We start from the raw sequence: 83,177 nt of genomic DNA, 5'->3' as shown, positions 1-83,177 counted from the left end.
CCGAAACCTCGTCTGCACATGCCCCCCAATGGACGCATACAAAGACGCAGCTGAATAACAACAAACCCCCCGCCACAAAAAGGCGGGGGGTTTTCTTTAGGGTTCGAACCCTTTTGGAACGCCGAAAGGCGGCGTGTCCACGCTCGTCCCGGTCAGTGCATTCAGAAATGCGACGAGGGCGTCGATTTCTGCATCGGTTAGCGCGACCGAGGAGATATCGATTGTGTTGCGCACACGTTGCATTTCGAAACGATCCTGCCAGACAACGAAGTCTGCCTTCTGTAGCCAGGGAACCTGAGGCAAAGCCGCCATGGCGGGTGTCCAGTTCGCCAAGCTGGTCTTTGGGTCCAAATGGTGGCGGATCATGCTTTCAAGGTCCGGGAAGGCGCCGTTATGGCCGTAAGGCGCGGTCAGGGCGACGTTTCGCAGCATTGGGGTGCGGAAGCGATAGGCGTCCTCGATCCGGTTGCTTTCGCCCATACGGCCCACGTCGCGGGCGTAAGGGTCCCATTGGCGGGTGCGGCCGGGGCCAAACGGGGGCAAACCCAAAGCGTGGAATTGCTGATCGGTCATCAGCGGTCCGGAATGGCAGGTCGAACAGTTTGCCTTGCCGTAAAACAACGTCATGCCGTCTTTCTGAACTTTGGTAAGGGCATTGGGGTCGCCAGCCAGATATTGGTCGAACGGGCTGTCGGTGCTGCGCCATTCGATGGCCATGAAAGCAGCCAGAGCGTTGGCAATCTGGGTGATCGTGATGTCTTGGGTGCTTTGGACCTCGTCGAATGCCTTTATCATCGCGGGACCGTATCGCGGATCGGTACGGACGCGTTTGGCCAGAATGGGCCAGCCCAGATCGATCCGGTCAGCGACGGCCCCGGTCACCTGATTTTCGCCGACATTCCCCGCCATTTCGAATTGCGATGTCAGGGGGAACAGCGCCTGTGCGGCGAGCAGAGAGTTCAGCCCCTCGGGCAGCCATTCCTGCGCGGGTGAGTTGAAGCCGTTGCCGTAGACATCAGAAATGCTCAGCCGACCATCGTGGAAGACAGTATCAAGCTCGCGCGCGCCAAGGTTCCACAGCCCCGGCGAATTGCGTGGGATGCGTTTGCGGATCTTGTCTGCTCCGATGCCGGGTGTGCGGTCCGGCCCCAGACCCTGACCACCCTCGCCAATACCCAGCGACAACCCGTCTGATGTGCCGAAATCCGGGTGGTGGCAGTGGGCGCAGGATATGTTCCGGTTGCCCGACAGGATCGGATCATAAAACAATTGATGACCGATGGCGGCCTGTTCCATATCAAAGGGGATGAAGTCATCATCGGTCAGCGGGCGCGGTAAATCCTGTGCCGCAGCAGTCCCGGCCAAAAGGAACACAACCCCATGCGCCAGCTTGTATTTGCCCTTTGCCTGCTTGCGAACCCTGCGATAGCCGAATTGGAACAGGCGCGCGATCTGATGGAGGCGGGGGAGTTTGAGTCCGCGCGCGAGGAACTGTTGCCCGCCGCCCGGTCGGGCAATGCCGAGGCCGAGGAACTGATCGGTGTGATGTACGGGCTGGGTCTTGGGGTCGAGCAGGACTATGAACGCGCGTTTGAATGGTATCTTCGCGCGTCGATGAAGGGGCATCCGGGGGCGCAGTCGGGGGTCGGATGGTACTATGAGCTGGGATTGGGCATGCCCGCGCCCGATCTGGTGCGGGCTTACATGTGGTATACGCTCAGCGCGATTGGAGGCGATCCCGACGCGGCGATCAGCCTTGAGGAAGTGGTCAAGAAAATGTCGCCGGAGCAGATCGAAAGGGCGCATATTCTGGTCAATGATTACAAAGGGTGGATGTACCCTTTCAGATGATGGATCAAACCCGCAACGCTTTCGCAAACCGTTTTGGGGCGTGGGTTTCGGGGTCGATGATCGGGCCTGAGGAGTATTGGCACACAAAGGCCCGTCGCGGGCTGTCGGTTGTGTTCGCCCCTGAACTGTGAAGCGTAAGGCTGGAAAAGGCCACGATCGTGCCCGCCTTGCAGGTCATCGGAGTGCCTGTATCCTCGCCGAAATACCCGTTAAGTTCGTTGCTTTCATCCTGCCATTCATGCCGGTCCAGACCGGGCTCGGCGTCAAGGTCACGCGGCAGGATATAAACGCACCCGTTCTCTTCGGTTGCATCATCCACTGCGATCCAGACGGTCAGATAGGGCGTGTGATCAAAGCCGACATAGGCACCGTCTTGGTGCCAGGCGAAACTCGCGCCTTTGCCTGCGCCTTTGACCACAAACTGCTCGTTGAACAGCATCGGGTCTTCGATTCCGCAGGCGCTGATGATTTCGGCGATCTTGGGGCCGAGCAAGAAGTCCTCTAGCGACGGGAACTCGGCATGGCGATGGCGCAGAAAGCGGCGCGCATTGCCTAGCCCGATTTTGTGCACATTGCCGCCGCCATCATGGGCAGGCTCCTCCAGAAGCGTGTCGCAGGTGCCGCGCAGCATCTGCAGGTCTTCCGGGCTGAGCGCATTTTCGAAGACGAGGTAACCTTGGCGGCGAAATGCATCGGTTTGGTCGAGCATCAGAGTTTCTCCGGCGAGGGGCAGGTTTGCGCGCGACGGGGCCGCGCGCAAGGTTCTCTTGTCAGACCGCTTTACTGCGTTTCGGCTGCGCGGGTCGCTGCAATCTCGGCTTCAGCTTCGGCAACAGCAGCAGTCAAAGCGTCAAAGGCTGTTTCTCCGCCATCGACATTAGCCTTGAACCAATCATAGACAGGTGCAGCGGCTTCCTTGAATGCGGCCTTCTCTTCCGGTGTCGGCACATAAAGATCGCCACCTTCGGCCACGAATTCCTCATAAGCCTGGATTGACTTGCGCTTGGGCGAGGCGAATGTGGCCTGCTGCAGCTGATAGAACCCATCGACGATGACATTGCGCAGCTCAGGCGGCATCGACATGAACTTTTCGTTGTTCATGAACCACAACGCACCCATGTATGCGTGCCCGTCCAGCGTGATGTATTTCAGACCGGCATCGGGGAACTTCATGCTCATGATGTCGGTGATGCCGTTCTTGGACCCTTCAACTACGCCGGTCTGGAACGAGGTGAACAGTTCCGGCCACGGGATCGGCGTCGGGGCTGCGCCAAGTGCTTTGACCAGCTCCTGCGGCAAGTCAGCGACAACTGTCCGAATTTTCAACCCTTCCATATCGCCAGGGTTCTGGACGCGGCGTTGAGTATTGGCAAAGTTACGCCAGCCGCCGGTATTGCCGATGGTCATCAGGCGCAATGCGCCGCCCGAGTTTTCGGCGACCATCTCTTGCATTTTTGTCACGAAGGAAGAGCCGTTGGCCAGCGCCGCTTCGGCCACGCGGTCATCCGACATCAGATAGGGCAAGTCCAGCACCTGAACGAAGGGGAAGATACCTGACGTGCCACTCGAGGTCTGGATGACGATGTCGATCTGACCTTCGGCCACACCTTGTAAGCACTCGGCCCCGTTCGAACACAGCTGGGTGCCGATAAACAGCTCGACCTCGATCGCACCGTTCGAGGCGGCCTCGACATAGTTTTTGAAGACGATCAGGCCGTCATAATCCTCGTCATTTTCGTTCGAATTGGCAGTGGCGCGCAGCGTGTAGTCGGCGGCCGTGGCTGCCATGGCGGACGCGGCCACAAGCGATGTGGCCACCGCTGCGGTTTTGATGAAGTCTCTGAGCATGCGTTTCCTCCCTGTGATACTCAGTTGGCAAATCCCGTTATCCTCGGGATCGTCATGGATAGTGCGGGGATATAGGTGATCAGAAAGATCACGATGATTTCGACCGCCAGGAACGGCAGGATCGCCTTGGCGATGGTTTCGACCCGTTCGCGGGACACGGCGGCGGCCACGAACAGGACCAGGCCCATCGGCGGGGTGGCGAGGCCAACGGTCAGGTTGACGCTCATGATGATGGCGAAATGGATCGGGTCGACGCCGAGGCTGGTAAAGATCGGGCCAAGGATGGGCCCAAGGATGATGATCGCGGGGCCGGCGTCCAAAAACATGCCGACGATGAACAGCAGCAGGTTGATCAGGAACAGCAGTATCAGCGGGTTTTCCGAAAGGCTGAGGATCAGCGAAGCCAGTTGCTCCGGCGCATGGCTGAGGCTGACGACCGTCTTGAACGCCATCGCGGCCCCAACCAGCAGCAGGACGACGGCTGAGGTCATGCCTGCGTTGCTAAGCACCTCGGGCACCTCTTTCCACGTCAGCGTGCGCAGGACAAAGAAGCCGATGATGAAGGCGTATCCCACGGCGACGGCGGCGGCCTCGGTTGGTGTGAAGATACCGCCCAAGATGCCGCCCAGAATGATCACCGGGGTCATCAATGGGAAGAAGGCTTTCAGGCTGGCCTGACGCCGCTCGGGCCATGTGTATTTGCGGCTGGCAACGGGGAAGTCGTAGCGGTCGGCCATGAGTTTGATCATCAGCATAAGGCCGACGCCAACCATCACACCGGGCACGATACCTGCAAGGAACAGCGCGGCGACGCTTTCGCCCATCACATAGGCATAGATGATCATGATCCCTGAAGGCGGGATGATCGGCCCGATCACCGAACTGGCCGCTGTGATCGCGGCGGCGAATTTGCGGGTATAGCCCTGTTTCTCCATCGCCGGGATCAGCATCGACCCAAGCGCCGACGTGTCAGCCACCGCCGAGCCCGAAAGGCCTGCGAACAGGATGGAACTCAGCACGTTCACATGGGCCAAACCGCCGCGCAGGTGACCCATCAGGGCCTGCGAAAACTCGACAAGTCGGATGGTGATGCCGCCGCGGTTCATCAACTCTCCGGCCAGCATGAAGAAAGGGATCGCCATCAACGGAAAGCTGTCCATGCCATTGTAGACATTGCGATAAAGCAGCGTAATGTCGTTGGTCTGGCCGTTCAGCCATAGCAAGATGCCGGGCGCGGCCAGCAATGCGAAAAAGACCGGCAGACCGATCAGCAGGAAAATCAGGAAGGTGGGTAGGAACCAGATCAGCATTTATTCGGCCCCCACTGCCGCGTCAGGAATTTCAGGCAACAGGTGACCCCCGCCCAGCAGAGTGATGAACGACCGCAGGATCAGTTCGATATTCACGGAGATCAGGAGGATGACCCCAACAAGCAGCGAGGCCATCATCCAACTGCGCGGGATGCGGTACCATTCGTCGAACCCGAATGAGGTGGGCAGATACAGTGCCGCGGTGGCGAATTTGCCGCCAAAGCCGGTGACTTCGGACCAGCCAATGTTGACCGCGACCAGCAGCACGGCGAGCGAGATCAGCAACAGGAACAGGTTGAGCGATTGGCCGATGACGCGTGGCAAAAACCTTTGCAGCATGTCGATGGCCACAAAACCGCCACGCCGAAAGGCGGTGGGGGCCATCAGGCCGGTCATCCACAACATGCAAAAGCGCGCGGCCTCATCCGGCCAGGGCAGCGCGTTGCCCAGAACGTATCGAAAGAACACCTGTATCAGAATTGCGATCACCATGAGTGCAATCGCAACGACACCAACCACGCGGCCCAGACGCAGCGCGGTTTCGTTCACGAATGCAATCGGCGCTAACGCCGATGCCAGTCCGCCCATGCGGATCCTCCCTTGTTCAGCCGCGGGTTTGTCCCACGGTCGTCAGATCGCGTTTAGGTTTTCGCGAATTGGCCGAGTTTCCCGGCGTAAAAGGTCAGCGCGTCTCCATCCGCCATGCTGACCTTAAGAACTTTTCCTACGACAATAACGTGATCGCCCGCATCGTGATACGCATGTTGTTCGCATTCGAACCGCGCCAGGCAATCCGACAGCAGCGGCGTTCCGTTCGTGCAGCGCTCATGCGCAATGTCGCGCAGGGCAAAGGCGTCTTTCGAGCAGCCAAAGCACAGTTCGGCCTGTTCCGCCGACAGCACATGCACGCTGAAATGGCGGGCCTTGTGAAAATAGGGGAAGCGGCGCGAGTTACGGTCGCCCGCCCACATGATCAGCGGCGGGTCCAGTGACAGGGACGAAAAGCTGTTGGCGGTTATGCAGACCGGGCCATCCGCGCTGTCGCAGGTCACGATGGTGACGCCCGTGGCAAAGCGGCCAAAGGCGTCGCGCAGGGTGCGGGTGTCGTCCTTGTGGGGAACGAATGTGCGGGTCATGTCCTTTGAGATGGCGTTCATCATGGTACCTCATGCCCCAGTGCCGCCTCATAGAGGCGATACCAGCTTTCACGATCCAGATTGACTTTCAGAGCGTCCGAGATGGTTTTGATGCGGCTCAGGTTATTGGTGCCCAGAACCGGCAGGATGTTTGCGGGATGGGCCAACAGGAAGGCCACAGCAACGGCGGCACGATCCACGCCGAACGCGGCTGCGATCTCGTCCGCGACGACACCGACGGGCGGGTTTCCGGCCATCAGAAGACCGCCGCCCAGAGGCGACCATGCCATGATCGGTTGCCCATGCTGCTGGTGAAAGGCCAGATCGCCGTTGGTGAAGGGGCTGATCTCTCCCAGAGAGATCTCGATCTGGTTGGTGACCAGTTGCGTTTTCATCGCCGATTGCAGCAGAGACCAGTCCCATGGGCGGAAATTCGACACGCCGACCGCGCCGACCTTGCCGCTGGCGACAACCTCATCCAGTGCGGCACCGGTTTCGTGGTGGTCCATGAACGGGTCGGGGCGGTGGATCAGCAGCAGGTCGATATGGTCAATCGCCATTTCCGACAGAGAGGTATCGACGGACTTCAGGATATGCGCGCGCGAGGTGTCGTAATACTTGACCTTGGCATCCGCATACCGGCCCATCGGCGCGATGATGTCGCACTTGGTGACGATTTCCATCCGCTTGCGCAGGCTGGGGTTGGCGCGCAGCGCGTTGCCCAGAACCGCCTCGGCCGCGTATCCGCCATAGATATCGGCCTGATCGAATGTGGTAATGCCCTGATCCAGACAAGCTTGTATCTTGGCCTCGACATGGCCCACGGACGTGTCGCTGTCATCGCCCAGCCGCCACATGCCATAGACCAGACGGCTTAGCTCCAGCGTGTCGGATAGTTTCACACGTTGCATCAGCGACGAACTCCGTTGCCCAGCGGGGTCGCCGGGGGTGTTGCAGGCACGCGCCCATAGGCTTCGGGCAGCGAGCAGGTTTTCAGGTTGGGCATCACGCGGGCGCCAAAGTGCCTGGCCTCGTCCATGTGCGGATAGCCCGAGAAGATGAAGGCGCGGATGCCCATCTTCTGGTATTCCTCGATCTTGGTCATGACCTGATCGGTCGACCCGACCAGCGCCGCACCGCAGCCCGAGCGTGCGCGCCCGACACCGGTCCACAGTCCGGGTTCGACATAGCCATATTCATCCGCCAGATCGCGGTTCTTGGATTGATGCGCCACTCCCAGCGAGGTCGCGTCCAGCGCCCGTTCGCGGATCGCGCGGCCATACTCATCATCCAGTTTCGAGACGATGTAGTCGGCGTATTCCTGCGCCTCGGCCTCGGTGTCGCGGACGATCATGTGGACCCGCAGGCCGTAATCCAGCGTGCGGTTGTAGTTCTCGGCAACTGCGTGAACGGCCTTCATTCGTTCGGCCAATTGCTCCTTGGTTTCAGGCCACATCAGGTAGACGTCGCAATGTTCGCCACACAGGTCCAAGGCAGACGGGGAGTAGCCGCCGAAATACAGCAGCGGGCCGCCGGTCTGATAGGGCTTGGCGGGGTCGGTGGTCAGGCCTGAGAAGTTATAGACCTGACCCGCGTGATTGATCTCATCCCGCGTCCAGGCCTGTTTCAGAATCTCGACAACCTCGCGCGAGCGTTGGTAGCGGAACGCGCTATCGGCTTTCTCGCCCGGGAAGTCTGATGAGATGATGTTGACCGTCAGCCGCCCTTTCAGCATGTGATCGAGCGTGGCGATGGTGCGGGCCAGCATGATTGGCTGCATCTCACCACAGCGTACGGCGGCCAGCAGGTTGATCCGGTCGGTGATCGGCGCGCAACCTGCGACAAAACTCAGCGTGTCCTGACCGACCTGATAGGACGAGGGGCACAGGATGTTACGGAACCCCTGTGCCTCGGCCTCTTTCACGATGCCGGAACAGTGGTCCCAGCTGGACCGCAGGTCGCCATCAGGCACGCCCAGAAATTGGTAATCGTCCGAGCACAGCGCTGCAAACCACGAGACTTCGGCCGCATCCAGATCGGGGGATGTGATGGGGACGACGCTCATTTGATTCACGCTCCGTACATCTTTGACTTTCCTCTTGCGTAGCAAGCACATTGATGTAGATCAATAGTGTATCAATTTTTCCTGCGACTGAAAGAAGCGCCCGAACGTGCCCCCGAACAGCCGAAACCCCAACGCATTGCCGATCTATGTTCAGATCGCAGAACTTCTGATCCGCGAAATTGCCGCCGGTCGGCTGATCGATGGGGAACGCCTGCCACCCGAACGGGACATGGCGGCTGAGCTTCAGGTCTCGGTCGGGACGCTGCGAAAATCGCTCGCCGAGCTTGAGAAAAAAGGGATGCTGGAGCGGATACAGGGCTCGGGCAACTATGTGCGCGAGACCGGAACGCAAAACAGCGTCTATGCGATGTTCCGGCTGGAACTGCCCGAAGGCGGGGGCTTGCCGCGTGCGGATATTCTGTCCGTGGATCAAGTGGAAAAGCCCGCCGATCTGCCCCAATTCGGGGCATCAAGCCGGGGCTCGCGCGTGCGGCGGATGCGCTATCTGAATGACACAATCATCGCGGTTGAAGAGATCTGGCTGGACGAATCAGCCGGTCGGATCGATCGCAGCCTGCTGTCGGACTCGCTCTATCGTTATTATCAGAACCAGCTTGGGTTCTGGATCACGAGAGCCGAAGACAGGGTTTCGGTCGGGTCGCTGCCCGACTGGACGCCCGAGACCTTCACCAAACCCGCCGGTGAAACGGTGGGGTATATCGAGCGGTTCAGTTGGTCGGAAAAGGCCGAACCCGTCGAGTTTTCAAAAACATGGTTCGATCCGGATCGGGCCACCTATGTCCAACGTCTGAAGTAAAAGGAAACGCGCATGACCCGGACCATCCATTACGGGCTGATCGGATGCGGCATGATGGGGCAGGAGCATCTGCACAATATCGCTTTTTTAGAAGGCACGCGGGTTGCGGCGATCTACGAACCTGATCCGGACATGGCCAAAGCGGCGCAAACCATTGCGCCGGATGCGGTCATGGTGACGTCTGTGCAAGAGCTGCTGGCGGTCGAGGATCTGGATTGCCTCGTCATCGCCAGCCCGAACCACCTGCATGTGGATCAGATTTGCGAAATCGCAGCCACGCGTCCCTTGCCGCTGTTGGTGGAAAAGCCGTTGTTCACCGATCCGCAGGATGTCGCCCGGCTTGAGCAGGTTCAGCGCGACTACCCCCATCCGATCTGGGTGGCGATGGAGTATCGCTATATGCCCCCAATCGCGGCGCTGATTGATCAGACGGATGTGACCGGCGGCGTTCAGATGCTGTCGATCCGCGAACATCGGTTTCCGTTTCTGGGCAAGGTCGGCAACTGGAACCGGTTCAATCGCAATACCGGCGGCACTTTTGTCGAAAAATGCTGTCACTTCTTCGACCTGATGCGCCTGATCCTGCGCGCGGATCCGGTGCGGATCACCGCAAGCGGAGGGCAGGCCGTGAACCATCTGGATGAAGACTACAGCGGCGAAACGCCGGATATTCTGGATCACGGATATGTGCTGGTCGATTTCGCCAACGGGGTGCGGGCGATGCTGGAACTGTGCATGTTCGCCGAAGGCTCACGCTATCAGGAAGAGGTCTCGGCCATTGGCCCCAAGGCCAAGATCGAGGCGCTGGTCCCCGGACCGGGCCGGTTCTGGCCTGATCATCTGGGCGAACCGCCGGTGCCGCAGGTGATCGTCAGCCCGCGCGATCCGAAGGGGCCGATTTCGACCGACATTCCGGTCGATCCGAAATTGCTGGCCGCAGGGGATCACAACGGATCGACCTTCTATCAGCATCAGGGGTTTCTGGAACTGTTGCGTGGCCAACGCGCCCAGCCGGATGTGACGCTGCAAGACGGTCTATGGGCTGTGCGCATGGGGCTGGCGGCGCAGCAGGCGCTGAGCACAGGCGAGGCCGTTCGCTTCGATCCGTGATGCCGATAGGAAACCTGTGTTCCCGATATACGCGATTCCCGATGTCGTTTTTGGCATCGGAGAGGTCTTTTCCGCTTGCTGAGCGGTTGAGCAGGCAATAGCTCTGCCCGTGGGACACCCCTCCCCAACGAGGGGCGTGTATCTGGAAGGGTAATACACATGAGCACCAATAAACCGGCGACGCGGCCGGCTAATCCGCGTTTTTCCTCGGGCCCCTGCGCCAAACCCCCCACATTTGATCTGACCAAACTGGCCGATGCCGCGCTGGGTCGCTCGCACCGTGCCGCTGTTGGCAAGGACAAGCTGAAAGCGGCCATCGAAGGCACGCGTGAAATTCTGGGCATTCCGGCGGATTACAAGATTGGCATCGTTCCCGCCTCGGACACCGGCGCGGTCGAGATGGCGCTGTGGTCGCTGCTGGGCGAACGCAAGGTCGAGATGCTGGCGTGGGAAAGCTTTGGTGCCGGTTGGGTTACGGATGTGGTCAAGCAGCTGAAGATCGACGCTGAAGTGAAAACGGCTGAGTACGGGGAGATCGTTGATCTCGCCTCGGTCGATTTCGCCAATGATGTGGTGTTCACGTGGAACGGCACAACTTCGGGCGTGCGGGTGCCGAATGGCGACTGGATTGCCGATGACCGTCGGGGTCTGACGATCTGCGATGCGACCTCGGCGGCCTTTGCGATGGACCTGCCCTGGGACAAGCTGGATGTGACCACCTTCAGCTGGCAGAAAGTGCTGGGTGGCGAGGCGGCCCACGGGATGCTGATCCTCAGCCCCCGCGCGGTGGAACGGCTGGAAAGCTATACGCCCGCATGGCCGCTGCCCAAGATTTTCCGCCTGACCAAGGGTGGCAAGCTGATCGAGGGTATCTTCACTGGTGCCACGATCAACACGCCGTCGATGCTGGCGGTCGAGGATTACCTGTTTGCGCTGGATTGGGCGCGCTCGGTTGGTGGGTTGCAGGGGCTGATCGCCCGCGCGGATGCCAATGCCGGTGCGGTACACGCGTTCTGTGAGCAGAACAACTGGATCGCCAATCTGGCTGAGGATGCGGCGACGCAGTCAAACACGTCTGTCTGTCTGAAATTCACCGATGCCCGTATTCAGGACGGGGCCGCATTCGCCAAGGCCGTGGCCAAACGGTTGGAGGCCGAGAATATCGCGCTGGATATCGGGGCCTATCGCGACGCGCCTGCGGGTTTGCGCATCTGGTGCGGCGGCACGGTCGAGACCTCGGATATCGAGGCGATGCTGCCGTGGCTGGCCTGGGCCTTTGAGGCCGAGATCGCGGCGCAAGCGGAAGCTGCCTGACGTCCCCGTGCCGGGCTGAAGCCCGGCCTACGCAGAACTGAAATGTTGGGCGGGCTTCAGCCCGCCATCCCAAGACTTCTTCAAAGGACCAGAGATATGGCCCCCAAAGTACTCGTATCCGACAAGCTCAGCGAAACCGCCCTGCAGATTTTCCGCGACCGTGGCATCGACGTGGATTTCATGCCCGATCTGGGCAAGGACAAAGACAAGCTGGCCGAGGTGATCGGTCAGTATGACGGCCTAGCGATCCGCTCGGCCACCAAGGTCACGCCGACCATACTGGAAAAAGCCGACAAGCTGAAAGTCATTGGTCGTGCCGGGATCGGCACCGACAATATCGACAAGGATGCCGCGTCAAAAAAAGGCGTGATCGTGATGAACACGCCCTTTGGCAACATGATCACCACCGCCGAACATGCGATTGCGATGATGTTCGCCGTGGCGCGGCAGATCCCCGAGGCCAGCACCTCGACCCATGCGGGCAAGTGGGAAAAGTCCAAGTTCATGGGGATCGAGCTGACCAACAAGACCCTCGGCGTGATCGGGGCGGGGAACATCGGCGGCATCGTCTGCGAACGCGCGCTTGGCCTGAAGATGAAGGTCGTCGCCTATGATCCCTATCTGGGCGAAGAGAAAGCGGCCAAGATGGGTGTCGAAAAGGTCGAGCTGGACGAGCTTCTGGCCCGCGCCGATTTCATCACCCTGCACGTGCCGCTGACCGATCAGACCCGCAACATTCTGAGCCGCGAGAACCTTGCCAAAACCAAGAAGGGCGTTCGGATCATCAACTGTGCCCGTGGCGGCCTTGTGGACGAAGAGGCGCTGGCCGAGGCGCTGCAATCCGGTCAGGTCGCAGGCGCGGCCTTTGACGTGTTCAGCGAGGAACCGGCCAAGGAAAACGCCCTGTTCAACCTGCCCAACGTGGTCTGCACGCCGCATCTGGGCGCGGCCACGACCGAAGCGCAGGAAAACGTGGCGCTGCAGGTGGCCGAGCAGATCTCGAACTATTTGCTGACCGGTGCCGTGGAAAACGCCCTGAACATGCCCAGCGTGACGGCGGAAGAAGCCAAGGTGATGGGCCCGTGGATCAAGCTGGCAGGTCATCTGGGTAGCTTTATCGGCCAGATGACGGATGAGCCGATCAAAGCGATCAACATCCTCTATGACGGTGTCGCCGCCGGGATGAACCTTGCGGCGCTGAACTGCTCGGTCGTGGCGGGGATCATGAAGAAGTTCAACCCCGAGGTGAACATGGTCTCGGCCCCGGTTGTGGCCCGTGAACGTGGTATTCAGATTTCGACTACCAATCAGGACAAATCGGGCGCGTTCGAAGGTTATATCAAAGTGACCGTGGTGACCGAAAAGCGCGAGCGTTCCATCGGGGGCACCGTGTTCAGCGATGGCAAGCCGCGTTTCATCCAGATCAAGGGCATCAACATCGATGCCGAGGTGGGCGCGCATATGCTGTATACCACCAACGAAGATGTTCCGGGCATCATCGGTGCGCTAGGTCAAACCATGGGTGAGAACGACGTCAACATCGCGAACTTTACCCTTGGCCGGTCCGAGGCAGGCGGCGAGGCCATTGCGCTGCTTTACGTCGACGAACCTGTTCCGGCTGAGGCCCGCGCCAAGCTGGCAGAGACGGGTCTGTTCACACAGATCAAGCCGCTGGAGTTCGATGTCGCCTAAAGAAGCGTTTCGGGTTTAACCTGAGACACGAATGCCCTGCCACGCCTGCGGCGTTCTCGGGACATTCGTGTCGAATAGTGGTGCATGTAAAATCCGAAACGCTTTAAGTGTTGAATTTCTGAGACAATTCCTGCCCGCGCCCCCCAAGGCGCGGGTATTTTCTTTTCCCGCCCGAAGATTTGCGCAACAAGCCAGATATTCAATCTGTACGAGGGCACCTGATGCCATCCCCCGTTTACGTAATTGGCGATATTCACGGCCAGTTTGAGATGCTGCAACAGGCGCTTGACCGGATCGAGCGCGACGGAGGGTCAGACGCCCGCGTGGTGTTTCTGGGTGATTATGTGGATCGCGGTCCGGATAGTCGCGCGGTTCTGGACCTTTTGGCTGCGGAACACCGCGCCGGGCGCAACTGGGTCTTTCTGCTGGGCAATCATGACCGGATGTTTGCCCGTTTCCTGCAGGATGGCTCCACCGCCGAGGCCAAACTGCGCGTCGGGGAACACTGGCTACATCACCGCTTGGGCGGGGCCGAGACTTTGGCGTCTTACGGTGTGGAGTTCACGGAAGAAGACCGTATCTTCCGGCTGCTTGAGCGGGTGCACGATGTCGTGCCGCAGGCTCATATCGACTTTCTGAACAGCCTTGTGACACATCATCAGGAAGGCGAGGTGTTCTTTGCCCATGCAGGCATTCGACCCGGCGTCCCCTTGGCGGATCAAACCGAAGAGGATCTGGTCTGGATACGGGGCGAGTTTCTGGACGATCCGCGCCCGCATCCCTGTCTGATCGTGCACGGGCACACACCCGCCCATCGGGCCGAGCATCGTGGCAACCGGATCAATCTGGATGGCGGAGCCGGGATGGGCCGACCGTTGGTTCCTGCGGTTTTCGAGGGCCGCGACTGCTGGTTGCTGACCGAAAACGGCCGTGTCCCGCTGACCCCTAGCGTTTGACGAACCGATCCCTGAATTGCTCGCGCAGCGTGTTTTTCTGCACCTTGCCCATCGTATTGCGCGGCAGGGCGTCCATCAGGATCAGCTCGCGCGGGTGTTTGAATCGGGCGAGGTCGTTCTGAACCGAGGCCATGATTGCGGTCAGGTCCGGTGACTGGCCGGGCAAGGGTACGATGATGCCCAGAACCGTTTCACCAAAATCCGGGTGCGGCACGCCGATCACGGCGCTTTCCAACACGCCGGCCTGATCGTCCAGCAGCAGTTCAAGCTCTTTGGGGTAGATGTTGAACCCGCCCGAGATGATCAGGTCTTTGCCGCGTCCGACGATGTGGACATAGCCATCCTCATCCACGCGGCCCAGATCGCCGGTGATGAAGAAGCCATCCTCGCGCAGTTCGGCGGCGGTTTTTTCAGGCATCTGCCAGTAGCCGCTGAAGACGTTTGGGCCGCGCACCTCGATCATGCCGATCTCACCCTGCGGCAGGGTCTCTCCGGTTTCGGGATCGGTCACTTTTAGTTCGACATCCGGCAGAGGAAACCCGACCGTGCCCGCGCGGCGTTCACCGTCATAGGGGTTCGAGGTGCTCATGTTGGTCTCGGTCATGCCATAGCGTTCAAGGATGCGGTGGCCTGTGCGGGCCTCGAATGTCTCATGGGTTTCGGCCAGCAGGGGGGCTGAGCCCGAGATGAACAGCCGCATATGTCGGGTCAGATCACCGGTGAAGCGCGCGTCGCCCAGCAGGCGCGTGTAGAAGGTGGGCACGCCCATCATCGATGTCACCTGTGGCATCAGGCGCAGCATGTCGTCCAGATCAAACTTCGGCAGAAAGATCATCGACCCGCCCGAGGCGAGGATCACATTCGTTGCCACAAACAGCCCGTGCGTGTGAAAGATCGGCAGCGCGTGCAACAGCACATCTTCGCGCGTGAACCGCCACTCCCGCACCAGCGTATCGGCGTTTGATAGCAGGTTCGCCTGTGTCAGCATCGCCCCCTTTGAGCGTCCGGTGGTGCCAGAGGTGTATAGGAATGCGGCCAGATCATCCTCGGTCCGGTGAACCGGTTCGAAGGCCGGTAACATGCCCAAAGCCCGACGCATCAGACTGCCCGAGCCATCGGCGTTCAGCGTTTCCAGCCGGGCGTTCTGAGCCTGTGCAATTGGGATCAGTTCCGCCTCACTGGCCGCATCGCAGACGACCAAAGCGGCCCCGCTGTTTTCGATGAAATAGGTCAGCTCGGCTGTTTTGTAGGCGGTGTTCAAAGGCAGAAAGATCAGCCCCGCCTGCGCGCAGGCCGCATATAGCGCCAGCATCTCAGGCGATTTCTCGACCTGAACGGCGACGCGATCGCCGGGTTCCAGCCCATACCCTGTCAGCGCGTTGGCGATCCGCGCCGCCATATCCAGAAACGCGGCATGGGTGATTGTGCGCCCGTCGGGCAGATGCAGAAACGCCGTGTCTTTCCCCGCGTGAATCCCAAACAAGCGATCATAAAGCGGGTTGCCCATCCCGTATTCCTTTCCCAGCTGCCTGCGCTGAATCTGTCGTGGAAATGTGGGGTGGTAAAGCCCCGTTTGCGATATATTTTACGGGCGTTTTCCAATCCCGCTCTGGTGCATATGCTGCACCTGCGATATGCGCATGGCAGCTTGCCGGAGATACGATATGTTTGTTGCCACATTGCTTACCAACCCAGCCGCACCGTCGCTGGACCCGGCTCTGGTCGAGTCGCTGCGAAACGCCTGGGGCGGTGCCGAAATTGTCTGGCTGAACCCCGACGAGGCGGCAGAATTTGCCGTGCCGGACATGCCGGACAATCGCTGGGATGTTTGGGCGGACTTGCAGCAGATGGGCGTCGATCTGGTTGTGCAACCGTCCGAGGGGCGACGCAAAAAGATGCTGCTGGCCGATATGGACAGCACCATGATTCAGCAGGAATGCATCGACGAACTGGCTGATGAGGCCGGTGTGGGCGAACGCGTCAAGGACATTACAGCGCGCGCCATGAATGGCGAGTTGGATTTCGAAGGGGCCCTGATCGAACGGGTCGGTCTGCTGAAAGGGCTGGACGAGGCGGTGATCGATCAGGTGCTCAACACCCGGATCACCCTGATGCCCGGCGGGCGCGAACTGGTTTCTACCATGCGGGCAAATGGCGGTTATGCGGCATTGGTGTCAGGCGGGTTCACCGCCTTCACCGCGCGTGTGGCCGAATTGTTGGGGTTTGACGAAAACCGCGCCAACACGCTGCTGGCCGAAGACGGACGCCTGACCGGCGATGTCGGACGTCCGATCCTGGGTCGGCAAGCCAAGGTCGAGTCGCTGGAACGGATCACCCACAAACTCGGTTTGGCCGAGGCGGATGTGATCGCGGTGGGGGACGGGGCCAATGATCTGGGCATGTTGCACCGCGCCGGAACCGGAGTTGCGCTGCACGCCAAACCCTCGGTCGCGGCGGAATGTGACGTGCGGATCAACCACGGTGATCTGACCGCGCTGCTGTATCTGCAGGGCTACAGGAAGGCCGAGTTTCGGGGCTGATCACCCCTAGAACAGATCGAAACGCACCGGGTTTTTGGCCCAATACACTCTGGCCGCCAGCAGCAAGCGCGCTTTGGGGTCATTTGTCGACGCGTAGGACACAGGAACCCCGAACCGGGCACTGGCGCTTTCCAGCGCGGCCAGCGTGGCGGGGCCGACCTGGCCGTCAACGGCGACACTCTCTCCGACCTCGTTCAGGGCCATTTGCAGGGCCCGGTCCAGATCAGCCTTGGATATCCCGTCCAACTGACCCATCGCCTGTGCGGCGGGTTCTTCGTTGGCCAGCAACGCGGCTTTGGCCGCCCGCAGCGCCGCATCGGCAGGGCCGCGCCCCGGCACCTGACCATCCAGAATGATGTAAGCCCCGTTGGCGCCGCCCCATGCGTCACCGCGTTCCAGCGATGTATCGTACCACTGCAAAGCCTCGGCGCGGGTTCGTCCCGGCAACTGGTCGCGCAGGATCATACGGGCGATGCTGGCCGGAGCGGTCGGATGCCCGCCGTCAGAGGCGGCACGAAAATAGGCCTCGGCCTTTGCGAAATCGACAGGGTTTCCACCAAGCCCTTCCAGCGAGACATAGGCAAGGTTGTCGTACCCATAGATATCCTTGCGCAGTTCCGAGGCGCGCAGATAGCGCAGCCCGCGTTCGGGGATGTAGTGGTCCGAGTTCGGACGCAGATAATAGATGCCCAACTCGTTCATCGAGAAGGTATGGCCCAACTCAACTGAACGCTCCAACAACTCGAACCCGCGCTTTTTCTCTTCCGGTGTTGTGCCATTGCGCAGTAAATCCTGACCAAGGCTGTGCATGGAATACGGGTCGCGCTGAACTGCACCCTGTTCCAAAAGTTCGCGGGCACGTTCGGGGTCATAGGGGGTTTTGGTCACGGCGCGGTCAATCCGCTGGGTTTTCAACAAACTCGCCAACGCATATTTGGCGCGGATGTGCCCCCCGGCTTCGGCTGCCGAGATGCTCTCATAAGCGGCGGGCACGTCACCTGATGCCTGTTGGATGCGCCCAAGCTGATATAGGAAGCGCGGATTATCGGGATCGTCCTGAACGGCCTGTGTGCAGGCTGCCAACCCTTTTGAGATGTCCAATTCGTTCGGCAGGCGGAACACGCCGACGCCATTGATGTCCAGCGCATCTCCGGCCTCAAGATCACAGGCGTTCATTTCCAGATCCAGGGACACGTCGACCGTCTGCTGTTTTTGGTCTTGTGTCAGCACCTGAACCGAAAAGGTATCTTTGAAGTCAGCGTTGCCGACTTCGACAGCGCGCGCGTCAGAAATCTCGGGGGCGTATTGGACGTCACTGGCCGTGGATTGATCGCTGAAACTGACAGCGCCACGGGTCGGGTTTTCAATCACCTGCAGGTCGAGAATTTCGGTTCCCAATGCCTGTTCCAGGCTTCGCAGCAATGGGATCGACTTGTCGAACTGATAGCTGAGAGCCACCGATTGTGGTGCGGCTTCTTCTGCCTCGGCAGGTGGGGGTGTGGGCTCGGCGGTTTGTTGTGCCAGATAGAACGGGCGTACCAGCGTCGAGCTTTCCCAAGGAATCTGCTGACCCGCCGTTTTGGCGTGAACCTGTTCGCGAATGACAGGGAAAAGCTGCTGAATGTTCTCAAACGGCGAAGATGCAGCCGTAGCCAGAACGGCAGCAGTATAGGGGCTGTTCTGACCCTGCGCGCCATCACTCGCCACCGCACCGGGTGACGTGGAGTACGCAACAAGTGAGTTCAGGGGCGTCTTGAAGACATCAAACCCTTCGCGGGTTTCGAACAGGTTTGCATCCAGATCCGCGGCAAGTCGGAGATCCTGAAATGGATTGTCGCGACACGAATCCAATATGGCGACATGGGCCGCGCTGCGCGCCGACAGGGTATCGATCACGCGGTCCAGCGTCATGGTTGCCAGCGGGACGTCGTAGATGGTTTCGAACTTGGCATCGACCGGTAGCAGGTAGTTTCTGCGGCCGATCTGAATGCCATGACCCGCGTAATAAAACAGCACATCGGCTGAGGGTGGGATGTTCAGCACCGCCGTTCGGATCAGCGCTTCAAATTCCTGCTTGCTCAGGTCATAGCCGTCGTACACGCGGAAGTCGAAATCCCGCAGCATGGCCGCAATATCTTCGGCATCCTTGCGGGCATTGGTCAGGTCGCCAACGCTTTCGTAATCCTGATTGCCAATCACAATTGCGATGCGGTTGGCCGGTGACGATGCTTGGCTGGTCTGCGCGCTCAGAGCATGTGTGTTCAGTAACAGGAAAGCCGATGCAGCCAGCAAGCGACCAAGTCGTTGCTTCAACGCTTGCTGTGCCATTGTTAAGACCCTTTCAGATCACGTGCCCCAGCCGCCGCCGCTGCTGCCACCGGTACCGGAGCTGCCACCTGACGAACCACCCGAGCCAGCGCCCGATGAACCGCCGGAGCTGCCACCGGAAGATCCGCCCGAGCTGCTACCTGACGAACCGCCCGATGAACCGCCCGAGCTACCGCCCGATGAACCACCCGAGCCGCCACCGGAACCACCGCCTGATCCTCCGCCGCTCGAACCGCCTTCGCCGCCGCGTTCTTCACCGGCCAGGGATGTTGAAGACGTGCCAGAGCTTCCCGACGACGTCGCCGAAGCCGGCGTTGCTGCGACGGCTGACTGCGTCGCCTCGCCTGAGGTATCAACCGGCTCTTCCTGAGACCAAACTGTCCCACATCCGGAAAGGGCGACTGTCAGAACAGCAAATGCTGAAACGGTCGTACGGCGCATTTCAAAACTCCTTAACAACTTACATAAAACACGAAACTCGCATATTTGATTATAGTTCGCAGACATTATGTCTGTCTATCAGTGAATTATAGCGGTTTTTGAAACACTTAAGGTGCAGAACGTGACCGAGTTCACACAGTCGCTTTGAGCTTCCCTTAATTTAACGTATGTGTTAAATATTGATCATGAACACGCTTCTCACCACCTTCTCCGCCCTGTCCGACGCGACCCGTTTCGCGATTGTTGAGCAATTGATGGAGGCCGGAGAGATGCCCGCAGGCGAGTTGACCAAGGGCAAGGGCATGTCCGGTGCCGCGATTTCGCGCCATTTGAAAGTGCTGCGCGCGGCGGGGCTGGTACAGCAGCGGGTGCAGGGCACACAGCGCATGTATTCGATCCGCCCCGAGGGGCTGCGCGCGATTGCTGACTGGACGATCTCGAAGCGCCAGTTCTGGGAAAGCAGTCTGGATCGCCTGGGCGACATATTGGAAAGGGAAAACTCATGGCCGACCTGAAGCTCGAGCGGGAGTTTCCCGTCGACCCCGAAACGCTGTTTGCCTGGGTCACCAACGGCGCGAAGCTGTTGCAATGGTGGGGCCCCGAGGGGATGCATGTGCCTCAGCACAATCTGGATTTCTCGCGCACGGGTCCGTGGTTTTCGGTGATGGAAAACAGCGAGGGCCAGCAATACAAGGTCTCGGGCCATGTCACCCATGTCGACCCGCCCAAATCTGTTGGGTTCACCTGGGCCTGGCATGACGATCAGGATCAGCGCGGCGCAGAAAGTCACGTGACCTTTGCCGTCACGGCAACCGAAACCGGTTCGCGCCTTGTGGTGGATCACCGGGAACTGGTCGATGCGGAAGCTGCCGAGAACCACAACATGGGCTGGACATCTTCACTGCGCAAACTCGAAGCGCTGTGCACATAGGTTTTCATCAGGGAGGAGCGTTATGCCCCAATATTTGTTTGTCTATCACGGGGGCCACACCCCCACCGACCCCGCCGAGATCGAGGCGACCATGGCCGCCTGGGGCGCGTGGTTTCAGAACATGGGTGAGGCGTTGGAGATCCCCGGAAACCCGGTTGGCCAATCCTACACCGTCAGCAGCAGCGGGGTTGTCGACAATGGCGGCGTAAACCCGGCCTCGGGCTTTACGGTGATCAAGGCCGACAGCATGGACGCCGCGACTGAATTGGCCAAGGGCTGCCCGATGGTTGTCAACGGTTCCGGCTCGGTCGAGGTGGCCGAGGTCCACGAGATTGAGATGTAGCGGGCTTAGCCCGGAAAACCCGGCGCGGGCCGGATCACGCCACATTCCAGCCCACGGCGGCTGTATTGTGTGGCGTTCATGAATTTTCTGGTGGCCGGGTGGTCGGCCTCCAGCACGCCAAGGCTGACGAGAATGGCCGCGATGGCACATTCGCTGGCGCGGGTGGTTCCGTCGGTGATTTTCAGCGCCACACCCATGCGTTTTTCCGGCAGGATGGCCACGAATACGGCTTCGGCCCCGGTTTTGATCGCCGCACGCCCCTCCATGGCGCGCATCAGTTCCGTACAGGCGCGGGTTTCGCCCGCGACCAGTTCGGGATGTTTGATCATCGCGGCGGTCAACTGCTGCGCCGCATCGCTGGATCGGTCGGACCGGTCCGCGGCCGAGGCGAACCACGCCATTGACCGCGCCAGCCCCACCAATGAGGTCGCGAAGTTCGGGGCCGAGCATCCGTCGATCCCATAACCGGGGCTGGTTTCGCCGGTTGTCTCCTCAATTGCTGACAGGCAGGCTTGCTGCACCGGGTGGTCGATCTCAAGATACTCCGGCCCGGCCCCCATATGCTGACCAAGGGTCAGAAACCCGCAATGCTTACCTGAGCAATTGTTGTGAATCTGGCAGGGCGTATCGTCGGCCAAAATCAGCCGGTCGCGCGCGGCCTTATCCGCCGGTTCCTGCGGGCCGCAGCGTAGATCGGGTTCTGCCAGACCCAAATGATCCAGCCACTCCGCTACACGTTCAGTGTGGATCGCAGCGCCATTATGCGAAGCACAAGCCAGCGCCAGATGCTCTGAGTTCAATCCGTACTTCGCTGCAGCGCCCGACGTAATCAAGGGAAGTGCCTGAATCATCTTGGCCGAGGATCGCGGATAGATCACCGCATTTGGATCGCCCCAGCTTTGCACGATCTGCCCGGTGCCATCGCAGACCACCGCATGACCCAGATGCAGACTTTCCAGCAGGGGACCACGCCACAGTTCTGTCATCGGTATGGGCTGAGTCATCTTGACCTCCGGATTTATGCGCAAAATTCTGCCAATCGCCCTTTCGCCTGTGGCGAAACCTGCGTTAGTGTGTGTATGTCGGCAATCATCGGGATGCGCAACTTTTCCAAGACGAACCGGCAGGGTTCGCGACGCATTCTGATGGGTATGAGGTAGAAGGTCGAGCTAGGAGGCTGGACAAATGGGATCAATGCTCGTCCGCGTGATCGCGGGCCTGTGCGTGGCGGGGATGGCCACGACTGCAATCGCTCAACAGGCGACAAGCACAAATCGCGTAGCGGCAAAAACGGATTGGAGCGTTTTTGTCGAGGATGATCCCACCGAATGTTGGAGCGTTTCCGCCCCCAAGGAAACGGTGAATACCCGTGGCGGGCGTGTGGTTTCGGTCCGTCGCAGCGACATCCTGCTATTCGTGTTCTATCGCCCCAATGCCGAGGTCAAAGGTCAGGTGACCTTTACCGGTGGCTATCCGTTTGCGGCAGGGTCGACCGTGAACCTGAACGTAGATGGCAGCGAGTTCGAATTGTTCACCGAAGGCGAATGGGCCTGGCCCGCAACAGCGGCGGATGATGCCAAGATCGTCACCGCCATGAAGCGCGGAACCGAGGCGGTTTTGACCGCACGGTCGGAGCGGGGAACGCAGACCAAGGACACATTTTCATTGCTGGGCTTTACCGCAGCGATCGAAGACGCCGAAAAGCGCTGCACCAACTGACCCATTCTAAATTCAGATATAGGTAACCCCGTCTTTCGGCGGGGTTTCTTTTTGGCTCAAAAAACGACCGCTTTACGTAACGTACATATTCGAATTTGATCCGTATCAAAGCAGGTTACTCCGTTTTCTGAACTAATCGGTTCAGAGGAAGAAAAGGAGCTTTCGAATGCTGAACAAGTCCATTGTAGCCCTGATGATCGCCGCCGCCGCGGTGCTGAGCGCATGTGAGAAATCAAGCGACACCTATCCGGTGTCCGGCGAGCAATGTGGACCGGAAGATCCGGTGAAAACCCTGGATGCAGCGGATTGTAACATCCTGCCAGCTAGCTTCTGACCGGCTCATCCGGTATCGGAAAACGAAATCGGCCGCATCGCTCATCCCGGTGCGGTCGAACTGTGTCTGGGCGCGTCAAAAAAAGCAGGACGCCGGGATTGACGATTCCTTTTGATCTTTGCGCGCGATCCTATATAGAGGCGCATCCCAAGCCAGAATCCGTTGAGACAGCCACATGTCGCCCAAAGCGCCGATCACTCAAGACGTCATGACCATCCCCCGTAAACTGCCCGAGGGGAAGGTGAACCTTGTCGGTCTGACCCGCGACCAGCTGCGCGAGGTGCTGATCGAACACGGCACGCCCGAAAAGCAGGCCAAGATGCGTACCGGGCAGATCTGGCAATGGATCTATCAATGGGGCGTGCGCGATTTTGGTGAAATGACCAATCTGGCCAAAGCCTATCGCGCGCAACTGGCCGAGCATTTCGCAATCGAAATCCCCGAGGTTGTGACCCGTCAGGTGTCCGAGGACGGCACACGCAAATATCTGTGCCGCATCGCGGGCGGGCATGAGGTCGAGGTTGTCTATATCCCCGAGGATGATCGCGGGACACTGTGTATCTCGTCTCAGGTCGGGTGCACGCTGACCTGTTCCTTCTGCCATACCGGCACGCAGAAACTGGTGCGCAATCTGACGGCGGCGGAAATTGTCGGTCAGGTGATGATGGCCCGCGACGATCTTGAGGAATGGCCCACCCCCGGCGCGCCCAAGGACGAAACGCGCCTGCTGTCGAACATCGTTCTGATGGGCATGGGCGAGCCGCTGTATAACTTTGAAAACGTCCGCGACGCGATGAAGATCGCCATGGACCCAGAAGGCATTTCCCTGTCGCGCCGCCGGATCACCCTGTCGACCAGCGGAGTGGTGCCTGAAATCGCACGCACGGCCGAGGAAATTGGTTGCCTTCTGGCGATCTCGTTCCATGCAACCACCGATGACACCCGCGACGTGCTGGTGCCGATCAACAAGCGCTGGAATATCGAGGAATTGCTGCAGGCGCTGGCCAGCTATCCGAATGCCTCGAACTCGGAACGGATCACGTTCGAATATGTGATGCTGGATGGCGTGAATGACAGTGACGAGGATGCGCACCGCCTGATCGACCATATCAAGCGCCACAAGATTCCAGCCAAGATCAACCTGATCCCGTTCAACGAATGGCCCGGCGCGCCCTACAAGCGCAGCTCGAACAACCGTATCCGGGCCTTTGCGAACATCATCTATCAGGCGGGCTACGCCTCACCCATCCGCAAGACGCGGGGCGAGGATATCATGGCGGCCTGCGGTCAGTTGAAATCGGCCACAGAACGCGCCCGCAAGTCGCGCAAACAGATCGAGGCCGAGGCTGGGTTGAACAGCTAAGGCATCTGCTCAGCCGACAGTTGAAGATGAAATCTTAACATTTCGGCTTCTGTTTTTTGCATGCAAAATTTGTTATGTTTGTCTTGCCCGGGTTTCGGATTTGGGGCTCACCTTTGTGCACGAAACGGTGAGGTGGACGGACCGGTTCTGGCAGGATGATTGATATTCGCTATGTGGATTAATGTAGATCCCGATGCGCAAGCGAACTGTTTTTCAGGTAGGCCAAGTTATGAATACAGTTTTCAGGAATAGATTTCAGACCGTTCTCACTATTTCGGCTTCGCTTCTGATTTTTGTGGGCCAGACGCAGGCCGACGAACAGGATGCCCATATCGCAATCGAAAACCCCGCCGAGTTGAGCAAGGACGAGGCCAACGCTGTCTACAAGTCCTTGGCGAAGCGGATGGCGCGTGGCTATGCGGCGGCACAGCTGGATCTGCTGCGCAATTACCAAAGCTGGCCTTTGTTCAATGATGCGCCCTATATCTCGGCCACCCATGGACAGCGGTTCGTGAACAGCTATGCCAACAGGATGGCGCATAATTACGGGACCTTGCAGGAAGGCGAAGCTCTGCCGGTGGGGTCGGTGCTGGCTAAGGACAGCATGACCGTCACGGATGAGGGGAAAATCTTTCCCGGTGCGATGTTCGTGATGGAAAAACTGGCCGCTGGCACAGATCCCGACATGGCGGATTGGCGCTATATCATGGTTCTGCCGGATGGCTCTTTGTTTGGCGATACGATGGGATTCCGCGCCAACGCGGTGGCCTATTGCCATGACTGCCACGAGCAGGTTGCCGAGCGCGATTACACCTTTTATGTGCCCGAAGAGTATCAGACCGGCAAATAGCAATCGCATCGCCTGCTGACGGTGCGACGGCGGGTCCGCCCGTTAGCCGCGTCGGAACCGAGCCGTTCCGATAACCTCGATCAATTGCTGGCGGACGGGTTCGGGCTGCGTTTCGACCGCGTTCAGCACCTCGCGCAGTTCCGCGCGCAAACCGTGCATCTGGTCGATCAGAGAGATCATCATCGACAGCGCGTCCGCTTCCATATCGTATTGCTCGTGCAGCTCGCAGGCCAGTTCCAGCCGGGCGACGTCGATGCTGTGATAGACCAGCCCCTGATCCGATTGTTCGGGGATCACGATTTCGGCCGCCAGATACTCGGTCAGACGGTCCGATGTCAGGCGCGAGATGGTCTCGATCAGTTCCTTTTCGGTCAGGGTCATGACGGCATTCCTTTCCGCGGATCATAGCGGTGCGTGTCGCGCCAGGTCTCCATGAATGTCTTCAATTCTTCATCAATCGTACCGGGCATTGCGATGGTCAGTTCGATCAGCTGATCACCTCGGTCAGATGAGCCGCGTTTCTTCACCCCTTTGCCGCGCAGCCGCAGGGTTTTGCCGCTGCTCGTGCCTGCGGGCACATTGACGTTCACGCCACCATCTATGGTGGGGGCCGGGATTTTGCCGCCCAGAATAGCCTCATCAATAGTGATCGGCAACGTTATGTGGATGTCGTCACCCTGACGGTCAAACACCGGATGTTTGGCGACCGAGACCGTCACCAAAGCATCGCCCGGCGGCCCTTCACCATAGCCCGGAGCGCCCTTACCCCGCAGGCGGATCGTTTGGCCGTCGGTGATACCGGTGGGGATCTTGACCTCGATCCGGTCCCCATCCGGCAGGGTCAGCTTTTGGCTGGCACCAAAGACGGCATCCAGAAATCCGATCTCGAGCGTATAATTCAGATTGTGCCCCGGCGCGTGAAATTCCTGCGTGCGTTGGCCACCGAAACCGCCGCGTCCCCGCATGAATTCGGCGAAGATGTCGGACATGTCGTCCGGATCCGCCTGACGCCCGCGATAGGGGTTGCCCGCTGCTTCGGCGTAGTCCCGGTAGTATTGCTGCTGCGGCCGTTCCTGACCCGAAGCGTCAATTTCGCCGTTGTCATAGCGTGCGCGCGTTTCGGGGTCTTTCAGCAGGTCATAGGCTGCGGCGGCGGCTTTGAATTTGGCCTCGGCCTCTGCGTCGCCGGGTTTCAGGTCCGGGTGGCATTCCTTGGCGATGCGCCGATAGGCTTTCTTGATCTCGGCGGCAGTTGCGTCCTTTGCTACACCAAGGACGGAATAGGGATCGTCGCTCATCTCACCTCTCTCACAGTTCGGTCAGAACAGGGTGGTTGCGTTTTATCATGCGATTTCAAGGGCCCAAAAGGAAGAGACGATTGAATTGCTTCTTCATTTCCTGCAAACCTGTTAACATCTGCATGTTTTTAAATGTCGCTTGACGGAGGCCACCCCATGTCGCGCAGAATCAAATCCGCTCTGGCCCTGCTGGCCGGGAATGCTCTTGGGTTGTTGTTGGCTGTGCTGCTGCTGTCCGGGTTTTCGATCAAGCCGCTGTCGTTCATCGTTGTGGTGATCGTCTTCACCCTGGTTCAGGTGGTGGCCGAGCCGCTGATCCTGAAACTTGGGGAAAAGAAAGCGCCCGCGCTGAAAGGCGGGATCGCGCTGATCGTGACCTTCGTGGGCCTGCTGGTGACCGATTGGATCACGGCTGGGTTGACCATTGGCGGTATCTCGAACCTGCTGGCGGCGACGCTGCTGGTCTGGCTGGGCGCGCTGATCGGCAGTATCGTGCTGCCGATCTATGTGTTCAAAGAACTGCGCGAACCTAAAAAGTAATCACAGCGCGTTCAGGCTGGCCTCGATGGCTTGCCACAGCTCCTCGACTGGCTCACAGCCAACAGAGAGGCGGATGAACGCTGGATCGACGTCATCGCCCCAGCGGGCGCGGCGCTCGGCCGAGCTGTGAACGCCTCCGAATGAGGTTGCGGGGCGCAGCAAGGGGCAGGTGTTGATGAAGGCTTCGGCCTGCGCTTCGCTGCCCAACGTCAGGGACAACAGGAACCCGAATCGCGCCGTTTGAGCCTGCGCCAAGGCGTGCGCGGGGTCGTCTGGCAGGCCCGGATAGCGAACTTGTTTCACCTTCGGATGCTCCGCCAACCGCTCCGCCAGCACCTGCGCCGAGTTGCACATGCGGTCAAAGCGCACATCCAGAGTTTCCAACCCGCGATGCAGCAGCCAAGCCTCATGCGGGCCGGGGATTGACCCGGACACCGTCCGCCATTCCTCGACTCGTTCCATGATCTGCGAATTACGGCTGGCCACATGGCCCATCAGCATATCGGAATGCCCGCCCATCGCCTTGGTGTCGGATGACACAACCACGTCGATGCCCAGATCCAGTGGGCGCTGGCCCAGCGGTGTCAGGGTTGTGTTGTCGGCGATGGTCACCCCACCGGCAGCGCGCATCTGCTCAGCAACCGATTTCAGGTCGATCATGTCCAGACCGGGGTTCGAGGGGCTTTCGACAAACACCACATCGAACCCGGCGAAACCACCCTCGGCAAAGTCGGTCGTCGCGCGTTCTTCGACCTCAACACCGAGGCGTGAGAGGAACCGGTCCGACAGCAGACGCGTGACGTAATAGCCGTCCGACGGGATCAACAGCCGCGATCCGGCCTGAACGGTCGCAAACAGCGCCGCTGAGATTGCTGCCATGCCGGACGGAAAGCAAAGGCAAGGCGCGTCTTCCAGATGCGACAGCATATGTTCCAATTGGACCCATGTGGGGTTGTCCACACGGCCATAGGTGGCCAGACCATCTGTCGGCCCCGGCAGGTGATACATGCTGCTTTGGGTCAGCGGCAGCGCCACCGGCTCGCCAGCGTTCAGGGCGTTGCCGCGCAGGTGCAGCATTTCTGAGATCTTCGGTGCCATGACTCAGCGCCCCGGAATTGCGTCGCGGGGTGGGGCGGGTTCCCAGTTCTCGATGATCTCGACCGCCTCTTGCGCGGTATCGACAAAGCGGAACAGGTCTAGATCTTCGTCCGAGATGGTGCCCGCATCTGCCAGTGCTTCCCAGTTAATCACCTTTTCCCAGAATTCGCGGCCGAACAGCAGGAAAGGCACGCGGTCCATCCGGCCGGTCTGGATCAGGGTCAGCGACTCGAACAGCTCATCCATCGTGCCAAAGCCGCCGGGGAAGATGGTGATGGCGCGGGCGCGCATCAGGAAATGCATCTTGCGGATCGCGAAATAGTGGAAGTTGAAGCTAAGCTCGGGCGTCACGTAAAGGTTCGGGGCCTGTTCGTGCGGCAACACGATATTCAGACCGATGGAACAGCCGCCCGCATCCTGCGCGCCCCGGTTTCCGGCCTCCATCACGCCGGGGCCACCGCCGGTGACGATCACGTTCTCGCGGCAGCCGGTTTCGTTCGATTTCTCGGTCATCAACCGGGCAAACTCGCGTGCCTCGTCATAATACTCTGACAGCCCGGCCAGCGTTTCGGTCCGTGCCGTGTGCTTTTGCGACGGTTCCGGAATACGCGCGCCGCCGAACATGACGATGGTCGAGGTGATCTGACGTTCGCTCATGATCATCTCGGGTTTCAGCAGCTCCAGCTGCAGGCGCACCGGGCGCAGCTCATCCCGGCACAGGAATTCCTCATCAGCGAAGGCAAGGCGATAGGCGGGTGAGCGCGTCTGCGGTGTATCCGGCACCTCGCTCGCGGTCGAGCGGTCGGTCTGCGCATCGCGGAACGGGCTGTGGCGGTCTTCTCTCATCGTTGATCGATCCCTGCTTGCGTGTTTGACAAACAGCTATAGGGTTCGCGGGCAGAGTGCCAGTCACGGAAAGACAAACATGGATTGGAAGAGCGAAATTCAGGCAGCAGCCGGTCGGATCGACGGGCACGCACAGGTGACCCCGGTGATGCAGAGCCACATTCCCGGCTACCCGATTGAAATGAAGCTGGAGCATATGCAGCACACCGGCAGCTTCAAGGCGCGGGGCGCGTTCAACACGCTGCTCAGCACGGATGTGCCGCATGCGGGCGTTGTGGCGGCCTCGGGCGGTAATCACGGGGCGGCGGCGGCCTATGCTGCGCGGGCGCTGGGCCATCCGGCCAAGATTTTCGTGCCGGAACTGGCCGGTCCGTCCAAGATCGCCCTGATCGAACAGATCGGCGCGGATCTGAGCGTGGTGCCGGGTGAATACGCCAATGCCCTGACCATGGCGCAGGAGCATGAGGAACAGACCGGCGCGATGCAGATCCACGCCTATGACGCACCAGCGACTGTGGCCGGGCAGGGGACGTGCTTTGCGGAATGGGACGCGCAAGGTTTGCAGGCTGATACCGTCCTGATCGCGGTTGGCGGCGGCGGCCTGATTGCCGGGGCGTTGGCGTGGTTTCAGGGTGCGCGCAAGGTTGTGGCGGTTGAGCCGGAAACCTCCTGCGCGCTAAACGCGGCTTTAGAGGCGGGTAAGCCGGTGGACGTGTCGGTCTCCGGGATCGCGGCCAACGCGCTGGGCGCGCGGCGGATTGGATCGATCTGTTTTGATCTGGCGCAGGGGATGCCCTCGGTTCTGGTCTCGGATCAGGCGATTTCCGACGCACAACGCGCCTTGTGGCAGGCCCATCGTATCCTTGTTGAACCCGCAGGGGCAGCGGCCTTGGCAGCCCTGATGTCGGGTGCGTATCAGCCGGAACCGGGGGAACGCGTGGCGGTTCTGGTTTGCGGTGGAAATATCGCCCCCGATCCGTTTGCGGCGTGAATTATCGGCTTGTGGACAGGCGTTGACGATTTTATCGATAATCTATGAATGCCACGATTGCCGACACGATCTATGAAAACCTGCGCCAGCAGATCATCACCGGGGCCTTAAGCGCCGGAGAGAAACTGCGTCAGGACCACATCGCCAAATCTTTTGACACCAGCCACGTGCCTGTGCGCGAAGCACTGCTGCGGCTTCAGGCGCACGGGCTGGCCCACAGCGAGCCCAGACGGGGGATGCGTGTCTCGGTTCTGGATCCCGCTGAAATACGCGAAGTGATCGAGATGCGCGTGGCGCTGGAGCCGCTTGCCCTGCAGCAGGCGGCGCAAAACATGTCGCCCACGGATCTGGACCGGATCGAAGCGGCTCGTATTGCCTGCGACGACGCTGAAACCATGCCGGAATGGGAGGCCCGCAATCGCGCCTTTCACCGTGCAATCCTGACGCCCTGCGGTTTGCCGCGCCTGTTGCACACCATCGATGACCTGCACATCGCCAGCGCCCGGCATCTGTTTGCCCATTGGCGCCCCAAATGGACGCAGCGTGTGGACAAGGACCACCTGTCCATCGTGCAGGCCCTGAAGGGCAAGGATACGGGCGCGGCAACGGCCATTCTGATCCGGCATATTCGCCGCGCAAGCTGAGGATAGCGCGGATTGGACGCAAAAAGACCCGCGTTCGTCGCATTGCGCCGTGGGTCCGGCTTGCGTATAGGCCACACCGACACGAACAGATTCTCTAGGGAGACGCCCAATGTCCAACGCGCAACTGGAAGCCGCCATCGAAGCCGCATGGGAGGCCCGCGATACCATCTCGCCCGCAACCACCGGCGAACAGCGCGAAGCCATCGAGGATACGCTGAACGCACTGGACAGCGGATCGCTGCGTGTGGCCGAAAAGCTGGAGAGCGGCGACTGGCATGTTAACCAATGGGCCAAGAAGGCGGTTTTGCTGGGTTTCCGCATCAAGGATATGGAAATCCAGTCGGGCGGCCCGCAGGCCGGTGGCTGGTGGGACAAGGTGGACAGCAAGTTCGCCGGTTGGGGTGAGGACCAGTGGAAGGCTGCTGGCTTCCGCGCGGTTCCGAACTGCGTGGTCCGCAAATCGGCCTATGTCGCGCCGGGCGTGGTGCTGATGCCGTCCTCCGTGAACCTGGGCGCCTATGTGGACGAGGGCACCATGGTTGACACCTGGGCCACGGTCGGGTCCTGCGCGCAGATCGGCAAGAACGTGCACCTGTCGGGTGGCGTCGGTATTGGCGGCGTGCTGGAACCGATGCAGGCCGGTCCGACCATTATCGAAGACAATTGCTTTATCGGCGCGCGGTCCGAGGTGGTCGAGGGCTGTATCGTCCGCGAAGGCTCGGTTCTGGGTATGGGTGTGTTCATTGGCAAATCCACCAAGATCGTTGACCGTGAAACCGGTGAAGTGACCTATGGCGAAGTGCCGCCCTATTCGGTTGTTGTGGCGGGTTCGATGCCGTCGAAGAACAACATCAGCCTGTATTGCGCAGTGATCGTGAAGCGGGTGGACGAAAAGACCCGCTCGAAAACCGGCATCAACGAGTTGTTGCGGGACTAAGGCGTCTACGGAAACGAACAAAGGGCTGTGGCGCGTGCCGCAGCCCTTTTTTGTTGCCTGCCTATCCCTTGATCGGATAGCGATCCGGTTCTTCAAACACATCAATGGCCCGCGTACCGGCCTTGATCTTGCCGCCATGTTCGACGCCCGAAGGGATCGAATAGCTGTCGCCGGGGCCGTATGTTCTGGTTTCGCCGCCGATGGTCAATTCAACCTCGCCCTCGACAATCGTGCCCCACTGCGCTTTGTGCGAATGTGCGGGCAGTTCAAAATCCTTGAGGAACGTGAAGAACGCCACCAGACCCGCATCAGACCGGATGACGGCGGTTTGCACCACGTCCTCGGGGAAGGGAATGTCGAGGCTTGGGAAGGCTGTAATAAAATCGGGATAGGGCATCGAAAGTCCTCTGCAATTGGCAACGGGCTGTGTTTTGGCACTATGGACGCCGGAATGCCCGCGCGCAATTCCCGGCTGCTTGACCGTAGGCGGGCGCGCGGCTATGGCCCGTTGCATGGAAAAGCAAAAGAAACCTTCGCGTCAGCAAGTCTATACCCTGTTGGTCCAAATCGGTCGCAAGGACGGCGACGGATTGCCCGACGGGGCGACCGGGGCGGCCCTGATGTGCTTTGCCAGCGGCGTGGATGAGGCCGAGGCGGTGCGCGAAACCGTGGCGATCCTGAAACAGGCAGATACCGCGCCTCTGGATGTCACGGGCTATGGCACGCTGGCCGAGCGCGAGGCGCAGGGCCACGACATTGATCCGGACGAACGTGCCCTGATGCAGCGGGCGCTGGATGAGAATGCGGTGATCGTCGCGCAGATGACGCCGTTTTTCGAAGGTGACGCGCAGCCGTAAAGCAGACTTGCCTTAGTTCTGCATCCCGAACCAGTTGCGGTAAATCTCGTCATAGGTCCCGTCTTCGCGCAGGGCCAACAGCGCCTGATTGACCTCTTCGACAAGGGGCGAACCGGTCGGGAAGGCAATGCCATAGTTCTCCCGCAGGAAGATGCCTCCGGTCATGCTGGCAATGCGGCGACCTTCATGGGCGGCGAAGTAGGACAGGATGGGCGCGTCGAACACGACCGCGTCCAGATCTTCGGCCTTGAATGCTTCGAGCATTTGATCCAGCCCGGTGTAACCGGTGAATTCAATCTCGCGTCGGGTCAGGAAACTGGCGGCGGTCGAGCCCGTGATGGTGCCGACATTCTTGCCGTAGAGGTCATTGACCGAATTCACATTGCCGGTGATCGCGTCCACCGTCATGACGCTGGTGATCCGGGCGGTGAAGACTGACACGATGAACAGGGACGAGACGACCAGCACAACGCCCAGAATCCGGCCGAAGGGCGTGCGCGGCATCCGTTCCTCAAACCCGCCATTCACCACCAGATTCAGCGCCCACCAGAAGGATGGGAACCATGCCTCATTCAGTTTGCGGTCGAAATAGGGCTGTGCGCGCCGCTCAAACCCCCACATCAGCATGCCGCCGCCCAGAAGGATGGCAAAGGCCAGGCCAATGGCAATGAACAGCTCGGTCGACAGCAGGGCCTGCAGCAGTGATGGCCTGCGCACCGCGTCCGAGGGCACCATGATCTGCAATCCGGCCTCAAAGATCGGCTGGCTGAAATCCATCTGGGTTTCGCGCATCGCGGTGATCGAGATATTGGCAATCGCCAGATCCGCAGACCCGTCCCGAACCGCGCCCAGCATGTCCGAAAAACCTTCGACCCGGGATACCGTGTAGTCCCAGTCCAGCGCCTCGGCCAGCGCCGCAAGCAGGTCCATCGAGAATCCGGTCTCGGCCTCGTCCTCCACATAGGAAAACGGCGGTCGGGTCACGGTTGTGACATTCAGCGTTTGTGCCAGGCTTTGCTGTGCGAGAACGGCGAAAGTCAGGCAGATCAGGGCGTAGAATGCGCGCTTCATGGTCAATTCACCTGTTTCGCGGCCCTGTAACGCGAATGTGTGCATGGCGGCAAGCACGTCCCGGGGTAAAGCACCATGATTTATTGGCGTCTCAGGTCGATACGTTGCGTGTTCGTCACTGTGAAAATTGCGGATTGGGGTTGGCAATCCGGCCAATTCGTTGAATCTGTGCACGAACCTGAGCGCACCACCACCAAAGAGGCCCTTAAATGACCGATCCAGTTCAATTGACGGCGGACCTGATCCGTTGCCCATCGGTCACACCTGCCGAAGGCGGTGCATTGGTCCTGTTACAGGGTCTTTTGTCGGATGCAGGGTTCGAATGCACCCGAGTGGATCGCGGTGGGATCAGTAACCTGTTCGCCCGTTGGGGGGCCAAAGGACATGCACGAACATTTGGATTCAACGGCCATACCGATGTGGTTCCCGTTGGCGACGACTCCGCCTGGACCAAACCACCTTTCGGGGCCGAGGTTCAGGGCGGGGTGATGTATGGGCGCGGCGCAACGGACATGAAATCTGGCGTTGCCGCCTTTGCTGCTGCCGCCGTGGATTTCGTACGCGACACGCCGCCGGATGGCGCGATCATCCTGACCATAACCGGCGATGAAGAGGCCGATGCGCTGGATGGCACCACCGCCCTGCTTGATCATATGGATCAGGTCGGCGAACGGATGAGCGTTTGTCTGGTCGGCGAACCCACCTGTCCGAACACAATGGGCGAGATGATGAAGATCGGGCGGCGCGGGTCGATGACCGCGTGGTTCACCGTGACGGGCGTACAGGGCCATTCCGCCTATCCGCACCGGGCGAAGAACCCTCTGCCCGCGATGGCGCGGCTGATGGACCGTCTGGCCAGTCATGAACTGGACCAAGGCAGTGACCATTTCGATGCCTCGACGCTGGCCGTGGTCACAATCGACACCGGCAACCCCGCAACAAATGTCATCCCGGCGCAATGCCGTGGCACCGTCAATATCCGCTTCAACGACCTGCATTCCGGCACGGGCCTGAGTGACTGGCTGAAAGCTGAGGCCGCGCGTGCGGCCGAAGAATATGGCGTTGAGGTTGAGACCAGAATCAAAATCTCGGGCGAAAGCTTTCTGACCCCGCCCGGTCCTTTGTCCGATCTGGTGGCGCAGGCGGTTGAGGCGGAGACGGGTGTGCAGCCTGAGATGTCGACGACCGGCGGCACCTCGGACGCGCGGTTCGTCAAGAACCACTGCCCGGTGGTCGAGTTCGGGCTGGTGGGCCGCACCATGCATCAGGTGGACGAATGCGTCGAGGTGGCCCAGATCGAACAGCTCAAGGCGATCTATACGCGCATTCTGACGGATTATTTTGCCTAAGCCATGCAGCGCACTCTGGTCATCATGGTCAAGGAGCCCCATCCGGGGCGCGTCAAGACGCGGCTGGGGCGCGATATCGGCATGGTCGGCGCGGCGTGGTGGTTCCGGCATCAGACACGGGCGCTGATCCGGCGGCTGCGGGACCCGCGCTGGCAGATCGTTCTGGCGGTGTCTCCGGATCGCGAGGGGCTGACCAGCCGCATCTGGCCCGCTGACCTGCCGCGTGCGGCGCAGGGGCGGGGTGATCTGGGTGACCGCATGGGGCGGATGCTGCGCGGGATGCCCAAAGGGCCGGTATGTCTGATAGGCGCGGATATTCCCGGTATCTCGCGTGGGCATATTGCGCGGGCGTTCGGGGCGCTGGGGCGCGCGCAGATGGTATTCGGTCCGGCCCCTGATGGCGGCTATTGGCTGGTCGGCGCGCAACGCTATGGGGCGCTGCCGCCGGGGCTGTTTCGCGACGTGCGCTGGTCCAGCGAGCACACATTGGCGGACACGCTGGCCTCGGTCCCCGGTTGCCGGGTGGCGCTGCTGGACCAGTTGCATGATGTGGATACGGTGGCCGATCTCGATCGCTGATGTTTTTGGTCATGACGCGGTCGCGTCCCCGTGCTAGGCCGGGATCATGACTCGCATCCCCACCAAGCAGGAGGTCCTGGACTGGATCTCGGCGAACCCCACCCTGACCTCGAAACGCGATATCGCAAAGGCCTTTGGCATCAAGGGCGCGGATCGGATCGACCTGAAACGCATCCTCAAGGAACTTGAGGCCGAGGGGCATCTGGAAAAGCGCAAGCGCAGCTATCGCGACCCGGATCGCCTGCCACCGGTCAGCGTGTTGCAGGTGAAGGCCCCCAATGCCGATGGCGACCTGTTTGCGCGCCCGCTGGAGTGGCATGGCGAGGGGGTCGAGCCCATCGTGCTACTGATCACCCGCGCCAGCGATCCGGCGCTGGGCGAAGGCGACCGCATTCTGGCCCGCCTGACCGTGGTGCATGAGGAAGACCACAATTACGAGGCCCGCCTGATCCGCCGCATCGGCACCAACCCGCGCAAGATCGTCGGCATCTTTCGGAAAGGGGCCGAGGGCGGGCGGATCGTGCCCATCGACAAGGCCGGTTCGACCGAATGGCTGGTGCCCGAAGGCGCGGTGCATGGGGCCAAGGATGGCGAATTGGTCGAGGCCGAACAGGCCGGACCCAAGAACCGCATGGGCCTGCCCCGTGCGCGGATCGTCGAGCGTCTGGGCGATCCTACGGCCCCCAAGGCAGTCTCGCTGATTGCGATCCATCAGCATGGTATCCCCGACGATTTCCCCGACAAGGTGATTGATGAGGCCGACAAGGCCAAACCCGCTGGCCTGAAGGGCCGCGAGGATCTGCGGGACATGCCGCTGCTGACCATCGACCCCTCGGACGCGCGGGATCATGACGACGCCTGCTATGCCCATGCCGATGACGACCCCAAGAACCCCGGCGGCCATGTGATCTGGGTCGCCATCGCGGATGTCGCCGCCTATGTGCAGCCCGGCACCGCGCTGGACCGCGAGGCGCGCAAGCGCGGCAATTCCAGCTATTTCCCCGACCGCGTTGTGCCGATGCTGCCCGACCGTCTGTCGGGCGATCTGTGCTCGCTGCACGAAGGCGTCCCGCGCGCCTGTATCGCCGTGCGGATGCAGATCGACGCGGATGGCAACAAGATCGGCCACAGCTTCGTGCGCGGCCTGATGCGATCGGCTGCGTCGCTGCATTACGCCGAGGTGCAGGAGGCCATTGACGGCACACCCAACGACCGCACCGGGCCGTTGCTGGAGACGGTGCTGAAGCCGCTCTACGCCGCTTATATTGTGCTGAAAAAGGCGCGGGCGGTGCGACAGCCGCTGGAACTGGACCTGCCCGAGCGCAAGATCATTCTGTCCGACACCGGTGAAGTGACCAGCGTCGCCTTTCGCGATCGTCTGGATGCGCACAAGCTGATTGAGGAGTTCATGATCCTCGCCAACGTCGCCGCTGCCGAGACTTTGTTCGCCAAACGCCGCCCGCTGCTGTTTCGGGTGCATGAAGAACCCGCGCCCGAAAAGCTGGAAAGCCTGCGGGAAACCGCGCAGGCGGCGGGGTTGAATCTCGCGAAAGGTCAGGTGCTGCAAACCCGCCATCTGAACGCGCTGCTGAACGCCGCCGCCGGGACCGAGGATGCGGAACTGATCAACCTCACCACTCTGCGATCCATGGCGCAGGCCTATTACAACCCCGAGAATTTCGGCCATTTCGGGCTGGCGCTGCGGAACTATGCGCATTTCACCTCACCCATTCGGCGCTATGCCGATCTGATCGTGCACCGCGCGCTGATCTCGGCACATGGCTGGGGCAAGGACGGGCTGACCGAGGATGAAATCGCAAGGCTCGACGAAACCGCCACCCATATCTCGGATACCGAGCGCCGGTCGATGATGGCGGAACGTGACACAACCGACCGTTATCTGGCGGCCTATCTCAGCGAACGTGTGGGCAATGAGTTCTCGGGCCGGATCAGCGGCATCGCCCGGTTCGGGGCTTTCGTGAAGATGGACGAAACCGGCGCGGATGGGCTGGTGCCGGTGCGTTCTCTGGGGCGTGAATTCTTCCATTTCGACCGCGAGGCCGGAACGCTGATGGGGTCAGACACCGGCTTGATCATCGCGATTGGCCAACGCGTCACCGTGCGACTGACCGAGGCAACACCGGTGACAGGTGGGCTGGAGCTGGAACTGCTGTCCATTGACGATCAGGCCCTGCCGCGCGGGCGCGGCCCCGCCAAACGCGGTGCACGGCGCAAGGCGGTCAGCACCAAGCGCAAGAAGGACAAGATCAAGCGCAAGGTGGAACGCAAACGCCGTCAGAGGTGACACTGCGTTTCAGGAAAATGTCGTATCGCTTTTCATTTGCCTTTCCCTGCAACGCGATAGGTTAGCGCTCGCGCGATCAGCCAGCCATGGCGGGTCGGATCGATCTGGCCCATATCGTCGAACAGCACGGCCCGGTTTCCGTCGATCCGATCTTCACCCGGAAAGGCGCTGGTGAAATCACCCATCAACCGGCTTTGGCAATGCACGAACAGGGCAAAGCACGCGGATTTGTGCCCGCCCAGCCGAATGGTCGAGCCCTTGGGCGCCAGATACGCAGGCTGACCCCAGCGCAGCGCCTCTTGCAGCGGTTGCGCGCTGGGCAGGTCGCTGGCCGTCTCAAGGATCAGATCGCGCAAGGCAAGCGCTCCGGCGCGGGTGTCAGGCGGCAAGGCCGCGAAGGCTGCGGCGACGGCGGGGTCCTCGAACTGTGTCATGCCAGCGGTACTGCCTGTTCCATCCGATCCACATAGCTGTTGAGCAGGTTATCCTGTTTGATCCGACGGGTCAGGGGGGTATCGGCAGGGGTGGCACGCATCGCGGCCAGCATGGGCCCAACGCTCATGTCCGCCGCCGTCGGGCGTTCGCCCAGCAGAAACGGCGATTGCCACAGATAGGCCGAGATCGCCTCAAGATCGCGTTCGACCCTGTCCAGACGTTCGTTCAGGGAAAAGCGGCCAATGCCTTGGGTCCTGATCCCCTTCAGAACGGATTTGCGGATCGCGTTCGAGGCCGGTTTGCGGATCAGTGCCGGGATTCCGTCAAAGAACATCTCGCGCAGGATGGGCCAGACCTGATCATTGCCCCAGCGATCCAAAACGATGTGGAAATACAGGTGTTCCTCAACCATTCGGATCAACGCGCGGGACTGTGACTTTTCCACATCCGTCAGGCCCTGATCGAAATCGGCGCCCTGATGCTCCAGCCATTCGCGGATCAGGTCGCTGTCGGGCACCAGCCGTTCAGGCGTGCGAAGGACGGGCAGTTTCTGGTGCGGCATCTTGCGGGGGTCCAGCATGTCGGATCGCTGCCAGCTTTGGCCGGAGTGCTGCAGCATCAGCGCGGTTTTCACGCAGAACGGGCTGGCGCTGAACACGCCAAAGGCCGAGGGGAAGGTCAGTAGGGTCAGCATCTGTGGCTCCGTCATTGGGGATGGCCAGACCCTAGACGCACCTGATGACAGTTTCTGGCATTAGGGGTAAGTTAGGATACATCATGTCCCGCACCGCCCGCCTGTTCCAATTGATGCAAGCCCTGCGTTCTGGCCCGTCCCCGAAAACCTCGGTGCAACTGGCCGAGGATCTGGGCGTGTCGCCGCGCACGATTCATCGGGACATTGATGCGTTACGCGGCCTTGGGGCCGTTATCGACGGCGAGGCCGGGTTCGGATTCACCCTGATTGAAGATGCAACTCTGCCGCCGCTTGGCTTCACCGATGACGAGCTTGAGGCCCTGGTTCTGGGCCTGCGCGAAGTGCAGGTGATCGGCGATCCGGCCCTGTCAGAGGCCGCCAGCGCCGCATTACGCAAGTTGCAGGGGCGGTTGCCGCCACGCCAGTCTCACAGGCTTAGCCACGCGGTGCTGGCCGCGACGCGATTTGCGCGTCCACCCGCGCCGACGATCGAGGTCGCCGAGCTGCGGCAGGCGACGTGGGATGAGCGGACGATCGAGTTTGCCTATACCGATGCCAAGGGCGATGAGACCCGCAGGCGGGTCGATCCGCTGAGCATTGTTTATATGGACCGCTCGAATGTGTTGCTCAGCTGGTGTCATCTCAGGCAGGATTTCCGCGTCTTCCGGCTGGACCGGATCCGCGACATGTCCGTGACGGATCAAAGCTTTCGCCCCAATCGCGTGCCGATGCTGCGCGATGTGCTTGCGCGTATCCGTGCCGAACGCCAAGCACAAGCGCGCGAGGACGAGCGCTGAGCGCTTTGAGAATACCTGATTTTGCGCTATCCTCGAGGTTGAGCAGTAATCAGGAAAAAACGGAATGCGTAAATGCGTAGGTGGCGTCATGACCGCCGCATTATGGGCATCCATCGTGCAGGCGTCAGCGACAGAACAGTCTCCAAGGCCCGAGTCTCGGCCATTGGAGGGCGAAATCCAATTGGCTTCGGCGGAGGTGACAACGTCAATTCGCCCGGTGCCCCGGCCGTCGGCTGAGGTGGTGCGGGTGTCGGCGGCAGGGAACGCGCGGTTTCAGGCCTGGCTGGGGGCGTTCGGGGATCGGGCGCGGGATCAGGGCATCTCGCAGACCACTCTGAACCGGGCCTTGGCGGGTTTGACATACGACAAGGACGTCATCCGGCGCGACCGCAATCAGGCCGAGTTCAGCAAGCCAATCTGGGAGTATCTGGACAGCGCCGTCTCGGACACGCGTATCGCCAACGGACGCGCGGCGTTGGATCGTCACGGCGCGGTGCTGAACCGGATCGAGGCGCAGTATGGCGTCGAGAAAGAGGTCGTGACGGCGATCTGGGGGTTGGAGACGTCCTTCGGATCGTATCGCGGCAACAACCAGACCATAAGGTCGCTTGCCACTCTGGCCTTTGATGCCCGCCGTGCGTCGTTCTTTGAGGCGCAGTTGATCGCCGCCTTGCAGATCGTTCAGGCCGGGGATGTCAGCGCGGGTCGGATGATCGGCAGTTGGGCCGGGGCGATGGGGCATACGCAGTTCATGCCGACCTCGTATCTGGACCACGCCGTCGATTTCGATGGCGACGGGCGGCGCGATATCTGGTCGGACGATCCGACGGATGCGCTGGCCTCTGCCGCTGCCTACCTGGCACGACATGGCTGGACCGAAGGACAGCCCTGGGGGGTCGAGGTACGACTGCCGGATGGGTTCGACTATGCCACGGCCAAGCGGGACTATACTCTGATGCCGTCGGACTGGGCGGCCCAAGGTGTGGTTGGGCGCGATGGTAAACCCGTGCGCGACTACGGGCAGGCCGCAATCCTGCTGCCCGCCGGAGGGCAGGGCGTGGCGCTGATGATCTTCGACAATTTCCGCGTGATTGAGGCCTATAACGGCGCGGATGCCTATGTGATCGGGATCGGTCACCTGTCAGACCGTCTGGCCGGGCGCGCACCGTTTCAGAGTGACTGGCCTCGGGGGGATCGGATACTCAGTTTCACTGAAAAGAAAGAGCTGCAAACCCGCCTGACCAATGCGGGGTTCGACACGCAGGGCATCGACGGGCGCACCGGGCCGAACACGATCAATGCGGTTCGGGCCTATCAACTGGCGCAGGGGTTGCTGCCGGACGGGTATCCGACGTTGAAGTTGCTGGAACGGTTGAGGTGAATGCGCGCTGGCGTTTCAGGGAATTGGTGATAGCCTTCGCGAGATGCAGAAGGTGATCACATGACTATCGAAACCTGGACCATCTACGTCCTGACGGTGCTTGCATTGATGAGCACCCCGGGACCGAGCCAATTGCTGATGCTGTCAAATAGCGGCGCACATGGGTTCAAACGTGCGCTCTCAACGGCGGCAGGGGACCTGACCGCAAATGCGCTGCAGATGCTGGCCGCCGGTCTGGGCTTGGCCGCCATCGTTGCGGCCTCGGGCACTGCGCTGGCCGTCATCAAATGGGCGGGTGTTGCCTATCTTCTGTGGCTTGGGTTCATGATGATCCGTCGCGCCAAGCCGGACGATCCGCATCTGGATGAGGCCCGGCCCAAGGCATCCCTGAAAACCCTGTGGATGCAAGGCTTTCTGACCTCGGCGGCCAATCCGAAGGCGGTCGTGTTCTTTGCCGCTCTGTTTCCGCAATTCATCTCTGCCGACAGTGCCTTCTGGCCACAATTCCTGATCCTGAGCGCGACCTATATCGCGATGGATGGCGTGTTTCTGTCGGCCTACGGGTTCAGCGCAAGCTGGATTGCCAAGCGGTTCAAAGGAACCGCGCGTGTTTGGATCGAACGCACTGGCGGCGGCTTCATGATCGGCGCCGCCATCCTGCTTGGCCTCAAATCCATCGCGCAGAAATAGCGGTTGCGCACGGCGATACCGGAGACGTTAGGTCGTCTCCGGCCAGTGTCAGAATGTCAGGACGCCGCCTTCATCAGCCCCTGCGCGATGATTTCTGCCTGAGCCTCATCCAGCGATTTGTAGATCCGCACAAACATCTCGTCGATATCCGCAGGGGTCAGGATCAGCGGCGGAGAGATGATCATTCGGTCGCCCACATGGCGCATGATCAAGTTATTGGCAAAGCAGCGGTCGCGGCAGATATAGCCCACGGTGCCCGGCGCCGACGCAAACTTGGCGCGGCTGGCCTTGTCCGGGGTCAGCGCGACCGAGGCCATCATGCCGACGATCTTGGCCTCACCCACCAACGGATGATCGGCCAGCGCCTCCCATTTCTGTTTCAGATAGGGCGCGGCCACGTCGCGGACATGCTCGACGATTTTCTCTTCTTCCAGAATGCGCAGGTTTTCCAGCGCGACCGCAGCAGCGACGGGATGGCCGGAATAGGTGTAGCCGTGGTTGAACTCGGTGCCGCCGATCACTTTGGCAATCTCGTCGGTGACGATCGAGCCGCCAATCGGCGCGTAGCCGGAACTCAGCCCCTTGGCGATTGTCATGATATCGGGCCGGATGCCCACGGTTTGCGACCCGAACCAGTTGCCGGTCCGTCCAAAGCCACAGATCACCTCATCCGCGATCAGCAGGATGTCGTATGTGTCGCAAATTCGCTGGATTTCGGGCCAGTAGGTATCGGGGGCCACGATCACACCGCCCGCGCCCTGCACGGGTTCGGCGATAAAGGCGGCCACGCGGTCTTCGCCCAGTTCAAGAATGGCCTCTTCCAGCTCGCGGGCGCGGGCCAGGCCGAACTCTTCGGGTGACATATCACCACCCTCGGCCCACCAGTTCGGCTGGTTGATGTGATGGATGTTCGGGATCGGAATGCCGCCCTGCGCGTGCATCCCCGCCATGCCTCCCAACGAGGCCGACCCCACGGACGAGCCATGATAGGCGTTGTGACGGCTGATGATGATGTTCTTGTCGGGCTGGCCTTTCTCGGCCCAGTAGGTGCGGACCAGACGGATATTGGTGTCATTGGCCTCGGACCCGCCGGCTGCGAAGAACACGTGGTTCAGATCACCCGGAGCCAGTTCGGCAATTTTCGCCGCCAGCGCAATAACGGGAACATGGGTCGTTTTGAAGAAGGTGTTGTAATAGGGCAGTTCGCGCATCTGACGTGCGGCCACGTCGGCCAGTTCATCGCGCCCATAGCCGATGTTCACGCACCACAGACCGGCCATGGCATCCAGAATCTCTTCGCCGTCGCTGTCGGTCAGATAGACACCTTTGGCGCGCGTGATCACCCGCGCCCCTTCCTGACCCAGCGCCCCATTGGCGGAAAACGGGTGGAGGTGGTGCGCCGCGTCCAGTGCCTGCAACTCGGCCGTGGGCATGTGATTGGTGATGGTGGACATCCTGAAACCTCCTGCAGCAGTTGGCACTCAGAATATGATCAAATTTTTTGCTGTCAATCGAATCGCTGTTGCCTAGGCGGTGGCCAGCGCGCCGACCATCAGCTCCATCCCTTGTTCGATGTCCTGCGCAGTGGCCAGGGCGGCTTTTTCGGCGTCTCCTTTGCGCAGGGCGGCAATGATGTCTTTATGCCTGTCCGGCAGGCTTTGCGTTCCGAAACGCCCGCTGACGACACGCAGCGAGGGGCCGAAGCGAAGCCACAGCCGTTCGGCCAGATCGCGCAGAATCGGGGCGTTGGCGTGGGCATACAGCGCCTCGTGAAACGCGTAGTTCAATTGCAGGTATCCGCTGACATCGCCATCCGCGATCATGCGATCAAGGCGCTGGTCCAACCGTTCCAGCGCGTCGATATCCGAAGGTTTCAGATTGGCTGCCGCCAGACGTGAAAGCTCTGATTCTATTGACTTTCTGGCAAAGATCATCTGCGCGATATCCGAGTCAGATACCAGCGGAACACTGACCCTGCGATTGCCCTGAAACACCAGTGCCCCGTCCGAGATCAGACGACGGATCGCTTCGCGTACCGGTGTCATCCCGACCCCAAGCGAATCAGTCAGTCCCTGGATCGTTACGGGCTGACCCGGAACCAGATCGCCGAACAGGATCTGCGATTTCAGTGTTTGGTACACCTGCTCATGTACTGGGCTTTTTTTGCCGTCCATCTTTGTCGTAGATGCCTTATTTTTGATCAAATCCAAGTGGTTCATTCCAATTTGCAAGCCGACAGCTTGCCGGGTTTGAACCGTCATGGAAGCATACTGCGTGCGGCTGAAAAACGCAAAACTTGATCAAATCCAAAAAACCGGGAAAATATCGGGACACTTGCAGGGAGAAGAAAATGTCAATCAAAACGCTGACACTGACAGCGGTCATCGCATTGGGGGTTTCGGCGGCCTTTGCCGACGAGGTGCGTGTCTACAACTGGTCCGACTATATCGATGAGGACCTTTTGAAGAAATTCGAGGAAGAAACAGGTCTGACGCTGATCTACGACGTGTTCGACAGCAACGAGGTTCTCGAAACCAAGATGCTGGCCGGTGGATCGGGCTATGATGTCGTGGTGCCGTCGGGCACGTTCCTTCAGCGCCAGATCCAAGCGGGCGCCTTTCAGGAACTGGACACAGCCAAGCTTTCGAATGCCGGAAACCTCTGGGATGTCATCCAGGACCGCACGTCGGGTTACGATCCGAACAACGCCCATTCCATCAACTACATGTGGGGGACGACTGGAATTGGCGTGAATGTCGGCAAGGTCAAAGAAGCCTTGGGTGACGATGTGGCGCTGAACAGCATGGATCTGGTTCTGAAACCAGAAAACATGGAAAAGCTTGCCTCATGCGGTGTGCATTTCCTGGATGCACCATCTGAAATGATACCGATGGCGTTGCAGTATCTGGGTGAAGACCCGGACAGCCACGATCCGGATGTGATCAAGAAGGTCGAAGGTGTTCTGACCGCGGTGCGCCCGCATATCCAGAAATTCCACAGCTCGGAATATATCAACGCGCTGGCAAACGGGGATATCTGCGTCGCCGTTGGTTGGTCGGGCGATATCCTTCAGGCGCGGGACCGCGCGGCCGAGGCGGATAACGGGGTCGAGATTGAATACCACCCGTTTGCCGAAGGCTCGTTGATGTGGTTCGACCAGATGGCCATTCCTGCGGATGCGCCGAACCCGGAAGGGGCGCATAAGTTCCTCGATTTCATCCTGGACGCCAATAACATGGCCGCCGCGTCGAACTATGTGTACTACGCCAACGGCAACAAGGCCTCGCAGGAATTTCTGGCCGAGGACGTGATCGGCGATCCGGCGATTTACCCGGATGAGGCCACGATGCAGAACCTCTACATCACGACGCCATACCCGTCGAAAACCCAGCGGGTCGTGACCCGTCTGTGGACCAAGATCAAGTCAGGCACCTGATCATTCAACACGGGGCGGGTGGACCGCCCCGTGTTCATTTTGTCCGTAGAGATCGACGGGGGCCGCTTTGAACACCGAAGTTTTTGCGCCGTGGGATGACCCGCAGGCGAAACCACTTATCCAGTTCCAGAATGTGACCAAAAGGTTCGGCGGTTTTACCGCCATCGACAACCTGTCGCTGGACATTTTCGAACGGGAATTCTTTGCTCTGCTCGGCCCGTCCGGTTGCGGCAAGACCACGATGATGCGGATGCTGGCAGGGTTCGAGACCCCGACCGAAGGGCATATCATGCTGGGCGGTCAGGACATTGACCCGATCCCGCCGAACAAGCGGGCGGTGAACATGATGTTCCAGTCCTATGCCCTGTTCCCGCATCTCAGCATCTGGGACAACATCGCCTTTGGTCTGCGCCGGGACAACATGCCCAAGCATGATCTTGAAGACCGGGTCGAGGAAATGCTACGCCTGACCCGGCTGGAGCAATTTGCCCGCCGCAAGCCGCATCAGATCTCGGGTGGGCAACGGCAAAGGGTGGCGTTGGCGCGGTCACTGGCCAAGGCGCCAAGGTTGCTTTTGCTGGATGAACCGCTGGGCGCGCTGGACAAGAAACTGCGGCAGGACACGCAGTTCGAACTGATGGACATTCAGGAAAAAACCGGCACGACCTTTGTGATCGTCACCCACGATCAGGAAGAGGCGATGACCGTTGCCAGCCGCGTTGCCGTAATGGATCAGGGCAGGCTGATGCAGGTCGCCACGCCGGATCGCATCTATGAGACCCCGAATTCGGTCTACGTCGCAGACTTCATTGGCGATGTGAACATTATCGAAGGCCGCGCGACATCAAACGGTCAGGATACCTATCAGATCGACTGGGCCGAGGGGCAGGCCCCGCTGACCGCAACCTCGGACGCCGGGTTCTCGAATGGCCAATCCTGCCATCTGGCAATCCGGCCCGAGAAGGTGACAATTTCCGCCGACCGCCCAACAGACGCAATCAATGCCATTCAGGGCAAGGTGCATGACATCGCCTATCTGGGCAATCTGTCCACCTATCACGTCGAACTGGCAAACGGCACGATCATCAAGGCGCAATCCGCCAATACCCGTCGCATCTCGCGCCGGTCGTTCACGTGGGAAGACCCGGTCTGGCTGTCCTGGACAGCAACGGCTGCGGTTCTGCTGGCGAACTGATGCGCCGCGCCCTGCTGATTGCCGTTCCCTATGTCTGGCTGCTGGCGCTGTTCATGGTGCCGTTCTTCATCGTACTGAAGATCTCTCTGTCCGACACTGAACTGGCGATCCCGCCCTATACGCCGACGCTGGACCTTTCGCAGGGATGGGCCGGGATCAAGGACTTCTTCAGCCAGCTAGATTTCGAAAACTTCGTCTGGCTGACCGAGGATGACCTGTATTGGAAGGCTTACCTATCCAGCGTCAAAATCGCCCTAATCTCGACCTTTTTCACATTGCTGGTGGGCTATCCGATCGCCTATGGCATGGCGCGCGCGCCCGAGGAATGGCGGCCGACGCTGATGATGCTGGTGATCCTGCCGTTCTGGACCTCGTTCCTGATCCGCGTCTATGCGTGGATGGGCATTCTGTCGAACGAAGGATACCTGAACCAACTGCTGCTCTGGACGGGCATCATCTCGACCCCCTTGACGATCCTGAACACCAACACGGCGGTCTATATCGGCATCGTCTACACCTATCTGCCCTTCATGATCCTGCCGATTTATTCGGCGCTGGAGCGGATGGACGAATCCCTGATCGAAGCTGCCGAGGATTTGGGCTGTTCACGGCTGCAAGCCTTCTGGCTGGTGACCATCCCGCTGTCGCGTCCCGGCATAATCGCAGGGTGTTTCCTCGTGATGATCCCTGTAATTGGTGAGTTCGTGATCCCGTCCCTGCTGGGCGGCTCGGGCACGCTGATGATCGGTAAAGTTCTGTGGGAAGAGTTCTTCTCGAACCGCGATTGGCCCGTCGCCAGTGCTGTTGCGGTTGTCCTGCTGTTGATCCTGGTGATCCCGATTGTGCTGTTCCAGCGCAACCAGCAAAAACAGACGGAGGCCGAACAATGAGCAGATTAAGCTGGTTCAACACGGTCTCGCTGACGCTGGGGTTCGCCTTCTTGTATATCCCGATGCTGATCCTGATCATCTACAGCTTCAATGAAAGCAAGCTGGTCACAGTCTGGGCGGGTTTCTCGACCAAATGGTATGGAGAGCTGTTCCAGAACGAACAGATCCTGGATGCCGCATGGGTGACGTTGCGCGTGGCTGTATTCTCGTCAACAATCGCAACCGTTTTGGGTACTGCTGCCGCCTATGTGTTGGTGCGTGGAGGGCGTTTCTTTGGCCGTACACTGTTTTCGGGCATGATCTATGCGCCGCTGGTGATGCCCGAAGTCATCACCGGATTGTCGCTGCTGTTGCTGTTCATCGGCATCGGATTGGATCGGGGCATCCTGACCATTGTGTTGGCGCACACGACATTCTCGATGTGCTTTGTGTCCGTCGTCGTCTCGTCGCGGCTAGTGACGTTCGATCAGTCGCTGGAAGAGGCCGCACTTGATTTGGGGTGCTCTCCGGCGCAAGCGTTTCGTCTGGTGACCCTGCCGATTATCGCGCCTGCCGTGATCTCGGGCTGGTTGCTGGCCTTCACCCTGTCGCTGGACGATCTGGTGATCGCGTCCTTTACCTCGGGCCCGTCGGCCACGACCTTGCCGATGCGGATATTCTCGGCCGTGCGTCTGGGGGTCAGCCCTGAAATCAACGCGCTGTCGACCATCATGATCGCGGTTGTCACCCTTGGCGTGATCACCGCCTCGTTGGTGACAAAACGCGCGATGATGCGGCAGCGACAAGATGAAATGGCCGCTGCCCGAACGGAATGAGGCGCATTTTCCCCGACTATACCTACGGCCCCGGCCCGCGCGCGGGGTGTTGGTGGGATGAAACCAGCCCCAGCCCCGATTGGCCGGTGCAGAAAGGTGATCAGAGCGTCGATGTCGCCATAATTGGCGGAGGTTTCACCGGCGTCTCTGCCGCGCTGCATCTGGCAGAAGGCGGGGCCTCGGTCGCGGTGTTCGAGGCGGAAACCCCCGGCTGGGGCGCCTCCGGTCGCAACGGCGGGTTTTGCTGTCTGGGCGGCTCAAAGCTGAGCCACAGGACCATGGTGCGCCGGTTTGGCGAACAGGAGGCGGACGCCTACGGGCAGGCAGAACAGGATGCGGTCCAACTGGTCGCCGGGTTGCTGGACAAGCATGAGATCGATGCCGACACACATTCCGCAGGCGAAACCCAACTGGCGCATACCAAGCGCGCAATGACCCGTCTGCGTCGGCATGCAGACAAGAACGGCACCCTGCACGAGGCCAACGACCTGCCCGCGTTGGGGCTGAACGGCCCGTTTTACGGTGGCTACACGACTCCCGTCGGCTTTGGCCTGAACCCGCGCAAGTATCTGTTTGGCCTCGCGCGCGCTGCGCATGATCTGGGGGTGCAGCTTTATCAGAAAAGCCCGGTTCAGCGCGTCCAGAAATCCGGGCCGGGGTTTCGGCTGGCCACCCCCAACGGCTGTGTACAGGCCGACACGGTCCTGATCTGCACCAATGGCTATTCAAGCGAGGATGTGCCGGACTGGTTGTCTGGCCGGTATCTACCGGCGCAATCCACCGTTCTGGTCACACGCCCCCTGACCGAGGCCGAGAAGATGGCGCAGGGCTGGACCTCGGATCAGATGTGCTATGACACCCGGCATTTGCTGCACTATTTCCGATTGATGCCCGACGGGCGATTTCTGTTCGGAATGCGCGGTGGACTGCGATCCTCGGACCGGGCCGAGGCTGCAATTCGTCACAAGGTGCAAAGGGATTTCAGGCGAATGTTCCCTGCCTGGGCCGGGATCGAGATCACGCATATCTGGTCGGGCATGGTGTGCCTGTCCCACGGTTTGGTGCCTTATGCGGGCCCGGTGCCCCGGCAACCCGGCCTGTTCGCGGGTTTTGCGTTTCATGGCAACGGCGTTGCAATGGGCACCTATTGTGGTCGGGCCTTGGCGCGATTGGCTCTGGGACAAGATGCCGGGCTGCCCGGTCCGATGACACAGCCTCCGCAGCGATTTCCCCTTGGCAGGTGGCGACGCGCGGTTCTGCCGCCTGCTTATGCGGCCATGTCGATCGCGGATTGGTGAGTTCGGATCAGCGCAGTGCCTCGATCTCAAGTTCCAAACCGTGCCGGTAATCCGGTGCACCGTTTTCCATCCGCCACAGACAATACGCCGCCATGCGCCAGGCGAACCATGGGTGCAACTGTCTGTACCGGACCGTAATCGCCTTATCCCGATAAGCTGTCAGGAACCGTTCTGTCTGATCGGTCGCCAAAGGCGCCCCCCGGTATAGTTTCTGCATCGCCGGGGACAGGAACATCGCCAAATCCTCACAAGGATCCCCCAACGCCGGACATTGCCAGTCGATCAGGGTCAAACCGGTATCTGCCACCAGAATGTTGCCCGGCACAGGATCGCCATGGATCAGGCAAACATCAGAAATCGGTTCGACCGAGTGTGAGGGCCGCAAGTCCAGCAGCGTCTGAAGGGTTTGGGACGAACACCGATCAAGGATTCTTAGCCCGTGCTGTTCCAGATCCGCGCTGCCATTGCACCCTTCTGGTGCCGGAACCGGAAATTGCTGCCGGTGCAAATCCCAAAGCAGCTCGGCCACCGGCTCGGGCTCCTTGTCCCAGGGTGATCCGGGCGCGTGGTCGTAGAACACCCAGCGGTCCTGCTGGTGCCGCCCTGCGGCGCGCAGCCGAGGCACAAATCCGGTGGGTTCCAGCGCTTTCAGGCAGCGGGCTTCCAGTTCGGCATCGTTGCCAAATAGAGGGTTGCGCAGGGATGAGCTATAGAGTTTCAAAACCCTGTCGCAATCGCCGCCAAGCACCTTCCAGACCTGATTGGTCCGCCCGCCATATAGGGTCTCGAAACGCGCACCTTCATGAACCAGCGCTTTGTCGATCAGCTGCTGGACAAGGTCGGGCGGAGGTTTGGGCAGGTCGGGCAGGGCGTTAACCAGTTCTTCAAGCGAGTCGCGAATGGCCTAGCTTTGGCCCGCCCGGCCCGTCAGTTCAAGCGCCCGCGCGCACGGCTGTGACCTGATCGGTGGGAACAACCTGCCCGCTTTCAAGGGTCAGCAGGATCGACCCGTCTCCGATCTGGGCTTCTACCACCCGGCTGTATGAGGCGGCGGGCGTGTCCGACAACCGGTCACCATCCTGAAAACTGCGGAGCGTGGCCGTGTAGGTTCCGGGGGGCAGCGGATTGCCGTCGGCGTCGGTACCAGCCCAGATAAACTCGGTCTGATCCAGCGGCACATCTGTCCGGCTGACAACCGCGCCTTGTTCGTCCCGGATGATCATCGTCGCTTTGTCCGCCGCATCATCGGGCTGGGCGAACAAGGTCACGGGCGCGTTTTCAAACCGGAATCCCGCGGTCGAGCGCACGTCCATTCCAACCCAATTCGCCAGTTCGCCAAGGTTCAGACCCCCCATGCTGGCTGTCAGCGAGGACAGCAGATCATTGGTCTGCACCTGCTGCTCAACCATCGAAAACTGCGCAAGCTGCGAGGCGTATTCGGTGGAATCCATCGGCTCCAACGGGTCCTGATTCTGGGCCTGTGTGGTCATCATCAGCAGAAAGGTTTCGAAATCGGATGCAATGGCCGAGCTTTGAGTGCTGGCTGCCGTCTGAGTCTGGCTTGTGCTTTGCGCAAGCTGGGTTGGGTTTATCATTGTCATAACCTCATATCGATGCCCCTGCCCGGGGCCGATTTCTGTGGAATTGCATTTGTATGGACCGCCGCTTCTTCGGATGGCATCTCGACAAAGCCAGAGGTGTTGGGATCGCGCGCGTCCTGCCGAAGGTCCGAAGACGTGCCCAGATCGAAGGACAGATCGCCATAGCCAAGCTTCTGGAACTCGGCGTTCAACACGGCAATATGTCGGCGCATCAGGTCCAGCGTTTCAGGACGCTCGGCGGCAATCGTGACATAAAACCCGTCATCGCGGCCATTCAGTACGATTGAAACCCGCCCCAATTCTTCGGGGTTCAGTGCAATCTCGATCGCGCCTGACCCGGGCCGCGCCTGCACCGCCGCGGCCATTTGTCCGGCAATGGCCCGTGCGACCTCGGCCCGCGCCGTCTGTGCGGGCGCGCTGAGTGACGGGGCCGATTCACGCGAAGATTGCAACACCGGCTCATCGGCCATAACAGGCAGAGCCTCTGGTTTCTCGACAGGTCCCGGTTTTTCAACCTCACGAGGGGTGGCCGTCGCCAGAATCTGCATCTGAGCGGTGCTGGGAGGTCGATCCATTGGCACCTGCGACTGCGGTGATTTTGGCAGGTCGCTCGCGATCTTTGGGGCATCCCGATGCATTGTCACCTGCCCTTTGGATGACAGCTCCGGCCCGTTTGTTGAACGTGCCGCGAAAGCCGATTCGACGGGCGTTCCAATATTCACCTGCGTGGCTGCAGGCGACGCATTGGGCGGGGCGTTGTTTCGCGTGTCCGGCTGCGGCACGGCTGCTTGTACGTCTTTGGGCGGGGCGGGGTCATGCAGGATCGTTGCTTGTGCCGCCGGGCCAGCTTCCAAAGTTTGCGGCACCGTCTGTGTGCCAATCGTCACTTGTGTTTGCACTGTTTTCCCCGTGGGCGGTGCCTGTTCAATGGCACGTTCGCCAACCGGCACCGGCTTGACCTCGCCTACAGCGAGCGCGGGGGCAGGAGGCTCGGCTTCGATATCGGGCCCGTCGGCGGCAATCTTGGCTTCGGGTAAATCAGCCCCTTCTTCTGTCACCTCGGGCATGGGATCTTGTACCGGCGCAGAGTCCTGCTGATCCAGAATATCCTGAAACTGCGCCGTCTTTTTTGACGCATCCGATTCGTGCGTTGCAGACTCGGGTTTGGCAGTCGATGTGGGCGCGTTTGTCGCCAGTGTCAGCGGGTTGGGCATTTTGCTCCGGCTCCGTCTTGTGTGACCGGAAATCTGCCCTCAGGAAGTTACGTTTATTTTAACCGCTTTCCTCTTTGATCAAGAAAGTTCGATGCAATTTTCGGAGAAAGCAATGAAGGTTTCGGCCCTCCCCCCACCGGTTCCAACCACGGATAAGCTCAGGTCTGCAGCCGTTGAGCTTGAGGCCGCATTTCTGGCGGAGATGTTGAAGTCCGCCGGTCTGGGGGAATCGCGCGACTCGTTCGGCGGCGGGGCCGGAGAGGATCAGTTCTCGTCCTTTCTGGTTCAGCATCAAGCACGACAACTGGCCCAGTCCGGCGGCGTCGGGCTGTCGGAACTTTTACTCAAATCAATGATGGAGCGCAGCAATGACAGCTGATTCCGATACGATTCTGATAAGGTCGCTGGAAGAGATTCTGGATCTCGAACGCGCGGCGCTGGTTGACGGCGATCTGGATCGCCTGACCCTGATGGTGCCGGAAAAAGAAAAGCTGATCGGTGCGATCAACGATCTTCAGGTTCGCGACAGCGCCGAGTTGATTCGCGTTCAGCAAAAGGTCGAACGCAATCAGGCCCTGCTGAACAGCGCGGCAGACGGCATCCGCGCCGTGGCCGCCCGCATGGCCGAACTGCGCCGGGTACGTCAGGAATTCAGCACCTATGGCGCAGATGGCCAGCGCAACGGGTACAAGGTGCGAAGCCATGCAAAACTGGAAAAACGGGCATAGCCGTCGGTTTGATTCAAATCCGAAATTTCCGGGTTGGGCGTTTTAGCACTCCGTTAGGGGATCACGGTCAAGAGTGTCCCTGCACTTGATGAACACAGGTGGCGCGAACGGCCTCAGGGTGCGTCGCACAGGTCAGAACGACAGCAAAGCCCGCAGGCATTGCGGGGTGAAACTGGGCGCAAAAGGCCCGAACGGAAAAGGATGAAAGCTATGTCCAGCATTCTGACAAACAATGGCGCAATGGTTGCGCTGCAGACCCTGAAGTCGGTCAACAAGAACCTTGAAATGACCCAGAACGCGATCTCGACCGGTAAGGATGTCGCGACCGCCAAGGACAATTCGGCCGTGTGGGCGATCTCCAAAGTCATGGAGTCGGACGTCAAAGGCTTCAACGCCATCAAGGACAGCCTGTCACTGGGCGAATCCACCGTTGCCGTTGCGCGGAATGCGTCGGAAACGGTGACCGACCTGCTGACCCAGATGAAGGGTAAAATCGTTGCCGCGCAGGAAGGCAATGTGGACCGCGCCAAGATCGATGACGACGTGACCGCGTTGCGCGATCAGATCGCATCGGTTGTCGGAGCCGCGCAGTTCAACGGTCTCAACCTGGTTGACGGAACCGCGGGCACCGTCTCGATCCTGTCCTCGCTTGACCGTGATGGCACCGGTGCCGTGAACTCTGCGTCAATTTCGGTGGCCAGCCAGGACCTGTCGATTGGTGGGTATACGGCCAAGGGCGTTCTTGCCGGTTCGGACGGTGCGACAACCGACAATGACGTGGCAGGCTTCACCATGGACCGCACCACGGGCACTGGCGACATTCTCATCGACAGTTCGACGGACAACTTCGAAGTCGGTGACAGCGTGTCGATCCGCGTTGGCGATCAGGAAGTGTCATATACGATCCAGGACAGCGATCTTGATCCGTCGGGAACCTATGACGAGAACTACACCGATGCTCTGGTCGCGGTCGGCCTGAAGAATGAGATCGATGCACTGGGTATCACGGGTCTTGCCGTTGATTATGACGCGTCCAGTGCGCCGAACACCCTGTCCTTCGCGACGGGTACCGCCGCTGCAGGTGCTGATGCGGATCAGGACATTTCTATCTCTGCTCAGTTCACCAACGCGGGTTCTGGCGGTCTGGGTGCGCTGAGCTCAATTGACGTGTCGACCGATGCAGGTGCAGCGGCAGCACTGGGCACGATCGAAACGCTGATCGATACCTCGATCGACGCGGCGGCGGCCTTTGGGTCCGTGCAGGGTCGGATCGAAACCCAGCAGGATTTCGTTTCGAAACTGACCGACTCGTTCAAGTCCGGTATCGGCTCGCTGGTTGATGCCGACATGGAAGAGACCTCGGCTCGGTTGCAGGCCCTGCAGGTACAGCAGCAGCTGGCAACCCAATCGCTGTCGATTGCCAACCAGGCGCCACAGTCGATCCTGTCGCTGTTCCGTTAATTCCGGAACCTCGTCGGGGCGCGGGTTTCGCGCCCCGGCATTGACCGCATGAAGACGGCCTATTGGAAGGATTTCAAGTGACCCCGCAAATGCTTGCTCACAACGCCTACGCGCAAACCGCTGCCCCTATTCGAACGCCTCGCGATACTGAATTCGAGGCGATTTCGAAAATCACGCGCCGTCTCAAAGCGGCCGCAGCACGCAAGTCAACTGATTTTGCCGGATTTGTTCAGGCCGTGCATGAAAACCGGCGTCTGTGGACGGTTCTTGCAACGGGCGTGTCTGACTCGGATAACGCCCTGCCCAATGACCTGCGGGCCCGCATTTTCTATCTGGCGGAGTTTACCGAACATCACAGCAGTCAGGTTCTGACCAACAACGCAACCATTGATCCCTTGTTGGAAATCAACACCGCAGTTCTGCGCGGGCTGCGTCAGGGTGGGGCCGCGTGATGGGGGGGCTGGTCCTGAAATTGGCCCCGAAAGAGAGGGTTCTGATCAACGGCGTTGTCATTGAAAACGGGGATCGACGCAGCCGGTTCTCGATCATGACGCCGCAGGCCAATGTGCTGAGGTTGCGAGATGCCATTCACCCGGATGAGGTGAATACACCCGTCCGTCGTGTCTGTTACGCCGCGCAGCTTGTTCTGTCCGGGGATATGGATCCTGTTTCCGCAAGACAACAACTGCTGCGCCGCGTTGAAGAACTGAGTCAGGTTTTCACCGATGCCGACAGCCGGCGCGTTCTGACCGAAGCAACCGATGCGCTGGTGGCCGAGCATTATTATAAATGTCTGAAATCGCTCCGCTCGCTATTGCCGAGGGAAGAGCGTTTGATGGCCTATCAGCAATGACCTTCCAACCCGTCATACCCACTGGCGGGCTGGTCGGCTGGCGCTTTCTGCAACGCACGTACGATTCGCAGTTTCAGGCCTTTTCGACCTCGAACATCAACGAGCGAGAGACACGGTATTTTCTGGAAAACATCGGTCAGGTCGAAACAGCCGAACAACTGGTGTCGGATCGGAGGCTGTTGCAAGTCGCACTTGGGGCGTTTGGGCTTGAGGGTGATCTGGATAACCGCTTCTTCATCCGCAAGATCCTTGAGGATGGAACCAGCGCCGATGACGCCTTGTCCAACCGGCTGGCCGACAAGCGGTATCGCGAGTTCTCGGACGCTTTCGGATTTGGCCCCGGTCAGGTGCGGCGGACCGGATTTGCATCGCTTATGGAGCAGGTCGCACAGGACAACATGACCGCACGTTTCGAGATCTCGGTAGGTGACTCGGATGAGTCCATGCGCATCACCCTTTATGCGCAACACGCACTGACCGAACTGGCTGAGGCGGATACAAGCACGGACACGAAGTGGTTCGATCTGATGGGGTTACCGCCGCTGCGCAGCATGATGGAAACGGCATTGGGATTACCTGCGTCCTTCGGGCAGTTGGACATTGATACGCAATTGGTCGAGTTCAAAGAGCGTTTGTTCAGTCTGACGGGCTCTGAAGATCTGTCGCAATTCACGGATGAGGGCGCTGTGTCCCGCCTGACCGATACCTACCTTGCGCGCAGCCAGATTGCGCAGTTGCAGAACACGATCTCTCCTGCGCAGACCGCGCTGATCCTGCTGGGGGCCGGGTAATCCTATGATGGCCGAACAAGTCACGGGATGAACCGTCTTTGGCGAAACCGGGTTCGCCGAAGACTATGATTGCACCGCTGGTCGAAAGACCCGGATCGAGGCACAGGCAAGCTAAGAATTCAGGATGTCATCTGCAGATGTGCGCAATGCATAGGATCTGACCGGTTTGGACACATTATGCAACGCGACCTCGCCCAAGGGCTGCGCATTTGCGCAGGCCGGCGCGATGTCTTCCGAAACTACGATGCGGTGCCCAACGGTTTTGCCGAACTCCCCCAACCGGGCGGCGACATTGGCAGCCTGACCGATCACGGTGAAATCCAACCTTTCGCGCGAGCCGACATTGCCATAGGTCACACGCCCATAGGCCAGACCGATCGAGCAATCGCAATGGGTGTCGGTGCCGGCTTGCCGCAACTCGCCCAGTCGTTCGACAATTCCAATTGCCGTGCGTTGCGAGCTTTCTCGCGCGACCGCGGGGTCGTCGATGGCCGGAAAGACAGCAAGCACAGCGTCGCCGATGAATTTCAGAACTTCTCCCCCATTGTCGTGAACGATGCCGGATACGGTTTCGAAAAACTCATTCAGAAGGTTGATATAAGCCGCACGTCCCAATTTCTCTTCAAGGCTGGTCGAATTGCGCAGATCGCAGAACATGATCGCCGCATCAATCTCATCCCCGTCGCCGCGACGGATTTCACCACCCAGAACCCGCGCCCCGGATCGTTTGCCGACATAGGTTTCCAGCAGAACCTGCGCGTTCTCGCGCTGCATGAACACTTCGTAATACCGAGCGATCACGGCCGAGCATTCAAAAACCAGCCCAAGATTTTCGGTCGTGAAGCCGTTGGGGTGATCGCAGGTCAGGGTCAGAACATTGGTGCGCCCGTCCGAAAACGGCAGCGGCATGGCGACATAGTCCGTTGCGCCCTTGGCCCTCAAATCCTCCATGATCGGGAAACTGTTATGGGGGTTCTCGTCGTTCAGCCGTTGCCGCACGCCACCCAGCCCGTTGGAAACATGACGCAGCGGGCTGTTGATAAACGCCGGATGGTCATGGATCTCGTAGGTTGGTGCGTGGGTCAGAATCTCGGCCTGATCCTTTTCCCAGATATAATGCTTGCCCACGATCAGGGGATGAAGCGACCAGGCCAGAATGCTGAGGCGTTGAATCGCGATCCCGTGTTCCAGCATTTTCTCGGCCAGCGCTTCTGTAAACGCCTCGGGCGTATTGGCGGTTGAGGCACCGCGCATCAGCCAATCAATCAAGGGGCCGCTGATGTTCCCGTCATCAGGTTCGCGCAGTTGGTTCTGGCCCAGATCGATCTCGGTATAGGCGCCGGGCATGAACCCGATATGGCCCTGAATCGCGATGCTTTCCGGCAGCGCGTCTTCATAGGCCCAGACGGAATTGGTCAGATGCTCACCCGGCAGGTTGATGTCATGATAGGTCGCGGTGCCCTTGAACGGGCAAAAGGTCTGCAGTTCGGTTTCCGAACTCAGGTCCACGCACAAATCCGCGCGCGGGATGTAGAGGGTGGGCGGCAGCCGTGTCTCATACATCACCTTGGCATTGTGGCTCTCGGCCAGAAGAATGTCGTTCCGGTAAATGGCAATTCTGCCTTTCAACGGCTCGACAGAGATTCCGTAACCTTTGGGTCTTGGTGTGGCGTGGACGTTCATGATCGACCTCCCTTGCCATGGGGTCCCAAAATAATGGGGTTTTCCGGTCTTTATTCCAAGGGGCACGGCCCAGTTTTTCCGCTGCGCCGGGTCACACCATCTGGATGACGTCCTTTTCGATGGACAGCATATAGCCCTTTTTGGCGATATTCTTGACCAACAATTCGCTGACCATCTGGTTGCCCAACGCGTCGCGAAGGCGTTTGATACGGGTGGCCCCGGCTGCCTCGTCACAATCGGCTGCATCACGGCCCGAGATCATCGCCTCGATCTGGGCACCTGACAGGACCTCGTCGTCAAGGCGGGATTCGGCCAGAATGGACAGGGTTTCCATCGCGGCAGGGGTCAGTTTGAAGTCCATGTTGTTGAGGTAAACCGTGTTTTCCTCGCGGCTGATCAAAAGCGAGGTCACCTGAATCCCGGTGCGTTCGATCTGTGCCATGCGCCGGTTCAGCAGCACCAGCATCACCAGAAACACAAAGGCCGAAATCAGCATCGCGCAGGAAAAGACAAGCAGCACATAGATGACCATCCGATAGCTGGCCAGCGTATCGGCAAAGGCGGTGCCGGATTGGGCCAGAATCTCCAACAGCCGGATTTCGGCCTGCGTGGTCAGGTCGCTTTCGACAAACAACCTTTCGACCCGCGCGTTGAAGGCGTTGGCGTCGGGCAGGGTCCAGAACAGAAATGCGGCTGCGGTCACAAGAATGACCAGGATAGCAGCAATGCCCAGCCCGACCAGTCGAACCCCGGAGCGTCTTGCGTCAGAAACGGAGATAGAATTTTCCGGCATTGGCCTTCCTTTGATCCAACCCTTCCGGCCCAAACACCGACATGACGTTCAGCAAGGTCCAGCCGGACCCGCGCAGGCGCTGCGCGACCTCCTGCTTTGCCTGCCCTTTTTTGCACGAAGACACCTGCATCACGCCGTAATGCAGGCGCAACGGATTGTCCTGTTTGGCCTTGTAGTCGGCATAGCAATCCGCCGCCAAAGCAGAGGAGCCCACCGATAACAGGGTCGCAATGACCAGAGAAGAGAGGATCTGTTTCATAGGCCGCATCCTGCGCATGGGTGGCCGGGATATTCAATAACATAAGGGGTTAGACGCGGCTGATATTCGATAACAACCGCGCGTTATTGCTTGTCTGAAGGGGGCGGGCCCAGTGTCGGGGCATCACATTCGCGGTCCTTAGCGGGTCCGCCCCAAGTTGCGAAAGGACATGCATCATGCACCGCAAATTCATCGCCCTGATCGTCGCCACCGCCATTGCCGTTACCGGCGTTTCCGCCTCGCAAGCGCGGGCTGCAGATACCGGGGACATTCTTGGCGGGCTGGCCGCAATTGCCATCATCGGCGCGGCGGTCAATCACTATAACAAGGAAAAGCGCAGGGATCGGCCGAGCCGCCAGTATCATCACGTGTACAAGGAACCGAAGATCGTGCATCCACATGTTCGTCCGGTTCCGAAACGTGTGGCGCGATATGACCTGCCGCACCGGTGCCTGCGGACCATCAAAGGCTACGGACCCAACCGGCAGTTGCTTGGGCCAAAATGCCTGAAGAAACACTACAGACATGTCAATAGCCTGCCCAACCAATGTAAGGTCGGTTTCTGGAACGGCAAAAAGGTCAAGCGGGGGTATGAACCCGCGTGCCTGCGCCAGCAAGGATACCGCGTGGTTTACCAGTAATCGGTCACGAGCAGGAGCGGTGCCGCAAGAAGCGCCGCGCAAGAGAGGGGGCGGCACAAGCTGCCCTCTCTTTTTTCTTGCGGTCGGTCGTGAAACGCGGTTTGCCAAAGGGATGATGGTACCGAATTTTGAACTAGAGCAGGCCCTGCTGGACCGGGGGCATCTGCGTGTCGCAGGTGTTGATGAGGTCGGGCGCGGCCCGCTGGCCGGGCCGGTTGTAGCGGCTGCGGTGATTCTGAACCCCGACGATATTCCGGGCGGGTTGAACGATTCCAAGAAACTGACCGCCAAGCGCCGCGCTGCTTTGGACACGGCCTTGCGGGACAGCGCCGAATTTGCGGTTGCCGAGGCGTCGGTGGAAGAAATCGACGAGATCAACATCCTGCGCGCCTCGCATCTGGCCATGGCGCGGGCGGTGGCGGCCCTGGACCCTGCGCCCGATTTTTTGCTGATCGATGGCAATATGATACCGCGCGGCCTGAAAATCCCTTCGCAGGCGGTTGTCAAAGGGGATGCGCGATCGGTGTCGATCGCGGCGGCCTCGATCCTTGCGAAAAACTGGCGTGATCAGGTGATGGTGGATTTGGCGCAACAGCATCCGGGCTATGGGTGGGAGACAAACGCAGGTTATCCGTCAAAACAACACAAGGAGGCGCTGCAAAATCTTGGTGTGACCCCACACCATAGACGTTCGTTCAAGCCTGTCCACAATATCTTGTATCAAGAGTAAATCGTAAGTCGCTGATTCAAAAAAGAAATTGACGGCGAATCGTCTTTGACTCATCCTTGTCTCAACCAAATGAGCGCAAAAGCGCCGTGGATACTTGAGGCAGTAAAATGACAACAACCACCAAAAAGGGCGCAAAAGCGCTCCCTTTAAACACGATCCTATCCGGGGACTGCATCGATGTGATGAACAGTCTGCCCGAGGCGTCGGTTGACCTGATCTTTGCGGATCCTCCGTATAATTTGCAGTTGAAGGGGCAATTGCATCGCCCGGATAACTCTCAGGTGGATGCGGTTGACGACCATTGGGATCAGTTTTCCAGCTTTGGCGCTTATGACCAATTCACCCGCGAGTGGTTGAAAGCGGCGCATCGTCTGCTGAAACCCAATGGCGCGATCTGGGTGATCGGGTCGTACCACAACATTTTCCGCGTGGGTTCGGCCCTGCAGGATGCGGGCTACTGGATCCTGAACGACGTGGTCTGGCGCAAGTCGAACCCGATGCCGAATTTCCGCGGCAAACGATTCACCAATGCGCATGAAACGATGATCTGGGCGTCCAAGCGCGAAGGTGCGAAATACACGTTCAACTATGAGGCACTGAAGGCACTGAACGAAGGCGTGCAGATGCGCAGCGACTGGGTGCTGCCGATCTGCACCGGGCATGAACGGCTCAAGGACGAAAACGGCGACAAGGCACATCCGACGCAGAAACCGGAATCGCTGCTGCACCGTGTTCTGATCGGCTCGACCAATCCGGGGGATGTGATTCTGGACCCGTTCTTTGGCACCGGCACGACCGGCGCGGTTGCCAAGATGCTGGGACGTGAGTTCATCGGCATCGAGCGCGAGGAAAGCTATCGCAAGGTGGCCGAGAAACGTATTTCCAAGGTCCGCAAGTTCGACCGTGAGGCGCTGGAAGTCAGCGCCAGCAAACGCGCCGAACCGCGCGTGCCGTTTGGCCAGTTGGTCGAGCGCGGCATGCTGCGCCCGGGCGAGGAGCTCTATTCCATGAACCAGCGCCATAAGGCCAAGGTGCGCGCCGACGGGACGCTGGTGGGCGATAACGTCAAGGGCTCGATCCATCAGGTGGGCGCGCATCTGGAAAACGCGCCGTCCTGCAATGGCTGGACCTACTGGTGTTTCAAACGCGACGGCAAGACGGTGCCGATTGACGTGCTGCGCCAGCAGATTCGCGCGGAAATGAACTGATTTCACGAAAACCGCCGGTGCCTGTGGCCTGACACATGGCACTACGCCTTGCCCCGCCGATCATCCGGCGGGGTCTTTTGTTTTGGCCGCAGGAATGGTTGCATGGGATCACTCTGATACCTGATACGAGAGTGATCCCTCATGACAGACACCAGCGCCAGCCCCTCGCGTTTTGAAAGGTTCTTTGTCACCCGGCCCGACAATTTCGATCTGGACAACAAATATACCGAAGCCGCGCTGGAACAGCACAAGCGCGAGGGGCTGGAACTGGCCGTTCGCGCCCGCTGGATCGCGATGGGGCTGACCGGTATGCTGCTGATCTACCTGAACCCGCAGTGGGAGGTGTTGTGGTATCACTTCATCCTGCTGCTGATCTGCGCCAATGGCTGGCTGATCCGCCGCGCGGGCCGGGTGGGGCAATCGCGGGCTGAGCTGTTGCTGATATTTGTCGATCTGCTGATCATGACCTTGGGCATGATCGTGCCCAACCCGTTCAGCGACGATGTCCGACCGCTGGCGATGCAGTACCGGTTCGACAATTTCCAGTATTTCTTCATCATTCTGGCGGCTGGCACGCTGGCCTATTCGTGGCGCACGGTGATTGCCATCGGGTCTTGGACCGCAGGGGTATGGACTGCAGGGTGGATCATCGCCTGGTGGATCGCCACCCCGTTCCCCGGGATCAGCGAGCGGGTGGCGGATGCGTTGCAGGGCTATCCTGCCGTGGCGGAACTGTTGGACCCGAACAGCTTTATGGCACCACAGCGCATACAGCAGGCGATTGTTTTTGTGATGGTCGCGGTGACGCTGGGCGTATCCATGCGGCGGCTGAACCGGCTGTTGATGACCAATGCGGGGCTGGAGCGCGAGCGGGCGAACCTGTCGCGCTATTTCTCACCCAATGTGGTCGATGAACTCAGCCAGAATGACGAGCCGTTGAAACAGGTGCGCAAGGAAAACATCGCGGTTCTGTTCATCGATATCGTGGGCTTCACGAAGTTTGCGGCGGGTCGCGACCCGTATGAGGTGATCGAGGTTCTGCGCGGGTTCCATGCCCGGATGGAGACCGAGGTGTTTCGTCATCATGGGACGCTGGACAAATATCTGGGTGATGGGTTGATGGCCACGTTTGGCACGCCGGTCCCGACGCCGCTGGATGCCACCAACGCGCTGGGCTGTGCGCGGGCGATGGTGGACATGATCGACCGCTGGAATCTGGAACGCCGTCGCGCGGGCGAGGTTGAGATTCATGTGGGGATCGGGGTCCACTATGGCTCGGTCGTGTTGGGTGATATCGGGGCCAACCGTTTGGAATTTGCGGTGATCGGCGATGCGGTGAATGTCGCTGCCAAGCTTGAGGCGATGACGCGCGACTATAAGGCACGCGTTGTGGTCAGTGACGCGCTGCGGGCTCAGGCGTCGCAGGAAAGCCCCGCATACGCGATGGAAGGATTCACTAGGCGCAGCGCTCAGGCCGTGCGCGGCGTGGCCGACCCCATGGATATCTGGGTGTACTGAGGGGCTCCCGCCCGTCGTTGCTGCATCGAAGATGCAGCGCCTTCGGTTGGGCCGGGCAGCGCGCAGGGCGCGCTGCGGTCACGCATTTGGCTGGGGGTTCTGCGCCTTGTTGTAGGGATGCCAATCGGTGATCTCGGGGTAGTATTGCCGCCGCCAGGCCCGCACACGGGGGTTCATGACGCGCCGCCACAAGGGCGGGATCATCGCGGCCACCGTCATGACCGGGTAGCCATGGGGCAATTGCGGCGCGTCCTCTTTTGCGTGGTTTTGCAGCAACGGAAAGCGCCGGTTGGGTTTGTAGTGGTGATCCGAATGGCGTTGCAGGTTGATCAGCAACCAGTTTGACGCCTTTTGCGAGGCGTTCCAGGAATGGCGCGGCAGAACATGTTCGTATTTCCCGTCGCCGATATGTTTCCGGGTCAGCCCGTAATGTTCGACGTAGTTCACCAGTTCCAACTGCCAGATCGCCACGCCCGCTTGCAGCAGGAACAGCCCCAACCCGGACCATCCGCCGATCAGGGCCGCAAGCGCCAGCATTCCGCCTTGCAGCGCCCAATACCGCCAGAACGGGTTCGACGGGTCGGTCCAGGGGCGATCCTTGCGGGCCAGCTTGTCCCGCTCGGCTTTGAAGGCGGACATGAGGCATTGCAGCAGGACGCGCGGGTAGAAGCGGTGGAAGCCCTCGTTATACCGCGCGGTCACCGGGTCGCGTGGAGTGCCGACATAGCGGTGATGGACCAACAGATGTTCGGACCGGAAATGGGAATAGAGGACCATGGCAAGCAGGATATCGCCCAGCCAGCGTTCCAGCCGGGATTTCTGGTGCATCAGCTCGTGGCTGTAGTTGATGCCAACCGTACCCGAGAGGATGCCCATACCGAAAAACAGCCCGACCTTGGACCAGCCTGACAGGTGATCGGTGTGCGTGACATACCAGATCAGGCCAAACAGGGTGACAAACTGAACCGGCACCCAAAGCTTGGTCAGCAGGATGTACCAACGCAGCACATCGTCTGGCGTTTCGGGATCGGCATTGTCCAGGTTAAGGCCGGTCAGGCGGTCCAGCGCGGCAAAGGCCCACCAGGTCGTCAGCGGGATCAGCAGAACCCACCAGCCGCCTGCGATGGCTGTGATCCAGATCAGGGGAACCAGCAGAAAGGACACCCAGAAGGGCAGAGCCGTTTGCCAGCGGGTCAGGGTCTCTGTTGTGATCATCATTCGTGCTCCGAACCGGTATGGGCAGCCTAGCCGGGCGACCCAATGGGGCACAACGGGCTTATTGCCCGCGCCACAGATCGTGGGCCTTGCGCATCACGGTTGGCAGGTCGCTGGGTTTGAAATCGTGTTTGGGCAGTATCGTCAGGCCGTTTGGTGTTTCTTGCTCAGGCAGGTCCGCTGTCCAGATACGCAGAACCAGATGGAAATGAGTGAAGGTGTGGCGCACTTCGCCGGGCAGCAGGTTCCAGTCGGCGCGGAACGGAGGTGCCTCGGCTGGTGCATCCGACCAGTCCGAGCCCGGCCAGCCCAGCATTCCGCCCAACAGCCCTTTGTCGGGACGACGCTCCAGCAGCAACGCTCCGTCCCGGCGCTGGGCGATGTAGATATGCCCGAGGCGGGTGGGTTTTGGCTTTTTCGGGGTCTTCCGGGGCAATTCTGCCTGCGTTCCTGCGATGCGGGCCAGACAGGGGTCACGCAGGGGGCAGATGCCGCAGGCGGGGGATTTCGGGGTGCAGATCGTTGCGCCCAGATCCATCACCGCCTGCGCATGGTCGCCGGGGCGCTGATCCGGCGTCAGCGCGGCGGCCTTGGCCTTCAGAACTGGTTTCGATCCGGGCAGTGGATCATGAATGTCATAAAGCCGCGCCATGACACGCTCGACATTGCCGTCCAGCACGGTCTCGGGCCGGTCAAAGGCAATGGATGCGATGGCGGCAGCGGTGTAGGGGCCGATCCCCGGTAGGTTCAGCAGGGCGTCATAGGTGTCGGGGAACCGCCCGTCATGCTGATCCGCCACGACCCGGGCGCATTTCAGCAGGTTGCGGGCGCGGGCGTAGTAGCCAAGCCCTGCCCATTCGCCCATCACCTGATCATCCGGCGCGGCGGCCAGATCATGAACGGTTGGCCAGCGCGAGGTGAAACGCATGAAGTAATCACGTACGGCAGCAACGGTTGTTTGTTGCAGCATTACTTCGGACAACCAGACGCGATAGGGGTCTGGCTGCACGCCTGCGGCACGATCCGCAGGCCCTACGCGCCATGGCATGTGCCGCGCGTGACGGTCATACCAGTCGAGCAATGCGACGCTCAGGTCGAATTCAGGGCTGTCACGCAAGATTTATCTAACTCTCTGTCGGGTTTCGCTGGCACCTGCCGTTTCGCCCATTACAATAGCGGCGCAGGAGTTGGAAACCAGATGCAGCGCAGACGTTCTTCGACCCGCGGGTTCAAACGGACCGCGACATTGCTGAACGACCAGATCAGGCGCGCCGGGGAAAGCCGGGGCTTTGCCGTGTCGCGTCTGTTGACCCACTGGGCCGAGATTGTGGGGCAGGACACCGCCTCGATCGCGCGTCCGGTCAATGTGGGCTATGGCAAGGGCGGGATCGGCGCGACGCTGACCCTGCTGACCACGGGCCCACAGGCCCCGATGCTGGAGATGCAGAAGGAACAGCTGCGCGGCAAGGTGAACGCCGTATACGGCTATAACGCGATCAGCCGCATTCGCATCACCCAGACCGCTCCGACAGGATTTGCCGAGGGGCAGGCCAGTTTCGATCACAAACCGAAACACGCAAAACCGGAAATAAAACCAGAAATTGCGGCCGAGGCAGACAAAGTGTCGCGCGATGTTCACGATGGTGATTTGCGCGCTGCCCTTGAACGTTTGGGCCGCAACGTTTTATCCAAACAGAAACGCTGAGAAAGGGCTGAGAATGAGCCGTATTGCAACCGTAATCTGTGCGGCTGTCGCCGTCGCCGCTGGCGGCTATTGGCTGACAACCTCGAATTCCACCCCGGCCAACCCGCTGGTTGGCAGTGCCATCGCGCAAGAGGCCGATCTGGACACCTCGACCATCGTCGAAATGGTGCAGGGTGCCGAGGATGCGCCGGTCGAGATCATCGAATACGCATCCTATACCTGCCCGCATTGTGCAAATTTCCATCAGGGCGCGTATAAGCAGCTCAAGAAGGATTTCATCGACACCGGGAAGGTCAAGTTCATCTACCGAGAGGTGTATTTTGACCGCTATGGTCTGTGGGCCTCGATGGTTGCGCGCTGCGCGGGTCCCGAGAAGTTCTTTGGCATCACCGACCTGATCTATGAAGGTCAGTCCGAATGGACCCGCGCGGGCGGCCCGCCGGAAATCGTCGACGAGCTGCGCAAGATCGGGCGTCTGGCCGGGATCGATGGCGATCAGCTAGAAGCCTGCCTGCAGGACGGTACCCGCGCCCAGACACTGGTTGCGTGGTATCAGGAAAACGCCGAGCGTGACGATATTCAGGCCACCCCGTCCTTCATCGTCAACGGCGAGAAGGTGTCGAACCAGTCCTACGAGGATTTCAAGCGGCTGATCGAAGCCGAGCTTGGCAGCTAAACCCATTCCCGGTCAGCCCGTTCAGGGCTGGCCGGATCCATCAGGGCGAAGGTGCCGCCTTTAACAGCATCTCGCGCACAGAATCGGCATCTGCCACTTGCAGGCGCACCGGCAGGGTCACGACCTTGCGACGAAAGGCATCGGGCAACCGGACCGCATCTTTTTCCGTTGTCACCATCTGGGCACCCAAGGACCGGGCTTCGTTCTCAAGCCGGGTCATAAGGGCTGTCGTCAGCGGTTGGTGATCGTCCAAAGCCTCGGCCCGCAGCAGCTCGGCCCCTTGCTGGCGCAGGGTCTGGAAGAATTTCTCGGGATGTCCGATGCCTGCAAAGGCCAGCACGCGCGACCCGGCCCAGTCCATTCCTGTTTGCAAAGGTTCGACGACACCGGTCGCGTGCGGCACTGAAATCTGATCGCCCCACTGATCGGCAAATACCTGTTGCGCGGGGGCGTCGCCAAGGGACAGAACCAGATCGGCGCGTTTCAGGCCCACATCGACGGGTTCGCGCAAAGGCCCAGCAGGCAGGCACAACCCGTTCCCGAACCCGCGTTGCGCGTCCACCACGATGATCGAGAAATCCTTGGCGACCGAGGGGTTCTGGAACCCGTCATCCAGCACGATCACACTTGCGCCTTCTTGTGCGGCAGCACGCGCACCGGCGGCGCGATCCTTGGCCACCCAAACCTCGGCAAACATGGCCAGCAGCAGCGGTTCGTCGCCGACTTGCGCGGCCGAATGTTTGCTTGGATCGACCCGCACCGGTCCTTCCAGCGACCCGCCATGTCCGCGTGTGACGATATGCGGTTCGTGCCAGTTGCTTCGCAACTGTTCCACAACCCAGATCGCCGTGGGGGTCTTTCCGGTTCCGCCTGCATTCAGGTTGCCGATGCAGATCACCGGAACGCCCGGATTGACCCCGGTATCGGATGCAACGCGGCGCGCGGTTGCCGATGCGTAGATACGGCCCAGAGGGGCCAGTAGCCGCGCCCGCAGGTCCAGCTTGTCTGGGCCGGTGTTCCAGAACTCAGGTGCTCGCATCATCTGCACTCCGCTGGTCCAGCGCTTCCTGCACCATGTCGATCAACTGGTCGGCCTGCGGCGCGCCTTCGGTGATCATTTGCCATCCTGCAAGGGCCATGCCCGCCGCCTGATCGGGGGCCAGAAGCTCGACAATCGCATCGCCCAATTCGGTGGCGGATTTCACCATGCGTGCCGCCTTGACCTGTTTCAACTGATCGTAAAGCTCTTGCTGGCTGTGCACAAAGGGGCCGTGCACAATGGCCGATCCCAATGCAATCGTCTCAAGCGGGTCCTTGCCAGCTGCGCCACGTTCAAGCGAACTGGCCATGAATGTGACGGGTGAGACTCGTTGCCAGAGGCCCAGATCTTCGGGCTCGGATGTCAGAATGACCTGTGTCGTGTCTTCGATCTTGTCGCCCTGATCCCAGTAGGCACAGCGCAGATCCATCGATTCAAGCCGCCTGTGCAGCGGTCCGGCTTCGCGCATGTCGGCCACATGCAGCACCAGCGCCAGACGCGGCAGCATCCGCATCGCCTGACGATGGGCACTGAGAACCGAGATGAATTCCTTGTCCTGCACCCATGCCGCCAGCCAGACGGGCCGACCCGAAAAGATGTGATTGATCTCAATAAGCTCGTCTTCGGGCCAGGGTTCCGGGTTGGGGCTGATCTGCAGGGGGGGAGATACGGCAACCTTGGCCGATGCAACACCCATGCGCCGGATCTGGCGTGATGTGTCTTCGGATTTGGTCAGGATTCTGTCAAAGCAATCAAATGTATACCGGGAAATGTCCGGCAGCCACCGCGCGGTTCTGGGGATCTCGATCTCCAGCGTCGCCTCGATCAGGATCAGCGGTATGCCCCGTTCCTGAGCGCGGGTAATGATGTTGGGCATCAGGCCGCCGCCAACCCACAGCCCCATATTCGGACGCCAGTGGTTCAGAAACCCGCGTGCCGCGCCGGTGTGCTCGACCGGCAGGGTGATCAGCGGATAGGGCGTTTCGGCCCATCGTTTCAGGTCAGCCTTTGGCGGTGCGCTCAGCAGGATGGACAGGCCGGGCCGGACCTGTTGCAGACGGTGGCAGAAGTGATTGATCACCCGCAGCCGGTCCTGATCTGCGATGTGGATCCACAACAACTCCCCTTCAGGTCGCGGCAGGTCGGGCTGGCCATTGCCGTTGGGAACCCCCCACGACAAAACCCGATAGGCCGCAAGGCTGAGAGAGCGGGGCTTGCTCATCCGCTGATCCCGGGGCCGTTGGGATCCAGTTGTTCGGATAGCTGGTCGTGCAGGGGTTTCCCGGCGGCAATCACCCCGTTCAGGCGGGGATGGGCATTGTTGAAGCGCAGCGGTTGGCCTGCACGGTCGGAGCAGATGCCGCCCGCCTCGCGCACGATCAGGTCGCCTGCCGCGATGTCCCATTCCCAACTGGGGCGCAGGGTGAGCATCCCGTCGAACCGGCCCTGCGCGACCAGCGCCATGCGATAGGCCAGCGACGGGCGATAGGCCCGCGTGAACGACGGGGGCTGGCCCTGACGCCAATGATGGGGCGCGAGGTTTGGTTTGGCCGCCAAAAGCTCGGAATCGTCCAGCGTGGCGGTTGTTGCGATGCGGATGGGGGCGCCGTTCAGCGTGGCCCCCTGACCCTTGGCTGCGGCGTACAGCAGGTCGCGCAGGGGCAGATAGATCACCGCTGCCGTGACCTCACCCTTCTCAGCGATGGCCAGCGAATGCGCCCATGTGCGGGCACCCTCGGCAAAGCTGCGGGTGCCGTCGATCGGGTCGATGACAAAGACGCGGTCGCGGTTCAGCCGATCCGGCGTATCCTCGGTTTCTTCGCTCAGCCAGCCGTAATCGGGGCGGGCTGCGGGCAGGTGCTGCTCCAGCATGGCGTTTACCGCCAGGTCGGCCTCGGTCACCGGCCCGGCCCCGTCGGGCTTGTCCCAGCGTTGCGCCTGCGCCCCGGAATAGCGGGTGGCGATCTTTCCGGCCTCAAGGGCTGCGTCGATCAGAAGTGGCAGATCAGTTGCCGGCAAGCGTCATTCCTTCGATCAGCACCGAGGGGACGACCCGCGACAGATAAGCCCGCGCGTCATTGGCCGGGATCATCCGTTTCAGCATGTCGTGCAGATTGCCTGCGATGGTGCATTCGTTGACCGGGTGCGTGATCTCACCGTTTTCGACCCAGAATCCGGAGGCCCCACGCGAGTAATCGCCGGTATTCGGGTTGATCGTCGAACCGATCATCGACGTCACCAACAGGCCGGTGCCCATGTCGCGGATCAGGTCCGCGCGGCTTTGGTCACCCTGGGTCAGGCTCAGGTTCCAGTTGCTGGGCGAGGGCGGCCCCGACACGCCGCGTGTGGCGTTGCCGGTCGAGGCCATGTCCAGCTTGCGCGCGCTGGACAGATCCAGCGTCCAGCCCGTCAGAATGCCGTTTTCGACAATCGCGCGGCGGCGGGTCGGCAGCCCTTCGGCATCAAAGGGGCGCGAGCCCGAGATGCGCGGGCGGCTGGGGTCTTCGATCAGAGACAAATGTTCGGGCAGAATCTGCTTCCCAAGGCTGTCTTTCAGCCACGAGGCCCCGCGCGCGATGGCGGCACCGTTGCTGGCGGCCAGCAAATGCCCGATCAAAGACGATGAGATACGTTCATCAAACAGAACCGGAAAGCTGCCGGTCTCGGGCTTGCGCGCACCCCCAAGGGCCACGGCGCGTTCGCCCGCCTTGCGACCGATCTCCTGCGGGTCGCGCAGGTCGGACTGGAACGTGCGGCTGTCGCCGTCATAATCCCGCTCCATCCCCGTGCCTTCGCCCGAGATGGCGACGCACGAGGTTGAGCGATAACTGCGCGCATACCCGCCCGAAAACCCGTTCGTGGCGGCCAGAAAAACGCGGTGGGTTCCATAGCTTGCACCGGCGTCGGACACTTGCGACACGCCCGGTACGGCCAAAGCGGCGGCTTCGGCGGCAAGCGCATCCTGCATCAACGCATCTGGGGCAGGTTCCGGGGTGGGGTCGAACAATTCCAGCGCGTCGATGTCCCAGCCATTGGCCAGTTGCGCGGCATCGGCCAACCCGGCAAAGGGGTCCTCGGGGGCCTCTTTCGCCATGGCAACGGCGCGTTCGGCCATCGCGTTCAGGGTTTCGGGACGATTGTCAGAGCTTGAGACGATGGCCTGCCGTTTGCCGACAAACACCCGCAGCCCAAGATCGGTCCCTTCCGAACGTTCCGCATGTTCCAGGGCCCCGCCGCGCACTTCGACCGAGACCGACGAGCCGTCGATAACAATCGCATCGGCCGCTTCAGCCCCGGCTTTGCGGGCCGCATCCAGCAGGGATTGGCTGATTTCTTCTGGTGTGCGCGTCATGGGGCCTCCGGTTTGACTGCAATGGACCTAGCCTTGCACAGCCCGTCTCGCAAGACCCGTGACCGAATGGTTTTGTGACGTCTGCACCGTAGGTCAAGGGCAAGGGCGCGCGGTCACGCCCTTGCCCGATCACATTTACTTAATACGCTGACCATTCGCCAGAATCTGGCCGTCTTCGGTGAATTCGATGGTTGAATTCAGCGTGTCGGGCTCATCCCCCGGCACCGCCATCATGCCCATCATCATCCGGGCGCCCAAGGCATCGCTGTCGGACATCAGGCCCATTCCGATCAGCTTGTCGATCAGTGCATTTGCCCCCACCAGTTGAAGGTTCGCGACACCAGCCGGGGCGGGCATGCCGAATTCCTCGGTGTTTGCGTTGTCGAAGGTGAAATCGCCGTCACCGGTCAGTCTTGCCCCAACCAGCGAAACCAGAAGCTCGTTGATCTTCAGCGAGTGCAGCTCGGCCGGAATCTCGCCTGTTGCTTCGAACTCGGCGGCCTCTTCGGGATCGAAGATGTTCATCAGAACTTTGGCGGTGCCGCTGGTGTCCAGCGCGATGGTCGCCGGATCGCGGGGCAGAGTGCCTGCGGGGTCAAACATGCTCCACAAGATATCCGACATGGTGAAATCGGTCAGGTTCATCGAGAAGCCAAACGGCTTGACCTCATCCGAAGGTTGAACCGGAATCTCAAGTTGCAGACCGGCTTTCTCCATCGCGGCTTCCAATGGGAAGGGCAGGTCCGCCGTTGTCACCGCCAGCTTGGTATTGTTCTGCTCGATATCATAGGCAATCCGCTCGGCATCCATGCTGGCCGCAAAGCGCCCGCCTTCGGATGAGCTGGCCATGTTGAACTGCTCACCCTCGCTGACGCCGCTGATATCGGTCTTGCCCGAGGCATAGGTGAAATCGCCCGCAAAGGCGAAACCGGCAGCGTACAGCGCCTCAGGATCGCTGAGGTCAAATTCCAGCGGCAGGATGTTTTCACCCGCAAACGTCAACTGGTCCATTTTGCCGACAAACAGGCCGGAATCGCCGTTCTCAGGGTCTTCGAACTGGATGTCGTAGGACAGTTCGGCGGCTTCGAACGTCTGATCGATTGTGCGCTCATCACCGATCAACATGCGAGAGCTTCCGGACAGGTCGGTCATGTCAAAGCTGACATTCAGAGCATCATCGGGCAGGGCTTCGTCGCCAGCCTGCAACTCGCCCAGAACGATGCTGAGGGTGGATGCGGAATAGTCATAGGTCATGTCTTCGGGCGAGCCGGAAACAACCATGTCCAGATCGGTCTGCGAATAGATCAGGTCGACCGAGAATGCCTCATCTTCGGCCGTGCCCGAGATTGTCATCGGGAAGCTGTCGGGAAAGCCGATGCTGACGGTGCCATCGCCGTTTTCGGTCAGTGTCATTTCCGGCATGACCATCTGGAACTGACCGTCATCTTCGGGGAAGGTCATCGACAGGGTCATGTCCGCGATTGTGGTCACGTCCCCGGCGTTGCTTTGATCGCCGGTAATTGTATAGCCCATCGACTGGAAATAGTTCTGCCAATCGGCCCAGACATCATTTGCAGTCAGGTCGGCCCAGGCGCCTTGGGTGGCAACGGCGTAAGCCAGGGCTGCGCCGCAGCTGCGGCGAAGGAAAACAGACATAAGGTAACCCTTCTTGATCAATTTGTGGCGCATGGTCGGGGTTGCGGCGGGTATCGTCAAGGGGCAAGGGCTGGACGCCTTCCCCGTTTCCGCGCTACGGCTTTGGACAAGGACCAGCCCACGGATTGAGGAGGGGGAAATGCAGGGAAAAACAGTACTCATAACAGGGGCCAGCCGGGGAATCGGGGCCGAGGCGGGGCGCGTTTTTGCCGCAGCCGGGGCCAATGTCGCGCTGATTGCACGCAGTCGTGATCAGATTGATGCGCTGGCGGCTGCGCTGGGGGATAACGCGATTGCGCTGGCTTGCGACGTCAGTGATTTCGCGCAGGTCGAACAGGCGGTGGCCGATTGCGTTGCCCGGTTTGGCGGTCTGGACGTACTGATCGGCAATGCAGGTGTGATCGAGCCGATCTTTCACCTGTCCAACGCCGATGTCGCATCCTGGAGCCAGGCCATCGATATTAACCTCAAAGGCGTATTCTACGGCATGCGCGCCGCCCTGCCGGTGATGCGCGCCGCCGGGGGTGGTACGGTCCTGACCGTCTCGTCCGGTGCGGCATCGAACCCGGTTGAGGCGTGGAGCCACTATTGTTCCTCGAAAGCAGGTGCGAAGATGCTGACCGAATGCCTGCATCTGGAAGAGGCGCATAACGGTATCCGCGCCATGGGCCTGTCGCCGGGCACTGTGGCCACGGATATGCAACGTGTCATCAAGGCCAGCGGCATCAACCCGGTTAGCCAGTTGGATTGGGATGTTCACATCCCGGCGGACTGGCCCGCGCGGGCGCTGATGTGGATGTGTTCGTCAGACTCGGATGAGTTCTTGGGCTCCGAGATTTCCCTACGCCAAGATGACATCCGCCAAAGGATCGGCTTGACGTGATTGAATTGACGAAGGACGACGGTCTATGGACCGTCACGATCAATAACCCGGGCAAGGCAAACGCCCTGACCGGTGCGATGCTGACCGAACTGGCCGAGATTGCCGAGGCCGCGACCGAGGCCAGCGCGCTGATCCTGACAGGTACCGGCAAAGTGTTCAGCGCCGGGGCCGATCTGGACGAGGCGCGCGCCGGGCTGGCCACCTCGGACGTGTGGGAGCGCCTGTCGGGCGCGATTGCCGCCTTGCCCTGTCTGACGGTGGCCGCATTGAACGGTACGCTGGCCGGTGGGGCCAACGGGATGGTGCTGGCCTGTGATCTGCGCATCGCGGTGCCCTCGGCCAAGTTCTTCTATCCGGTGATGAAGCTGGGCTTTCTGCCGCAACCGTCCGATCCCAAACGCATGGCGGCCCTGATTGGCCCGGCGCGGACCAAACTGATCCTGATGGCAGGGCAGAAGATCACGGCAGAGGAAGCCTATGCCTTCGGTCTTGTGGACCGCATCGTCGCGCCCGAAGACCTGATGCCCACAGCGCGCGAGCTGGTGGCGGACAGTGTCGCTGCAAAGCCCGACATCGCCGCTGGCATCGCCGAGCTGTGCCGATGAGGTTGTCCGCGCTGCGATTGCGCGTCGCCGATCCGGATCGCCTGGCCGGATTTTACCGGAACGCGCTTGGCATGTCGGTGCGGGCCGAAGGGCAAAACCGCCGCGTCGGCTATGACGGGCAGGATGCGGATCTGTTGCTGATGCCAGGTGGCGGCGGGTACGCCCATGATCAGGGGCAACGATACTGGAAGATCGGGATTACTCTGCCCGATGTGGACGCGGCGGTTGAGGCGTTGAGCAAACAGGGCCATGCTGTCAGTGTCCCGCGCCAGTTTCTGGATATCGGCTACATGGCCCATCTCAGCGACCCCGAAGGCTTTGTGATCGAACTTCTGCGACATGATTTCGAAGGCAACCGGCCCGAAAATGCAGCCGATCCCGCGAACCCGTTCGCGCAGGCGCGGGTCGGTCAGATCACCCTGCGTACCGGCGATATAGCCGCCGAGGACGCGTTCTGCCGCGCCCGGGGCATGAAACTGCTGTCAATGCAGGACGTCGCTCCATACGGGTTCGATCTGCATTTCTACGCCTTCACGCAGGACGCCCCGCCTGATCCCGACCCGTGGGCGGTCGGAAACCGCGAATGGTTGTGGAAGCGCCCCTACACAACGCTGGAATTTCAGCACATTCAGGGCGCGCAATTCGCACCTGTGCCGGATTACAGGGGGTTGGAGTTCGAGGGTTTGGCCCAGCCGATTTCGGATGCCTTTGGTGATCCCGTCCTGCCCGGCTGATCACCGACTGCGCCGGTTTCCCGGCACTTTCGAACGAAAACCGGGCGGGCGTTTGCGGACCCATTTCAGGAATTTCTCAAGCCTGGGATGCGCGCGCAGAGCCTCGACCGTGTTGAAACTGCGCGCCAATTCGGCCTCACTCAGCGTGACGTGGATTTCCTTGTGGCAGATCTGGTGCAGCAGAACGGTGGGTCCGCCCTTGCCTCCTTTGAGTTTTGGGATCAGATGATGCAGGCTGCCGCCGCCCTCGGGGATCGGGCGGTTGCAAAGCGGGCAGATCGGATCGCTGTTCGTCATGATCGGGAATGATGCGCCTGTGGGCGATGAAGGCAAGAGGGTGAGAATGGCGCAGGCAGTGGTGATCGGGGCAGGTCCCGCCGGGTTGATGGCGGCGGAACAGCTTGCCCGGGCCGGTCACTCGGTTCTGGTGGCCGAGGCCAAACCCTCGGTCGCGCGCAAGTTTCTGATGGCGGGAAAATCGGGGCTGAACCTGACCAAGGATGAACCTTTCGAGACCTTGATCCAGTCTTATGACGAAGCCGCCGACTGGCTGCTTCCGATGCTGGCCGAGTTCGACGCGCAAGCCGTTCAGGACTGGGCGCGCGGTTTGGGGCAGGAGCTGTTCACCGGCTCGACGGGCCGGGTATTTCCGACTGTCATGAAAGCCTCACCCCTGTTGCGCGCGTGGCTGGCCCGCCTTTCAGACGCGGGCGTTGAGTTCAGGACGCGCTGGCGCTGGACCGGGTGGCAGGGCGATGTGCTTACATTCGACACCCCGGACGGGGAACACAGCCTGACGGCGGACGCAACAATCCTTGCGATGGGCGGGGCCAGTTGGGCGCGATTGGGATCGGACGGTATTTGGGCGACCCCCCTTGCCGACAAAGGTGTTCAAATCACCCCGTTTGCCCCCGCCAATGCCGGTCTGCTGGTCGACTGGTCCGACCACATGACACCGCATTTCGGCGCGCCGATCAAAGGTGTTTCCCTGCAAGCCGGGTCCTTGCACACACGCGGCGAGGCGGTGATCTCGGCCCGCGGGCTGGAGGGCGGCGGCATCTACACCATCTGCAAAGCGGTGCGGGACGGGGCGCCATTGACGCTCGACCTGATGCCTGATGTGTCGCCGGACGACGTGGCGCAGCGCCTCAGCAAACCGCGCGGCAAGGCCAGCCTGTCCAATCACATCCGCAAAGTTCTGAAACTGGGGCCGACCCGAACGGCGTTGCTCATAGAGTTTGGGCGACCTGTCCCATCTGCGCCCGATGCCTTGGCCCAACTCATCAAATCGCTACCGGTTCATCACGCAGGCCTGCGGCCAATGGACGAAGCCATCTCAACCGCAGGCGGCGTTTCGCGCGCGGCCTTGACGGATGGTCTGATGCTGACGGCCCTGCCGGGCGTCTTTTGCGCCGGAGAGATGCTGGACTGGGAAGCGCCAACAGGTGGTTACCTGTTGACCGCCTGTCTGGCCACGGGACGCTGGGCCGGTCGGTCCGCAGTGGACCGGCTGAGGCAGAACCGCCCTGATTAATTGAGTTCGGCCAGTTTCTTATAGGCAGGCCGGTTCCGCATTTCCTTGCCGTAGGCTTTCAACACGTCCGAATCCAACGAAAAACCCGCGCCCTTTGCCCAACTCATGCAATGTACCAGCAGGATGTCGGCGATGGTCATCTGGTCGCCCATCAGGAACGGACCCTGGAACCGTTTCTCTAACCGCTTGAAATTCTGATCGAACTCCCATTTGGCGACCTCGCCGATCTGCGGGACACGCTTGTCCTCGGGCAGGATGAACCCGTGCCGTGCCGCAACCCACAGGACCGCATCCAGCTCGTCCAGAATCGCGTGGAACACCGAATCCTGAACGGCGCGTTCAGGGCTGCCCGCCGGGAAGGTGAAGGCCCCGTGTTTGTCGGCCAGATAGGTCATGATCGCGGAACTGTCCGAGATCACATGATCGCCATCCACCAGAACCGGAATCTTGCCGCTGTGGTTCAACGCGGCAACCTGTGGATCACGTGGCCCGACATTGACCAACTCGTACGGTAGCCCGAGCTCTTCCAGCAGCCAGATGACGCGCGAGGCGCGGCTTTGGACGCGTCCATAGATCTTGTACATGCTGATCTCCTGCCATTTGCTGGCCTGAGTGTGGCCCGGAACGGGCAGGGGTCAAGACAAACGCAGGGTCAGCGCGACCGGGCGAGCATTGCCAGACGGATCATGGCACGTTCGACCAGCGCCATCGCCGGGGCTGTCTGCCCGGCTGAGCGCAAGGACAGGTCGGTATCGGTCAAAACGGTCAGCGCCGTCTGCAGCTTGGGTGCGCCCCATCCCTGCGCTTGCCGCAATATACGGTCGCGGCGTTTGCCATAGACCGGCGGGCGCAGCTTGCCGATTCCCTGCGCCGCACCGCCGGGGTCCGAGGCGCAGGCGTAAAGCGTGCGGAAATGCCGGGTTGCGCCGATGCACAGCGTTACCCCATTGGTGCCCTGCGCCTGCAGACGTCGGATCAGCGGCCCGATCTCACCGGCGCGGCCCTCGGCGACCACGTTCAGGACATCGTCCAGCGCCGCCTCGGTCGAGCGGGGGGCGCAGGCTTCGATGTCCTCCAGGCTCAGCTCGCTGTCATCTCCGCGCTTGTAAAGCGACAGTTTTTCAACCGTCTGAGCGAAATCGCCGGGGCTGAGGCTGACGGCCAGTTCATTCAGCGCCGACATCGTGTCACGCGGCACATTCCGCAATCCGGCCTGTGCCAGCACACGCTCGACCTCGGCCCGCGAGGGTGGGTCGTCATAGATACCAACCGCATAAGCCGCCGGGTGCGATTCGAAGGCTTTGCGGATTTTGGAACTGGGTTTCAGCTGCCCTGCGGTGACGATGATCTGCGCGTCTCCGGGTGCCCAATCCTCAAGCGCGGCAAGGATTGAAGGGGCGGCGGCATCCGTGGCTTCTTCGACGAACACGGCGCGGGGGCCGGGGAAGAATCCGACCGCTTTGACCGCATCCAGCAGCAAGGCCGGATCGCCGCGCAGATCGCTGCCGGGCATCCGGGTCAGGCGCATTTCCTCTTCGGCATTTGCGCCCAGCAAGGCTGCCAGCACCTGTTGACGCTTGAGCGCCACCCGCATGGCATCCGCGCCGTAGATCAGCAGGCCGGTCTTGTCTGCATCCGGTTTGGCGAAATAGCCGTCAGCCTCACGCGGGCTCAGCTTCATGCGGTCAGGCCCGGCGTGGCGTAAAGGCGATTGACGATCTGATCCGACAGAATCGTCATCAGGCGCCGTGTCGCGTCGCGTTCATCGGCGAGTGTGGAAACCGTTGACCCAGACGCCGAATAGCCCACGAAATCGGTGACGGTGCCCGAGGCCACGATCTGCCCCGAGGCGTTGGAGCGCAGCGAATACTGCGCCCGTCCGTTGACCGTGTAGCGGTTGGTCTCGTTGGTTGTGGTGATGGCCGCGCTTTGAATTTGGGTAGAGACCTGCACGCTCAGCTTGTAATCCTTACCCGAGGTCGCACTGCGCCCAAGCTGCTGTTCCAGATTCTGAACCAGAAGGAACGTGTTTTCGTTATTTGGCGCAGACAGTTCGACCTTGCCAAACAGCGCCGATCCTGCCCCGCCCGGAGCGTAAACCGGTTGAAAGCCGCAGGCAGCAAGCGCCAGCGGCATCAACAGAAAGGTTCTTCGGTCAAACGACGACATTCACGATCCGACCCGGGACAACGATCACTTTCTTCGGGGCCGACCCATCCAGCGCCCTTTGCACAGCTTCGGTGCCAAGCGCGATTTTTTCAACCTCGTTCTTGTCCATGTCCTTTGGAACGCTGATTTCGGCGCGGCGCTTGCCGTTGATCTGGATCGGCAGGGTGATGGTGTCATCGACCAGCATCGCCTCATCGGCAACCGGCCACGGCGCGGTGGCCACCAGCCCCTCACCGCCCAGCAACTCCCAGAGTTCCTCTGACAGGTGCGGGGTCATCGGCGACATCAGTTGCGCCAGTGTCTTGGCGGCCTGACGCTTGGCGTCGGTGCCCGCCTTGGATTTGGCCAATGTGTTGGTAAAGGCATAAAGCTTGGCGATCGAGGCGTTGAAGCCAAAGGATTCGACGCCGCCGGTCACATAATGGATGGCTTTATGCATTTCACGCAGCAAGGTTTCGTCTTCGTTGTTGGCCGGGTTGTCCGACTGGGCGATTTCCGAGGCGATACGGTGCACACGGGTCAGATGCTTGAACGCGGCCTCGGCCCCGGCGGCTGTCCATTCAACGTCCCGCTCGGGCGGCGAATCGGACAACACAAACCAGCGCGCGGTATCTGCCCCGAAGGCCGAGATAATGCTGACCGGATCGACCACGTTCTTTTTGGACTTCGACATCTTGGCCGAAGGGATGATCTCGACCTCGGTGCCGTCGGCCAGTTTACCGTCGGTCACATCCTCGGGCAGGTGATAGACCGGTCGGCCCTTGGCGTCGCGAGTCTGGTAGATTTCATGCGTGACCATTCCTTGCGTGAACAGCGCGTTAAACGGCTCGATGGCCTTTTTCGGCAGATGACCGGTGATCTGCATCGCCCGCGCAAAGAAGCGGGAATAGAGCAGGTGCAGAATCGCATGTTCGATGCCGCCGATATACTGGTCGACATTCATCCAGTATTCGGCCTCGGCCAGATCGGTGGGCGTTTCCGCGCGCGGGGCGGTGAAACGGGCGAAATACCAGGACGAATCGACGAATGTGTCCATCGTGTCGGTTTCACGCTTGGCCGGGGCACCACAGGACGGGCAGGCGCAGTCACGCCAGGTCGGGTGGCGGTCCAGCGGGTTGCCCGGTTTGTCGAATGTGACATCGTCGGGCAGGCGGACCGGCAGATTCTCTTTCTTCTCGGGCACCACGCCGCAGGCATCACAATGCACAACGGGAATCGGGCAGCCCCAATAGCGCTGACGGCTGAGGCCCCAATCGCGCAGGCGGTATTTGGTGACGCCTTCACCCCAGCCCGCCTTTTCGGCGAAATCGACGGTGGTGTTGATGGCCTCATCGCCCGTGGCCTCGGTCAGGCCCGCGAAATGGTTCACCCAGCGGACTTTTTCAGTCTTCGGCGGCACAAAGGCGATCTTGTCGACCGGGGTGTCATCGTCCAGCGCAAAGAAGGTATCGATCACGGGCAGGCCATATTTGCGGCAGAAATCGAGGTCACGCTGGTCATGTGCTGGGCAGGCAAAGATCGCGCCGGTGCCGTAGTCCATCAGGATAAAATTGGCGATCCAGACCGGCAGTTCCCAACTCGGGTCCAGCGGGTGACGCACGCGGATGCCGGTGTCATAGCCGAGCTTCTCGGCGGTTTCGATGGCCTCTTCAGTGGTCCCGCCCTTGCGGCATTCGGCAACGAATTCAGCAACTTCGGGGTTTTCGGCCTCAAGCTGCTTGGCAATCGGGTGATCCGGCGAGATACCAACAAATGACGCACCCAGCAGCGTATCGGGGCGAGTCGTATAAACCGTGATCGGCTCACCTCCATCGGTGCGCTCAAAGCCGAACTGCAGGCCACGCGACTTGCCGATCCAGTTCTCCTGCATCAGGCGGACCTTGGCAGGCCAGTTGTCCAGAGTATCCAGTGCGTCCAGCAATTCCTCGGAGTAATCCGATATCTTGAAGAACCACTGCGTCAGCTCGCGCCGTTCCACCAAAGCGCCCGAGCGCCAACCGCGCCCGTTTTCCACCTGTTCATTGGCCAGAACGGTCATGTCGACCGGATCCCAGTTCACCACGGCGTTCTTGCGATAAACCAGCCCGGCTTCGAGCATGTCCAGAAACAGCGCCTGTTGCTGGCCGTAATATTCCAGGTCACAGGTGGCGAATTCACGCGACCAGTCGATCGACAGGCCGAGCGGCTTCATCTGCCCGCGCATGTCGGCGATATTGCCGTAGGTCCAGTCCTTGGGGTGGCCGCCGATGGCCATCGCGGCGTTTTCGGCAGGCATTCCAAACGCGTCCCAGCCCATCGGGTGCAGCACGTTATGCCCGGTCGCCAGCTTATGCCGCGCGATCACGTCGCCCATCGTGTAGTTGCGCACATGCCCCATGTGGATTCGGCCTGACGGGTAGGGGAACATCTCAAGCACATAGTATTTCGGCTTGTCCGCCTTGTGGTTGGCGGTGAAGATCCCGGCCTTGTCCCAGGCCTCTTGCCATTTTGCTTCGATTTCGTTGGCCGAGTAGCGCGACATCATGCGGTCCTTCGTGAATGAAAACGCCGGGTCAGAGCCCGGCGTGGTCTTAGTGCGAATTTCGACGGGTTGCTAGAACTTACTGTCTGCAACGCGCAACTGACGTGCGCGGGACAGGATCGCATCTTCAACCGCGCGCGAGGTTGCCGCGCTGACCGGTGCGCCGCCGCTGGACTGCAACGCAACCGACAAGGATCGCGCCGCAAGCGCCGGGTCGCTGATATGCACGGTTGCCCTGTACGAACGCCCTCCGCCCGGAGGCGTGCCGTAACCCGTTACAATTACGCCGGTGAACGGATCCACCTCTTGAACAGGCAGGAAGCTGAGAACGTCCAGCGATGCGGCCCATAGATAACGGTTCACATTCGCTGTTTGCTCAGCGCCGCTGCGATCAAACACATCCCAGATGGTCGAGCGGTTGGAGTCGTTCAGCTCTCGTTCAGCCGAACGGGTACTGTCCGTATTGTTGTAAACCGGATTTGGCGCGGCGCCTCGATTCGGGCCGCAGGCGGAAACGGCGGCGGTAATTGCAATCAGACCCAAAATCGTCGGCAGGCGCATTGTCAGCAGATCCTGTTTTCACTTGCTATACATCGTCGGGGGATACTCCTAACTAAGGTCCCTGTGTGCAACAAGCCTATTCTTTATGAATTGTCGGTGTGATTGCCGCCTGACAGGTCCCAAAACCGACTGTGGCATCCTTGCACCAATCTGATCCCAATGAACCGCCCCCTTTTATGCCAAGCTTGCGCAATGGGGGCAAAAAGAGCGAAACGGTGTCCGTGCTGAGACATATGCCTTGGTATGTGTCGAGTAGATAAAACTTTTGAAACCGAGGGAAACAAGATGAAAAAAGTTCTCTTCGCAACGACGGCGCTGATCGCGACCGCAGGCGTTGCAGCAGCTGAAGTGAAATTCAGCGGTTATGGCCGTTTCGGTCTGGGCTATCTGGAAGATCGCACAGGCACCGTTAGCACCACTGGTGGTGCATCCGCGACTGGTGTTGAAACCGACGAAACCATCCTGGTCTCGCGTTTCCGTCTGAACATCGACGGCATCGTTGAAACCGACGGTGGCGTCCGCTTTGAAGGCCGTGTTCGTGTACAGGCCGACGAAGACGCAGGTAACGGCGAAGCAAACGCGGCCAGCCTGAACGGCGCGCGCTTCTCGGTCATCTTCGGCGGTCTGCGTGTTGACGCGGGCAACGTTGCTGGCTCGTTTGACAACCTGGCAAACTACTACGGTAACGAGCCTGGTCTGGAAAACTTCATCGGCCAGTACTCGGGCGTTGACTATGACTTCCTGGCCTATTCGTCGACAGGTTCGGGCGCAAACGCTGTGTTCTTCCAGTACGCAGTTGGCGACTTCGCGTTTGGCGCGTCGTATGACCAGCGTACCTTTGCGGACACCGCGACCACTGGTTCCGCGACTACTGACGCAGACCGTTGGGACCTCAGCGCCACCTACACCTTCAACAACATCACTGCCGCTGTGGCCTATGGTGAGACCAGCGACATTGGTGCGATTGACAAGCAAAGCCTGGCCGTTCTGACCCTGGGTGCAGAATTCGGTGACTTCTCGGGCACTCTGTTCGTCGCGGACGATGACGTTGCAGATGACAGCCGCAACGGTACCGCATATGGTCTGTCGGCTGCTTACAACGTGAACGCAGCAACCACCCTGACCTTCGCCTACGGTGACGGTTCGGCTGACGACGACCTGCAGCAGTACGGCATTGGTGCCATCTATGACCTGGGTGGCGGTGCATCGCTGCGCGGTGGTATCGGCAACCAGAAGCGTGGCGACGGCGACAGCCAGCTGCGTGCTGACTTCGGTGCACAGTTCAACTTCTAAGTTGATCTGAACCGACTGGTTCTTGGGGCGGGTCTTCGGACCCGCCCTTTTCTTTTGCCTGAACATGGTGTTCTGTCGCGCCAAAGACAGATTTGAGGAACGCCATGTCCCTGCAAGACATCACCGCCCGTATCACAAAGGCCGAAGCTAAAGCAGGCCGGGACCCCGGGTCGGTCAAGCTGATCGCCGTATCGAAGGTTCAGCCGAATGAACGTGTTCAGGCCGTGCTTGAGCAGGGCCACCGCTGTTTCGGTGAGAACCGGGTGCAAGAGGCGGCGGGCAAGTGGCCCGCGTTCAAAGACCAGTTCGACGGGATAGACCTGCACCTGATCGGACCGCTGCAAACCAATAAGGCACGGCAGGCGATGGAGCTGTGCGACGCGATCCATTCCGTCGACCGTCCGAAACTTGCCAAAACCCTGGCGCGGCTGGCGCAGGAGATCGGGTCCTGCCCGGACCTGTTCGTTCAGGTCAATACGGGGGAAGAGGGGCAAAAGGCCGGGATTCTCCCAACTGACGCGGATGGGTTTATTGCGGAATGCAAGGCTCTGGACCTGCCGGTTCGGGGGCTGATGTGCATCCCTCCGGTCGAGGAAGAGCCCGCGCTGCATTTTGCTCTGCTGGCCAAAATTGCCGAACGCAACGGGTTGGCGGGCCTGT

90 protein-coding genes (1 of these 90 only partly in view) are annotated in these 83,177 nt (G+C 60.4%); 49 read left to right on the top strand and 41 right to left on the bottom strand.

What is annotated here, in order from left to right; genetic code table 11:
- Positions 1–96 precede the first annotated feature (96 nt).
- On the bottom strand, positions 97–1,365 hold the full coding sequence (locus tag ACR0KX_RS18625) for a cytochrome c peroxidase (protein WP_170455418.1): 1,269 nt from the start codon (positions 1,363–1,365) through the stop codon (positions 97–99).
- 15 nt (positions 1,366–1,380) lie between these two features.
- On the opposite strand from ACR0KX_RS18625, the gene ACR0KX_RS18620 reads away from it, so the two are divergent.
- Positions 1,381–1,851 carry a tetratricopeptide repeat protein gene (locus tag ACR0KX_RS18620; protein ID WP_480708682.1) on the top strand — a complete coding sequence of 157 codons (471 nt, stop codon included), beginning with the start codon at positions 1,381–1,383 and terminating at the stop codon, positions 1,849–1,851.
- Positions 1,852–1,855: 4 nt separating this feature from the next.
- Here the strand turns inward: ACR0KX_RS18620 and ACR0KX_RS18615 are convergent, their stop codons facing one another.
- From ACR0KX_RS18615 to ACR0KX_RS18585, 7 genes are all read right to left on the bottom strand, one after another.
- The gene (locus ACR0KX_RS18615) at positions 1,856–2,560 is read right to left on the bottom strand and encodes a phytanoyl-CoA dioxygenase family protein (protein WP_480708681.1); all 705 of its coding nucleotides are present in this window, start codon (positions 2,558–2,560) and stop codon (positions 1,856–1,858) included.
- A 71-nt stretch (positions 2,561–2,631) separates the two neighbouring features.
- Positions 2,632–3,699, bottom strand: a complete 1,068-nt coding sequence (gene dctP, locus ACR0KX_RS18610; protein ID WP_480708680.1) for a TRAP transporter substrate-binding protein DctP — start codon at positions 3,697–3,699, stop codon at positions 2,632–2,634.
- Between the two features lie 20 nt (positions 3,700–3,719).
- Complete coding sequence (locus ACR0KX_RS18605; RefSeq protein WP_170378746.1) at positions 3,720–5,009, bottom strand: TRAP transporter large permease; 1,290 nt, start codon at positions 5,007–5,009, stop codon at positions 3,720–3,722.
- Entirely contained in the window at positions 5,010–5,597 is a 588-nt protein-coding gene (locus tag ACR0KX_RS18600) for a TRAP transporter small permease subunit (protein ID WP_170624695.1), read from the bottom strand.
- Positions 5,598–5,650: 53 nt separating this feature from the next.
- Complete coding sequence (locus ACR0KX_RS18595) at positions 5,651–6,166, bottom strand: flavin reductase family protein (protein WP_480708679.1); 516 nt, start codon at positions 6,164–6,166, stop codon at positions 5,651–5,653.
- A complete protein-coding gene (locus tag ACR0KX_RS18590) occupies positions 6,166–7,056 on the bottom strand; it encodes an aldo/keto reductase (protein WP_170455379.1) in 891 nt (296 codons plus the stop codon). Before ACR0KX_RS18590 ends, ACR0KX_RS18595 begins: the two co-directional genes overlap by 1 nt.
- Positions 7,056–8,210, bottom strand: coding sequence for an LLM class flavin-dependent oxidoreductase (locus tag ACR0KX_RS18585; protein WP_170624691.1), 1,155 nt, complete (start codon positions 8,208–8,210; stop codon positions 7,056–7,058). The genes ACR0KX_RS18590 and ACR0KX_RS18585 overlap by 1 nt, the downstream gene beginning before the upstream one ends.
- Before the next feature lie 106 nt (positions 8,211–8,316).
- Here ACR0KX_RS18585 and ACR0KX_RS18580 point away from each other — a divergent pair, with 106 nt between their 5' ends.
- From ACR0KX_RS18580 to ACR0KX_RS18560, 5 genes are all read left to right on the top strand, one after another.
- The gene (locus tag ACR0KX_RS18580) at positions 8,317–9,027 is read left to right on the top strand and encodes a GntR family transcriptional regulator (RefSeq protein WP_480708678.1); all 711 of its coding nucleotides are present in this window, start codon (positions 8,317–8,319) and stop codon (positions 9,025–9,027) included.
- A gap of 12 nt (positions 9,028–9,039) precedes the next feature.
- On the top strand, positions 9,040–10,137 hold the full coding sequence (locus ACR0KX_RS18575) for a Gfo/Idh/MocA family protein (RefSeq protein WP_480708677.1): 1,098 nt from the start codon (positions 9,040–9,042) through the stop codon (positions 10,135–10,137).
- A gap of 159 nt (positions 10,138–10,296) precedes the next feature.
- Entirely contained in the window at positions 10,297–11,451 is a 1,155-nt protein-coding gene (locus ACR0KX_RS18570) for a phosphoserine transaminase (RefSeq protein WP_480708676.1), read from the top strand.
- Positions 11,452–11,547: 96 nt separating this feature from the next.
- Positions 11,548–13,143 carry a phosphoglycerate dehydrogenase gene (serA, locus tag ACR0KX_RS18565; protein WP_480708675.1) on the top strand — a complete coding sequence of 532 codons (1,596 nt, stop codon included), beginning with the start codon at positions 11,548–11,550 and terminating at the stop codon, positions 13,141–13,143.
- A 221-nt stretch (positions 13,144–13,364) separates the two neighbouring features.
- Positions 13,365–14,099, top strand: coding sequence for a metallophosphoesterase family protein (locus ACR0KX_RS18560; protein WP_170455367.1), 735 nt, complete (start codon positions 13,365–13,367; stop codon positions 14,097–14,099).
- Here the strand turns inward: ACR0KX_RS18560 and ACR0KX_RS18555 are convergent.
- Positions 14,089–15,606, bottom strand: coding sequence for a malonate--CoA ligase (locus tag ACR0KX_RS18555; protein WP_480708674.1), 1,518 nt, complete (start codon positions 15,604–15,606; stop codon positions 14,089–14,091). The two genes, ACR0KX_RS18560 and ACR0KX_RS18555, sit on opposite strands and share 11 nt — an antisense overlap.
- Before the next feature lie 157 nt (positions 15,607–15,763).
- Here ACR0KX_RS18555 and serB point away from each other — a divergent pair, with 157 nt between their 5' ends.
- Positions 15,764–16,639 (top strand): phosphoserine phosphatase SerB, encoded by an 876-nt coding sequence (serB, locus tag ACR0KX_RS18550; protein WP_480708673.1) that lies wholly within the window; start codon positions 15,764–15,766, stop codon positions 16,637–16,639.
- Positions 16,640–16,645: 6 nt separating this feature from the next.
- Here serB and ACR0KX_RS18545 read toward each other — a convergent pair whose 3' ends face one another.
- Positions 16,646–18,967, bottom strand: coding sequence for a caspase family protein (locus ACR0KX_RS18545; RefSeq protein WP_170624678.1), 2,322 nt, complete (start codon positions 18,965–18,967; stop codon positions 16,646–16,648).
- A gap of 18 nt (positions 18,968–18,985) precedes the next feature.
- Complete coding sequence (locus ACR0KX_RS18540) at positions 18,986–19,408, bottom strand: hypothetical protein (RefSeq protein WP_480708672.1); 423 nt, start codon at positions 19,406–19,408, stop codon at positions 18,986–18,988.
- A gap of 185 nt (positions 19,409–19,593) precedes the next feature.
- On the opposite strand from ACR0KX_RS18540, the gene ACR0KX_RS18535 reads away from it, so the two are divergent.
- From ACR0KX_RS18535 to ACR0KX_RS18525, 3 genes are read left to right on the top strand one after another with little or no spacing between them, the layout of a single operon-like run.
- On the top strand, positions 19,594–19,923 hold the full coding sequence (locus ACR0KX_RS18535) for a metalloregulator ArsR/SmtB family transcription factor (protein WP_170624675.1): 330 nt from the start codon (positions 19,594–19,596) through the stop codon (positions 19,921–19,923).
- Positions 19,911–20,339 carry an SRPBCC family protein gene (locus tag ACR0KX_RS18530; protein ID WP_170523723.1) on the top strand — a complete coding sequence of 143 codons (429 nt, stop codon included), beginning with the start codon at positions 19,911–19,913 and terminating at the stop codon, positions 20,337–20,339. Before ACR0KX_RS18535 ends, ACR0KX_RS18530 begins: the two co-directional genes overlap by 13 nt.
- Positions 20,340–20,361: 22 nt before the next feature.
- Positions 20,362–20,682, top strand: coding sequence for a YciI family protein (locus ACR0KX_RS18525; RefSeq protein ID WP_170624673.1), 321 nt, complete (start codon positions 20,362–20,364; stop codon positions 20,680–20,682).
- Between the two features lie 5 nt (positions 20,683–20,687).
- Here the strand turns inward: ACR0KX_RS18525 and ACR0KX_RS18520 are convergent, their stop codons facing one another.
- Positions 20,688–21,686, bottom strand: a complete 999-nt coding sequence (locus ACR0KX_RS18520; protein ID WP_480708671.1) for an asparaginase — start codon at positions 21,684–21,686, stop codon at positions 20,688–20,690.
- 181 nt (positions 21,687–21,867) lie between these two features.
- Here ACR0KX_RS18520 and ACR0KX_RS18515 point away from each other — a divergent pair, with 181 nt between their 5' ends.
- The 4 genes from ACR0KX_RS18515 (at position 21,868) to ACR0KX_RS18500 (ending at position 24,948) form a co-directional block, all read left to right on the top strand.
- Positions 21,868–22,401: an invasion associated locus B family protein gene (locus ACR0KX_RS18515; RefSeq protein WP_170455351.1), complete on the top strand. Its 534-nt coding sequence runs from the start codon at positions 21,868–21,870 to the stop codon at positions 22,399–22,401.
- Between the two features lie 166 nt (positions 22,402–22,567).
- Positions 22,568–22,735, top strand: coding sequence for a hypothetical protein (locus ACR0KX_RS18510; RefSeq protein WP_170455349.1), 168 nt, complete (start codon positions 22,568–22,570; stop codon positions 22,733–22,735).
- A gap of 175 nt (positions 22,736–22,910) precedes the next feature.
- On the top strand, positions 22,911–24,098 hold the full coding sequence (rlmN, locus tag ACR0KX_RS18505; RefSeq protein ID WP_480708670.1) for a dual-specificity RNA methyltransferase RlmN: 1,188 nt from the start codon (positions 22,911–22,913) through the stop codon (positions 24,096–24,098).
- 295 nt (positions 24,099–24,393) lie between these two features.
- Positions 24,394–24,948 carry a cytochrome P460 family protein gene (locus tag ACR0KX_RS18500; protein ID WP_480708669.1) on the top strand — a complete coding sequence of 185 codons (555 nt, stop codon included), beginning with the start codon at positions 24,394–24,396 and terminating at the stop codon, positions 24,946–24,948.
- Between the two features lie 42 nt (positions 24,949–24,990).
- Here ACR0KX_RS18500 and ACR0KX_RS18495 read toward each other — a convergent pair whose 3' ends face one another.
- Positions 24,991–25,329 (bottom strand): hypothetical protein, encoded by a 339-nt coding sequence (locus tag ACR0KX_RS18495; RefSeq protein WP_480708668.1) that lies wholly within the window; start codon positions 25,327–25,329, stop codon positions 24,991–24,993.
- Entirely contained in the window at positions 25,326–26,246 is a 921-nt protein-coding gene (locus ACR0KX_RS18490; protein ID WP_170455341.1) for a DnaJ C-terminal domain-containing protein, read from the bottom strand. Before ACR0KX_RS18490 ends, ACR0KX_RS18495 begins: the two co-directional genes overlap by 4 nt.
- A 156-nt stretch (positions 26,247–26,402) precedes the next feature.
- Here ACR0KX_RS18490 and ACR0KX_RS18485 point away from each other — a divergent pair, with 156 nt between their 5' ends.
- Entirely contained in the window at positions 26,403–26,786 is a 384-nt protein-coding gene (locus ACR0KX_RS18485) for a phage holin family protein (RefSeq protein ID WP_170624665.1), read from the top strand.
- On the opposite strand, the gene ACR0KX_RS18480 is transcribed toward ACR0KX_RS18485, so the two are convergent.
- Positions 26,787–27,884 carry a cystathionine gamma-lyase gene (locus ACR0KX_RS18480; RefSeq protein ID WP_480708667.1) on the bottom strand — a complete coding sequence of 366 codons (1,098 nt, stop codon included), beginning with the start codon at positions 27,882–27,884 and terminating at the stop codon, positions 26,787–26,789.
- Positions 27,885–27,887: 3 nt separating this feature from the next.
- Positions 27,888–28,730 (bottom strand): LOG family protein, encoded by an 843-nt coding sequence (locus ACR0KX_RS18475; protein ID WP_170634163.1) that lies wholly within the window; start codon positions 28,728–28,730, stop codon positions 27,888–27,890.
- A 79-nt stretch (positions 28,731–28,809) separates the two neighbouring features.
- Between ACR0KX_RS18475 and ACR0KX_RS18470 the strand changes: the two genes are divergently transcribed.
- The 3 genes from ACR0KX_RS18470 (at position 28,810) to dapD (ending at position 31,302) form a co-directional block, all read left to right on the top strand.
- Positions 28,810–29,721, top strand: coding sequence for a threonine/serine dehydratase (locus tag ACR0KX_RS18470; protein ID WP_170737752.1), 912 nt, complete (start codon positions 28,810–28,812; stop codon positions 29,719–29,721).
- A gap of 44 nt (positions 29,722–29,765) precedes the next feature.
- Positions 29,766–30,365 carry a GntR family transcriptional regulator gene (locus tag ACR0KX_RS18465; RefSeq protein WP_480708666.1) on the top strand — a complete coding sequence of 200 codons (600 nt, stop codon included), beginning with the start codon at positions 29,766–29,768 and terminating at the stop codon, positions 30,363–30,365.
- A gap of 109 nt (positions 30,366–30,474) precedes the next feature.
- Entirely contained in the window at positions 30,475–31,302 is an 828-nt protein-coding gene (gene dapD, locus ACR0KX_RS18460) for a 2,3,4,5-tetrahydropyridine-2,6-dicarboxylate N-succinyltransferase (RefSeq protein WP_480708665.1), read from the top strand.
- A gap of 61 nt (positions 31,303–31,363) precedes the next feature.
- On the opposite strand, the gene ACR0KX_RS18455 is transcribed toward dapD, so the two are convergent.
- A complete protein-coding gene (locus ACR0KX_RS18455) occupies positions 31,364–31,699 on the bottom strand; it encodes a cupin domain-containing protein (protein WP_170624656.1) in 336 nt (111 codons plus the stop codon).
- 115 nt (positions 31,700–31,814) lie between these two features.
- Between ACR0KX_RS18455 and ACR0KX_RS18450 the strand changes: the two genes are divergently transcribed.
- Positions 31,815–32,159, top strand: coding sequence for a hypothetical protein (locus ACR0KX_RS18450; protein ID WP_170455325.1), 345 nt, complete (start codon positions 31,815–31,817; stop codon positions 32,157–32,159).
- A gap of 12 nt (positions 32,160–32,171) precedes the next feature.
- Here the strand turns inward: ACR0KX_RS18450 and ACR0KX_RS18445 are convergent, their stop codons facing one another.
- Positions 32,172–33,230: a transporter substrate-binding domain-containing protein gene (locus ACR0KX_RS18445; protein ID WP_170455322.1), complete on the bottom strand. Its 1,059-nt coding sequence runs from the start codon at positions 33,228–33,230 to the stop codon at positions 32,172–32,174.
- A gap of 209 nt (positions 33,231–33,439) precedes the next feature.
- On the opposite strand from ACR0KX_RS18445, the gene dapE reads away from it, so the two are divergent.
- The 3 genes from dapE to rnr are packed head-to-tail and all read left to right on the top strand — an operon-like array spanning position 33,440 to position 37,463.
- Positions 33,440–34,579 (top strand): succinyl-diaminopimelate desuccinylase, encoded by a 1,140-nt coding sequence (dapE, locus tag ACR0KX_RS18440; RefSeq protein ID WP_170455321.1) that lies wholly within the window; start codon positions 33,440–33,442, stop codon positions 34,577–34,579.
- A gap of 3 nt (positions 34,580–34,582) precedes the next feature.
- Entirely contained in the window at positions 34,583–35,158 is a 576-nt protein-coding gene (locus tag ACR0KX_RS18435) for a TIGR04282 family arsenosugar biosynthesis glycosyltransferase (protein ID WP_170455319.1), read from the top strand.
- A 46-nt stretch (positions 35,159–35,204) separates the two neighbouring features.
- Positions 35,205–37,463: a ribonuclease R gene (gene rnr / locus ACR0KX_RS18430; protein WP_170624654.1), complete on the top strand. Its 2,259-nt coding sequence runs from the start codon at positions 35,205–35,207 to the stop codon at positions 37,461–37,463.
- Between the two features lie 32 nt (positions 37,464–37,495).
- Here the strand turns inward: rnr and ACR0KX_RS18425 are convergent, their stop codons facing one another.
- Positions 37,496–37,897 (bottom strand): DUF1801 domain-containing protein, encoded by a 402-nt coding sequence (locus tag ACR0KX_RS18425; protein ID WP_170455315.1) that lies wholly within the window; start codon positions 37,895–37,897, stop codon positions 37,496–37,498.
- Positions 37,894–38,592 (bottom strand): glutathione S-transferase family protein, encoded by a 699-nt coding sequence (locus tag ACR0KX_RS18420; RefSeq protein ID WP_170624651.1) that lies wholly within the window; start codon positions 38,590–38,592, stop codon positions 37,894–37,896. The genes ACR0KX_RS18425 and ACR0KX_RS18420 overlap by 4 nt, the downstream gene beginning before the upstream one ends.
- 83 nt (positions 38,593–38,675) lie before the next feature.
- On the opposite strand from ACR0KX_RS18420, the gene ACR0KX_RS18415 reads away from it, so the two are divergent.
- The 3 genes from ACR0KX_RS18415 to ACR0KX_RS18405 all read left to right on the top strand — a co-directional run bounded on the left by ACR0KX_RS18415 (position 38,676) and on the right by ACR0KX_RS18405 (position 41,460).
- Positions 38,676–39,389 carry a helix-turn-helix transcriptional regulator gene (locus ACR0KX_RS18415; protein WP_170624650.1) on the top strand — a complete coding sequence of 238 codons (714 nt, stop codon included), beginning with the start codon at positions 38,676–38,678 and terminating at the stop codon, positions 39,387–39,389.
- Between the two features lie 64 nt (positions 39,390–39,453).
- Positions 39,454–40,770 carry a lytic murein transglycosylase gene (locus ACR0KX_RS18410; RefSeq protein WP_170624648.1) on the top strand — a complete coding sequence of 439 codons (1,317 nt, stop codon included), beginning with the start codon at positions 39,454–39,456 and terminating at the stop codon, positions 40,768–40,770.
- A 60-nt stretch (positions 40,771–40,830) separates the two neighbouring features.
- Entirely contained in the window at positions 40,831–41,460 is a 630-nt protein-coding gene (locus tag ACR0KX_RS18405; protein WP_170624645.1) for a LysE family translocator, read from the top strand.
- Between the two features lie 56 nt (positions 41,461–41,516).
- On the opposite strand, the gene ACR0KX_RS18400 is transcribed toward ACR0KX_RS18405, so the two are convergent.
- Together ACR0KX_RS18400 and ACR0KX_RS18395 are read right to left on the bottom strand one after the other, a co-directional pair.
- The gene (locus tag ACR0KX_RS18400) at positions 41,517–42,914 is read right to left on the bottom strand and encodes an aspartate aminotransferase family protein (protein ID WP_170624643.1); all 1,398 of its coding nucleotides are present in this window, start codon (positions 42,912–42,914) and stop codon (positions 41,517–41,519) included.
- A gap of 72 nt (positions 42,915–42,986) precedes the next feature.
- Positions 42,987–43,634: a GntR family transcriptional regulator gene (locus ACR0KX_RS18395; RefSeq protein ID WP_480586220.1), complete on the bottom strand. Its 648-nt coding sequence runs from the start codon at positions 43,632–43,634 to the stop codon at positions 42,987–42,989.
- A 176-nt stretch (positions 43,635–43,810) separates the two neighbouring features.
- Here ACR0KX_RS18395 and ACR0KX_RS18390 point away from each other — a divergent pair, with 176 nt between their 5' ends.
- From ACR0KX_RS18390 to ACR0KX_RS18370, 5 genes are all read left to right on the top strand, one after another.
- Positions 43,811–44,896: a polyamine ABC transporter substrate-binding protein gene (locus tag ACR0KX_RS18390; RefSeq protein ID WP_170455303.1), complete on the top strand. Its 1,086-nt coding sequence runs from the start codon at positions 43,811–43,813 to the stop codon at positions 44,894–44,896.
- A gap of 67 nt (positions 44,897–44,963) precedes the next feature.
- The gene (locus ACR0KX_RS18385) at positions 44,964–46,091 is read left to right on the top strand and encodes an ABC transporter ATP-binding protein (protein ID WP_170634195.1); all 1,128 of its coding nucleotides are present in this window, start codon (positions 44,964–44,966) and stop codon (positions 46,089–46,091) included.
- A complete protein-coding gene (locus ACR0KX_RS18380) occupies positions 46,091–46,981 on the top strand; it encodes an ABC transporter permease subunit (protein ID WP_170624715.1) in 891 nt (296 codons plus the stop codon). Before ACR0KX_RS18385 ends, ACR0KX_RS18380 begins: the two co-directional genes overlap by 1 nt.
- Positions 46,978–47,796, top strand: coding sequence for an ABC transporter permease (locus ACR0KX_RS18375; protein WP_170455297.1), 819 nt, complete (start codon positions 46,978–46,980; stop codon positions 47,794–47,796). The genes ACR0KX_RS18380 and ACR0KX_RS18375 overlap by 4 nt, the downstream gene beginning before the upstream one ends.
- Positions 47,793–49,094, top strand: coding sequence for an NAD(P)/FAD-dependent oxidoreductase (locus ACR0KX_RS18370; RefSeq protein WP_170624639.1), 1,302 nt, complete (start codon positions 47,793–47,795; stop codon positions 49,092–49,094). Before ACR0KX_RS18375 ends, ACR0KX_RS18370 begins: the two co-directional genes overlap by 4 nt.
- 7 nt (positions 49,095–49,101) lie before the next feature.
- On the opposite strand, the gene ACR0KX_RS18365 is transcribed toward ACR0KX_RS18370, so the two are convergent.
- Positions 49,102–49,905, bottom strand: coding sequence for a phosphotransferase (locus tag ACR0KX_RS18365; protein ID WP_170455416.1), 804 nt, complete (start codon positions 49,903–49,905; stop codon positions 49,102–49,104).
- On the opposite strand from ACR0KX_RS18365, the gene ACR0KX_RS18360 reads away from it, so the two are divergent.
- Positions 49,897–50,052 carry a hypothetical protein gene (locus tag ACR0KX_RS18360; RefSeq protein WP_170455293.1) on the top strand — a complete coding sequence of 52 codons (156 nt, stop codon included), beginning with the start codon at positions 49,897–49,899 and terminating at the stop codon, positions 50,050–50,052. The two genes, ACR0KX_RS18365 and ACR0KX_RS18360, sit on opposite strands and share 9 nt — an antisense overlap.
- Here the strand turns inward: ACR0KX_RS18360 and ACR0KX_RS18355 are convergent.
- Together ACR0KX_RS18355 and ACR0KX_RS18350 are read right to left on the bottom strand one after the other, a co-directional pair.
- On the bottom strand, positions 50,027–50,689 hold the full coding sequence (locus tag ACR0KX_RS18355) for a flagellar hook capping FlgD N-terminal domain-containing protein (RefSeq protein ID WP_170624637.1): 663 nt from the start codon (positions 50,687–50,689) through the stop codon (positions 50,027–50,029). The two genes, ACR0KX_RS18360 and ACR0KX_RS18355, sit on opposite strands and share 26 nt — an antisense overlap.
- Before the next feature lie 2 nt (positions 50,690–50,691).
- Positions 50,692–51,909: a flagellar hook-length control protein FliK gene (locus ACR0KX_RS18350; protein ID WP_170624635.1), complete on the bottom strand. Its 1,218-nt coding sequence runs from the start codon at positions 51,907–51,909 to the stop codon at positions 50,692–50,694.
- Positions 51,910–52,021: 112 nt separating this feature from the next.
- Between ACR0KX_RS18350 and ACR0KX_RS18345 the strand changes: the two genes are divergently transcribed.
- From ACR0KX_RS18345 to ACR0KX_RS18320, 6 genes are all read left to right on the top strand, one after another.
- Positions 52,022–52,288 (top strand): rod-binding protein, encoded by a 267-nt coding sequence (locus ACR0KX_RS18345; protein ID WP_170523802.1) that lies wholly within the window; start codon positions 52,022–52,024, stop codon positions 52,286–52,288.
- The gene (locus ACR0KX_RS18340; protein ID WP_170455284.1) at positions 52,278–52,637 is read left to right on the top strand and encodes a flagellar biosynthesis protein FlgN; all 360 of its coding nucleotides are present in this window, start codon (positions 52,278–52,280) and stop codon (positions 52,635–52,637) included. The genes ACR0KX_RS18345 and ACR0KX_RS18340 overlap by 11 nt, the downstream gene beginning before the upstream one ends.
- A gap of 210 nt (positions 52,638–52,847) precedes the next feature.
- The gene (locus ACR0KX_RS18335; RefSeq protein ID WP_170624633.1) at positions 52,848–54,098 is read left to right on the top strand and encodes a flagellin; all 1,251 of its coding nucleotides are present in this window, start codon (positions 52,848–52,850) and stop codon (positions 54,096–54,098) included.
- A gap of 77 nt (positions 54,099–54,175) precedes the next feature.
- Positions 54,176–54,550, top strand: a complete 375-nt coding sequence (gene flaF / locus ACR0KX_RS18330; RefSeq protein ID WP_170455280.1) for a flagellar biosynthesis regulator FlaF — start codon at positions 54,176–54,178, stop codon at positions 54,548–54,550.
- Positions 54,550–54,951, top strand: a complete 402-nt coding sequence (gene flbT / locus ACR0KX_RS18325) for a flagellar biosynthesis repressor FlbT (protein WP_170455278.1) — start codon at positions 54,550–54,552, stop codon at positions 54,949–54,951. Before flaF ends, flbT begins: the two co-directional genes overlap by 1 nt.
- Entirely contained in the window at positions 54,948–55,742 is a 795-nt protein-coding gene (locus ACR0KX_RS18320; protein WP_170624631.1) for a DUF1217 domain-containing protein, read from the top strand. Before flbT ends, ACR0KX_RS18320 begins: the two co-directional genes overlap by 4 nt.
- Before the next feature lie 111 nt (positions 55,743–55,853).
- Here the strand turns inward: ACR0KX_RS18320 and ACR0KX_RS18315 are convergent, their stop codons facing one another.
- From ACR0KX_RS18315 to ACR0KX_RS18305, 3 genes are all read right to left on the bottom strand, one after another.
- Positions 55,854–57,425: a DUF427 domain-containing protein gene (locus tag ACR0KX_RS18315; RefSeq protein WP_170624629.1), complete on the bottom strand. Its 1,572-nt coding sequence runs from the start codon at positions 57,423–57,425 to the stop codon at positions 55,854–55,856.
- Positions 57,426–57,516: 91 nt separating this feature from the next.
- Positions 57,517–58,218, bottom strand: a complete 702-nt coding sequence (locus ACR0KX_RS18310; RefSeq protein WP_170455272.1) for a helix-turn-helix domain-containing protein — start codon at positions 58,216–58,218, stop codon at positions 57,517–57,519.
- Complete coding sequence (locus tag ACR0KX_RS18305) at positions 58,190–58,477, bottom strand: hypothetical protein (RefSeq protein ID WP_170455270.1); 288 nt, start codon at positions 58,475–58,477, stop codon at positions 58,190–58,192. The genes ACR0KX_RS18310 and ACR0KX_RS18305 overlap by 29 nt, the downstream gene beginning before the upstream one ends.
- Before the next feature lie 176 nt (positions 58,478–58,653).
- Here ACR0KX_RS18305 and ACR0KX_RS18300 point away from each other — a divergent pair, with 176 nt between their 5' ends.
- The 4 genes from ACR0KX_RS18300 to ACR0KX_RS18285 all read left to right on the top strand — a co-directional run bounded on the left by ACR0KX_RS18300 (position 58,654) and on the right by ACR0KX_RS18285 (position 62,574).
- Positions 58,654–59,118 carry a hypothetical protein gene (locus ACR0KX_RS18300; RefSeq protein ID WP_480708664.1) on the top strand — a complete coding sequence of 155 codons (465 nt, stop codon included), beginning with the start codon at positions 58,654–58,656 and terminating at the stop codon, positions 59,116–59,118.
- 112 nt (positions 59,119–59,230) lie between these two features.
- Positions 59,231–59,848 (top strand): ribonuclease HII, encoded by a 618-nt coding sequence (locus ACR0KX_RS18295; RefSeq protein WP_170455266.1) that lies wholly within the window; start codon positions 59,231–59,233, stop codon positions 59,846–59,848.
- Positions 59,849–59,955: 107 nt separating this feature from the next.
- Entirely contained in the window at positions 59,956–61,056 is a 1,101-nt protein-coding gene (locus ACR0KX_RS18290; protein ID WP_170455264.1) for a site-specific DNA-methyltransferase, read from the top strand.
- A gap of 141 nt (positions 61,057–61,197) precedes the next feature.
- Complete coding sequence (locus tag ACR0KX_RS18285) at positions 61,198–62,574, top strand: adenylate/guanylate cyclase domain-containing protein (RefSeq protein ID WP_170624625.1); 1,377 nt, start codon at positions 61,198–61,200, stop codon at positions 62,572–62,574.
- Positions 62,575–62,652: 78 nt separating this feature from the next.
- Here the strand turns inward: ACR0KX_RS18285 and ACR0KX_RS18280 are convergent, their stop codons facing one another.
- Both ACR0KX_RS18280 and mutY read right to left on the bottom strand, forming a co-directional pair.
- Positions 62,653–63,789: an alkane 1-monooxygenase gene (locus ACR0KX_RS18280; protein ID WP_170455414.1), complete on the bottom strand. Its 1,137-nt coding sequence runs from the start codon at positions 63,787–63,789 to the stop codon at positions 62,653–62,655.
- 61 nt (positions 63,790–63,850) lie between these two features.
- Positions 63,851–64,906 (bottom strand): A/G-specific adenine glycosylase, encoded by a 1,056-nt coding sequence (mutY, locus tag ACR0KX_RS18275; RefSeq protein WP_170624623.1) that lies wholly within the window; start codon positions 64,904–64,906, stop codon positions 63,851–63,853.
- Positions 64,907–64,987: 81 nt separating this feature from the next.
- Between mutY and ACR0KX_RS18270 the strand changes: the two genes are divergently transcribed.
- Together ACR0KX_RS18270 and ACR0KX_RS18265 are read left to right on the top strand one after the other, a co-directional pair.
- Positions 64,988–65,494: a DciA family protein gene (locus ACR0KX_RS18270; protein WP_170455258.1), complete on the top strand. Its 507-nt coding sequence runs from the start codon at positions 64,988–64,990 to the stop codon at positions 65,492–65,494.
- A gap of 13 nt (positions 65,495–65,507) precedes the next feature.
- Positions 65,508–66,170 (top strand): DsbA family protein, encoded by a 663-nt coding sequence (locus ACR0KX_RS18265; protein WP_170455256.1) that lies wholly within the window; start codon positions 65,508–65,510, stop codon positions 66,168–66,170.
- A 40-nt stretch (positions 66,171–66,210) separates the two neighbouring features.
- On the opposite strand, the gene lpxK is transcribed toward ACR0KX_RS18265, so the two are convergent.
- The 5 genes from lpxK to ACR0KX_RS18240 form a co-directional block, all read right to left on the bottom strand.
- Complete coding sequence (lpxK, locus tag ACR0KX_RS18260) at positions 66,211–67,209, bottom strand: tetraacyldisaccharide 4'-kinase (protein WP_170624713.1); 999 nt, start codon at positions 67,207–67,209, stop codon at positions 66,211–66,213.
- On the bottom strand, positions 67,196–68,431 hold the full coding sequence (locus ACR0KX_RS18255) for a glycosyltransferase N-terminal domain-containing protein (RefSeq protein WP_170455253.1): 1,236 nt from the start codon (positions 68,429–68,431) through the stop codon (positions 67,196–67,198). The genes lpxK and ACR0KX_RS18255 overlap by 14 nt, the downstream gene beginning before the upstream one ends.
- On the bottom strand, positions 68,428–69,228 hold the full coding sequence (locus ACR0KX_RS18250) for a 3'(2'),5'-bisphosphate nucleotidase CysQ (RefSeq protein WP_170624621.1): 801 nt from the start codon (positions 69,226–69,228) through the stop codon (positions 68,428–68,430). The genes ACR0KX_RS18255 and ACR0KX_RS18250 overlap by 4 nt, the downstream gene beginning before the upstream one ends.
- Positions 69,215–70,561, bottom strand: a complete 1,347-nt coding sequence (locus ACR0KX_RS18245; protein ID WP_170624619.1) for a TldD/PmbA family protein — start codon at positions 70,559–70,561, stop codon at positions 69,215–69,217. The genes ACR0KX_RS18250 and ACR0KX_RS18245 overlap by 14 nt, the downstream gene beginning before the upstream one ends.
- A gap of 135 nt (positions 70,562–70,696) precedes the next feature.
- Entirely contained in the window at positions 70,697–72,217 is a 1,521-nt protein-coding gene (locus ACR0KX_RS18240) for a DUF2125 domain-containing protein (RefSeq protein ID WP_170624617.1), read from the bottom strand.
- 139 nt (positions 72,218–72,356) lie between these two features.
- Between ACR0KX_RS18240 and ACR0KX_RS18235 the strand changes: the two genes are divergently transcribed.
- From ACR0KX_RS18235 to ACR0KX_RS18225, 3 genes are read left to right on the top strand one after another with little or no spacing between them, the layout of a single operon-like run.
- Positions 72,357–73,100 (top strand): SDR family oxidoreductase, encoded by a 744-nt coding sequence (locus ACR0KX_RS18235; RefSeq protein WP_480627112.1) that lies wholly within the window; start codon positions 72,357–72,359, stop codon positions 73,098–73,100.
- Positions 73,097–73,705 carry an enoyl-CoA hydratase/isomerase family protein gene (locus ACR0KX_RS18230; protein ID WP_170455246.1) on the top strand — a complete coding sequence of 203 codons (609 nt, stop codon included), beginning with the start codon at positions 73,097–73,099 and terminating at the stop codon, positions 73,703–73,705. The genes ACR0KX_RS18235 and ACR0KX_RS18230 overlap by 4 nt, the downstream gene beginning before the upstream one ends.
- On the top strand, positions 73,702–74,439 hold the full coding sequence (locus ACR0KX_RS18225; protein ID WP_170624615.1) for a VOC family protein: 738 nt from the start codon (positions 73,702–73,704) through the stop codon (positions 74,437–74,439). Before ACR0KX_RS18230 ends, ACR0KX_RS18225 begins: the two co-directional genes overlap by 4 nt.
- Here ACR0KX_RS18225 and ACR0KX_RS18220 read toward each other — a convergent pair whose 3' ends face one another.
- Positions 74,440–74,736: a DUF72 domain-containing protein gene (locus ACR0KX_RS18220; protein WP_170523841.1), complete on the bottom strand. Its 297-nt coding sequence runs from the start codon at positions 74,734–74,736 to the stop codon at positions 74,440–74,442.
- Between the two features lie 46 nt (positions 74,737–74,782).
- Between ACR0KX_RS18220 and ACR0KX_RS18215 the strand changes: the two genes are divergently transcribed.
- A complete protein-coding gene (locus tag ACR0KX_RS18215; protein ID WP_170624613.1) occupies positions 74,783–75,973 on the top strand; it encodes a TIGR03862 family flavoprotein in 1,191 nt (396 codons plus the stop codon).
- On the opposite strand, the gene ACR0KX_RS18210 is transcribed toward ACR0KX_RS18215, so the two are convergent.
- The 5 genes from ACR0KX_RS18210 to ACR0KX_RS18190 all read right to left on the bottom strand — a co-directional run bounded on the left by ACR0KX_RS18210 (position 75,970) and on the right by ACR0KX_RS18190 (position 81,224).
- Positions 75,970–76,557, bottom strand: a complete 588-nt coding sequence (locus tag ACR0KX_RS18210) for a glutathione S-transferase family protein (protein WP_170624611.1) — start codon at positions 76,555–76,557, stop codon at positions 75,970–75,972. The genes ACR0KX_RS18215 and ACR0KX_RS18210 overlap by 4 nt on opposite strands.
- Before the next feature lie 68 nt (positions 76,558–76,625).
- Positions 76,626–77,654 (bottom strand): DNA polymerase III subunit delta, encoded by a 1,029-nt coding sequence (holA, locus tag ACR0KX_RS18205; protein WP_170624610.1) that lies wholly within the window; start codon positions 77,652–77,654, stop codon positions 76,626–76,628.
- Positions 77,651–78,109 carry an LPS assembly lipoprotein LptE gene (lptE, locus tag ACR0KX_RS18200; protein ID WP_480708663.1) on the bottom strand — a complete coding sequence of 153 codons (459 nt, stop codon included), beginning with the start codon at positions 78,107–78,109 and terminating at the stop codon, positions 77,651–77,653. Before lptE ends, holA begins: the two co-directional genes overlap by 4 nt.
- 19 nt (positions 78,110–78,128) lie before the next feature.
- On the bottom strand, positions 78,129–80,663 hold the full coding sequence (gene leuS / locus ACR0KX_RS18195; protein WP_480708662.1) for a leucine--tRNA ligase: 2,535 nt from the start codon (positions 80,661–80,663) through the stop codon (positions 78,129–78,131).
- A gap of 72 nt (positions 80,664–80,735) precedes the next feature.
- Positions 80,736–81,224: a DUF3576 domain-containing protein gene (locus ACR0KX_RS18190; RefSeq protein ID WP_170455232.1), complete on the bottom strand. Its 489-nt coding sequence runs from the start codon at positions 81,222–81,224 to the stop codon at positions 80,736–80,738.
- 285 nt (positions 81,225–81,509) lie between these two features.
- On the opposite strand from ACR0KX_RS18190, the gene ACR0KX_RS18185 reads away from it, so the two are divergent.
- Together ACR0KX_RS18185 and ACR0KX_RS18180 are read left to right on the top strand one after the other, a co-directional pair.
- Positions 81,510–82,517, top strand: coding sequence for a porin (locus tag ACR0KX_RS18185; protein WP_170624604.1), 1,008 nt, complete (start codon positions 81,510–81,512; stop codon positions 82,515–82,517).
- A gap of 104 nt (positions 82,518–82,621) precedes the next feature.
- Positions 82,622–83,177 carry the 5' portion of a YggS family pyridoxal phosphate-dependent enzyme gene (locus tag ACR0KX_RS18180; protein ID WP_170624602.1) on the top strand. Its footprint extends 104 nt past the window's final position, so only the first 556 of its 660 coding nucleotides appear in the window; it begins with the start codon at positions 82,622–82,624; its stop codon lies off the right edge, out of view.

Source organism: Ruegeria sp. BG5 (genome assembly GCF_056538425.1).
Note: the sequence above shows the minus strand (reverse complement) of the source record. Positions and strands in the feature narration are given on the sequence as shown.

Coding starts and splice junctions, on each gene's coding strand:
- ACR0KX_RS18555 (WP_480708674.1), bottom strand. CDS start 15,606: ATGGGCAACCCGCTTTATGATCGCTTGTTTGGGATTCACGCGGGGAAA.
- ACR0KX_RS18620 (WP_480708682.1), top strand. CDS start 1,381: ATGCGCCAGCTTGTATTTGCCCTTTGCCTGCTTGCGAACCCTGCGATA.
- ACR0KX_RS18215 (WP_170624613.1), top strand. CDS start 74,783: ATGGCGCAGGCAGTGGTGATCGGGGCAGGTCCCGCCGGGTTGATGGCG.
- ACR0KX_RS18335 (WP_170624633.1), top strand. CDS start 52,848: ATGTCCAGCATTCTGACAAACAATGGCGCAATGGTTGCGCTGCAGACC.
- ACR0KX_RS18425 (WP_170455315.1), bottom strand. CDS start 37,897: ATGACACAGTTCGAGGACCCCGCCGTCGCCGCAGCCTTCGCGGCCTTG.
- dapD (WP_480708665.1), top strand. CDS start 30,475: ATGTCCAACGCGCAACTGGAAGCCGCCATCGAAGCCGCATGGGAGGCC.
- ACR0KX_RS18295 (WP_170455266.1), top strand. CDS start 59,231: ATGATGGTACCGAATTTTGAACTAGAGCAGGCCCTGCTGGACCGGGGG.
- ACR0KX_RS18585 (WP_170624691.1), bottom strand. CDS start 8,210: ATGAGCGTCGTCCCCATCACATCCCCCGATCTGGATGCGGCCGAAGTC.
- ACR0KX_RS18310 (WP_170455272.1), bottom strand. CDS start 58,218: ATGCCGGAAAATTCTATCTCCGTTTCTGACGCAAGACGCTCCGGGGTT.
- ACR0KX_RS18600 (WP_170624695.1), bottom strand. CDS start 5,597: ATGGGCGGACTGGCATCGGCGTTAGCGCCGATTGCATTCGTGAACGAA.
- ACR0KX_RS18435 (WP_170455319.1), top strand. CDS start 34,583: ATGCAGCGCACTCTGGTCATCATGGTCAAGGAGCCCCATCCGGGGCGC.
- ACR0KX_RS18245 (WP_170624619.1), bottom strand. CDS start 70,561: ATGACGCGCACACCAGAAGAAATCAGCCAATCCCTGCTGGATGCGGCC.
- ACR0KX_RS18570 (WP_480708676.1), top strand. CDS start 10,297: ATGAGCACCAATAAACCGGCGACGCGGCCGGCTAATCCGCGTTTTTCC.
- lptE (WP_480708663.1), bottom strand. CDS start 78,109: ATGCCGCTGGCGCTTGCTGCCTGCGGCTTTCAACCGGTTTACGCTCCG.
- ACR0KX_RS18390 (WP_170455303.1), top strand. CDS start 43,811: ATGTCAATCAAAACGCTGACACTGACAGCGGTCATCGCATTGGGGGTT.
- ACR0KX_RS18400 (WP_170624643.1), bottom strand. CDS start 42,914: ATGTCCACCATCACCAATCACATGCCCACGGCCGAGTTGCAGGCACTG.
- ACR0KX_RS18520 (WP_480708671.1), bottom strand. CDS start 21,686: ATGACTCAGCCCATACCGATGACAGAACTGTGGCGTGGTCCCCTGCTG.
- ACR0KX_RS18395 (WP_480586220.1), bottom strand. CDS start 43,634: ATGGACGGCAAAAAAAGCCCAGTACATGAGCAGGTGTACCAAACACTG.
- ACR0KX_RS18605 (WP_170378746.1), bottom strand. CDS start 5,009: ATGCTGATCTGGTTCCTACCCACCTTCCTGATTTTCCTGCTGATCGGT.
- holA (WP_170624610.1), bottom strand. CDS start 77,654: ATGAAGCTGAGCCCGCGTGAGGCTGACGGCTATTTCGCCAAACCGGAT.
- ACR0KX_RS18265 (WP_170455256.1), top strand. CDS start 65,508: ATGAGCCGTATTGCAACCGTAATCTGTGCGGCTGTCGCCGTCGCCGCT.
- ACR0KX_RS18285 (WP_170624625.1), top strand. CDS start 61,198: ATGACAGACACCAGCGCCAGCCCCTCGCGTTTTGAAAGGTTCTTTGTC.
- ACR0KX_RS18210 (WP_170624611.1), bottom strand. CDS start 76,557: ATGTACAAGATCTATGGACGCGTCCAAAGCCGCGCCTCGCGCGTCATC.
- ACR0KX_RS18355 (WP_170624637.1), bottom strand. CDS start 50,689: ATGATAAACCCAACCCAGCTTGCGCAAAGCACAAGCCAGACTCAGACG.
- ACR0KX_RS18320 (WP_170624631.1), top strand. CDS start 54,948: ATGACCTTCCAACCCGTCATACCCACTGGCGGGCTGGTCGGCTGGCGC.
- ACR0KX_RS18415 (WP_170624650.1), top strand. CDS start 38,676: ATGTCCCGCACCGCCCGCCTGTTCCAATTGATGCAAGCCCTGCGTTCT.
- ACR0KX_RS18525 (WP_170624673.1), top strand. CDS start 20,362: ATGCCCCAATATTTGTTTGTCTATCACGGGGGCCACACCCCCACCGAC.
- flbT (WP_170455278.1), top strand. CDS start 54,550: ATGGGGGGGCTGGTCCTGAAATTGGCCCCGAAAGAGAGGGTTCTGATC.
- ACR0KX_RS18190 (WP_170455232.1), bottom strand. CDS start 81,224: ATGCGCCTGCCGACGATTTTGGGTCTGATTGCAATTACCGCCGCCGTT.
- ACR0KX_RS18465 (WP_480708666.1), top strand. CDS start 29,766: ATGAATGCCACGATTGCCGACACGATCTATGAAAACCTGCGCCAGCAG.
- serB (WP_480708673.1), top strand. CDS start 15,764: ATGTTTGTTGCCACATTGCTTACCAACCCAGCCGCACCGTCGCTGGAC.
- ACR0KX_RS18185 (WP_170624604.1), top strand. CDS start 81,510: ATGAAAAAAGTTCTCTTCGCAACGACGGCGCTGATCGCGACCGCAGGC.
- ACR0KX_RS18240 (WP_170624617.1), bottom strand. CDS start 72,217: ATGTCTGTTTTCCTTCGCCGCAGCTGCGGCGCAGCCCTGGCTTACGCC.
- ACR0KX_RS18220 (WP_170523841.1), bottom strand. CDS start 74,736: ATGACGAACAGCGATCCGATCTGCCCGCTTTGCAACCGCCCGATCCCC.
- ACR0KX_RS18345 (WP_170523802.1), top strand. CDS start 52,022: ATGAAGGTTTCGGCCCTCCCCCCACCGGTTCCAACCACGGATAAGCTC.
- ACR0KX_RS18615 (WP_480708681.1), bottom strand. CDS start 2,560: ATGCTCGACCAAACCGATGCATTTCGCCGCCAAGGTTACCTCGTCTTC.
- ACR0KX_RS18515 (WP_170455351.1), top strand. CDS start 21,868: ATGGGATCAATGCTCGTCCGCGTGATCGCGGGCCTGTGCGTGGCGGGG.
- leuS (WP_480708662.1), bottom strand. CDS start 80,663: ATGTCGCGCTACTCGGCCAACGAAATCGAAGCAAAATGGCAAGAGGCC.
- ACR0KX_RS18450 (WP_170455325.1), top strand. CDS start 31,815: ATGGAAAAGCAAAAGAAACCTTCGCGTCAGCAAGTCTATACCCTGTTG.
- ACR0KX_RS18470 (WP_170737752.1), top strand. CDS start 28,810: ATGGATTGGAAGAGCGAAATTCAGGCAGCAGCCGGTCGGATCGACGGG.
- ACR0KX_RS18590 (WP_170455379.1), bottom strand. CDS start 7,056: ATGCAACGTGTGAAACTATCCGACACGCTGGAGCTAAGCCGTCTGGTC.
- ACR0KX_RS18545 (WP_170624678.1), bottom strand. CDS start 18,967: ATGGCACAGCAAGCGTTGAAGCAACGACTTGGTCGCTTGCTGGCTGCA.
- ACR0KX_RS18405 (WP_170624645.1), top strand. CDS start 40,831: ATGACTATCGAAACCTGGACCATCTACGTCCTGACGGTGCTTGCATTG.
- ACR0KX_RS18480 (WP_480708667.1), bottom strand. CDS start 27,884: ATGGCACCGAAGATCTCAGAAATGCTGCACCTGCGCGGCAACGCCCTG.
- rlmN (WP_480708670.1), top strand. CDS start 22,911: ATGTCGCCCAAAGCGCCGATCACTCAAGACGTCATGACCATCCCCCGT.
- ACR0KX_RS18375 (WP_170455297.1), top strand. CDS start 46,978: ATGAGCAGATTAAGCTGGTTCAACACGGTCTCGCTGACGCTGGGGTTC.
- ACR0KX_RS18225 (WP_170624615.1), top strand. CDS start 73,702: ATGAGGTTGTCCGCGCTGCGATTGCGCGTCGCCGATCCGGATCGCCTG.
- ACR0KX_RS18305 (WP_170455270.1), bottom strand. CDS start 58,477: ATGAAACAGATCCTCTCTTCTCTGGTCATTGCGACCCTGTTATCGGTG.
- ACR0KX_RS18340 (WP_170455284.1), top strand. CDS start 52,278: ATGACAGCTGATTCCGATACGATTCTGATAAGGTCGCTGGAAGAGATT.
- ACR0KX_RS18540 (WP_480708672.1), bottom strand. CDS start 19,408: ATGCGCCGTACGACCGTTTCAGCATTTGCTGTTCTGACAGTCGCCCTT.
- ACR0KX_RS18485 (WP_170624665.1), top strand. CDS start 26,403: ATGTCGCGCAGAATCAAATCCGCTCTGGCCCTGCTGGCCGGGAATGCT.
- ACR0KX_RS18315 (WP_170624629.1), bottom strand. CDS start 57,425: ATGAACGTCCACGCCACACCAAGACCCAAAGGTTACGGAATCTCTGTC.
- dctP (WP_480708680.1), bottom strand. CDS start 3,699: ATGCTCAGAGACTTCATCAAAACCGCAGCGGTGGCCACATCGCTTGTG.
- ACR0KX_RS18280 (WP_170455414.1), bottom strand. CDS start 63,789: ATGATCACAACAGAGACCCTGACCCGCTGGCAAACGGCTCTGCCCTTC.
- ACR0KX_RS18380 (WP_170624715.1), top strand. CDS start 46,091: ATGCGCCGCGCCCTGCTGATTGCCGTTCCCTATGTCTGGCTGCTGGCG.
- ACR0KX_RS18290 (WP_170455264.1), top strand. CDS start 59,956: ATGACAACAACCACCAAAAAGGGCGCAAAAGCGCTCCCTTTAAACACG.
- ACR0KX_RS18535 (WP_170624675.1), top strand. CDS start 19,594: ATGAACACGCTTCTCACCACCTTCTCCGCCCTGTCCGACGCGACCCGT.
- serA (WP_480708675.1), top strand. CDS start 11,548: ATGGCCCCCAAAGTACTCGTATCCGACAAGCTCAGCGAAACCGCCCTG.
- ACR0KX_RS18255 (WP_170455253.1), bottom strand. CDS start 68,431: ATGAGCAAGCCCCGCTCTCTCAGCCTTGCGGCCTATCGGGTTTTGTCG.
- lpxK (WP_170624713.1), bottom strand. CDS start 67,209: ATGCGAGCACCTGAGTTCTGGAACACCGGCCCAGACAAGCTGGACCTG.
- ACR0KX_RS18360 (WP_170455293.1), top strand. CDS start 49,897: ATGAACCAGCGCTTTGTCGATCAGCTGCTGGACAAGGTCGGGCGGAGG.
- ACR0KX_RS18495 (WP_480708668.1), bottom strand. CDS start 25,329: ATGACCCTGACCGAAAAGGAACTGATCGAGACCATCTCGCGCCTGACA.
- ACR0KX_RS18595 (WP_480708679.1), bottom strand. CDS start 6,166: ATGAACGCCATCTCAAAGGACATGACCCGCACATTCGTTCCCCACAAG.
- ACR0KX_RS18350 (WP_170624635.1), bottom strand. CDS start 51,909: ATGCCCAACCCGCTGACACTGGCGACAAACGCGCCCACATCGACTGCC.
- ACR0KX_RS18560 (WP_170455367.1), top strand. CDS start 13,365: ATGCCATCCCCCGTTTACGTAATTGGCGATATTCACGGCCAGTTTGAG.
- ACR0KX_RS18235 (WP_480627112.1), top strand. CDS start 72,357: ATGCAGGGAAAAACAGTACTCATAACAGGGGCCAGCCGGGGAATCGGG.
- ACR0KX_RS18490 (WP_170455341.1), bottom strand. CDS start 26,246: ATGAGCGACGATCCCTATTCCGTCCTTGGTGTAGCAAAGGACGCAACT.
- ACR0KX_RS18510 (WP_170455349.1), top strand. CDS start 22,568: ATGCTGAACAAGTCCATTGTAGCCCTGATGATCGCCGCCGCCGCGGTG.
- dapE (WP_170455321.1), top strand. CDS start 33,440: ATGACCGATCCAGTTCAATTGACGGCGGACCTGATCCGTTGCCCATCG.
- ACR0KX_RS18420 (WP_170624651.1), bottom strand. CDS start 38,592: ATGCTGACCCTACTGACCTTCCCCTCGGCCTTTGGCGTGTTCAGCGCC.
- ACR0KX_RS18530 (WP_170523723.1), top strand. CDS start 19,911: ATGGCCGACCTGAAGCTCGAGCGGGAGTTTCCCGTCGACCCCGAAACG.
- ACR0KX_RS18370 (WP_170624639.1), top strand. CDS start 47,793: ATGAGGCGCATTTTCCCCGACTATACCTACGGCCCCGGCCCGCGCGCG.
- ACR0KX_RS18475 (WP_170634163.1), bottom strand. CDS start 28,730: ATGAGAGAAGACCGCCACAGCCCGTTCCGCGATGCGCAGACCGACCGC.
- rnr (WP_170624654.1), top strand. CDS start 35,205: ATGACTCGCATCCCCACCAAGCAGGAGGTCCTGGACTGGATCTCGGCG.
- ACR0KX_RS18575 (WP_480708677.1), top strand. CDS start 9,040: ATGACCCGGACCATCCATTACGGGCTGATCGGATGCGGCATGATGGGG.
- ACR0KX_RS18300 (WP_480708664.1), top strand. CDS start 58,654: ATGCACCGCAAATTCATCGCCCTGATCGTCGCCACCGCCATTGCCGTT.
- ACR0KX_RS18445 (WP_170455322.1), bottom strand. CDS start 33,230: ATGAAGCGCGCATTCTACGCCCTGATCTGCCTGACTTTCGCCGTTCTC.
- ACR0KX_RS18410 (WP_170624648.1), top strand. CDS start 39,454: ATGCGTAAATGCGTAGGTGGCGTCATGACCGCCGCATTATGGGCATCC.
- ACR0KX_RS18270 (WP_170455258.1), top strand. CDS start 64,988: ATGCAGCGCAGACGTTCTTCGACCCGCGGGTTCAAACGGACCGCGACA.
- ACR0KX_RS18455 (WP_170624656.1), bottom strand. CDS start 31,699: ATGCCCTATCCCGATTTTATTACAGCCTTCCCAAGCCTCGACATTCCC.